Origin of the sequence: Acinetobacter sp. YH12099 (genome assembly GCF_013419195.1) — a bacterium.
Classification (GTDB): domain Bacteria; phylum Pseudomonadota; class Gammaproteobacteria; order Pseudomonadales; family Moraxellaceae; genus Acinetobacter; species Acinetobacter towneri.
Genome location: NZ_VPAP01000010.1, coordinates 1 through 103,771, shown reverse-complemented (window position 1 = coordinate 103,771; position 103,771 = coordinate 1). Strand labels below are relative to the sequence as shown.

Annotated in this window: 100 protein-coding genes, 2 rRNA genes and 2 pseudogenes; 49 read left to right on the top strand and 55 right to left on the bottom strand. The window is 42.0% G+C overall.

All coding sequences use genetic code 11. The features are described from left to right. Positions 1-479 precede the first annotated feature (479 nt). On the bottom strand, positions 480-869 hold the full coding sequence (locus tag FTU39_RS08060; RefSeq protein WP_180051981.1) for an endonuclease domain-containing protein: 390 nt from the start codon (positions 867-869) through the stop codon (positions 480-482). Between the two features lie 149 nt (positions 870-1,018). Between FTU39_RS08060 and FTU39_RS08055 the strand changes: the two genes are divergently transcribed. Further along, positions 1,019-1,696: a YetF domain-containing protein gene (locus tag FTU39_RS08055; protein WP_131260696.1), complete on the top strand. Its 678-nt coding sequence runs from the start codon at positions 1,019-1,021 to the stop codon at positions 1,694-1,696. A gap of 270 nt (positions 1,697-1,966) precedes the next feature. Here FTU39_RS08055 and FTU39_RS08050 read toward each other — a convergent pair whose 3' ends face one another. Next, positions 1,967-3,250, bottom strand: a complete 1,284-nt coding sequence (locus FTU39_RS08050; protein ID WP_179996290.1) for an MFS transporter — start codon at positions 3,248-3,250, stop codon at positions 1,967-1,969. A 227-nt stretch (positions 3,251-3,477) separates the two neighbouring features. Here FTU39_RS08050 and FTU39_RS08045 point away from each other — a divergent pair, with 227 nt between their 5' ends. From FTU39_RS08045 to putP, 5 genes are all read left to right on the top strand, one after another. Next, the gene (locus tag FTU39_RS08045) at positions 3,478-4,131 is read left to right on the top strand and encodes a 1-acyl-sn-glycerol-3-phosphate acyltransferase (RefSeq protein WP_180051980.1); all 654 of its coding nucleotides are present in this window, start codon (positions 3,478-3,480) and stop codon (positions 4,129-4,131) included. 62 nt (positions 4,132-4,193) lie between these two features. After that, the gene (locus FTU39_RS08040) at positions 4,194-5,111 is read left to right on the top strand and encodes a patatin-like phospholipase family protein (protein WP_096902052.1); all 918 of its coding nucleotides are present in this window, start codon (positions 4,194-4,196) and stop codon (positions 5,109-5,111) included. Positions 5,112-5,241: 130 nt separating this feature from the next. Continuing rightward, on the top strand, positions 5,242-5,727 hold the full coding sequence (locus tag FTU39_RS08035; protein ID WP_096902094.1) for an NfeD family protein: 486 nt from the start codon (positions 5,242-5,244) through the stop codon (positions 5,725-5,727). Between the two features lies 1 nt (position 5,728). Further along, positions 5,729-6,586, top strand: coding sequence for an SPFH domain-containing protein (locus FTU39_RS08030; protein WP_180051979.1), 858 nt, complete (start codon positions 5,729-5,731; stop codon positions 6,584-6,586). Positions 6,587-6,807: 221 nt separating this feature from the next. After that, positions 6,808-8,298, top strand: a complete 1,491-nt coding sequence (gene putP, locus FTU39_RS08025) for a sodium/proline symporter PutP (protein WP_180051978.1) — start codon at positions 6,808-6,810, stop codon at positions 8,296-8,298. Between the two features lie 104 nt (positions 8,299-8,402). On the opposite strand, the gene bfmS is transcribed toward putP, so the two are convergent. Then, a complete protein-coding gene (gene bfmS, locus FTU39_RS08020) occupies positions 8,403-10,070 on the bottom strand; it encodes a sensor histidine kinase BfmS (RefSeq protein ID WP_131260700.1) in 1,668 nt (555 codons plus the stop codon). A gap of 62 nt (positions 10,071-10,132) precedes the next feature. Beyond that, on the bottom strand, positions 10,133-10,849 hold the full coding sequence (bfmR, locus tag FTU39_RS08015) for a response regulator transcription factor BfmR (protein WP_096902057.1): 717 nt from the start codon (positions 10,847-10,849) through the stop codon (positions 10,133-10,135). Between the two features lie 589 nt (positions 10,850-11,438). On the opposite strand from bfmR, the gene FTU39_RS08010 reads away from it, so the two are divergent. The 5 genes from FTU39_RS08010 (at position 11,439) to FTU39_RS07995 (ending at position 16,938) form a co-directional block, all read left to right on the top strand. Beyond that, complete coding sequence (locus FTU39_RS08010; RefSeq protein WP_180051977.1) at positions 11,439-14,261, top strand: ribonucleoside-diphosphate reductase subunit alpha; 2,823 nt, start codon at positions 11,439-11,441, stop codon at positions 14,259-14,261. An 88-nt stretch (positions 14,262-14,349) separates the two neighbouring features. Next, on the top strand, positions 14,350-14,544 hold the full coding sequence (locus FTU39_RS08005) for a hypothetical protein (RefSeq protein ID WP_179988535.1): 195 nt from the start codon (positions 14,350-14,352) through the stop codon (positions 14,542-14,544). A 62-nt stretch (positions 14,545-14,606) separates the two neighbouring features. Beyond that, complete coding sequence (locus tag FTU39_RS13835; protein WP_004972322.1) at positions 14,607-14,741, top strand: hypothetical protein; 135 nt, start codon at positions 14,607-14,609, stop codon at positions 14,739-14,741. Positions 14,742-14,880: 139 nt separating this feature from the next. Further along, positions 14,881-16,164, top strand: a complete 1,284-nt coding sequence (locus tag FTU39_RS08000) for a ribonucleotide-diphosphate reductase subunit beta (protein WP_180051976.1) — start codon at positions 14,881-14,883, stop codon at positions 16,162-16,164. Between the two features lie 282 nt (positions 16,165-16,446). Beyond that, the gene (locus tag FTU39_RS07995; protein ID WP_180051975.1) at positions 16,447-16,938 is read left to right on the top strand and encodes a pyridoxamine 5'-phosphate oxidase family protein; all 492 of its coding nucleotides are present in this window, start codon (positions 16,447-16,449) and stop codon (positions 16,936-16,938) included. Positions 16,939-17,496: 558 nt separating this feature from the next. Here FTU39_RS07995 and lysM read toward each other — a convergent pair. The 6 genes from lysM to FTU39_RS07960 form a co-directional block, all read right to left on the bottom strand. Further along, positions 17,497-17,970, bottom strand: a complete 474-nt coding sequence (gene lysM, locus FTU39_RS07985) for a peptidoglycan-binding protein LysM (protein ID WP_004972325.1) — start codon at positions 17,968-17,970, stop codon at positions 17,497-17,499. Positions 17,971-18,216: 246 nt separating this feature from the next. Next, positions 18,217-18,453 (bottom strand): acyl carrier protein, encoded by a 237-nt coding sequence (gene acpP, locus FTU39_RS07980; RefSeq protein WP_001279871.1) that lies wholly within the window; start codon positions 18,451-18,453, stop codon positions 18,217-18,219. Positions 18,454-18,536: 83 nt separating this feature from the next. Continuing rightward, the gene (fabG, locus tag FTU39_RS07975) at positions 18,537-19,271 is read right to left on the bottom strand and encodes a 3-oxoacyl-ACP reductase FabG (RefSeq protein WP_004972328.1); all 735 of its coding nucleotides are present in this window, start codon (positions 19,269-19,271) and stop codon (positions 18,537-18,539) included. Beyond that, positions 19,268-20,254, bottom strand: a complete 987-nt coding sequence (gene fabD / locus FTU39_RS07970; RefSeq protein WP_096902067.1) for an ACP S-malonyltransferase — start codon at positions 20,252-20,254, stop codon at positions 19,268-19,270. Before fabD ends, fabG begins: the two co-directional genes overlap by 4 nt. Before the next feature lie 204 nt (positions 20,255-20,458). Next, the gene (gene rpmF, locus FTU39_RS07965; protein WP_004972331.1) at positions 20,459-20,641 is read right to left on the bottom strand and encodes a 50S ribosomal protein L32; all 183 of its coding nucleotides are present in this window, start codon (positions 20,639-20,641) and stop codon (positions 20,459-20,461) included. 76 nt (positions 20,642-20,717) lie between these two features. Then, positions 20,718-21,275, bottom strand: coding sequence for a DUF177 domain-containing protein (locus FTU39_RS07960; RefSeq protein WP_131260705.1), 558 nt, complete (start codon positions 21,273-21,275; stop codon positions 20,718-20,720). Between the two features lie 98 nt (positions 21,276-21,373). Between FTU39_RS07960 and FTU39_RS07955 the strand changes: the two genes are divergently transcribed. From FTU39_RS07955 to rluB, 6 genes and pseudogenes are all read left to right on the top strand, one after another. After that, positions 21,374-22,036: an elongation factor P hydroxylase gene (locus FTU39_RS07955; RefSeq protein ID WP_096902070.1), complete on the top strand. Its 663-nt coding sequence runs from the start codon at positions 21,374-21,376 to the stop codon at positions 22,034-22,036. A 91-nt stretch (positions 22,037-22,127) separates the two neighbouring features. Next, on the top strand, positions 22,128-22,745 hold the full coding sequence (locus FTU39_RS07950; protein WP_004972336.1) for an L-threonylcarbamoyladenylate synthase: 618 nt from the start codon (positions 22,128-22,130) through the stop codon (positions 22,743-22,745). A gap of 68 nt (positions 22,746-22,813) precedes the next feature. Then, positions 22,814-23,095: a hypothetical protein gene (locus FTU39_RS07945; RefSeq protein ID WP_180051974.1), complete on the top strand. Its 282-nt coding sequence runs from the start codon at positions 22,814-22,816 to the stop codon at positions 23,093-23,095. 219 nt (positions 23,096-23,314) lie between these two features. Then, positions 23,315-24,109 carry a ScpA family protein gene (locus tag FTU39_RS07940; RefSeq protein ID WP_180051973.1) on the top strand — a complete coding sequence of 265 codons (795 nt, stop codon included), beginning with the start codon at positions 23,315-23,317 and terminating at the stop codon, positions 24,107-24,109. Then, positions 24,106-24,699 carry an SMC-Scp complex subunit ScpB gene (scpB, locus tag FTU39_RS07935; protein ID WP_004972340.1) on the top strand — a complete coding sequence of 198 codons (594 nt, stop codon included), beginning with the start codon at positions 24,106-24,108 and terminating at the stop codon, positions 24,697-24,699. The genes FTU39_RS07940 and scpB overlap by 4 nt, the downstream gene beginning before the upstream one ends. Before the next feature lie 41 nt (positions 24,700-24,740). After that, positions 24,741-25,661: pseudogene (gene rluB / locus FTU39_RS07930) on the top strand (23S rRNA pseudouridine(2605) synthase RluB); the annotation flags it as partial. A gap of 404 nt (positions 25,662-26,065) precedes the next feature. Here the strand turns inward: rluB and bioD are convergent. From bioD to bfr, 6 genes are all read right to left on the bottom strand, one after another. Next, complete coding sequence (bioD, locus tag FTU39_RS07925) at positions 26,066-26,716, bottom strand: dethiobiotin synthase (protein ID WP_096902081.1); 651 nt, start codon at positions 26,714-26,716, stop codon at positions 26,066-26,068. Continuing rightward, positions 26,713-27,522 carry a malonyl-ACP O-methyltransferase BioC gene (bioC, locus tag FTU39_RS07920; protein WP_179988531.1) on the bottom strand — a complete coding sequence of 270 codons (810 nt, stop codon included), beginning with the start codon at positions 27,520-27,522 and terminating at the stop codon, positions 26,713-26,715. The genes bioD and bioC overlap by 4 nt, the downstream gene beginning before the upstream one ends. A gap of 8 nt (positions 27,523-27,530) precedes the next feature. Continuing rightward, positions 27,531-28,688 carry an 8-amino-7-oxononanoate synthase gene (locus FTU39_RS07915; protein WP_180051971.1) on the bottom strand — a complete coding sequence of 386 codons (1,158 nt, stop codon included), beginning with the start codon at positions 28,686-28,688 and terminating at the stop codon, positions 27,531-27,533. Beyond that, positions 28,685-29,968 (bottom strand): adenosylmethionine--8-amino-7-oxononanoate transaminase, encoded by a 1,284-nt coding sequence (gene bioA, locus FTU39_RS07910; RefSeq protein WP_180051983.1) that lies wholly within the window; start codon positions 29,966-29,968, stop codon positions 28,685-28,687. The genes FTU39_RS07915 and bioA overlap by 4 nt, the downstream gene beginning before the upstream one ends. Before the next feature lie 99 nt (positions 29,969-30,067). After that, on the bottom strand, positions 30,068-30,799 hold the full coding sequence (locus tag FTU39_RS07905; RefSeq protein WP_096902085.1) for an alpha/beta fold hydrolase: 732 nt from the start codon (positions 30,797-30,799) through the stop codon (positions 30,068-30,070). 188 nt (positions 30,800-30,987) lie between these two features. After that, positions 30,988-31,452: a bacterioferritin gene (gene bfr / locus FTU39_RS07900; protein WP_004972356.1), complete on the bottom strand. Its 465-nt coding sequence runs from the start codon at positions 31,450-31,452 to the stop codon at positions 30,988-30,990. A 324-nt stretch (positions 31,453-31,776) separates the two neighbouring features. Between bfr and FTU39_RS07895 the strand changes: the two genes are divergently transcribed. Then, positions 31,777-32,838 (top strand): aldehyde reductase, encoded by a 1,062-nt coding sequence (locus tag FTU39_RS07895; protein ID WP_004972358.1) that lies wholly within the window; start codon positions 31,777-31,779, stop codon positions 32,836-32,838. A gap of 86 nt (positions 32,839-32,924) precedes the next feature. On the opposite strand, the gene ligA is transcribed toward FTU39_RS07895, so the two are convergent. The 5 genes from ligA to FTU39_RS07870 form a co-directional block, all read right to left on the bottom strand. Further along, positions 32,925-34,961: an NAD-dependent DNA ligase LigA gene (gene ligA, locus FTU39_RS07890; RefSeq protein WP_180051970.1), complete on the bottom strand. Its 2,037-nt coding sequence runs from the start codon at positions 34,959-34,961 to the stop codon at positions 32,925-32,927. Positions 34,962-35,145: 184 nt separating this feature from the next. Next, positions 35,146-36,195, bottom strand: a complete 1,050-nt coding sequence (locus FTU39_RS07885; protein ID WP_179988528.1) for a cell division protein ZipA C-terminal FtsZ-binding domain-containing protein — start codon at positions 36,193-36,195, stop codon at positions 35,146-35,148. Position 36,196: 1 nt separating this feature from the next. Then, complete coding sequence (gene smc, locus FTU39_RS07880; RefSeq protein ID WP_180051969.1) at positions 36,197-39,661, bottom strand: chromosome segregation protein SMC; 3,465 nt, start codon at positions 39,659-39,661, stop codon at positions 36,197-36,199. Between the two features lie 10 nt (positions 39,662-39,671). Next, a complete protein-coding gene (locus FTU39_RS07875; RefSeq protein ID WP_180051968.1) occupies positions 39,672-40,367 on the bottom strand; it encodes a GntR family transcriptional regulator in 696 nt (231 codons plus the stop codon). 219 nt (positions 40,368-40,586) lie between these two features. Continuing rightward, the gene (locus tag FTU39_RS07870; protein WP_004972366.1) at positions 40,587-41,396 is read right to left on the bottom strand and encodes a sulfite exporter TauE/SafE family protein; all 810 of its coding nucleotides are present in this window, start codon (positions 41,394-41,396) and stop codon (positions 40,587-40,589) included. A gap of 28 nt (positions 41,397-41,424) precedes the next feature. On the opposite strand from FTU39_RS07870, the gene FTU39_RS07865 reads away from it, so the two are divergent. Next, positions 41,425-42,192: a biotin--[acetyl-CoA-carboxylase] ligase gene (locus FTU39_RS07865; protein ID WP_004972369.1), complete on the top strand. Its 768-nt coding sequence runs from the start codon at positions 41,425-41,427 to the stop codon at positions 42,190-42,192. Beyond that, complete coding sequence (locus FTU39_RS07860) at positions 42,189-42,929, top strand: type III pantothenate kinase (protein ID WP_004972372.1); 741 nt, start codon at positions 42,189-42,191, stop codon at positions 42,927-42,929. The genes FTU39_RS07865 and FTU39_RS07860 overlap by 4 nt, the downstream gene beginning before the upstream one ends. 136 nt (positions 42,930-43,065) lie before the next feature. On the opposite strand, the gene ffh is transcribed toward FTU39_RS07860, so the two are convergent. Next, positions 43,066-44,475 carry a signal recognition particle protein gene (ffh, locus tag FTU39_RS07855; protein WP_096902093.1) on the bottom strand — a complete coding sequence of 470 codons (1,410 nt, stop codon included), beginning with the start codon at positions 44,473-44,475 and terminating at the stop codon, positions 43,066-43,068. 139 nt (positions 44,476-44,614) lie between these two features. On the opposite strand from ffh, the gene FTU39_RS07850 reads away from it, so the two are divergent. Together FTU39_RS07850 and FTU39_RS07845 are read left to right on the top strand one after the other, a co-directional pair. After that, positions 44,615-45,424: an inner membrane protein YpjD gene (locus tag FTU39_RS07850; protein WP_004972376.1), complete on the top strand. Its 810-nt coding sequence runs from the start codon at positions 44,615-44,617 to the stop codon at positions 45,422-45,424. A gap of 316 nt (positions 45,425-45,740) precedes the next feature. Next, complete coding sequence (locus FTU39_RS07845; protein WP_179988526.1) at positions 45,741-46,676, top strand: tRNA-dihydrouridine synthase; 936 nt, start codon at positions 45,741-45,743, stop codon at positions 46,674-46,676. Between the two features lie 121 nt (positions 46,677-46,797). On the opposite strand, the gene FTU39_RS07840 is transcribed toward FTU39_RS07845, so the two are convergent. The 14 genes from FTU39_RS07840 to acnD all read right to left on the bottom strand — a co-directional run bounded on the left by FTU39_RS07840 (position 46,798) and on the right by acnD (position 58,286). Beyond that, entirely contained in the window at positions 46,798-47,865 is a 1,068-nt protein-coding gene (locus tag FTU39_RS07840; RefSeq protein WP_179988525.1) for a DUF1176 domain-containing protein, read from the bottom strand. A gap of 146 nt (positions 47,866-48,011) precedes the next feature. Further along, positions 48,012-48,353 (bottom strand): YegP family protein, encoded by a 342-nt coding sequence (locus FTU39_RS07835; RefSeq protein WP_004972386.1) that lies wholly within the window; start codon positions 48,351-48,353, stop codon positions 48,012-48,014. 240 nt (positions 48,354-48,593) lie between these two features. Continuing rightward, positions 48,594-48,935 carry a zinc ribbon domain-containing protein YjdM gene (locus FTU39_RS07830; protein ID WP_004972388.1) on the bottom strand — a complete coding sequence of 114 codons (342 nt, stop codon included), beginning with the start codon at positions 48,933-48,935 and terminating at the stop codon, positions 48,594-48,596. 93 nt (positions 48,936-49,028) lie between these two features. After that, on the bottom strand, positions 49,029-49,394 hold the full coding sequence (locus tag FTU39_RS07825; RefSeq protein WP_004972391.1) for a DUF488 domain-containing protein: 366 nt from the start codon (positions 49,392-49,394) through the stop codon (positions 49,029-49,031). A gap of 115 nt (positions 49,395-49,509) precedes the next feature. After that, positions 49,510-49,887 carry a ribonuclease E inhibitor RraB gene (locus tag FTU39_RS07820; RefSeq protein ID WP_004972392.1) on the bottom strand — a complete coding sequence of 126 codons (378 nt, stop codon included), beginning with the start codon at positions 49,885-49,887 and terminating at the stop codon, positions 49,510-49,512. A 185-nt stretch (positions 49,888-50,072) separates the two neighbouring features. Next, positions 50,073-51,005: a DUF5660 family protein gene (locus tag FTU39_RS07815; RefSeq protein ID WP_154321004.1), complete on the bottom strand. Its 933-nt coding sequence runs from the start codon at positions 51,003-51,005 to the stop codon at positions 50,073-50,075. Between the two features lie 281 nt (positions 51,006-51,286). After that, positions 51,287-51,952, bottom strand: coding sequence for an RluA family pseudouridine synthase (locus tag FTU39_RS07810; RefSeq protein ID WP_179990538.1), 666 nt, complete (start codon positions 51,950-51,952; stop codon positions 51,287-51,289). 179 nt (positions 51,953-52,131) lie between these two features. Beyond that, positions 52,132-52,845, bottom strand: a complete 714-nt coding sequence (locus FTU39_RS07805; protein ID WP_180051967.1) for an SIMPL domain-containing protein — start codon at positions 52,843-52,845, stop codon at positions 52,132-52,134. Positions 52,846-52,964: 119 nt separating this feature from the next. Continuing rightward, positions 52,965-53,216, bottom strand: a complete 252-nt coding sequence (locus FTU39_RS07800; RefSeq protein ID WP_004972400.1) for a DUF6868 family protein — start codon at positions 53,214-53,216, stop codon at positions 52,965-52,967. A 564-nt stretch (positions 53,217-53,780) separates the two neighbouring features. Continuing rightward, complete coding sequence (locus tag FTU39_RS07795) at positions 53,781-54,353, bottom strand: DUF4126 domain-containing protein (protein ID WP_180051966.1); 573 nt, start codon at positions 54,351-54,353, stop codon at positions 53,781-53,783. 106 nt (positions 54,354-54,459) lie between these two features. Next, positions 54,460-54,603, bottom strand: a complete 144-nt coding sequence (locus FTU39_RS07790) for a zinc ribbon-containing protein (RefSeq protein WP_004972403.1) — start codon at positions 54,601-54,603, stop codon at positions 54,460-54,462. A gap of 130 nt (positions 54,604-54,733) precedes the next feature. Further along, positions 54,734-55,153: a type II toxin-antitoxin system VapC family toxin gene (locus FTU39_RS07785; protein ID WP_136144745.1), complete on the bottom strand. Its 420-nt coding sequence runs from the start codon at positions 55,151-55,153 to the stop codon at positions 54,734-54,736. Continuing rightward, positions 55,153-55,383 (bottom strand): antitoxin, encoded by a 231-nt coding sequence (locus tag FTU39_RS07780; RefSeq protein ID WP_004972406.1) that lies wholly within the window; start codon positions 55,381-55,383, stop codon positions 55,153-55,155. The genes FTU39_RS07785 and FTU39_RS07780 overlap by 1 nt, the downstream gene beginning before the upstream one ends. Before the next feature lie 296 nt (positions 55,384-55,679). Beyond that, positions 55,680-58,286 carry a Fe/S-dependent 2-methylisocitrate dehydratase AcnD gene (gene acnD, locus FTU39_RS07775; RefSeq protein WP_096901558.1) on the bottom strand — a complete coding sequence of 869 codons (2,607 nt, stop codon included), beginning with the start codon at positions 58,284-58,286 and terminating at the stop codon, positions 55,680-55,682. Positions 58,287-58,542: 256 nt separating this feature from the next. On the opposite strand from acnD, the gene FTU39_RS07770 reads away from it, so the two are divergent. Beyond that, positions 58,543-59,265 carry a folate-binding protein YgfZ gene (locus tag FTU39_RS07770; RefSeq protein WP_004972410.1) on the top strand — a complete coding sequence of 241 codons (723 nt, stop codon included), beginning with the start codon at positions 58,543-58,545 and terminating at the stop codon, positions 59,263-59,265. Positions 59,266-59,455: 190 nt separating this feature from the next. Next, entirely contained in the window at positions 59,456-60,262 is an 807-nt protein-coding gene (locus FTU39_RS07765; RefSeq protein ID WP_180051965.1) for a tetratricopeptide repeat protein, read from the top strand. A gap of 102 nt (positions 60,263-60,364) precedes the next feature. On the opposite strand, the gene FTU39_RS07760 is transcribed toward FTU39_RS07765, so the two are convergent. Beyond that, positions 60,365-61,297, bottom strand: a complete 933-nt coding sequence (locus FTU39_RS07760; RefSeq protein ID WP_180043563.1) for an AEC family transporter — start codon at positions 61,295-61,297, stop codon at positions 60,365-60,367. 123 nt (positions 61,298-61,420) lie between these two features. Next, on the bottom strand, positions 61,421-62,557 hold the full coding sequence (locus tag FTU39_RS07755; RefSeq protein ID WP_154321009.1) for an NADH:flavin oxidoreductase/NADH oxidase: 1,137 nt from the start codon (positions 62,555-62,557) through the stop codon (positions 61,421-61,423). A gap of 288 nt (positions 62,558-62,845) precedes the next feature. Here FTU39_RS07755 and mutM point away from each other — a divergent pair, with 288 nt between their 5' ends. Together mutM and FTU39_RS07745 are read left to right on the top strand one after the other, a co-directional pair. Beyond that, positions 62,846-63,706 (top strand): bifunctional DNA-formamidopyrimidine glycosylase/DNA-(apurinic or apyrimidinic site) lyase, encoded by an 861-nt coding sequence (mutM, locus tag FTU39_RS07750; RefSeq protein WP_004972419.1) that lies wholly within the window; start codon positions 62,846-62,848, stop codon positions 63,704-63,706. Continuing rightward, a complete protein-coding gene (locus FTU39_RS07745; RefSeq protein WP_096901561.1) occupies positions 63,703-63,981 on the top strand; it encodes a peptidylprolyl isomerase in 279 nt (92 codons plus the stop codon). Before mutM ends, FTU39_RS07745 begins: the two co-directional genes overlap by 4 nt. A gap of 91 nt (positions 63,982-64,072) precedes the next feature. On the opposite strand, the gene mscL is transcribed toward FTU39_RS07745, so the two are convergent. Next, entirely contained in the window at positions 64,073-64,507 is a 435-nt protein-coding gene (gene mscL / locus FTU39_RS07740; RefSeq protein WP_004972423.1) for a large conductance mechanosensitive channel protein MscL, read from the bottom strand. A gap of 199 nt (positions 64,508-64,706) precedes the next feature. Next, entirely contained in the window at positions 64,707-66,545 is a 1,839-nt protein-coding gene (gene typA, locus FTU39_RS07735) for a translational GTPase TypA (RefSeq protein ID WP_104853091.1), read from the bottom strand. A gap of 171 nt (positions 66,546-66,716) precedes the next feature. On the opposite strand from typA, the gene FTU39_RS07730 reads away from it, so the two are divergent. The 3 genes from FTU39_RS07730 to FTU39_RS07720 all read left to right on the top strand — a co-directional run bounded on the left by FTU39_RS07730 (position 66,717) and on the right by FTU39_RS07720 (position 70,650). Next, positions 66,717-68,087, top strand: a complete 1,371-nt coding sequence (locus FTU39_RS07730; RefSeq protein WP_004972426.1) for a uracil-xanthine permease family protein — start codon at positions 66,717-66,719, stop codon at positions 68,085-68,087. A 65-nt stretch (positions 68,088-68,152) separates the two neighbouring features. Then, complete coding sequence (locus FTU39_RS07725; RefSeq protein WP_180051964.1) at positions 68,153-69,190, top strand: methyltransferase; 1,038 nt, start codon at positions 68,153-68,155, stop codon at positions 69,188-69,190. Next, positions 69,187-70,650 (top strand): amino acid permease, encoded by a 1,464-nt coding sequence (locus tag FTU39_RS07720; protein WP_136144722.1) that lies wholly within the window; start codon positions 69,187-69,189, stop codon positions 70,648-70,650. The genes FTU39_RS07725 and FTU39_RS07720 overlap by 4 nt, the downstream gene beginning before the upstream one ends. Before the next feature lie 441 nt (positions 70,651-71,091). On the opposite strand, the gene omp38 is transcribed toward FTU39_RS07720, so the two are convergent. Further along, positions 71,092-72,129 carry an outer membrane protein Omp38 gene (gene omp38, locus FTU39_RS07715; RefSeq protein WP_180051963.1) on the bottom strand — a complete coding sequence of 346 codons (1,038 nt, stop codon included), beginning with the start codon at positions 72,127-72,129 and terminating at the stop codon, positions 71,092-71,094. A gap of 375 nt (positions 72,130-72,504) precedes the next feature. On the opposite strand from omp38, the gene FTU39_RS07710 reads away from it, so the two are divergent. Then, positions 72,505-73,023: a GspH/FimT family pseudopilin gene (locus FTU39_RS07710; RefSeq protein WP_180051962.1), complete on the top strand. Its 519-nt coding sequence runs from the start codon at positions 72,505-72,507 to the stop codon at positions 73,021-73,023. A 128-nt stretch (positions 73,024-73,151) separates the two neighbouring features. Beyond that, positions 73,152-74,327 (top strand): thiolase family protein, encoded by a 1,176-nt coding sequence (locus FTU39_RS07705; protein ID WP_180051961.1) that lies wholly within the window; start codon positions 73,152-73,154, stop codon positions 74,325-74,327. 131 nt (positions 74,328-74,458) lie between these two features. Here the strand turns inward: FTU39_RS07705 and FTU39_RS07700 are convergent, their stop codons facing one another. From FTU39_RS07700 to FTU39_RS07685, 4 genes are all read right to left on the bottom strand, one after another. Next, positions 74,459-75,445, bottom strand: coding sequence for a diaminopimelate dehydrogenase (locus FTU39_RS07700; RefSeq protein WP_004972441.1), 987 nt, complete (start codon positions 75,443-75,445; stop codon positions 74,459-74,461). Positions 75,446-75,752: 307 nt separating this feature from the next. Then, positions 75,753-76,238 (bottom strand): DUF934 domain-containing protein, encoded by a 486-nt coding sequence (locus tag FTU39_RS07695; protein ID WP_180006101.1) that lies wholly within the window; start codon positions 76,236-76,238, stop codon positions 75,753-75,755. Continuing rightward, positions 76,231-77,874 carry a nitrite/sulfite reductase gene (locus FTU39_RS07690; protein WP_180051960.1) on the bottom strand — a complete coding sequence of 548 codons (1,644 nt, stop codon included), beginning with the start codon at positions 77,872-77,874 and terminating at the stop codon, positions 76,231-76,233. The genes FTU39_RS07695 and FTU39_RS07690 overlap by 8 nt, the downstream gene beginning before the upstream one ends. Before the next feature lie 237 nt (positions 77,875-78,111). Beyond that, positions 78,112-79,272 (bottom strand): CaiB/BaiF CoA-transferase family protein, encoded by a 1,161-nt coding sequence (locus tag FTU39_RS07685; protein ID WP_180051959.1) that lies wholly within the window; start codon positions 79,270-79,272, stop codon positions 78,112-78,114. 209 nt (positions 79,273-79,481) lie between these two features. Between FTU39_RS07685 and FTU39_RS07680 the strand changes: the two genes are divergently transcribed. The 4 genes from FTU39_RS07680 to FTU39_RS07665 all read left to right on the top strand — a co-directional run bounded on the left by FTU39_RS07680 (position 79,482) and on the right by FTU39_RS07665 (position 84,578). Then, positions 79,482-80,492: an AraC family transcriptional regulator gene (locus FTU39_RS07680; protein WP_004972448.1), complete on the top strand. Its 1,011-nt coding sequence runs from the start codon at positions 79,482-79,484 to the stop codon at positions 80,490-80,492. A 229-nt stretch (positions 80,493-80,721) separates the two neighbouring features. Then, positions 80,722-81,927, top strand: coding sequence for an acetyl-CoA C-acetyltransferase (locus FTU39_RS07675; protein ID WP_180051958.1), 1,206 nt, complete (start codon positions 80,722-80,724; stop codon positions 81,925-81,927). An 11-nt stretch (positions 81,928-81,938) separates the two neighbouring features. After that, a complete protein-coding gene (locus FTU39_RS07670; RefSeq protein WP_180051957.1) occupies positions 81,939-84,074 on the top strand; it encodes a 3-hydroxyacyl-CoA dehydrogenase NAD-binding domain-containing protein in 2,136 nt (711 codons plus the stop codon). Positions 84,075-84,245: 171 nt separating this feature from the next. After that, positions 84,246-84,578, top strand: coding sequence for a hypothetical protein (locus FTU39_RS07665; protein WP_004972453.1), 333 nt, complete (start codon positions 84,246-84,248; stop codon positions 84,576-84,578). Positions 84,579-84,690: 112 nt separating this feature from the next. Here the strand turns inward: FTU39_RS07665 and FTU39_RS07660 are convergent, their stop codons facing one another. Further along, a complete protein-coding gene (locus FTU39_RS07660; RefSeq protein WP_004972455.1) occupies positions 84,691-85,113 on the bottom strand; it encodes a GNAT family N-acetyltransferase in 423 nt (140 codons plus the stop codon). Positions 85,114-85,136: 23 nt separating this feature from the next. Further along, a pseudogene (locus tag FTU39_RS07655) lies at positions 85,137-86,356 on the bottom strand (SAM-dependent methyltransferase). A gap of 107 nt (positions 86,357-86,463) precedes the next feature. Here FTU39_RS07655 and FTU39_RS07650 point away from each other — a divergent pair. Together FTU39_RS07650 and FTU39_RS07645 are read left to right on the top strand one after the other, a co-directional pair. After that, positions 86,464-87,111 carry a hemolysin III family protein gene (locus tag FTU39_RS07650; RefSeq protein WP_004972459.1) on the top strand — a complete coding sequence of 216 codons (648 nt, stop codon included), beginning with the start codon at positions 86,464-86,466 and terminating at the stop codon, positions 87,109-87,111. 185 nt (positions 87,112-87,296) lie between these two features. Then, a complete protein-coding gene (locus FTU39_RS07645) occupies positions 87,297-88,610 on the top strand; it encodes an MFS transporter (RefSeq protein ID WP_131260737.1) in 1,314 nt (437 codons plus the stop codon). 66 nt (positions 88,611-88,676) lie between these two features. Here FTU39_RS07645 and FTU39_RS07640 read toward each other — a convergent pair whose 3' ends face one another. Further along, a complete protein-coding gene (locus FTU39_RS07640) occupies positions 88,677-89,687 on the bottom strand; it encodes a metallophosphoesterase (RefSeq protein WP_179990561.1) in 1,011 nt (336 codons plus the stop codon). 176 nt (positions 89,688-89,863) lie between these two features. On the opposite strand from FTU39_RS07640, the gene FTU39_RS07635 reads away from it, so the two are divergent. Then, complete coding sequence (locus tag FTU39_RS07635) at positions 89,864-91,474, top strand: phospholipase D family protein (RefSeq protein WP_257224404.1); 1,611 nt, start codon at positions 89,864-89,866, stop codon at positions 91,472-91,474. Positions 91,475-91,571: 97 nt separating this feature from the next. Here the strand turns inward: FTU39_RS07635 and FTU39_RS07630 are convergent, their stop codons facing one another. Next, on the bottom strand, positions 91,572-92,390 hold the full coding sequence (locus FTU39_RS07630; RefSeq protein ID WP_096901584.1) for a 1-acyl-sn-glycerol-3-phosphate acyltransferase: 819 nt from the start codon (positions 92,388-92,390) through the stop codon (positions 91,572-91,574). A gap of 292 nt (positions 92,391-92,682) precedes the next feature. Between FTU39_RS07630 and hflX the strand changes: the two genes are divergently transcribed. The 6 genes from hflX to FTU39_RS07600 all read left to right on the top strand — a co-directional run bounded on the left by hflX (position 92,683) and on the right by FTU39_RS07600 (position 96,854). Then, entirely contained in the window at positions 92,683-94,023 is a 1,341-nt protein-coding gene (gene hflX, locus FTU39_RS07625; RefSeq protein WP_004972465.1) for a ribosome rescue GTPase HflX, read from the top strand. A 35-nt stretch (positions 94,024-94,058) separates the two neighbouring features. Next, positions 94,059-94,430 (top strand): hypothetical protein, encoded by a 372-nt coding sequence (locus FTU39_RS07620; protein WP_004972466.1) that lies wholly within the window; start codon positions 94,059-94,061, stop codon positions 94,428-94,430. 9 nt (positions 94,431-94,439) lie between these two features. Further along, a complete protein-coding gene (locus FTU39_RS07615) occupies positions 94,440-95,114 on the top strand; it encodes an LrgB family protein (protein ID WP_154321022.1) in 675 nt (224 codons plus the stop codon). Between the two features lie 88 nt (positions 95,115-95,202). Next, positions 95,203-95,649 carry a DUF2147 domain-containing protein gene (locus FTU39_RS07610; protein WP_154321023.1) on the top strand — a complete coding sequence of 149 codons (447 nt, stop codon included), beginning with the start codon at positions 95,203-95,205 and terminating at the stop codon, positions 95,647-95,649. 201 nt (positions 95,650-95,850) lie between these two features. Beyond that, entirely contained in the window at positions 95,851-96,297 is a 447-nt protein-coding gene (locus tag FTU39_RS07605; RefSeq protein WP_004972472.1) for a DUF2147 domain-containing protein, read from the top strand. A gap of 104 nt (positions 96,298-96,401) precedes the next feature. Next, entirely contained in the window at positions 96,402-96,854 is a 453-nt protein-coding gene (locus FTU39_RS07600; protein WP_004972473.1) for a DUF2147 domain-containing protein, read from the top strand. 83 nt (positions 96,855-96,937) lie between these two features. Here FTU39_RS07600 and FTU39_RS07595 read toward each other — a convergent pair whose 3' ends face one another. The 4 genes from FTU39_RS07595 to FTU39_RS07580 all read right to left on the bottom strand — a co-directional run bounded on the left by FTU39_RS07595 (position 96,938) and on the right by FTU39_RS07580 (position 100,038). Beyond that, a complete protein-coding gene (locus tag FTU39_RS07595) occupies positions 96,938-97,786 on the bottom strand; it encodes a symmetrical bis(5'-nucleosyl)-tetraphosphatase (protein ID WP_096901578.1) in 849 nt (282 codons plus the stop codon). Continuing rightward, a complete protein-coding gene (gene rsmA / locus FTU39_RS07590; RefSeq protein ID WP_180051956.1) occupies positions 97,786-98,598 on the bottom strand; it encodes a 16S rRNA (adenine(1518)-N(6)/adenine(1519)-N(6))-dimethyltransferase RsmA in 813 nt (270 codons plus the stop codon). The genes FTU39_RS07595 and rsmA overlap by 1 nt, the downstream gene beginning before the upstream one ends. Positions 98,599-98,617: 19 nt before the next feature. Continuing rightward, positions 98,618-99,586 (bottom strand): 4-hydroxythreonine-4-phosphate dehydrogenase PdxA, encoded by a 969-nt coding sequence (gene pdxA, locus FTU39_RS07585; protein WP_180051955.1) that lies wholly within the window; start codon positions 99,584-99,586, stop codon positions 98,618-98,620. 62 nt (positions 99,587-99,648) lie between these two features. Further along, positions 99,649-100,038: a hypothetical protein gene (locus FTU39_RS07580; RefSeq protein WP_180051954.1), complete on the bottom strand. Its 390-nt coding sequence runs from the start codon at positions 100,036-100,038 to the stop codon at positions 99,649-99,651. A 266-nt stretch (positions 100,039-100,304) separates the two neighbouring features. Between FTU39_RS07580 and rplM the strand changes: the two genes are divergently transcribed. The 5 genes from rplM (at position 100,305) to FTU39_RS07555 (ending at position 103,139) form a co-directional block, all read left to right on the top strand. After that, a complete protein-coding gene (gene rplM / locus FTU39_RS07575) occupies positions 100,305-100,733 on the top strand; it encodes a 50S ribosomal protein L13 (RefSeq protein ID WP_004909012.1) in 429 nt (142 codons plus the stop codon). A gap of 12 nt (positions 100,734-100,745) precedes the next feature. Then, positions 100,746-101,132, top strand: coding sequence for a 30S ribosomal protein S9 (gene rpsI / locus FTU39_RS07570; RefSeq protein ID WP_154321029.1), 387 nt, complete (start codon positions 100,746-100,748; stop codon positions 101,130-101,132). A gap of 247 nt (positions 101,133-101,379) precedes the next feature. After that, on the top strand, positions 101,380-102,033 hold the full coding sequence (locus tag FTU39_RS07565) for a glutathione S-transferase N-terminal domain-containing protein (RefSeq protein WP_136144145.1): 654 nt from the start codon (positions 101,380-101,382) through the stop codon (positions 102,031-102,033). A gap of 10 nt (positions 102,034-102,043) precedes the next feature. After that, positions 102,044-102,472: a ClpXP protease specificity-enhancing factor gene (locus tag FTU39_RS07560; RefSeq protein WP_180051953.1), complete on the top strand. Its 429-nt coding sequence runs from the start codon at positions 102,044-102,046 to the stop codon at positions 102,470-102,472. Between the two features lie 16 nt (positions 102,473-102,488). Next, complete coding sequence (locus tag FTU39_RS07555; protein ID WP_180051952.1) at positions 102,489-103,139, top strand: hypothetical protein; 651 nt, start codon at positions 102,489-102,491, stop codon at positions 103,137-103,139. Between the two features lie 138 nt (positions 103,140-103,277). On the opposite strand, the gene rrf is transcribed toward FTU39_RS07555, so the two are convergent. Continuing rightward, positions 103,278-103,392, bottom strand: a 5S ribosomal RNA gene (gene rrf / locus FTU39_RS07550). A gap of 200 nt (positions 103,393-103,592) precedes the next feature. After that, positions 103,593-103,771: ribosomal RNA gene (locus FTU39_RS07545) — 23S ribosomal RNA — on the bottom strand; the annotation flags it as partial.

Genomic DNA, 103,771 nt, shown 5'->3' with positions numbered 1-103,771 from the left:
TCAGCTTGCTTCAAGATACTCATGATCAAGCTGTCTGAATACTTAGATGTTTTCATAGAAAATCTCCTTAAATCAAGGTTATTCGATTTTCTACTTTTAAACTCAATTATTTTTAGGGAGGATTACCGGAGAAATTTATCAGGATTTAATTTCTCGAAATGCCCAAATGCTTGAAGACAAAGTTATTGCTTTAGAAAAAGCTTATTCAGAGATTAATTGTGCAGCAGCTATTTTTAGCATATTATGTCTATATCTATTAATTTTATGGTTAACGGGAGAATGCAATGTCCAGACATACACAGAACTCTCAAAACTCTACATCAAGAAATAATCAAAATACTTTAACAACCCTAACAGCTTCTAGCCGTCCTAGACCTACATGGGTTAAAGATTCTGTTAATTTACCGTCAAATTACAGAGTAACTACGGAAAGTGCTGATCCCCGTGTAGATTTTGAATCAAGCAATCGTCGATAATTTTCAAAATACCTCTTTAATAAAAGAGGTATTTTTCAATTCAGAACACACCTGCCACAAATCCTCCAACACCACATCCACCCTTCCCAACACATCAGAATTCCAATACTGCACGACAGTTAAGCCCAAAGTCTCTAAAAACTTAGTCCGTTCAGTATCATATTCTAGAGCATCATCCATTCCATGCTGACTGCCATCTAACTCAATCACTAAGCCAATTTCATAACAGTAAAAATCCACAATATAAGGTTTAATCACATGCTGACGACGAAATTTAAGATTCATAAAACGCTTGGCACGAAGTAGTTGCCACAGCAAATTTTCAGCATCCGTAGCAGCATGACGCATAGATTTGGCAAATTGTAATAGTTGTGAATTCATCTTCTGATTCATTATTTTTGTATTTATAGTTTTTAGGCAATATAACAAATTTCTATGTTTCTAAACCACTAAAATAATTGCAGTTCTTTACTCAAAACCACTATTTTACCCACTCAATTTAAGCATAGTATCAAGCATCAAAATAACAAAATAGACAATCTATGGATTGGTTCACCATCTTCATTCACGACACCACATGGACATTTGTTGCAGAATTAATGATTCGTGCTGCACTCATGTTTGGCATGATTATTCTATTTTTACGCCTCACAGGAAAACGCGGAGTACGCCAGCTTTCTATTTTTGAATTGGCCATTATTTTATCGCTCGGTTCTATTGCGGGCGACCCTATGTTCACTGAAGATTTACCCTTGGTACATGCCTTGGTGGTGATGACAGTGGTGATTGGGATGTATCGCCTGACCACATGGCTCATGATGAAATACCAACCCTTTGAAGATTTGATTGAAGGTAAATCGCTATATATTGTAGAAGATGGTGAATTGGTCTTAGAAAAAATTAAATACGGTAAAATGTCGCATGATGAATTCTTTGCCGAAATGCGCCAACAAGGCGTGGAGCATTTAGGGCAAGTACGTGTTGGCTTACTAGAAAGTGATGGAAAATTCAGCATGTTGTTTTTTCATGGCGGTGCCACACGCTATGGTTTACCCTTATTCCCTAAAGCTTACCAACCCGTGAACCGCACAACTCCAAACACGTATTATGCCTGCATGTATTGTGGGCATGTCCGTTTACTTGAACACGCCAATGAAGTCTGTCCGCGTTGTAATCACCAACAATGGACACTGGCAATCAATACTGCATATCGCAGCTAGAATATGCTGATTTTAGCTGCAACACACCTCTATGCGACTTAAATTGTCGCAGGATTGTCATAATTTAACGTTATACTGCCTGCGCTGCCGAAGAGAAGCACTGAAAGCGCAAATAATAATTTTTGAAAATACAAAAACGAGGTCGGTATTGGCTTTAATGTGGATACCTTTTATACTCCAGCGACTCTTTAAAGGTCGCTTTTATTTTTTCCACGCAATGACTTTTTAACGTGGTTTAGGTCTGTCATCCTGTCTTGATGATCTACCTTGTTATTCAAGTGCTGATGATTGAACGCTTTTCGCAAGCTTTGCCCATTTCCAGATCAGTACAAAGCATAGAATCGCAACAATACAAATCAACAGTAAATAATTCGCGTAGCCTAAAGCATCGCCTAAGATTCCACTCAGGGTATAAAGTACCCCGCTCACAGTCGCCATAATCGCAACCTGAAATGTAAAATCAGTCCCTGCATATTGTTTACGACTGTACTGCATAATCAAGGTTAGCATCACTACAAGTAACATGGCAGAGCAAAAATCTTCCGCAGCATTAATGCTATAAATCAGCCAGTGTGCCACATCAACTTGCTGTTCATACAATTCAGCCAAATAAGCATAGGCCACTAAACTCAAAATTTTAAGCACAGAAAAAATGATGAGGGCATGCGCTCTAGACCACCATTTCAGCATCAACCCTGCGATGCCTGCACCCAACAAAGCGGCCATTGCTCCCAACATGGTCACATAAATGCCAATTTGAGAAAAGCTTAAGCCTAAATCTACCATTAAAGGTTTTAATAAAGGGCCAGCCAAACCATCGGCAATTTTAAAGCTGAGTAACACCCATAGCCATGCGTACAGTACAGGCGTTTCCACAAAATAGCGCAGATATTCACGAATCGCAGCAAGACGTGCGTGAAATGACATTTTACTTTGAGCTTGAACAAGCACTTGTTTAGCAGCATGTTGTGGCTCTTTAAACATTAAAATTGGCAAGGTATTTAAAAACACCAATCCCGCTAAAATTAAGAAAGTTTTTTGCCAATCTAGCCAATCCAATGCCCACAGAATTGCACCACCACCCACAATAAAGCCCAGTCGTGAACCAACCACCTGAAAGGTATTACCCCAATGTTGCTGTTTGGCTTGTAAAATATTGACCGCCAAACCATCGGTGGCAATATCTTGGGTTGCACCGACCAAGTTCATACCGAGCAAAGCCACAAAAAACACCCACAAATATATAGGATGATTTAAGGACTCAATCGGTAAAAAGGACAGCCCAATCAGCACCAAAACACTCAGCCACTGGCACGGCAAAATCCAGCTACGATAATGCCCAAAATATGAATGTCCAAAGCGATCCACCAAAGGTGCCCAAAATACTTTGATTGACCATGGCAGCATTAACAAACCGAAACCGCCAATATGTGCCAAAGACACACCTTGCGCACGTAAAATCACAGGCAAGGCATGGGTCATAAAACCAACAGGCAAGCCCTGCGCCCAATACAGAGAAAATAACAACAAATAAGTTTGGCGCAAATTGGGCATAGTATCTCAATTTAGATATGGGCAAAAGATCAAAAAAACGCAGTACTACACTAAAATTTTGAATAATGGATTGTTATTTTTCATCACTTTCACATTCAGATTTCGACTATTTTGCCAATGAATCAGACAAAGCGAAAGTCTAATATCTTGAATAGATTTAGATTCATGCGTCATGATATTGGGTATTTATTGTTGTTAATCACGCACGTCAGGATGACATCGCATTCATGAAAATCACCAATCCTTTTGCACGCAGTGCACGGCAATTTCCACAGTTACCCGACCAAGTTCCACAACGTGGAACAGCCAGCAGTCGTGCTTTATTTAAAAATATTTTTTTGGCGCAAGGCTGGCAAATGGTGGGCGAATTTCCCAACTTGCCCAAAGCAGTTGCTATTATCTCACCGCATACGTCAAATATTGATGCGTGGCATGGTTTTACCGCCCTACTCGGTTTAGGTATTCAAATTATTATTTTTGGTAAGCACACTTTATTTGAAACCCCACTCAAGCCACTTTTAAACTGGATTGGGGTAATTCCTGTGGTGCGCCATTCTCCTCAAGGACATACCCAAGATATTATTGAGATTGTACGAAAAAAAGAAAAAATCTGGATTGGTATGGCGCCCGAAGGCACACGTAAACAAGCCGAAAATATCCGCAGTGGCTTTTACCATATTGCCTACGGCGCCAATATCCCAATTGTGATGTTCTCTTTTGATTATGCACACAAAACCATTCATATTTTGGGCGTGTTTCATCCTACGGGCGATTATGCTCAAGATTTAGATGCAATTTATACGCAATATCACGGCAAGTTTTCGGCTAAAAATCCACATTGGTTGGCAAAACCGTTACAAAAGCTTTTGAAAAAGGGCTAGTCAAAGTTTCTATTTTTTGTTCAGATGGGCGCAATATTCTTTGATCTAAATTTAGATTTGATATGCAACTGATTCGTTATTCTTTAGTGGGCGTACTAGCTCTAACTTTGGCTGGCTGCGACAAAACAACAAAAACACCGCCAAGCACCACACCTATCCAAGCACGTGAACCTGTAATTGCACTGGCGCTGGGTGGCGGTGGTGCTAAAGGTTTTGCACATATTGGCGTCATTAAAGTTTTAGAGTCTCACGGGATTAAACCAAAAATTGTCACAGGCACCAGTGCAGGCAGCTTTGTCGGCAGTTTATACGCCAGTGGTAAAAGTCCTTATCAGCTCCAACATATTGCCCTAACCTTTAAAGAATCCGACATTCGTGATTTAACCTTAAACCGTCAGGGTTTTATTGCAGGTCAAAAGTTACAAGACTTTGTCAATCAACACGTGGCAAATAAACCGATTGAGAAATTTCCAATTCGTTTTGCTGCCGTTGCCACACGTTTAGATAATGGACGTAAAGCCGACTTTATTAAAGGCAATGCTGGTCAAGCCGTACGTGCCTCTTGCAGTATTCCGAATGTTTTTGTACCTGCCACCATTGGCGGAACACAATATGTGGATGGCGGCTTGGTCAGCCCAATTCCCGTACAGACGGCTAAAGCGATGGGTGCCGACTTAGTCATTGCAGTGGATATTTCTGCACGTCCAACAGGCAATCAACCTGTCAGCATGTGGGGCTTACTCGATCAAACCCTCAATATTATGGGGCAGCAAAGCATCAATCAGGAATTGGCGCAGGCCAATATCGTGATTCAACCTAAAGTTGGACATATTGGTACTCTAGATTTAAAAGCCAGTAACCAAACCATTTTAGAAGGTGAAAAAGCCGCACAATTACAGGTCAAAGCAATTCTACAAGCCATCAATAACTTTAAAAAATCACCTGCCGCGCTGAAACCTGCACCGCGTCCGAAATTTTAGGATTCAGTGATTTTTTTAATATTCATAAACTTATTGATCTGTTAAAGTGATGAGAGCGCATCTTTTTAAGTCGATGCGTTTCTCTAAGCAATTAGAATTAACCAATCGTAAAAAATACGCGAGTAGATGTATGGAATTCGTTCTTGAACCTTGGCACTGGTTTGTACTAGGCGTTCTGTTAATGCTTTCAGAACTGGTCTTGCCTGCGTTTGCCGCTTTATGGTTTGGCATTGGGGCAGTCATGGTCGGTATTTTATACTGGATGTTCCCCATGATGGGTACCACCACCCAATTGGTGATGTGGATTATCTTGTCGGTACTGTGTACCTTGGCGTGGTTTAAATTTATCAAACCCTTATCTACCGATAAAACCAAAGCAGGCTTGTCACGCGAAGCCACTATTGGACAAATTGGCATGGTTATTCAAACCAACTTGGAACATGATCAAATTAAAGTCCGTTTCCCGATGCCCGTACTTGGTTCAGACGAATGGAACTGCCGCACCACAAGCCCTGTGCAAGTGGGAGATCGTATTCGCGTGATTGATATTTTGGGTAATGATTTGGTGGTGCAGCCGCATCACAGCGCACATGACAACGAAAAAGTGAGAAATTAAAATGTCTGGTGGATCTATTATTGTTTTAGCGATTTTAGCCTTTATTGGAATTACCATTTTTAAAGGCGTGCGAATTGTTCCGCAAGGTTATAAGTGGATTGTGCAACGTCTGGGTAAATACCACACCACGCTTGCACCGGGACTTAACTTCGTCATTCCTTATGTCGATGAAGTGGCCTATAAAGTCACCACCAAAGATATTGTATTAGATATTCCATCTCAGGAAGTTATTACCCGTGACAACGCAGTTCTACTCATGAATGCGGTTGCGTACATAAACCTCACGACTCCTGAAAAAGCAGTGTATGGCATTGAAAACTATACTTGGGCGATTCAAAACCTTGTTCAAACCTCATTGCGCTCTATTGTGGGTGAAATGGATTTGGATGATGCCTTGTCTTCACGTGATCACATCAAAGCCAAACTCAAAGCAGCCATTTCTGATGATATTTCAGACTGGGGAATTACCCTTAAAACTGTAGAAATTCAGGATATTAAACCATCGCATACCATGCAGGCAGCTATGGAAGAACAAGCTGCAGCAGAACGTCAGCGTCGTGCTACCGTAACCAAAGCCGATGGTGAAAAACAAGCGGCTATTTTAGAAGCCGATGGTCGTTTGGAAGCTTCACGTCGTGATGCAGAAGCGCAAGTTGTATTGGCAGAATCTTCTCAACGTGCTATTGAAATGGTTAGCTCTGCGGTGGGTGATAAAGAAATTCCTGTGGCGTACTTATTGGGTGAGCAATATGTAAAAGCCATGCAAGATATGGCGAAATCGAACAATGCCAAAACTGTGGTCTTACCTGCAGATGTCTTGAATACTATTCGTGGTGTTATGGGTCGCAATAATCCATAAGCAAATCAGATAAACATCAAGATGATAGGCAGCTTTCAAGCTGCCTATTTTATGCCCATTCAGAAAAAAATCTGAAATATTTTTTAATGTATGGTTAAATTTCGCGTTTCTTGATGAAATCAGCACCGCAGATGAGATCTCTGCACTCACAAAATTGAGTGACTCACGTCTAGCAGCAGTCTGTATTTTCATCGACTGTCCAAAACCCAAATGGATACTGTATGAGCGCACTCAACCCCACCATTATTACTTTCCTGTTTTATATTGTCGCCATGATTGTCATTGGTTTATTAGCTTATCGCGCGACTCGAAATTTCTCGGACTACATTTTAGGTGGTCGTCGTCTTGGCAGTTTTGTCACTGCACTTTCTGCAGGCGCATCCGATATGAGTGGCTGGTTGCTGATGGGCTTACCCGGTGCCATTTATCTTTCAGGTTTGTCTGAAATGTGGATTGCCGTTGGTCTGATTATTGGCGCATGGCTAAACTGGCTTTTGGTGGCAGGTCGTTTACGAGTACACACCGAAGTACAGCACAATGCACTGACTTTGCCTGATTATTTTTCTAACCGTTTTAATGATCAAAGAAAAATTTTAAGGATTGTATCTGCCTGCGTAATTCTAATTTTCTTTGCGATTTATTGTGCTTCGGGCATGGTTGCAGGTGCGCGCTTATTTGAAAGTATGTTTGATCTGCCTTATAGCACTGCATTGTGGATTAGTGCTATTGCCACCATCAGCTATGTGTTTATTGGTGGTTTCTTGGCAGTCAGCTGGACGGACACCATTCAGGCTGGCTTGATGATTTTTGCGCTCTTGCTGACCCCTATCATTACCCTACTCAGCTTTTCTGACCTAAGCCAAGTCACACTTGCTTTAGAAGCGGCTCGTCCGCAGGCGCTGAATTTAGTCAGTGATTTAAGCTGGGTCGCGATCATTTCCCTCATGGCATGGGGCTTAGGCTATTTTGGACAGCCGCATATTCTAGTGCGTTTTATGGCGGTTGATTCAGTCAAGTCTATTCCGAATGCACGTTGTATTGGCATGACATGGATGACACTATGTTTAGGCGGTGCGGTGGCTGCGGGCTTTTTTGGTATCGCCTACTTCCAGCAACATCCTGAACTGGCAAGTGTGGTCAATGCCAATCCTGAAACAGTATTTATGGAATTGACCAAAATCCTGTTTAATCCGTGGGTAGCAGGTGTGGTACTGGCTGCAATTTTAGCTGCTGTGATGAGTACCCTAAGCTGTCAACTTTTGGTCTGTTCAAGTACTTTAACCGAAGATTTTTACAAATCGTTCCTGCGTAAAAATGCCTCACAAAATGAATTGGTGTGGGTCGGACGCGGCATGGTACTCATGATTGCGCTGCTTGCTATTTGGATGGCGGGTAATCCTGAATCCAAAGTTTTGGGATTGGTTTCTTATGCTTGGGCAGGCTTCGGTGCAGCATTTGGTCCACTAATCATTTTGTCTTTGTTCTGGAAACGCATGACTTTAAATGGTGCATTGGCGGGGATGGTTGTCGGCGCACTTATGGTCATTCTTTGGAAAAACCTTTGGGCAGATACGGGTATTTATGAAATTATTCCAGGCTTTGTGTGTTCTTGGATTGCGATTGTCGTGGTGAGTTTATTGGGTAAAGCGCCAAGTCATGAAGTGACAGACCGTTTTGAACAGGCCGATCAGCAATATAAAGAATCGCACTAAGCTGTAGATTGATCTGCATAGAGATAAAAAAGCAATTAAAAAAAACCAGTGCCTTGAATTGCACTGGTTTTTTTATGTCTAAAATTAGTTTTGGTGCACTCAATTCAAGTCAATGAATCGGTGGTTTTTTCTTTCTCTGCTGCGGCTTTTTTTCTTGCCTTACTAAACCGTTTGGCAGGCCAAACCATCATAAAACGTGCACCACCCAAGTTCGGACTCTGATCGACTTCAATTTTGCCACCAAACCAATAAGCAATGCGGCTTACAATAGACAAACCTAAACCATAACCACCTGAAGCACGGGTGCGGCTGTCATCTAAACGAGCAAAGGCTTCAAATACACGTTCTCGGTCTTGTTCGGGAATCCCCGGCCCATCATCTTCCACACAAACATAGGCCATGCCTTGTTCGTTAATACCGCCACTGATCAAGACTTTATGGTCACAGTAACGGACTGCATTGCCCACCAAGTTCTGTACCACACGGTGCAAGTAACGGCGTTCAGCTTCCACTTCCAAAGTCACAGGTGGGGCAAGCAATTGAATATCTTTTTGGGTTTTCAATGCTTCTGTTTCCGTAGCCACCTGCTCTAGCACTTCAACCAAAACGATCTTTTCAATTTCTAAAGATGGCATGCCCTGTTCAAGTTTGGCATAGGTCATGATCTCATCAATCAAGGTGTTTAAAGCCTCAATATCTTTATCAATCATTTCGACTTGCTGTAAGCGATATTCGTAATCATCTTCTTCTGCCAGCATTTCCATACCAAAACGAATACGTGCCACAGGCGTGCGCAGCTCATGCGATACAGCGCGCATCAGTTCACGCTGCGCTTCAATCAAACGCTGAATATGGTCGGACATGCTGTTATAGCTAGATGCCAAACTTGCCATTTCATCTGTGCCATCTACAGGCAAACGCATGTTTAAATCGCCCGATTTAGTACGGTTTAAGGCATAGTTCACTTGGCGGATCTTACGTTGCATAGGCAAGATCAAACCATAAACCCCCAAGCTCAACATAAACATACTGAGCAAGGTAATGCCTGCTGCCAACTGGAATGGCATCCAGTTAAATAACGGCACAGGCCCTAAAACCAAGACTTCTGAGGGTGAATTTGGCATCGGTGACACAATCGAGATGGTTGTACCACGCACGGTGGCATTGTCACGATATAAAATAATGCTGTGATCGAGTCTTAAACGCCCAATCTGTTCAGAATCGAGTGGCAGTTCCTGAATATTTTTAATATTGACTGGATAAGAAAAGTGCTGCTGAATTTTGGCTAGATATTCTTTTTCCTGACCTGGGTAATACACCAAATAATCTAAAACAAAAATCGGCAAAGCTTTCATTTGCCGTTCTGTAATTTTATCTGCCTTGATATATAAATAATGATTTGGATCATCTTTCATACCCAAAATAATATAGGCAATCATATTTTCGGCATTATAGCGCACAGCCGCTTTACGTTCTTTAATCCGTCTAAGCTCTGCGCGCGACAAATCTACTTTGTCTGCCTGCACATAGTAGATGGGCAATTCCAGCAAATCGGATGCATCAGAAATCCAGTCTTTCTTTTGTTGTTCGTTTTGCTGTCGTGCAATCCCTTCACTAATAATATAAGCCATACCATCAGTTAAAGACTCACGATATTCTTGCGCACGCTGATAGTTGATGATTTGCACCAATAAGTACGCCAAAATGGCAACTACTGCAACTAAGATCACCAATCCTGCATATATGCGCAAGAATATACTGTGTTTAAGCACAAAACCCGTCCTATGTGACTTATTTTATATTTGAGTCAGTATTTGACTCAGAAAAAAGCGTATTACATGCCGTTGGTTTCTTTAACGAACAAATAACCTTTACTGCGCACAGTTTTAATACGTTTTGGATTTTCAGGATCATCGCCAATTTTTGGACGAATACGTGAAATACGCACGTCAATTGAACGGTCTTGACCATCATATTCAATGCCGCGTAGACGCTCAAAAATATCTTCACGAGATAAAATACGCCCTGCATTTGAAGCCAATAACCATAACAAGTCATATTCTGCGCTGGTGAAATCAACCAATTCACCATTTAAAGTTACAGAACGACCACCGTTATCAATCACTAAATCATCAAATTCAATGCGCTGTGCCACTTCATCTTCAGTCACTTTGTCGGTACGGCGCAATAAAGCACGAATACGCGCCAACAACACACGCGGCTGCACAGGTTTTGCAACATAGTCATCTGCACCCATTTCCAGACCTAGCACCTGATCCATATCTTCAGTACGCGCAGTCAGCATTAAAATTGGTTGATGATAATGTGGACGAACTTCACGACAAATGGTTAAACCATCGGCACCTGGTAACATCACATCGAGCACCACAAGATCAGGTTGCTCGGCAATAATACGGCGAATCGCACGGTTGCCATCTGGTTCTACCCCAACTTCCAAACCATTGCGAATTAAGTATTCCTGCGTAAGTCGTGCAAGGCGTTCATCATCTTCAACAATTAAAATTTTTGGTAACTTTTCTTCTTGACTCATAACCTGTCCCTTTATTGGATTCGACCTATCCTTTTAAAATCTGAGAGATAGGTCTTGATATAATTTGCAATATACACACGTTTACATTGTAAACAAGATACTGTTCACCAAACTGATACATCTGCGTATTATTTTGTTATATTTTTATTAAGCATTGAATTTATAGCACTTTTCTAGTTTTGGTGATTTTTAAACAGATTTAAGAAATATAAAGTTACAAAATGGGTATTTTTTGCACTAGATCAAGCCTTTGCCGCCTTTGGAAAAATTATCTCCTAACTTTTCAAGTTATCCACAAGGTTATCTATAAGCAGTTTTTCCGAGCTTTGCTATGCTATGCCCTTGCCCGATAAGGCTTATAGCCCAAAGGACAAAAAACGGTATTTTTGAGAACAATCTTAATTCCAAATCAGTCAAAATTTAAAAGAAAAAGTCAATATTGATCTACCCTCAATTTTCCCGTATCTTGTGTTCAATTCAATTTTAAACCACTAAGTCTTGTGTTTATCCCTCAATCACTGCGGCCTAAATTTTGCCCAGTTTAATGGTCCATAAACATAACAATAGATGACAATGGAGCTATGCTGACATGAGCGTAATCACCTCAACCCCTGGTCAATTACAAGTGATTAAACGCACTGGTGATGTTGCCGCTTTTGATGCTGAAAAAATTGCAGTTGCAATTGGCAAAGCGTTTCTGGCTGTAGAAGGTCAACAAAGCGCCGATTCAAGCCGCATTCATGATCGGATCGAACAACTGACTGAAATGGTGTTGAACACATTCAACCGTCGTTTACCCTCTGGCGGAACCATTCATATTGAAGAAATTCAAGATCAAGTTGAACTGGCGCTTATGCGTACAGGCGAGCAAAAAGTTGCTCGTGCTTATGTCATCTACCGTGAACAACGCTCAGAAGCACGTAAGCAAGCAGGTGAAAACCATCACCCGACGTTACAAGTGACTGATGCAAACGGTCAGCTTAAACCACTAGATTTAGGTGCGTTAAAAGCAACCGTAAATAAAGCGGCAGAAGGTTTAGAAGGCATTGATGTAGATGCCATCATTGATGAAACCGTGAAAAACCTTTACAACGGTGTAAAAGAGTCTGACATCTCAACCACCATGATGATGGCGACTCGTACCCGTATTGAGCAAGAGCCGAACTATACCTATGTGACTGCGCGTTTATTGCGTAATGACTTGGTCGCAACAGGCTTAGAATTTTTAGGTTTAGCAACAGATACACCTGAAGGCGAAGCATTAGAAACTTTCCTGAAAAAAGGTGTAGAACTTGATTTGCTTTCTGCAGACTTACTTGAGTTTGACCTTGCCAAACTTGCTGCAGCGATTCAGCCTGAACGCTCAAACCAGTTTACCTATTTAGGTCTGCAAACTTTATTTGACCGTTATTTCATTCACTCAGATGGCGTACGTTTTGAACTTCCACAATTGTTCTTTATGCGTGTGTCGATGGGTCTGGCGCTTAATGAAGATGACCGTGAAGCACGTGCAATCGAGTTCTATAACTTATTGTCTAGCTTCGACTACATGGCTTCTACGCCTACCCTGTTTAACTCAGGTACGCTACGTCCACAGTTATCAAGCTGTTACTTAACTACAATTTCTGATGACCTTTACAACATTTATGGTGCAATGCGTGACAACGCAATGCTGTCTAAATGGGCAGGTGGTTTAGGCAATGACTGGACGCCAGTACGTGCCTTGAACTCATACATCAAAGGAACAAACGGTAAATCTCAAGGTGTTGTTCCGTTCCTTAAAGTTGCTAACGATACAGCTGTTGCGGTCAACCAAGGTGGTAAGCGTAAAGGTGCGGTATGTGCGTACTTAGAAACTTGGCACTTAGACATCGAAGAATTCCTAGAGCTGCGTAAAAACACAGGGGATGACCGTCGTCGTACCCATGATATGAACACAGCCAACTGGGTACCTGACTTGTTCATGCAACGTGTCTTTGAAGATGCAGAATGGACATTGTTTACGCCATCTGAAACACCAGACTTGCACGACTTGACGGGCGAAGCTTTTGCCGAGCGTTATGCGTACTACGAAAGCATCGCTAAAGAAACTAACATGCTGCATAAAAAACTTCGTGCGAAGGACTTATGGCGCAAAATGTTGTCAATGTTGTTTGAAACAGGTCACCCGTGGATCACATTCAAAGACGTATGTAACTTACGTTCACCGCAACAACACGTTGGTGTAGTGCACTCATCTAACTTGTGTACTGAAATTACCCTCAATACTAACCAAGATGAAATCGCGGTATGTAACTTGGGTTCTATCAACCTTGTACAACACGTTCAAGGTGGTGTGTTAGACCGTGAAAAATTAGCACGTACTATTAAAACTGCAGTGCGTATGCTCGACAACGTCATCGACATTAACTACTACGCTGTACCACAAGCACGTAATTCAAACTTGAAACATCGTCCTGTAGGTATGGGCATCATGGGCTTCCAAGATGCGCTTTATGAGATGAACTTGGCTTATGGTTCAGATGCTGCAGTTGAATTTGCCGATGAATCTATGGAAGTAATCAGCTACTACGCGATTCAAACGTCTAGCGACTTGGCGGTTGAGCGTGGTACTTACGAAACATTTAAAGGTTCATTGTGGGATCAAGGCATCTTGCCAATTGACTCTTTAGACATTGTGGCGAAATCACGTCCAGAACGTATGTTTGAAGTAGACCGTACACAGCGTTTGGATTGGGACAGCTTACGTGCCAAAGTTCAAAAAGACGGTATGCGTAACTCAAATGTGATGGCGATTGCACCGACTGCAACCATTTCAAATATTTGTGGCGTTTCTCAGTCTATCGAGCCGACATTCCAAAACTTGTATGTGAAATCGAACTTGTCTGGTGAATTTACAGTAATCAACCCTTACCTCGTTCGTGCATTGAAAGAGCGTGATTTGTGGGATTCTGTGATGGTGAATGACCTGAAACACTTTGAAGGTTCAGTACAAAAAATTTCACGTATTCCTGAAGAATTGAAAGCGATTTTTGCGACTGCGTTTGAAGTTGAACCACGCTGGATTGTAGATGCAGCATCACGTCGTCAAAAATGGATTGATCAAGCGCAATCGTTGAACTTGTACATTGCAGGTGCAAACGGTAAGAAACTTGACCTGACTTATAAAATGGCATGGTTACGTGGTCTGAAAACGACTTATTACCTACGTGCATTGGGTGCAACGTCTGCAGAGAAATCGACCATTAACACGGGCGCATTGAACGCAGTAAAACCTGCAACAGTAACAGCAGCCCCTGTGGCAGCCGTTACACCAGAAGCGTCTGCAGCTGTTGATGAAGATTTTGCTCAAGCAGCACCAGTGCCAATGGCATGTAGTATTGATAATCCTGATTGTGAGGCTTGTCAGTAAAATAAATAACTAGAAGTCAGAAAACATTATTAGCTACCTACGTGGCAAATAATGTGACTCTAGTAGATGTTTTTACTAGCACATCGCCATGAAAGTAGCTTCTTACAATATAAATGGAGCTATCGTGAGCTTATTAATCATTACATTTTTACTAGCTTTAGCTGATATTTTAAACAGTTGTGCAAATTTAGTAGAAGCAACATCAAGCCTTTTGCTAGCGATTAATATTCTGTTAGAGAATGAGTTAGTAACAAAATTATTGAGTTCAACTTTTAATTTATAAGATTTTTTGGTTGTCTTAAAACTTAGGGCAACCAATCCAGTTGAATAACCAAGGAAATCACCATGCCACACATGACCCACAACTATATGTTAGGACTCGCGGTCTTGCTGGTTTCCTTTGTAGTGTTGTTTTACGCACCGATTGCTTACTTTTGGGTACAAGCGGCAAAACAACAACGAAAGCAAAATAAGTCGTGAGCAAATTGGTCGGAATGTACATTTTTCAGACCAAGATGAGCAAAACTTAATTTTGCTTTCACAAATTAAGCGTATATTAAGACATCTCAGCGTAGCTGGATGTCCATAAAAGATATAAAGCAACGAAGAGAGAATTGATATGTCTATCCTAAGTTGGGACGATTTCGAAGATGATTCGCAAAAACCGGCTGCTCCTGAACACAAGTCTGCGCCCGTCGAACCGCAAAAAGCGCATGATACGCAGATGGTATCTCATGCAGAGCAACCACAGAAGACTGTGGCAGCTGCACAACCCGCTACAGCCCCTAGAAGTGGAGCAACAGATTCAACCGATCCGTTGGCAAGAGCATCTAACGCTCTAGATCAATTGGACGTTGCACCTGGTCTTGAAGAACTGGAAATGGGTGCATCGCGCGTACAGGTTGATGATAAAGCCATGATCAACTGTCGTGCAGACTTAAACCAGCTTGTACCGTTCAAATACGAATGGGCATGGCAAAAATATCTAGATGGTTGTGCAAACCACTGGATGCCACAAGAAGTCAACATGAACCACGACATCGCATTGTGGAAGTCTGAAAATGGTTTAACTGAAGATGAGCGCACCATTGTAATGCGTTCACTTGGTTTCTTCTCTACTGCAGACTCATTGGTTGCTAATAACTTGGTATTGGCTATTTATCGCCACATTACCAACCCTGAATGCCGCCAGTACATTTTGCGTCAAGCCTTTGAAGAAGCAATTCACACGCACGCATACCAGTACTGCATCGAATCGTTAGGTATGGATGAAGGTGAAGTCTTCAATATGTACCGCGAAGTACCATCGGTTGCGCGTAAAGCAGCATGGGGCTTGAAGTACACGCAATCTTTAAGCGATCCTACTTTCAAAACAGGTACACCTGAAAACGACCAAATTTTGTTACGCAACTTAATCGCATTCTATTGTGTACTTGAAGGTATTTTCTTCTACTGCGGTTTCAGCCAAATCTTGTCGATGGGTCGTCGTAACAAAATGAACGGTGTTGCAGAGCAATTCCAATACATTTTACGTGATGAATCTATGCACTTGAACTTTGGTATCGACATGATTAACCAAATCAAGATTGAGAACCCGCACTTGTGGACTGCAGAATTCCAGCAAGAAGTGATTCAAATGATTCTTGAAGGCACGATGCTTGAAATTGAATATGCGCGTGACACGATGCCACGTGGCGTATTGGGTATGAACGCAGGTATGATGGAAGAATATTTGAAATTCATCTGTAACCGTCGTTTAAGTCAGCTCGGTTTACCTGAACAGTTTGTTGGCGTAAACAACCCGTTCCAATGGATGTCTGAGATGATGGACTTGCGTAAAGAGAAGAACTTCTTTGAAACGCGTGTGACCGATTACCAGACTGGCGGTGCATTGAGCTGGTAATAATTACCGCGGTAAACGACACATCCAATGACATTTGCAGCACATCCGTGTCACTCGAAAGCAAAACTTGAATGACATATGATGCTAAAAAAAAATAGAGCCTAATGGCTCTATTTTTTATTTACTTTAAAAAATCAAAAAGGATAATATCCAACAGCTTTTGGAGTTAAAGCTGTATTATGTTAAATTTAAAAACTCTATAAAATATAAAATTAGTTCTATTGATCAATGAACTAAAAATTAGATGTAAGTTAAAAATAAATAGAATAAGGGGTTATAAAAATGAATCTTGACTTAAGTGAATGGAGTCTAGTTAAAAATGTTTTTTCTAAAGCACAAAAAGCAAATATGCATGTAAATATTGCGAGTGTTTCTATAGAGGGCATACCTAACATCACCCCAATAGGAACAGTTTTCTTAAATGATGATGGAACAGGCTTTCTATTCGATTCATTCTCTAAACTACTCGCAGAAAATCTCCAAACAAATAACAATATTTGCATCAGTGCTGTAAATTCAAGCAAGCTATTTTGGTTATCTTCATTTATTCAAGGTCAATTTAGTTCTTATCCTGGTGTAAGGCTCTATGGAGAACTTGGGGACTTGAGACCTGCAACACAAGAAGAAAAATTAAAAGTTAATCGACGTATCCAATCGCTAAAATGGACTAAGGGCAGTAAATTAATTTGGTCTGATTTTACAAATGTCAGAGAGTTTAAAATTAAGAGCTACAGATGGATTAGCTACCCTAATATGATGGATCATTTAACATAATAGTGATCACAATATAGCCACATATTGGCATAAAAACAGCAACTTAAAAAGCCACGCAACGCCCTAAAACCCAATTTTAATCTATAAAAAGCACCACTCAATATGACCACCCTCACCCAAAATTTACTGGCCTTATTACAGTTAGAACAAAAAAGTGAACATTACTTTATTAGACAAAGCCAAACGCACTTTGGCACGCGTGTATATGGCGGGCAATTACTGGCGCAAAGTATTATGGCTGCAGCAAACTTGACAGCTAAGTCTCTGTATAGCCTGCATGCTTATTTCTCTATACTGGCGATGCCACCGCACCTATTCTGTATCACACAGAACTTTTACGTGACAGCCCAAGTTTTAGCACCATACAACTCACCGCTTTACAATTTGGACGTCAAATTTATAAAGCCATGTTGTCATATATGCAGCCTGAAGATGGATTGCAGTACCAGACCACTGCGCCTGAATAAACCGCAGCAGAACAACTACAGACAGAACAGTGCTATAAACAAAATAAAGAAAGGCGCATCGCGCGCCTTTTTTTATTCAAACCACTTAAATTTAAGCAGGAATACGTAACACTTGTCCTGGGAAAATGTCATCGGCATTTTTCAATAATGGACGGTTAGCTTCAAAGATTTTGTTGTATTGGTTGGCATCCCCATAAAACTCTTTAGAAATTTTAGATAAGGTATCGCCTGATTTTACTGTATAGAACTTGCTTTCTGGTTCTGGGGTTGCAACTGTGAGTTGATCATCTACTTGTGCAACATGGTCAATATTACCCACTGCAAGAATAATTTTTTCACGGTCTGCCTGACTGTTGACCTGTCCACGCACTGTCGCTAAGTCAGTAGTTGCGTTATAACTCACCGATAAACCTGTCACAGGTAAGCCTAAACTTTTCACATGCCCCAAAAGTTTATTGGCAATTTCTTGTGCTGATGGTTCTGCAGGTGTGCTTGGTGCAGCTTGTGGCTCTGCAGGTGCTGTATTTTTCTTACCAATCCCTTTTACAAAATCAAAAAGACCCATGAGGTACTCCTATTTTCTTTTCTGCTGTTATAAAGCGTCACTCATTTGCATGAGCACGATGTTCTCATTTATTTATAACTAAAAAATAAGCCACTTCGGTTGTGATTAGACATTAGCTTGGTAACAAAATGTAAACTGCATCACATATTCAAAAACAAGCCGTTTTTCATGTTTCATTTTAAAACTCCAGCACATAAAAAAGCCACCTTGCGGTGGCTTTCATTTCAGCAGAGCTGAAATCAACAATTAACCAAGTTTTTTAGTTACGTAGTCGATTGCTGATTGAACTGTTGTGATTTCGTTAGAATCTTCGTCTGGGATTGTGATGTCAAAATCGTTTTCGAAAGACATTACAAGCTCTACTAAGTCTAAAGAGTCAGCACCTAAGTCATCCATAAAAGATGCTTCGTTTTTGATTTCTTCAGCTTTAAGACCAAGTTGTTCTGCAACCGCTTGTTTAACGCGTTGTTCGATATCGCTCACAGGAATTCTCCTCATTGCTTGTGGCGTTTTTAATGCCGTTAGTTTAATTGAATCTATAAAATTTTGAAAGTTTATACTTGAGCTTAGCTCATGTATAAACCACCATTTACGTGTAACACTGTACCAGTGATGTAACCAGCTTTGTCAGAAGCCAAGAAACTCACTGCATTTGCGATATCTTGTGGATCACCTAAACGGTTTAATGCCACTTGCTCACTCATTTTTTTGCGAATTTCTTCACTTAGCTGATCTGTCATTTCAGTTGCAATAAAGCCCGGAGCAACCGAGTTTACTGTAATTTGACGACTGCCCATTTCTTTGGCAAGGCTACGGCTGAATGCTTCAATACCGGCTTTTGCCGCAGAATAGTTCGCTTGTCCTGGGTTCGCAAAATGTGCTACCACAGAACTAATATTAATAATGCGTCCAAAACGTGCTTTGGTCATGCCCTTCAAGACACGTTTAGATAAACGGTAAACTGCCTTTAAGTGAATGTTGAGAATGTCATCCCAATCATCTTCTGACATACGCAGTAACAAATTATCTTTGGTAATGCCCGCATTGTTAACTAAAACCAAAACTGAACCATAGCTTTGTTCAATTTCAGAAACCAATGCATCAATGGCTGCACCATCACGGACATCCAATACTTTACCTGCACCGTTTTCTGCAAAACTTGCCGATAATTTTTCTGCGCCCGCTTCAGAAGTGGCAGTACCTACCACAAAAAAACCGTCTTGAATGAGTTGCTGAGCGATGGCTGCACCAATCCCTCGGCTTGCACCTGTGACTAATGCAACTTTACGTTCTTGTGTCATGCAATTTTCCCTTCTGCCACTAAAATGGCATTTAGTGCATCTTCCATACGACTTTGTGTGTCGAGTGGGAATGCTTTTTCGATATTCGGTAAACGCTTCGCAAGATTCGCCAATACGTTGCCTGGGCCACATTCCACGATATATTCAATACCCTGATCTTGTAGGTATTGCATGGTTTGTGTCCACTGCACCGATTGGTACAATTGCGCAGTGAGTGCCTGACCTAATTGCGCAACATCTGCCGCGATTCCAGCGTTGACATTTTGTATTACAGGAATACGCGGTAGCTCAATGGCAGTTTGTTCCAAAGCTTGTGCAAACTGTTCGGCAGCAGGTTTCATCAATGAACAGTGTGAAGGTACAGATACAGGCAGGGCAATGGCTTTACCGCCATTTTCTTTGGCCAATGCCATTACTGCTTCGACTAAAGTTTTATCGCCTGCAATAACCACTTGCCCTTGTGCATTGTAGTTGGCTGCTTCTACCGAGCCACGACCTTGCACATTCACTTGTTCACATAGCTCAAGCACTTTGGCATCTTCAAGGCCTAAAATGGCAGCCATTGCGCCCTGACCTTGTGGCACAGCGTTTTGCATTAATTTGCCGCGCAAGTTTACCAGTTTAACGGCATCGCCCAAGCTCAAGCTGCCTGCAGCTACTAATGCGCTGTATTCGCCCAATGAGTGTCCTGCCAAATATTTTGGTGCAACACCACCCAACTCTAACCACACACGCCATAAAGCGATACTTGCAGTGAGTAATACAGGCTGAGTAAATTCTGTTTGGTCTAAACCTTCACCACTTTGTGCAATGTGCCATAAGTCAAAGCCAATCGCTTCAGAGGCTTCTGCAAATGTTTCGCGCACACCGCTAAACTGTTCTGCAAGCTCAGCCAACATACCAGCTTTTTGTGAGCCTTGACCAGGAAAGACAAATGCAGTTTTAGTGGCTTGAGCTGCTTGCTCGAGTCGTTTAGCAGACATAAAAAATCCTTTAATTAAGATGCGCAAATTGTAGTTTTTTGCAGCTACAACCCACACCTTCTCATGTAAGCTCAGTTATGGAGCGGAAATTTAACACTTAATTTTGTTTTTAGTAATTGCCAAATACAACAAAAATCGGGCACAAAAAAAGGGAGCTTACGCTCCCATTTTTTCTACTAAGCTTGACGCTTAATACATCACCAATTATTCAGCATCTGCTTTAGCGAATAATTGACGACCACGGTAGAAACCATCTTTAGTTACGTGGTGACGACGATGAGTTTCACCAGTAGCTTGGTCTACAGTTAATGCATTCTCGGTTAAAGCGTCATGTGAACGGCGCATGTCACGGCGAGAGCGACTTTTACGGTTTTGCTGAACGGCCATGATGGCTCCTTACAAAGATCGAAAAAATGGATCAGAACAAATTGAGTTGTCTTAACTAAAAATTATAACATAATTTTCAGTTAAGTTTACCTTTCAAACTTGCCAAAACATCAAACGGATTATCACGTTTTTCTTCGGCAATGTTCTGAATGGCAGGTTGATGCTTATGCTCGCAAGCGTCATGCTTAGGAGATAAAGGCAACAACAATAACAATTCATCTTCTATAAGTGACAGTAAATTAGCCGTCGCAGGCGAATCATAATCGCCTTTGGTGGTGGCTTCACTTTCACCTAATACAATGAAATCAGCATCCTCATCCAAGCGCTCTATCAGTGACTCATCATCCACAAGAGCTAGATGAAAATCTGAAACGAGGTCTATTTCTACAGAACCCAAGCAGCGTTGGCATTCCATTGGAACTCTCGTTTCAATATGACCATCTAGCCATACAATGCGATGATACGCATCCATTGATAGCTTACAGTCTATGTTAACCAATTGATCATCAATTGATCCAACAGCTTCACGGGCGATACGAGCAAAGCGAGACAATGGCAGGTTACCTGACCATGTAAAGCCCTGTTCAGCCCATTTAAACGGCTCAATCTGTGCCGGAAAGGTATTTGCTGACATAATTAAGGCGGCAATTCTACAAATTCATCAGTACTCTGTCAAAGATTAAGATACAATTTTGTACTTATTTAGACAGACCAATTTTGGGTAACACAGTCATGCATCTGTTGCAGCCGCAAACAGAAGTGAATTTTTCATCACTTGTGAGCACACTTCCAACCACCAATTCTGACACTTCGCACCCCCAAGTGCAACTCTCGGACTGGGCAAAACTCAATACAGAAACGGAACAGGTGGACTGGCTCATCTTACACTTTAATCACTGGTTTTCCCACCTAAATGTGAACTTGGTCAAAGGTGATTTTGAACCTGAGTACTTTCCTGCCACGGCAACACAGCCTGCACGTATTCAATTTGCACATGGTTTCTTTAATAGCGCTTTACATGAAATTAGCCATTGGAGCATCGCAGGCGAACAACGACGTTTACTGCCAGACTTAGGCTATTGGTATGCTCCCGATGGTCGTACTCAGGAACAACAAGCCTTATTTGAACAGGTTGAAATTAAACCTCAAGCCATTGAATGGCTGTTTGCTCAAGCGTTTGGACGAAAATTCCGTGTATCTTTAGATAACCTGACCGGTGAAGGTGGAGATGGCCGCACATTTAAAGACAATGTCTTTGCCCAAGTACAGCGTTATTTTAACGGAGAAGCCAAATTACCACGCGATGCAAAACGCTTTATTGAATGTATTTGTTACTGCACCCGAGGTGGCAAAACATTACAAATTGCAGAGTTTGAACGAAAAAATTTGGATTAAATGCAATAAAGCACAAGGCAATGATTGCAACTGACATCAATCCCCTTTCATAATGAGCCTAACGTCACACTTACGCTACTGAGGAATTCATATGTTGCATTTAAGAGTACATCCTGAAAATCCACAGCCGCGTCTAATCAGCCAAGCGGTTGAACGCATACGCGCAGGCGATGTGGTGGTCTATCCAACCGATGCTGCTTATGCGATTGGTTGCCAAATTGGTAATAAAAACGCGATGGAACGCATTTCACAAATTCGTGGTTTAGGCGCAAAACACCAATACGCTATTATTTGTGCCGATTTATCGGATATTGCCACCTACGCCAAAGTGGACAATGCCATGTATCGTCTACTGAAAAACAATACGCCTGCGGTCACCACATTTATTTTACCTGCGACCAGTGAAGTTCCGCGTCGCTTGATGCATCCCAATAAAAAAACCATTGGTTTGCGTATTCCAAGCAACCCCATTTGTCGCATGCTGCTTAAAGAATTAGGCGAACCTTTACTGACCAGCACCCTGATTTTACCGGGGCAAGAAGACCCTTTAGATGATCCATACGAGATTGATCTACAACTCAACAAACGTATTGATGTACTGATTGATGGTGGCTTAGGCACACTTAGCACCACCAGTATTATTGATTTATCGGGCGACAACCCGCAAATTGTGCGTCGTGGTGTGGGAGATGTGAGTGCTTTTGAATAAGCATTCACTACCTGCAAAGTGATTGACAGCACTACGGTTTAAAAGCCTTACTTGCACGAATTAAACCCATGACTTTATTTCAGGTATTGTTAAATTTGCAGCAGTTTTCGGATGAGATGCACATTTATGTGCAACATCCGTGGACGCTAGATTCCGATGCAATCGTGTGTTCCCAAACTGCATTCACAGCAACAATGCCTGAACCTCCCGATTCTTATACTTACTTTTTAGATGCAGCACTATGTAAAGCACTTTTAGCGCAATCGCAAACTCGTAATCTGTGTTTACAAGACAGCTGCATGGCAATGATTGAATACGCATTACAGAATAAAACAGAAATAAATACTTAAAGATTGAATGAGTTAATTTTTACAACTTGCCTTAAATCTCCCTCAATCCCGATTTATTTTAGGCTTTTTTTGATATTTGGTCGTAGAACAGATTTATTTCAATCACGATATCCTTTAGACTAACCGCTATTAATTCTGAGCTATTTCTCCATCTCCTTCTTATCTGAAGCGGAAATAGCATTTGCATGCTTTTGAAAATTCGCGTGGCCCAACACTGTAATGAATCAATCCCTCCACAATGCGATGGAACCTGCCCAACACATTCGTGTGTTAGATGAGTGGCAAGAGTCGATTCCTGAGGATTTGTATATTCCTCCTGCAGCATTTGAAATTCTGTTAGAGCATTTCGAAGGACCACTCGACTTTTTAATTTACCTGATTCAAAAAAATGGCTTCGATTTACTTCAGTTAGATATTGCCCCGATTGCATCGCAATATCTGTCGTATATGGATGCCATGAAATCGCTAAATATTGAACTGACTGCCGATTATATGGTGATGGCGGCATTACTGGCCGATTTAAAATCCCGCCTATTGTTGCCTAAACCTGCCAGTATCAGCAGCATTGAAAAAGACCCAAAACAAGAGCTGATTGACCGTTTAGAAACCTATTTAAGAGTCAAACAAGCAGCTGAACGCTTGGGGCAAATGCCTGTTTTAGAACGCGATACTTTTGCTACCAATGTTAGCTTAGGGTATACCGCAGTCAATAATGTTGGCTATGCAGCCGATCAATTACGTGATGCCTTGTTCTGCATTTTTAATCGTCCTGAACCTGTCACCCATCAAATTTTGCAAGAACCTGTTTTACTTGAAGAACGGATTGCATTTATTGAAGCCAAACTCGCATCGGGTGAAGTACTGAGTTTTGATGCGTTGCTAAAACCAAGTCAGGGACGCATGGGCATGGTTGTGACCTTTATGGCGATTTTAGAACTGACTCGCCAGCAAAAAGTGTGCATTATCAGCAGTGGGATTGAAGCACCATTGAGCATTCAAGGGGCGCAGGCATGAATCCAGAACCCATAATTTCGAGCTTGTCTGAAGGCGAACAACAGCATGAAGTGCTGATGCAACTCGAAGCAATTATTTTTGCCAGTGACAGTGCTGTGTCTTTAGCGCGTCTGAAAGAAGCTTTTCAAGATAAATATAGCAAAGCGCAATTACGCCAGTTTTTACAACAATTGGCCATGTTACAACATGGTCGCTCGATTGAACTGATCGAAACCGCACAAGGTTTCCGTTTTCAGGTGCGGGCAAAGTATCGTACAATTATTACACAGGTGTGGCCTGAACGTCCGACCCGACTTTCGCCCTCACTGCTAGAAATACTGGCGGTGATTGCCTACCACCAACCTGTGACCCGAGCAGATATTGAACAAATTCGCGGAGTATCAAACAATAGTCAAATTTTACGCACATTGTTTGATTGGAACTGGATTAAAGAATCAGGTTTCCGAGAACTCCCAGGAAGACCTGCGTTGTTGGTTACAACGCCTCAATTTTTAAATGCGTTTGGCTTGAATTCCTTAAGTCAATTGCCTCCCCTACAGGATGCCAAGGAAGCTTTCATGGCACTCGATGCATCTGCGTCTGTGTCTTGAATAGGTAAACTGTTGATGATCATTTCTAAGGTTATGCTGTCATGAGTGAAAAGTTGCAAAAGGTACTCGCACGAGTAGGCTTGGGTTCTCGCCGTTATATGGAAGAAGTCATTGCCGCTGGTCGTGTGAGTGTCAACGGCCAAGTTGCCCAAGTGGGTGAACGTATCGAACCAGGTGATGAGCTTCGCATCGATGGTCGTAAAGTTCAGTTCCAAATTGAAGATGAAATTCGTCGTCGCGTTCTGATTTACTACAAACCAGAAGGCGAAATTTGCTCACGCAACGACCCAGAACAGCGCCCAACTGTATTTGATAACCTGCCTGCAATTGCCAATGATCGTTGGGTAATGGTTGGTCGTCTGGACATTAACTCGACAGGTTTATTGCTATTCACCAACGATGGTGAATTAGCCAACCGTTTAATGCACCCATCGAACGAAATTGAACGTGAATATGCAGTTCGTGTGATGGGTGAAGTGACACCACAACTGAAAAACAACATGCTGCGCGGCGTAGTGCTAGATGATGGCCCTGCCAAGTTTGAATCTTTCTCTGAAATTGGCGGTGATGGTATTAACCGCTGGTATCAAGTGGTGGTAAAAGAAGGTCGTAACCGCGAAGTTCGTCGTATTTTTGAATCACAAGGTCTGAAAGTCAGCCGTCTATTGCGTACCCGTTACGGCACGGTAATTTTACCGCGTGAATTGCGTACAGGTCGCTGGATGGAATTGGATAAAAATGACATCGACAACCTTGCCAAAGCAGTTGAATTAAAACCACGTCAAGGCACAGGTTTGTACGGCATGGCAAAACGTCGCAATGAGCGTATGCAAGAAAAACCATTGGCAGCACGTCGTGGTGGTTTCTTGCGTCAGCAACGTCGTGACACCGAAGAAGCTGCACAAAACACAGGTCTTGCACCGCGTGAACGTCGTCAGGACGGTAACAGTTACGGCAACCGCGAACCACGCCAAGACGGTAACAGTTACGGCAACCGCGAACCACGCCAAGACGGTAACAGTTACGGCAACCGTGAGCGTCGTCAAGATGGTAACAGCTATGGCAACCGCGAACGTCGCCAAGACGGCAATAGCTATGGCAACCGTGAGCGTCGCCAAGACGGTAACAGCTATGGCAACCGCGAACCACGTCAGGATGGTAACAGCTACAGCAACCGTGAACCACGTCAGGATGGCAACAGCTACGGCAACCGTGAACGTCGTGACGAAAATGCACCACGCAAACCGTTTGGCAATAAAAGCTTTAAAAAATTCTAAAAGCTGAAATACGCCAAATTGATAAAAAGCCACACGTTCATGTGTGGCTTTTTTATTGGGCAAATTGGTTGGACAAAAAATAATAAAAATTAAATATTTGGCAATACAGGAATTTCAATCCACTGTGCTTTTGGAAAGCTTTTTGACAAATAATTTTTTAAATATTTGGCAGTATCCTGCGAAATTAAAGGGTCTTGTGATTCATCGTTCAAATTATATGCCAATGCATGTAAATTCAAACCACGTGTTTTTAAAGCTTCCAAACTGAGCAAAGTGTGGTTAATACTGCCCAAACGCCCAGAACTCACCAAAATAACAGGATATTGTTTTTGCTCAATATAGTCGATGGTGAGTAGGTCTGTGGTCAGCGGCACCATGAGTCCACCCGCACCTTCTAATAATACTGCATCATACTTTGCTGCCAGTTGCGCAGTCGCAGCCTCAATTTTAGCAAAGTCAATCTCACGACCATCAATTTGTGTAGCCAAATGCGGTGAAGCAGGATAGCTAAAAATTTCAGGCATGGTGAGTTTGTCATCATCTTCAGGCAACCATTCACTGCCCATAATTTTACGATGCTGCTCAATATCTTCTGAAACGTCTTGATTGCCCGTTTGAATCAGTTTTTGGGTAATGGTCTGAATACCCTGTTCATTCATGGTCTTGGCTAAATAACCCGTGGCATAGGTTTTGCCAATCCCTGTATCAATACCACTCACAAAATAGACTTGAGCTGTCATGGCATTCTCCGTGCAAGACAATAAATAGGATGATACGTGAGCGTATAACTTTTTTGCTGTGAGCTATGCTGCTGACTAAACTGTTCATAGCCCCGATAAAATTCGGTTAAAGTCGTTTTGTTCCAACGCTGCCCTTGTGCTGTACCCGTGACACCTGTGGCTTTTAAATGCTGCAAAATCTGTTTAGGATGTTCAAAACTTAATGATTCAAGCTGCTCTGAACAGTGTAATACTTCAAAGCCCTGCTGTTTAAGCTGTTGTTGTAACGCATCCATACTCAAATAATGTAAGCCTTGACCTGTTAATTGCTTAATTTCAGTCAAGTTTTGAGGGCCAAACGTCGAAAAGCACAAATACCCTTGCGGCTTTAACGCTTGATTCGCCTTGCGCAATAATGCTCCAAAATCTTCCACCCATTGCAAAGCCGAACTCGAACAAATTAAATCCAAAGACTGCGGAAAATCGAGCTGTTCTATATCGCCAATTAAGCCATGAATTTGCGTACTAGTTGTTTGAGGATGATGCAGATACGCATGCAACACTTCGGCATATAAATCATTTAAAGTCAGCTGTTGAATTTGAAATTCACGCAGTAGCAAGTCGGTTAAATTCCCTGAACCACAGCCGATTTCCAAGACGTTTTCAAAGCAAGGCTGAGGTTGATCTGACAACTTTTGCTGCACAATATATTGCTGCATTTTTGCCATTAACTGCTGACAAATTTGCTGCTGTACCACGGCATGCGTTTTATAACTCTGATGAGCGCGGGCAAAACGCTGTGCCACTTGTGCCTTATCTATACGCATACGCACACTCAAAGCAAATCCAGTAACTGTGTTAAATCTGCCGTTTCAAATTGCGTATTTAAACAAATCCGCAGTCTTGAACTGCCTTGCGGCACAGTCGGTGGACGTACAGGCATCACATAAAAACCTACAGTCTGTAACTGTCGGGCTTTGCTTACAGTTGCAGTAGAGTCGCCAATAATCACAGGTACAATTTGCGAAGTTGATGGGCAAGCAAAACCTTTGGCCTGAATCCCCTGCTGTATAGATTGGCTCAAGGCCGCCAAATGCTGACGCTGTGCCTGCATGTGCACAATCTGATTCAGCATAAACTGCGTCCACGCCATACAAATAGGTGGCTGTGCGGTACTAAAAATTAGCGGGCGCATCCGATTAATTAGGTAATCACGGACAATCGGATCACAGATCAAATATCCCCCAACTGAAGCAACGGCTTTGCCAAACGTCCCAACCAGAAAATCAATGGCATCAATCACGCCATATTGTTCGGCACAACCTAAACCTTGCTGCCCACGTACGCCAATCGCATGTGCTTCATCGACATATAACATGACTTTGGCAAAATGCTGTTTCAGCGCGACCAATGCGGCTAAATCAGTTTCATCACCATCCATACTAAAAATGGATTCAGTCACCACAATAATGCGTTCATAATTATCATCGGCATGATATTGCGTCAGCAATTGCTGCAAATGTGCCAAATCATTATGCCGATAACGCAAATATTTTGCAGATGACAAACGAATGCCATCAATCATGCTGGCATGTACCAGTTTATCGGCCAAAATTAGGGTTTTCGCATCTGCCAATGCAGGTAAAATACCAATATTCATGTGATAGCCGCTATTAAACAGCAAGGCAGCCCGCCCATGAAATAATTGCGTTAATGTGGCTTCAAGCTGTTCATAGGCAGGGAAATTTCCAGTCAGCAAACGTGATGAAGATGCACTCATTAAACGCTGTGCATTGGGCGTTTCATCAAAAAACTGTTCACGTAAGCGCAAATCAGAGGCTAAACCCAAATAATCATTGGAAGATAAATTCAGCATCTGCTGTTGCTGAATTTCAATTGTTTTACCTTGCTGCTGATTGCTGCGAAATTGACGAAAATTGCCCTGTTGGCGAAGCTGATCAAGCTGTTCTGCATAGTGATCGAGTAAACTCATGCGCTCGCTCCTTGCATACCTGTCACCACCTCAGCCAATTGCTGCAATAAAGTATTTAGTTCTGCTGCTGTAATCACATACGGCGGCATCACATAGACCAATTTACCAAATGGACGCACCCAAATACCACGTTGCACAAATTCTTGTTGCAGGCTTTGCATATCGACAGCATGTTTAAGTTCTACCACACCAATTGCACCTAAAACTCGCACATCCTGCACCCATGCCAAATTAGCCAATGGTGTTAAATGCTGTTCAAGTTGCTGTTGTATACGTTGAATTTTGGCTTGCCAGTCTTGTTCTAATAATAATTGGGTACTTTTTACTGCAACCGCGCAGGCCAGTGGATTTGCCATAAAGGTCGGGCCATGCATAAACACACCTGCCTCACCTTGCGAAATCGTTTCTGCAACATGCTTCGTGGTCAATGTGGCAGACAAGGTCATATAACCGCCTGTCAGCCCTTTGCCGATACACATAATATCGGGTTCGACCTGTGCATGTTCCCATGCAAACAACTTGCCTGTACGCCCAAAACCTGTGGCAATTTCATCAAAAATTAACAACACATCATATTGTTCACAGAGCAATTTGGCTTGACGCAAATATTCAGGATGATAAAAGCGCATGCCGCCTGCACCTTGCACAATCGGCTCAATAATCATGGCAGCAACCTGCTGATGATGCTCTGCCAAACTTTGCGCCAATTCTGCAATATCAGCAGGATTCCATTCTTGATCAAAGGCTGTTTTCGGTGCAGATACAAAATAACGACGCGCCAAACTTGAGCCAAAAACCTGATGCATCCCTGTGACAGGATCACAGACCGACATGGCATTCCATGTATCGCCATGATAGCCAGAACGGGTGGTAATAAAATTGGTTTTCTCGGTTTTGCCTTGTGCTGTCCAGTATTGCACCGCCATTTTCAGCGCCACTTCAACAGCAACTGAACCTGAATCTGCATAAAAAATTTTATCTAAACTCGGTGGGGTAATTTCGAGCAGCAAACGCCCTAACTCAATAGCAGGACGATGGGTCAATCCACCAAACATGATATGCGCCATACTGTCGAGTTGCTCGGTCACAGCACGGTTCAGTTTAGGATGGTTGTAGCCATGAATCGCACACCACCACGATGACATGCCATCAATCAACTGGCGACCATCTTCAAGTTCAATGGTGCTGCCAAATGCCCGCTTAACCTTAAGGGTTGTTAAGGGCTGAGTCATAGAGGTGTAAGGATGCCAAAGATGTTCACGATCAAAAGCCAAATCCATCTGTTCTGTCATCCCACCATCATCCTTGATCTTGTAAAAAACTTGATGTGCTAAATCTTAAACCTGTCTACAGATAAAATAAATTGCGAGATTTGTCACTTATGGACCTGTTGGCGGGTTTTTCTGTAAATATTGGCAGATTTTGCTAGTCAACTCATCGGCATGGAACAATGGCAGCCCATGCGAGCCTTGCAAAACATCTACGCTTAAAAACTTTGCAGCTAAATTTTGCAGTTTAGCTGCAACTTTGCAATCAACTAAAACATCCTGCTCGGCAAAAAGATGATACTGCAGACCTGTATAATTTTTAAGCTTAGTCACCAAGTTTAAGTTTTCCAATAAATCCAAACCGTGTTGAAGCAAAGATTGCGGCTGTGGCTGAACCAAACTTTGTAATTGTAATAGGTCGGTTTTACTACTAGTGACACCCTGACACACCATAAAACCAAAACGCTTTAGGGTCAGAATTGGGTCTTGTGCAAAAGATTGTTTAAACTGGGCAAACGTGGCTTGTGGCATAGCGGTATCCCAATCGGCTTGTGCAACAAAACACGGATTGGATGCAATGGTAATTAAGGTTTTATATCCTGCATATTGGCTGGCAATCGCATCGACCAGTAGCGTTGCCAATTGCCCACCCAGTGACCAGCCCATAATTACATCAAACTGACGTGCAAATTCAACCTGTTGCTGCATGACTTGAGCATCAGTAGCGTTAAAAATATTGATGAGCTCAACCCGAAAACCTTGTGCAGTTAAGGCTTGCTGTAACGGATTTAAGAGTGCAGTACCACCGCCCCAGCCTGTAATCAATAAAATCTGTTGTTGCACGTGGCTTGCTCTCAAGTTAGAAAATCACCTCAGTATAATACTGAATCGGCTCAATCGACATCTGCAAAGCACCAAGATACATCCTTAAAAAAACCAATTGATATAAAAAAGCCAATCTATAAAAACCGATCTATAAAAAAACCCGACTTATCATAAATCGGGTTTTGGTCTATTTTGCTTTGATCAGATTACATTTGCGATTGAATGTAGTTTTGTAAACCAATCAATTCAATTAAACGTAATTGTTTTTCCAACCAGTACGTATGATCTTCTTCTGTGTCGGTCATTTGCTGACGCAACATATCACGGCTGACATAATCGCCTTTTTCTTCACACAATTTTACGCCTTGCGCCAATTTTTCACGTACTTCGTATTCCAGTTTTAAATCGGCTTTTAAGCAAGACACCACATCTTCACCCACGTCGATGTCATCGCGCTGCATATTTGGAGTGCCTTCAAGGAACAATACACGACGAATTAAAGCATCGGCATGCTGCGCTTCTTCCTGCATTTCATGGTCAATGCGCTCAAAAATTTTGCTTAAACCCCAATCTTCATACATACGCGAATGAATCAGGTATTGATCGCGAGCAGCCAGTTCGCCACCAATCAACATATTTAAATAGTCTACGACTTCTGGATTGCCACGCATTTGCTGTACTCCCTTTCTTAATCCAGTCATTATGGACACATTCAGGCAAAATTGCAAAAGTTAATTATTGTAAACCCATGATTTTTATAAAATTAAAATGAGAAACATACGCATTTGCAATATAACTTAAAAATTCCCATATATAAAACAACTGCTTGGCAAAACTTAGCTTTAAAAATGACAATACAATGATTTTGCATCATTTTGTAAATATTGAAAGAAACCATACTTTGACGCTCAAGTATCGTAAAAAACGCCTAAAAAGCGGATTTTAAAACCCAGCTGCTTTATGATAGTCACGAGTTCCATCACTTTCTTAAAATAATGACAAATCTAAATACATCTGCACCCATTTTAGTCACAGGCGCAACAGGCTATATTGCCAGTTGGGTCATTAAAAACCTGCTTGAACAAGGACATACCGTACACGCGACGGTGCGTGATCTGAATAAAACCCACAGTTTTCAACATCTGACTGATATCGCGGCAAAAAGCACAGGCAACTTACAATTATTCCAAGCCAACTTACTTGAAGAAGGTGCTTTTGATGCCGCCATGCAAGGTTGTGAAATCGTGCTGCACATGGCCTCGCCTTTTGTGGTCACCAATTATAAAGATGCAGTTAAAGACATTATTGAACCTGCCGTCATAGGCACCGAAAATGTATTAAACAGCGTTAATCGTACTGCATCGGTAAAGCGTGTAGTGGTGACTTCAAGTATTGCTGCAACCTATGGCGATGCGATTGATATTTTAAATACGGCCAATAATCGCTTTGATGAAAGTCACTGGAATACTAGCAGCAGCCCTGAGCATCAGCCTTATCCTTATTCAAAAGTGGCAGCTGAACGCAAAGCTTGGGAAATGGCAAAGGCACAAAACCGCTGGGATTTGGTCTGTATCAACCCTGCTTTGGTGCTTGGCCCATCGTTGACCAAAAACACCCAATCGGGCAGCGTGGAAGTGTTATTGCAGTTTGCCAACGGTATGACCTTGGCAGGTGTCCCTGCTATGTGGAATGGCATTGTCGATGTGCGTGATGTTGCCGATGCTCACATTCAGGCCGCATTCAACCCTGCTGCTGAAGGTCGCTATATTATTAGCGGTGGCACACTCAGCTTATTGGAAATGGGCAAAATTTTAGCGCAGCACTTTGGACGTAAATACCCTTTCCCACGCAATCAGTTACCTAAATTTGCCTTTAAAGCCTTTGGCCCTCTACTTGGTTTTTCCCGTAAATTTGTGGAACTGAATATGGGCTACCCAATTTATTTTAATGCGGAAAAAAGTCAGCGTGAATTGGGTATGCACTACCGCAATATTGAAACCAGTCTAGTCGAACATTTTCAGCAACTCATTGATGATGGCATTGTGAAGAAACGTTAAACCTTCGACTTCTCTCAGTAAAAACCAAGGCACTTCATCGTTGAAGTGCCTTTGTACCTATTAGTGGATAAAATGTAGGATGATGCTTATTCAAGCACACCATATTCCTGCATCAGCTGAATAAACTCAGCTTCATTCATGACCTGCACACCCAACTTCTCGGCTTTTTCCAGCTTTGAGCCAGCTTTATCACCCGCCACGACACATTTGGTTTTACCCGAAACACTACCACTCACCCGTGCACCCAAAGCCTGCAACAACTGAGTCGCTTCATCGCGTCCCATTTGGCTCAACGTCCCTGTAATCACCCAACTTTCACCATTCAAAGGCTGACGTGTCGGTGCAATCGGAGCATCCCAATGAATGCCTGCAGCTAATAAACGATCCAACACTTCTAAATTATGCGGCGCTTGGAAAAAGTCCAAAATCCATTCTGCCGTAATATCTCCCACATCTGGAGTTTTCTTTAACGCTTCTAAATCAGCTTCACGCAAAGCCTCTAAAGTCTGAAAAGTATTGGCAAGCATCCGCGCGGTGGTTTCGCCCACACCACGAATTCCCAAGGCATAAATAAACGCAGCCAAAGTAGTTTTTTTGCTGTTTTCAATCGAGTCAATCAAGTTTTGAACCGACTTCTCACCCATTTTTTCAATGCCGAGCAAAGTGTCGCGGTGTTCGTGTAAATGATAAATATCAGCCACATTTTGTAGCAAGTTCAGATGCAGTAATGACTCCACCCAACGATCACCCAAACCTTCAATATCCATGGCTTTACGTGACACAAAATGACGAATCGCTTCAATACGCTGTGCCGCACAATACAAACCGCCTGAACAACGCGCCAAAGCCTCACCTTCAGGCATCACCACAGGCGAATCACACACAGGGCATTGTTCAGGTAAATGCACTTCTTGCGCATCGGCAAGGCGAAATTCAGGCCAGACTTTTTCAACTTTGGGAATCACATCACCACTACGGTAAACACTGACCGTATCGCCTAAACGCACATCCAAACGGTGAATTTCACCAATATTATGCAAAGTAACATTGGATACCGTCACACCACCTACCGCAACGGGGTTTAAACGTGCCACAGGCGTCAACGTACCTGTGCGCCCCACTTGCCAATCAATATTTTCAATGGTGGTTAAAGCGGCAACTGCAGGGAATTTATAGGCAGTCGCCCAGCGCGGCTCACGACTTAAAAAGCCCAATTGCTGTTGCTGTTTCAAGTCATTGACCTTGACCACCATGCCATCAATTTCAACGCTTAAATTCGGACGCTCAAGGTTAATTTGCTCATAGGCCGCCTGAACATCTTGAATGCTCTTGCAGACAAAATGACGTTCGCCAATTTCAAAACCAAACTGCCCCAACCATGCCAAACTGTCGGACATGGTGCTTTGTCCATGAGGCGGCACACATTGCGCAATGCCATAAGCATAGAATGCTAAAGGACGTGAAGCCGCAATATTCGGGTCTAACTGACGCAAACTGCCTGCTGCTGCATTGCGTGGATTGGCAAAGGTTTTTTCACCTTTGGCTGTATTGGCCGCATTGAGTTTTTCAAAACCAAGTTTTGGCATCAACACTTCACCACGCACTTCCAAAAATTCAGGAATAGCCGTTTCTGTCGCACTCAAAACTTTCGGTAAATTGCGGATAGTTTTGACGTTGTGGGTAATGTCTTCCCCTGTTTCCCCATCACCACGGGTCACACCACGCACTAAAACACCATGTTCATACCAAAGTGAAATCGCCAAACCATCAAATTTGAGTTCGACATCGTATTCAATATTTTGGTTGGGCAAACGCTCTTCGACACGTCTTGCAAAGGCAAATAATTCTTCCTGATTAAACACATTGCCTAAAGACAACATTGGCACAGCATGTGTAACCGTGGTGAACTTTGCCAAAGGTGTGCCACCGACTTTATTGGTCGGTGTATCGGGTTGAACTAAATCTGGATACTGTTGTTCCAACGCTTTTAGTTGATGGAAAAGCTGATCATATTCACTGTCTGCAATTGTCGGTTGATCCATCACATAATAGGCATGATTGTGCTTGGCAAGCAGTTGAATCAATTGACGCATTTGCGCCACGACGGTTAAATCTACAGACATATTTTCCACCATAAAAAAGGGCGGTCTTGTTCCGCCCTTCAATTTTTTCTATGTAGCGCATGCTACAGCTTGTATTGCTGCGCACATTATAAAAATGCGGCTGCAAAGTTGCAATTTATCCTACTGCACTCAGTTCATTTGCCAAACACTTGACGTAGCTTATACCCAGTACGAGATCGCAATTCTAGACATGACTTGCCTGACCAGCACGATAATCTATCGCCTGATGACGCCAGTGTTCACGTAATTGTGGAGTAAACTCTAAATGGTTTTGGTCATAGACCGTTCCATCAATTTCACGTGCAATCAGTCCTGAAATGCTGACCATGGTATCAAAGGCATTTTGCACATCGCTGTGCGGCAAAGCGAGGAAGAACGCTAAACCTTTAACTTGTTCGCTCGATAAAGTTTCTAAATCAAAACCATCTGCGCCTTCATCATTAATTTGTAAAACTGAAAATAATAATTTAGTGCCATCTTCGTTATAGCGATGGAAACATGACATTTCACCGAAACGTAAACCATATTTCATCAAGACTTTTAAGGCTTTATCGCCCGAAAGTATGCGACGTTCAGGGAAGACATTCAGTGCGATAAAAGATTCAGCGGTTGCCAAGGCACTTTCTTCATCCATGATTTTTTGTTCATGCAAATGCGAATCTAAAATGCTGCTTTCTTCATTAAATTCTGAAATTTCGGCAGTTTCAATGTGTTGATTCAGACTGTATTCAGTCGAAGCTTTGTTTTGCTCGACAGTCTGCGCATTCGGTTCAGTTTCTACAATCACTTGCTGAATTTCATCCGATAATGAATATTCTGAAGTTGTCGCTGTCGGGCTTGGCGTGTCTTGTGCAACTTCAGACTTCGATATCGTTGTGGATGGATCAAGCTCAGAATTTTCTGTATTTGCCTGCAAACTCGGTTCAACTTTGTCAGTTTCTGTGCTTGAAGAAGCCACGACATCATCCGTTAAAGCCTGTGGTTCAGACTTGGCAGGCGCATCTTGCGTAACTTCATCTACCGTTAAAGTCGGCTCCACACGCGGTGGCGTAGCGTCGCTTTGCAATTGGTCACGTACATGGCGTGGAATAATCGGTTTTTGGCTTTCTGCATTAAATTGCAGTTCCGAATCTAAGGATGGCGCTGAATCTACAGGTTTTTTTAGAATCATTTTCAAACCAAACGCCATGATCACAATAGCGATGACAATTCCAACGATTGTGGTGATTTCCATATTATGCCTCCGCGACTAGGCCGTATTCTGCGGCTTCTTCTAAATTTACGGTTACTAATTTTGAGGTTCCCGGTTCAGGCATGGTAACACCTAAGAGGTCGGTTGCCATCGTCATAGCAAGTTTATTATGTGTAATGTAAATGAATTGCACTTGTTCAGAAAGTTCTTTTACTAAATTACAAAAGCGCCCCACGTTAGCATCATCTAACGGTGCATCAACTTCATCGAGTACGCAAAATGGCGCTGGGTTTAAACGGAAGATTGCAAAAACCAAAGCCAAAGCTGTCAGTGCTTTTTCACCCCCTGAAAGTAAGGCCAAAGAACTGTTGCGCTTACCCGGTGGACGCGCCATCAATTTCACCCCAGATTGCCAGTCATCTTCCAAGCTCAGACTCGCTTCACCGCCATTAAAGACTTTAGGAAACAACTCCTGCAATTCGGTATTCACCTGATCAAAAGTATTCATAAACAGTTTACGAGTTTCCTGATCAATACTTTTCATTGCCGCCTGCAACTGAGAAACAGTATTTTCCAAGTCTTCAATTTGATGGCTTAATTCTGCAAAACGGGCAGATACTTCTTCATATTCTTCCGAAGCCGCCAAATTGACCGCACCCAATTTATCAAACTGTTGCTGCGCTTTCGCCAGTTTTTGTTGATGCGCAGTGACATCAATCTGTAAACCTGTGATGATCTCGCTGTTTAAATCTTTTAACTGTTCAGAATAATGCTGATAGTCCGACTTTGCCGATTGCCATGCCAAGCGCTTTTCTTCGAGTTTGGCACGTAATTGTTCATCTTGCTGCTGTTGCTGCTGCCGTTGCTCGGTCAGTTGCTGCTGTTTGGACTGCACACTGTTCAATTCCACTTGCCATTCCTGCCAAGTTTTTTGCAGCTTTTCAGTCTGCTGCTGCTGCTCTGAAAACTGAGTTTCCAAGTCAGGCAATTCCAACTGAACAGGATCGACAAACTTTTTGGCTTGTTCCATTTGCGCCACAATTTGTTGATATTGTGCTTTTAAGAAAGTGGCATCTTTTTCTAACAGTTCAATTTGCTGCTGAGTTTGTACAGCTTGACGACGTAACAGATCCACTTCTTGTTGCTGCTGCTGAAACTGTTGCTGTGAACTATCCAGCTGCTCATTCAGCTGCTCGACCTGAAATTGCAAGATTTTATACTGCGGTAAGGCTTGCTCAAGTTTAAAAGCCAAAGCATGCAAATCAATTTCCAGATCATCTTTTTGCATGGCATCTTCTTCAAGCTGCTCATCTAATTGTGCCAATTGATGCTGTAATTGCTGTTGCTGTACTGCAAAAGCCTGTGCCGCACTTTCGGCTTTCGCCATTTGCACATCTAGCGTTTGCAAGGCTTGCTGTTGCTGTTTGAGCTGTTGCTGTTGTTGCTGCAATTGCTGCTGCAACTGTTTTACCTGTTGCTGCAATTCAGGCAGTTGCTGTTCTGCTTGCTCATATTGTGGCAGTTGCAACGCCAACGCCTGTTCAATTTCATCCAAGCGAATCCGATGGCTTAATGCCCCTTGCCCTGCCTGTGCCGCTTCATCATAAAACAGCCCGATTACCCAGTCTGCTCCCACATGATAACCATCTAAACTAAGGATAGACTGCCCTGCTTGTAATTGCACTTGCAATGCCAAAGCCTGCGATAAACTTTCTGTAATTGCGACACTTTGCCACAAGCTACTTTGCGGTGAAGCAATCCAGTCACTGAGCGACTCACACCCCGAAAGCTGTATTTTTGATGTTTTTGAATCTACAGCCAAATGAATTTTTAGCTGACGTGCGCGGCTGTCCTGAAATTCAATATCTGCTTCTACCACCTGCGCAGATAACCATTTAGCCAAGAACTTTTCAATTAAATTGGCATGTGGTTTCGCCACATCTGCAAGTTGTAATACTTGCATCAACTGCACCACATCGGTTTGGGCTTTTGGACTTTGCTTAATGAGCAATTGATTGAGGTTTTTCTGTTCTGACTGCAAAATCTGAATCTCAGATTTTAAGGTCGCACACTGTGCTTTGTGCTCATTATAGTTGGTCTGCAACGTGGCGAGTTGCTGAGTGCTGTCTTGAATATTCTGTTCTAGTGTTAGCATTTCAGCCTGCAAGCGGGTCTTTTCGTCTTGCAGTTGTTGCATTCCCTCTTGCTGATCTTGCGGCTGAATTTGTGCAAACTGCTGTGTCAGGGTTTGTTTTTGCTGTTCAATACGGCTGATATTTTTGGCTAACTGCTCACTTTGCGCCTGCATGTGCACATGCTTTTGTTGTTGCTGTTCTACTTGCGCTTTGACTTGGGCATATTGTGCAGCTTGGGTTTGTTGCTGTGCTTTTAAATCCTGAAATTGCTGGCTCTGCTGCTGCGCCAAATGATCTTGCTGCTGTAGATTTGCCTGTTGGTTTTCTTGCTGATCGACCAAACTCTCTAGCTGCAATTCAATCAACTGCAAACGCTCTTTGGTTTGTGCTTTTTGTTGTTCAAGCTGCGATAAAGTCGCGGTATTTTGCTGAAACAAACTTTGTTTTTGTTCCAAAGTCATTTTCAGTTCAGCCAGTTTCTTTTCTGCCTGTTGCCATTCTTGCTGTAGCGGTGTCGATTGCTGAATCAAACGCTGAAACAACTCACTGGTCGCAGTTAAGTCATGTTCCAAAGTGGTCAGCTCAGAGCGCACCAATTTAAAACTTTCCCCTAACTCATTCATACTCAGGGTATATTCTTGCTGTAAACGTGCACTTTGTTCACACTGAAAAGACAACACTTCGACTTTAATGGTGCGAATTTCGCTCTCAAGCGCTTTGTATTGAATTGCTGTTTCTGACTGACGTTTTAAGGTTTTTAATTGCGATTTTAGTTCTGAAGCAATATCTTCCAAACGCGCCAAGTTCTGCGTGGTGTGAGCCAAATGCAGCATGGTTTCACGACGACGCGCCTGATAACGTGACACGCCTGCCGCTTCTTCAATAAACACCCGCATTTCTTCAGGTTTAGCATCAACCAAACGATTAATCATGCCCTGTTCAATAATTGCATAAGAACGCGGGCCTAAACCTGTACCCAGAAAAATATCGGTGATGTCACGACGACGACACTTGGTTCCATTTAAAAAATATTCAGACTTACCATCACGGTTGACCTGCCGACGTACCGACAGTTCATTATAGGCGTTATAAGCACCGCCCAATTTGCCATAGGTATTGTCAAAACGCAGTTCAACACTGGCTACACCTACAGGTTTGCGTTTGGCAGTTCCTGTGAAAATTACATCCTGCATACTGCCGCCACGCAACTGGCGCGCACTAGATTCGCCCATCACCCAACGAATGGCGTCAATCACATTGGATTTACCACAACCATTCGGCCCCACCACAGCGGTACGGTTGGCTTTAAAATGTAAGGTCGTACTGTCGGCAAAAGATTTGAAGCCAGAAAGTTTTAAACTGCTTAAACGCATAATGTCCCAATTAACGGCGTGAACGTCTTGCCCATGCAAGCTCGATCTGTTTCATACGGGTCAGAGATTCCAACACCAAGTTGCGCAAGTGTCGGCAAAAATCTTCCATAAATAAAGTGGCTTGTTGTGATTTTCTGCTTAAAATTGCACCACTCACCAGTTTAAATAATTCAAAAGATTCTTGTAACTCCCGACGCGAAGTATTTAAGGTCAAAAAGTAACTGCGTCTTAACGATGGCAATAACTCTTGATAGAACTTCATTAAATATAAATTTCCCACCATATCAGGCTGCCGTGCCAGATATTGAAAAATTAAATCATAAAACTTTTCAGTATTGCCCAAGCGACATTGCTCTGCCAGTTGCAGCAAAAGTTGTTGTAAGGCTTCGGCTTCATGCATTCGCCACGTGTCCGCAATACGCTGCACAATATAACCCAATAACAAACTGCTGCTGTCAAACAAAGCTCGGACTTGCTGTGCCGACATTTCTGTCACCATTGCCCCACGACGTGGAAAAATTTCAATCAGATGAGTACGTTGCAATAACAACAGCGCTTCACGTACCGAACCACGACTCACGTCCAGTTCTTTGGCGATGCGCAATTCCTGAATACGCTCACCTTCAACCAAATCACCGCTAATAATCTGTTCTGCGATGTGTCGGGCAATTTGTTCCGATAAACTTTCTGATTCTTGTTGTTGCATACTGTTCCTATCTTGTTTTTATAAGATGCAGTGATGAAAATTCGGAGCTACTCTCATTTAAGACATCTCAGGATCATCCTTCGACTGCAAGCATAGCTCCGATACAAGCATCTTTCTTTTTACTGCGAAACAGATCACAACGCCATGACATTGTCCGACAATTTCATGGCGCTAGAGCCAATTTTACATGGCTTAAAACAAAGAAAATAGCGACTCAACTTAGAAAAATACTCGCATACCCTGATATACAAAATAACAGCCAACGGTGGTCAGCAAGCAGGCAAAACATTTTTTCAACATCGCTGGCGATAACAAATGTGCCACTTTCGCACCAACTTTGGCAGTAATAAAGCTCATCACACTAATGCCTATAAATGCATAAATGTGGATATAACCAATGGTATTGGGTACTGCAACTTCGGCTTGCTTACCAAACCACATAAAGCCTAATGCGCCCGCCACCGCAATTGGCAAACCACAAGCGGCTGAGGTTGCTACCGCTTTTTGCATGACCACGCCGTAACGGTTTAAGTACGGCACTGTTAAACTGCCACCGCCAATCCCAAAAATTGCAGAGGCAATGCCAATCCCACCGCCCGCCATGACTTGCTTTGCAGTTGAAGGCAAATGATGTGAAGGATCAACCGCAATATTTGCGCCTCTAAACATCTTAAAAGCCACCCACAGTGCAAAACCGCCAATTAATAATTGTAAGCCTTGCCCCGAAAGGAAATCGGCAATACCTGCACCAACAAATGCACCCACAATTAAACCAGGCGCAAGATTACGAAATACAGGCCACATCACCGCACCTTTTTTATGGTGTGCCGTAACTGAGCTGATCGAAGTTACAATAATGGTTGCCAATGATGTCCCCACCGCCATGTGCATTAACACCGATGGGTCATAATTGAGTTGAGTGAACACAATATATAAAATTGGCACAATAATTAAGCCGCCGCCCACGCCAAACAGCCCTGCTGCAAATCCAGCAATTGCACCAATCAATAAATATATGATTAACTCCATAAATATATTCCACTATTTGTAAATTCGTATGGATGTAGAAACCCGACAACTGCAACAACAACTCACAGAAGCAGGACAGCTTCCAGAAGTACTCATCCTGAAGCCGATTACCACTTCCACCAATGATGATGTACGGGAAATTGCACAAAAAGGTGTGCAGAGTGTCTTGGTATGCAGTACCAGACAAACGCATGGTCGAGGACAACGTCAACGGCAATGGGTATCACCCGAAGGGAACATCTATTTAAGCACATTGCTAAATTTACGAACACCTGTAAATGGGCGTTTGGCTTTAGAAATTGCGTTAAATATCTTGCAAATGCCGAGTCTACAGGCGCTGAATCTACAAGTAAAATGGCCAAATGACTTATACAGCCCGCAAGGCAAATGGGGCGGCATCTTAATTGAGCCAATTTCTGCACAGCAAGTCATTGTTGGGGTTGGGCTTAATCTTGCACCTGTCAGCTCAGCAGTTATTGATCAAAAAACCACATCTTTAACCGAACTGGGTTTGGTATCTATTGATCGTGTGCGCCTGATCGCAGAGCTTTATCTTGCCATTCAACAAGCCTGCGACTGGTTTAATCACGATTGCTATAATTTGGCATCTCGCTTCAATCATCATGCCGCATTTATGCAACAACAAGTTGAATTTGAACATTTTAAAGGTACTTGTCAGGGTACTTTTTTAGGCATTCAGGATGATGGCGCAGTGCAAATTGAAACAGCACAAGGGCTTGAAGTTTTTTATCAGGGACGTTTACGCCCTATCGATCATGCCGAGTCATCTTCATGAAAAATTTATGGCTAGATATTGGTAACACCCGCCTGAAATATTGGGTCACAGAACAAGACCGCATCATCGAACATGAAGCAGAATTGCATTTGCAATCTCCTGCCGATTTGTTGCTGGGTTTGATTCAACACTTTAAAAGTCTGAATGTGCATAAAGTAGGCGTGTCATCGGTACAAGATCAGAAGAATAATCAACGCATTCACTTGATTTTAAAAACCCTGAATGTGCCTGTGATTTATGCCAAAGTGCATGCAGATTATGCAGGTTTGCATTGTGAATATGATATTCAACAACTGGGGATAGATCGCTGGCTGCAAGTGCTTGCCGTGGCAAATGACCCACAAGAAAATTATTGTGTCATTAGTTGTGGTACGGCGCTGACTATTGATTTGGCGGATGGACTGACGCATTTAGGCGGCTATATTTTACCGAACTTATATTTGCAACGTGATGCACTGATTCAAAACACCAAAGGCATTAAAATTCCCGATGCTGCATTTGATGAACTCACCCCAGGACGCAGCACCATTGATGCTGTTCATCATGGTATTTTACTCGGCTTGCTCAGCACCATTGAGCATGTAATTCGACAGTCACCACGTAAACTGATTTTAACGGGTGGCGATGCACCGCTGTTTGCCAAATTCTTGCAGCAATATCAACCGCAAGTCGAGCAAGATTTATTGCTCAAAGGTTTGCAGCGTTATATTCAATATGCAACCCATGAAGTGCACTAAAAACCAAACATTGCTCCATCTACGCTGATAAATCTTTCGGTATAGCTGTCATCTACGAATAAAGAACAACAAAAAAGCAGGCGCATTTTTATGCGCCTGCTTTTTTAACACTTTGATTCTAAGATGTTTTTAACAATTATTTCTTGGTTGGGTCGTTGCCACCAAACAATGGCCCCATACCGCCGCCACTGAATTGCTTTTGTAAACCGCCCAGTGAACGCATCATTTTTGCCATGCCCGATGGATTGGCAAATTTTTTCATCATTTTTGCCATTTGTGCATGTTGCTTGATCAACTTATTCACTTCTGACACATCCATACCACAACCCGCAGCAATACGTTTTTTACGGCTTGGATTCATCAGGTCTGGGTTACGACGCTCTTTGATGGTCATCGACTGGATAATCGCTTCCATCTTTTTCACTTGCTTTTCAGGATTGGCTTGCGCAATTGCATCTTGAATACCTGAGTTGCTCATGCCAGGCAACTTGTCTAAGAAGCCCATCATGCCGCCCATTTTATTCATTTGTTCAAACTGCATCAGCATATCTTCAAAGTTGAAGCTGCCGCCTTTTTGCAGTTTTTTCGCCATTTTTTCGGCTTTTTCTTTGTCGATTTTACGTTCAACTTCTTCGACCAAAGACAGCACGTCACCCATGCCCAAAATACGTTGTGCAACACGTTCTGGGTGGAATGGCTCTAGGGCATCGAGTTTTTCACCCATCCCCAAGAATTTAATTGGTTTACCCGTAATCGCACGAACTGAAAGTGCTGCACCACCGCGCGCATCACCATCAGTTTTAGTAAGGATTACACCTGTTAATGGCAAGGCATCATTAAAGGCTTTGGCTGTATTTGCCGCATCCTGACCCGTCATGGCATCGACCACGAACAAGGTTTCAGTCGGTTTAATCGCTGAATGTAATGCCTTGATTTCATCCATCATGTCATCATCGACGTGCAAACGACCTGCAGTATCGACAATTAACACATCAGCAAACTGAATTTTTGCCTGTTCGATGGCACGGTTGGCAATATCGACAGGGTTTTCATTGGCATTTGAGTCAAAGAAAATTGCGCCAACTTCGCCTGCAACCGTTTGTAGCTGTTTAATTGCCGCAGGACGGTAAACGTCGGCAGACACCATCGCCACTTTTTTCTTTTGACGTTCTTGTAAGAAACGTGCCAATTTTGCTGCAGTGGTGGTTTTACCCGCACCCTGCAAACCTGCCAATAACACCACAACCGGTGGCTTGGCAGCAAGGTCAAGGCTTTCATTGGCCTCGCCCATCATTTTTGTGAGTTCGTCATAGACAATTTTGACGAACGCCTGACCAGGGGATAACTGAGTCATCACTTCCTGACCCAATGCCTCTTCCTTAACTTTCGCGATGAATTCACGAGTTACAGGTAACGCCACATCGGCTTCAAGAAGTGCCATACGTACTTCACGTAACGTATCTTTAATATTGTCTTCGGTTAGCTGCCCTGAGCCAGTAACATTTCTTAAACTCTGCGTGAGTCGTTCTGTTAAGGTATCAAACATTGCAAATTCCGCTTAAAATAGCCATTAGCAAAAAAATGTTTCTTTAAAATAGAAAATTTATGCACAAGATGCTATAGGATACTGTAGTTCGCATCGAATTTATATAAATGAATATTCATCATCCTGAAAAAGGTTTGACATGATCAGTCTCCCCTTGGTTTATACGATTTTAGCATTAATCGCTTATACCAGTTCTTTTTGGTATTTATTTTCACATTTAATGTCTAAACGTGCGCCAAATCACTGGTTTATTCGTTCTCTGCTCAGTTTGGGCTTATTGCTGCATGCTGCCGTGTTGTATAACGATATGTGGACGCCGATGGGTGTCAACTACAACGTGTTTAACCTAATGTCATTTACTGCGGGTTTAATGTTGTTATTGAGCTTGCTGTTCAGCAGTTACCGACCTGTAATTGCGCTAAATTTGATTGGTATTCCTGTAGCAGCAGTGGGTTTAATTGCAGGTTTTTCATTCAGCCAACATAATTTATTTATTAACCAAAACTCGATTGGTTTAGATATTCATATTATTTTATCGCTGTCTGCTTATGCCGTATTGTTGATGGCGACCATTCATGCCGTGCTCATGTGGTTTCAAAACCGCGAACTGAAAAACAAACAAAAACGTCGGGTTTGGGTAAATTTGCTGCCGTCTTTGCAAGATATGGAATCTTTGCTGTTTGATATGTTGATTGCAGGTTTTGCCTTACTCACAGTCGCACTAGGTTTTGGTTTCTTTACGGTAGAACATTTCTTTGCACAGCATTTAGCACATAAAACTGCCTTTAGTATTATTTCTTGGTTTGTCTATGGGTCGTTGTTACTTGGGCGTTATAAGTTTGGCTGGCGTGGACAAAAAGCGATTCGCTTTACCATTATTGGCTTCTTTTTATTGGCGCTCGGTTTTATTGGTTCTAAATTTGTGTTGGAAATGATTTTGAGTAAGTAAGGTGTTTTTATTTTGCTCATTCAAAGTGTAGGATGATCAATTATTTAATAGCATAGTCGAGGGGGAATGGGCTGTTTAAATTAAGCCAATCATTTAAATGATTTCTAACGATGTAAGAACTCAATTAAAAGATCTAGTCTAGGATGCACATCAACTGCATGGACTAGATAAAACTTGAGATACAGATCACTGTGTCAAATAAAACAGCTTAAATACCAGAACCTTAGCTACAACCACTTCAATTCAAAACCCTTTTCCTAGACAACCCACAGAAAAAAACGTATAACTCCACTTTTGTTTGAACTGGCAGCATCTTGTGAAACTGATTCTTGCACCCATGGAAGGCTTAACCGACCCCATCATGCGTGATGTAATCACGTCTGTAGGCAGTTTTGACTGGTGTGTAACAGAGTTTATTCGGGTCACAGACAGCATTTTGCCAGACCATATCTACCACACCTATTGCCCAGAACTACTCACCAATGGCAAAACTGCGGCAGGTACGCCTGTGCATGTTCAGTTTTTGGGGAATAATCCTGAAATGTTAGCCGCCAATGCAGCCAAAGTTGCGGCTATGGGTGCACCTGCAATTGATATGAACTTTGGCTGCCCTGCCAAAACAGTCAATCGGCATCGTGGCGGTTCAGTTTTACTCGATGAACCCGAAGTAGTATATGAACTGGTTAAAGCGGTTCGCGATGCCGTTCCTGCTCATATTCCAGTTTCCGCCAAAATGCGTCTAGGCTATATGGATCGGAACTTCATGCTAGAAAATGCGCACGCCATTGAAGATGCAGGCGCAGCATGGGTTACAGTACATGCACGTACCAAAGCCGATGGCTATACGCCTCCCGCATTTTGGGATCAGCTACGCCCTATTCGTGAAGCATTGAAGATTAATGTCATTGCCAATGGTGAAATTTGGAACAATGCCGATGCCAAACAATGCCAGTTAGAATCGGGCTGTGAAGATTTGATGATTGGCCGCGGTGCAGTCACCACTCCAGATTTGACCCAATGTATTCGTCAAAATTCAGACCTGCCTTTGCTGAGTTGGCAAGATTTGCTGCAACTGCAAATTCGCTTTATTCACGGCCCTGCCAAAACTGAAATTGGCATGCTAGGACGTTATAAACAATGGCTCGGTATGATGTCGAAACATTACCCCGAAGCCAAAGCTTTATGGGATGAAATCAAGCGTCTGAAAAAGTTGGATGAAATCATTGAAAAATTAGTCGCACACGCGACTTAAACAGTGCATCCAGCGAGCTCCAGATTTATCTAAAAAATTTCAGCTTTTATTAGGGTCTGCTCAGTTTTAGCCTACAGCACAAGCCATTTATGAAATGTCAACAGACCCTAGTGAATGTCATTTATTCAACCTTGCTGACAAAGCTTGGCATTTCCCATGCACTGCCTGCAAAACCTTTGCATTGTCCTGCATCGAATTGATAGCTTTTGACAAACTGCTGACCATTCCACGCCCACTCAATTTGACTGAAACAATCGCCAATTCCACGCCCTTTTTGATAGGCAAAAATCTGTCCATTGCTAAATTCTGAAGCAGAATCAGTTACAAATTGCTGTATCTTTTGCAGTTTTTTATCCATAACCCAATAAGCCACACCCCAATTATAAGCCCCTCGCCAACAGCTTGCCTCAACCAACACGCTATCTTGATTTAAGGGATAAGTATGAATCTGCTGTTCTGCTTGTTCAGGTTCAAACAGCATATAACAATCTTCACGATCTACAGTTTTTTGTAAAATTGGATATAACTTTTCTGCACTGGCCGCGGTAAGCACCTGTGCTTTGGCGGTTCGGTGTTGAGGCTGCATGAGAATGTTAATTTTAGGCATCGCTTGCGCTTTTAAGACCTGCGTGGATGCTTGATTGCCTTTTGCCAATATTGCGGAGTCTGTACCCACACGTTTTTGAAATTCATCCATTTTTAGCAACACTGCACTCATGCCTGCATCAGACAATTTCCAGCGTTGTTGACCATGTTTTAACTCGATCACGACATGCTGACGCGCCTGCGCCAACAGCTTTTGCACACTGGCAGCAGATAAATTGGCGATACTTTCATGAAAGTTTAATTGTTGCAAAGTGCGTCCATTTAAAAATAAAGTCGCTTGAGCAATATCTTCTTGAATTTGCAATTGCCCTTGTACAGCACTCTTTGCACCTGCTTGACGGGTCAATAACATACTGATCGGTTGTTCAAAATCATCATCGCTTTGGTAGCCTGCGGCACGGCAGGTTCCTGTATTATCACAGGCCAACTCCCAATCTTGATGCTGAAAATACAGTCCTTGCAAAGCAGTCGACTGGCTTGAAGCAATCGTTTTTTCAGCAGTGATCGGTGCTGCAAAAATACCAACACTACCGAATAAACCACTGATCGCCAGCAATATTTTTAGATTGCATCTGAAATTCATAATCTTCGCAACTCCTGAAATGGTCATCTATAATTCAACGGCTCAATCAAAGCTAAATTTAGCACCTTGCCTACTCAGCTCAATAAAAAAGCACGCCAGAGCATGCTTTTCTAATGCAATTGAACATCAAGATTTAATGTAAAAAATTACGATTCCTGTGTTAAATCCTTGACCGTGGTGCTTGCGCCATTGGTTTTCACTGACTCAATTCCTTTGTCACGTGATTGTTCAGAAGTATAGAGCTGACTCGTACCAATAATCTGATGGTTGGCAGCTTTTAAATTAAAATACGGCTTATCATTCTTAGATGTCAGTCGATCATAACGCCCATCATCCTGACTGTTCTTTTGTACCGAAGCGATGCCATTTTTTGCCGATGCTTTCGCCTTATACTGTTCACTGGTTAAGATAATTTCGCCATTCCCAGCTTTAAGTACAAAGCGGTACTGACCATTGCTTGCTTGTGAAATCTCAAACCATCCTGACATACTTGCCCCCAGTTTTCTTATGAGTGGTGAAGTGTGTTGTTGAATGATGCTAGGCTTTAAACTGCCTAAAAATTATTCTTTTCACTTAAAATATAAAGGACTTAGGCACAAGAAAACAGTATTAATTTTGTACACTCTTAAAGTTATTGTTGCTCAATTTGAATACTAAAATACTTTTATAAACTCCATAAAAAAGCGCAGGCAACTCAAGTCGCCTGCGCTGTTGAAATCTGCTTAAACTTAAGCTTTTTTCACATATTCAGATTTTAATTTCATAGCCCCCATGCCATCAATCTTACAATCAATGTCATGACCATCTGCTGCATCTGGAATTAAGCGAATATTTTTCACTTTCGTTCCCACTTTTACAGCAGCCGAAGAACCTTTAATCTTCAGGTCTTTAATCACAGTCACCGTGTCGCCATCTGCCAACACGTTGCCGTTTGCATCTTTAATCACAGCAGCAGTTTCTTCTAGCTGTTCCCCTTCTTTCCACTCATGTGAGCATTCAGGACAAATCAGTAGGTCGCCATCTTGGTAAGTGTATTCTGATTGGCATTTTGGGCAATTTGGCAAAGACATAAAAAACCTCAAAAACTATATTATAGCATTTTTTACTGAATTTTCATAAACTTAAAATCCTTATAAAGCACAAGGATAATCAAATAAAACTCTTTAATTGGACTGTGCTAAGCGTTGCAGCATCACGCGTTTTAATACCACTACATGATTGTGCTGCTCATCTTTAGCTGCTGTGACCAGAGTGATTTTTTGCTGCTGTGCCAGTTCACACAACGCCTGTAAAGCCTCTTCTTGCTCTGCTAATTCAGCTATATAACGCTGCTGAAACTCATCCCAATGTTGTTCAGGGTTTTGATGATACCATTTACGCAGCCCAGTCGAAGGCGTAATTTCTTTGGGCCATAAGTCAATACGAGCGCGTTCTTTACTCACACCACGCGGCCATAAGCGATCAACCAGCACCCGTGTTCCATCTGCCTGAGTCGCTTCAAGATAAGCGCGTTTCATTGCAATATCCATATTTGCACCTCTGCATCTTTTATGATGACGTCATCAGCGCCAAAGTTTTAGGCAGCAGATTATGTATCACAAATAAAAAAGCATGTGATCAACACATGCTTTTCAGATACCCGATTTAATCTTCGTAATCGTCTTCGTCTTCATCATCGTAGACGTAAGCCATACAGCCCCAGCCATCGTATTCACCGCCATGTTCTTCAGCAATTTTGCTGAACCATTGCTCTAAATCGACAATGTCTGAATACTCTGGTTCCATGTAAACATAAATGGTAATGATCCATTCAACTGCGTCAGATTCTTCATCTTGGAATAATGAAATTTTTTGTTCTTCGGCCAACAAATACAAAGCACATTTTTCAGCTTGTTCTTGTGTGGTAAAAGCGATGGAGTACTCAATCTCATGTGGCTCTGTCAGGTCATCCCCATCTTCATGCATTTGCCAAAGTACATTGCCATTATCATCATCAGGGAATTGTTCATAGTCACGTGTCATGCGAATATCCTTGTTATCTTTTTAGCCAATATATATCTGGCAAGTGACAAAATAGTGAATTCAACATAGCACAAATTTGCCCGAAGGACTCAATTTTCATCTCGTTTTACACTGACTTTAGTCTGAATTACCCAGAAGCTTGCTTTTACATGACACTACAATTGCTTTAAGCATTTGCAGCCAGTTTAATTTGTGGCATCTGACAAGATGCTTTCCTGTTTAAATGCCAACAGTAAAGCAGCAAACTTTAATTCTTCTTGTCGAAGTGTTAAGTAAGAGTCTAGAATTTTTGCGTGTCCAAATGCAGCCGCATAATGATTCAGCAAAGTAAAATCATCCTGCAAAGCTTGAAGCGATTCAGCCAGATTATGTTCAGTCAGCTGCGCCAAATATAAATCTGCTTTACTATTAAATGCTTGAGCCAGCAAAGTCACTGCCGCTAGACGGCGTTGCTCATCGACAAAAGCACAATGCGCAACTTCTTGATTTTTGACCGCATCTTGAATCTTGTGTCGTACTTGCTGCAGGTGTTGTGCTACATCACTATAGCCATAACCTTCAATCAGATCATCCAATAGCTGCTGTGCAGGCAACTGAAAAGCAGGCGTATGATGTTCAATTTTATGATACAGCGCGGTCATAATCTGTTCGAGTTGCTGACGTTCTTCAACCAAGTTATAAAAAGCACCCAATTGATCTTGTGCTGTTTTAAGCGTTTTGGCTTTGGTTTTTTGCTCATGCTCGGCTAAAAAATCTCGGACTTTTTCAACTTGTTGCTTGCACTGCTCCCGCGTATTTTCCGCTTCGGATTTAATCATTTCTACAAACATTTCTACTTGTTGACGACGTTCTAATACATATTGCTCAACGTCTAAAATATGTTGATAGTGCTGCAAGGTTTCTAAACGACCTTTTAAACTGCCTATTTCGATGCGTAGCATGGTGAGCTGATGCTCTAATTCATTACTTTCTAACTCATCGGACGCCAAATTGGAGCGAGTGCGGTCTAAATTGCTTTGTAAAGATTGAATGCTGGCAGACAACTCACGGCGGCGCTGAGATTGCCAAAAAATAATCACCACCAAAACAATAATGATTGCACCCAATATATACAGCATATAACTTCTCCCACCCGCATTGGTCTGCCATATTTTGAAAAACCATCTTCAGTTTTTAAAGACGCTTTCTAACCCGCTTTGACAGCCCACCACACTCAAAAACACAAAATTTTAAAACAGCGAGTTATTCATTTCCTTCATTTATGCCAAGGCAAATGAATAACGACAGCTCTAAGGATACGTTAGCGAGTTAGCGGCACGAAGACTATCCCAATTTTTGAGTATTTTCACAAAAAAATTGAAAAATGTGCGCCTGTTAGAAAAATTGAATCCCAAAATCTCTAAAAAGGAAGCTGTGCTCGAATTGCAACAGGAACTTGGCTTAACGGTTGCGTGAAAGCCAAATAACTGGCATGCAGCGCCATCCGACCTAACGTGCTTTTTTGAGGTTCAGGATGATATAACTTATCACCTGTAATGGGATGTCCAATATATTGCATGTGTACTCGTAACTGATGCGAGCGCCCTGTGATCGGGGTGAGCAACACACGGGTAACATCTTCAACCGCACAATATTCCAAAGCCTGATACAGCGTTTGCGCAGGCTTGCCTAAATCGAAATGCACAATTTGGCGTGGACGGTTTTCCCAGTCAGTAATTATAGGCACATCGACACTGCCCTCACCTTCAAGCTTGCCTTGAATTAACGCAATATAGTTTTTTTCAACTGTTCGCGCCTGAAACATTTTGCTCAACGCGACTTCTGCATCACGGTGCTTGGCAAACATGAGAATACCCGATGTCGCCATATCTAAACGATGGGCAATTTTTGCCTGAGGATAATTTGTGAGCACTCTTAAATATGCACTGTCCTGATGTTCAGGCAAACGCCCAGGCACAGACAATAAACCTGCGGGCTTATCAATCACCAGTAAATCGTCATCTTCATAGACAATTTTTAAAGGCTCTTGTGGAGGTGCATAAATAAAGTTGTCGTTTAAAGCCATGAACATACAGCATACAAAGCGGTGCCGGCAAAATATCAAGCACAGCCCGAACTGTCAATTCAGTCGGGCGATGTGCTTTTTAATGTAAAGATTTAGATTTTGAATTGGCTGAGTCTGCCAAGCTAAATCTGCCAAGCTAAATCTGCCAAACTTAGTCTGCCAAACTTAGTCTGCCAAACTTAGTCTGCTAAATAGTATTCCACCGTAGACACCACACGTACTTTTTTCAAATATGGCGTGTTGCTGTCACGGTCTTCAATACTAAATACGCCCTGATTGGCCGATTTAATTTTGCCTAAACGACTGTCAGAATCTGCAGCAAATTTTTCTGCAACACTGCGGGCATTTTGTGTGGCTTGCTCAATCATGGCAGGTTTAATGTCATTGAGTTGGGTATATAAATATTCAGTGCGTTGCCCGTAATCCTCACCGCCAAAGGCAATTCCATTTTTACCTAAATCGACCAAGCGACTTTGTGCGCTGCGCACTTTATCAATATTTTTGGTATAGACCGTAATGGTTTGATGTGCGGTATAACGTAAAGCAACATTACCATCGCCACCATATTGCTGGGCGTATTTATCGGTAATTACAGGTGCCGCAATGGTGATTTCTTCAGGACTAAAACCTTCATTTTTTAAAAAGTTTTGAATCTGGGATGTTTGGCTTTGCATGGTGTCATATAGCGCCGCCAAGTCTTGACTGGCAGTACTAAAACGAATTGGCCACACCGCCACATTGGCTTTTACTTCACGTTCAGACAAACCTTTGACTGAAACCACACGCTCATATTGTTTAATTTTAAGTGCGCTATTGCCCAAGATCCAACCCGCGATAACCATCCCCAAACAAATTAGACCGCCTAAAATCAGTGCAGGTTTAAATTGATTCATGTTTACCAACTCCTTAAATTGCGGGCTTTTCGCCTCTATTTCGATGACCGTTTGTTTTTAATGTACTGTTTCGAGCGATTGTTTCTATGCGTTTCGATGCTTGTTTCTATAGTTTGAAATTAAGGTCGCATCATATACAGCGCGATGAGTGGCGCAATATTCAATAGCAATACCCCAATTTTATAGACCGCCATGCCGCCATAATGAATGGCATCAAAACTTGCATCTGACAATTTGAACCATCTGCCATGTAACTGTCGAAGCCAGTCATGCGCGAAAATCACCACCACAAACCACAGCATTAAAATGGCATAGTTAATGAGTGCGCAGGTCAGTAATAAGCGACACCAAAAATCGTAATCAACACTCATATCACACCTAATTAGATGTAGATGATTATTGCAAATTAACAGATTTGAATGAAAAATTTGATGGGAGTTTTGTAGCAGAAAGATGGTTTAAAATTCATTTAAGCTTTTATTTTGTCTGGATTTTATTGTCTTGATCTTGTTTTGTTTTTTATATTTTTAACAATATTCTTTAGGGTGTTAGGGAAAACAACTGTGGTTTACTTCAACTATCATGCTGGATAAGCCATGATCTTATAGCCTATAAACTTCTGGTTTATAGCGTCCTAAGCCGAATCGAGACCTTTTGGGTAAGTACTACACGCACGTTGTACGCAACTGGTAGCAATCTACTCTTTTCGATCCCCATCACACCCTTGAGATATATAGTAGTGATTTGAGGATGGGATTGTTTCCCCGAAATGATTTTATTTTGATTAATTTTTAAAATTTTTGTCACTTTTTAAGTCATATTTTAAAAAATTTTCCAAATAGACATTTTTTATGCACTTAAATCATCAAATAAAGCTCAAATATTAAATTTATTACCACACTTATTTTTAAAATATTTTCAAACTGACCACAAACCTATGTGGAGGATTCAACAACTTTCTTTTTTCCTCGAATCCAGCGAATCGCCCAAATTAAGGTCAGGAGCACCACAAAAACCACCAATACAGGCACAATGAAGGACAACACTGAAAGTACGGCAGCCCCAATCCACTCTCCTGTTGAAATCACAGGATTAGCAACACCACCTGTGGTTGCGGTTGATACACCACGTGCCGCAACTGTACTCATTTGCACCACACCCGCTGTACCGCCACCGACAATAATGGCCGAAGCCCAACTGGCAAATTGCGACATTTCGCCACTGCTTACAGCCATTGTGGTGAGTGTACCTGCAATCATGGCGGCAGGCGTTGCAACAGTGTCGAGCAAATTATCGACCCACGGCACATAATACGCAGCAATTTCACTGATTGTTGCCACGGTCAAAGCTAGACAAACAGCAGGCATCGCCAACCATTCAAAACCTTTCAAGGGTTCAAACCAACCCATGAGCGCCGCAACACTCATGACCATCAAAGGCACAAAAACCCGAAAACCACTGGCAGCACTTAGCCCAATGCCGACACATAAACCGAGTATTGTTTCCATGTTGTACCTCATTGCCTTGGGTTTTCTATGGCTAAAATAGCAAAAAGCCCCATCGGGTGATAGGGCTTTAGATTAAAACAGGATCTGCTGTTTTATGTCGTGTAGCTTAGGCAACCTTGTTGTTATATTGGGTGCCATGGCATTTGGTACACGGTGGTAGACGGTCTGTACCAATTTCTAAGTAAACGCGATGCCCGCATTGGACACAAAAATAGAAGCCTGTTCCTGGTTTATCACCTGCAGTTACCATCTTTGTTCTCCGTGTGGTTTAGAAATGGTCAATCCAGTATATCTATTCTGTGATGATTGTCTATTGTCCATTTTGACGGGTGATGAGGGCAGTTGGGCTAAGGATGATTTTTATAAAAAATCTAACTCAATTACAAAGGATTAGATACCCAGTTTTCGACTTTTAATCCATCGACACGAGTAAATTCTTTTTCGTTATTGGTGACCATGACCCAATGATTTGCACGTGCATGTGCTGCTAACCATAAGTCATTTGCGCCAATGATCTGCCCCTTAGATGCAAAGTTCTGGCGTATTTCTGCATAATGGTGTGCAACATTTTCATCCAATTCAACCACTTGAATCATTGATGTTAATTCATCTATGACTTTTAAAGCCTTTTCTTTATGTTGACTTTTTTCTGCACCAAAACGTAATTCTCCCAACGTAATGACAGAAATTAATATATTTCGATGCGGAAGATGTTTTTCAAAATACTGACGCACAATTTCAGGTTGGTATTTAATAATGTAAATACAAATATTTGTATCTAATAAATATTGTACTTGCATTAGAACATTTCCCGTTCTTGAGGCGGCAGATCTTCTCTTTCATCTGCATAAAAGTCATTTGGCATTTGGGATAACGCTTTAAATAACCGATCTACCGTGACTGGTTTTTCACGAAGAATCACTTCATCACCACGACGAAAGATTTCAACTTCTTTGCCTTCAAAGCGAAATTCTTTAGGCAATCGAATGGCTTGACTTCGTCCTGTCATAAAAACTTTTGCGGTAGTCATTGGGCTACTCCATCGTTTTTGATACATATCTTATGATAGGTATTTATTGGGTGTTTTTCAACCAAATAAACTTCTACTTTTAAATTTTATTGTTTTTGATAACTGCTGATTTTTTGAATGAAAGATACTTTTTAGAAAATTAAGTTAGGTTTACAAGGAGTTTGCTGTTTAATTCACAATATATTCATCTTCCAAAAAAAAAAGACCTCACTTAACAATGAGGTCTTTTCTCAACAATAATCATTCTCTAACATTTCTTTAAAGAAGAAAAATTAAAGAAGATTCTTAAAACATCATCAAGCCACATTCCCTTCCAAGAAATCCTGCGCAAAGCGTTGCAATACACCGCCCGCCTCATACACAGATACTTCTTCTTCGGTATCTAAACGACAAGTTACTGGCACTTCAATTGTTTGGTTTTTACCATCATCCGTTGAACGCTCAATCACCAAAGTCAAAGTCGAACGTGGCGCAATATTACCAATCACGCTATAAAGTTCCGTACCATCCAAACCTAAAGTTTTACGGTTAACACCCGCTTTAAACTCAAGTGGCAATACGCCCATACCCACCAAGTTGGTACGGTGAATACGCTCAAAACCTTCAGCCACAATCGCTTCCACACCCGCAAGACGCACGCCTTTTGCAGCCCAGTCACGGCTTGAACCCTGACCATAATCTGCACCCGCAATAATAATTAACGGCTGCTTACGGTTCATATAAGTTTCAATCGCTTCCCACATACGCATTACTTCGCCTTCTGGCTCAACACGCGCTTTAGAACCTTGCTTAATTGTGCCGTCTGAACGTACCACCATTTCATTAAACAATTTCGGATTCGCCAAAGTTGCACGCTGTGCAGTCAAATGATCACCGCGATGCGTTGCATAAGAGTTGAAATCTTCTTCTGGCAAGCCCATTTTTGCCAAATATTCCCCTGCTGCCGAGTCTAAAATAATCGCATTCGATGGAGATAAATGGTCTGTGGTGATGTTATCGCCCAAAATTGCCAACGGACGCATATTGGCTAAAGTACGTGGCGCAGCCAATGCACCTTCCCAATATGGTGGACGGCGGATATAAGTACTTTGTGGACGCCAGTCGTAGAGTGGACTTTCAGATTTTTCCGACTCTCCCAAATCGAACATTGGAATGTACACTTGGCGGAATTGTTCAGGTTTAACCGATTCTTTCACCAAAGCATCAATTTCAGCATCAGATGGCCAAATATCTTTCAGATAAATCGGGTTACCATTTTGATCTGTGCCCAAAGCATCTTTTTCGATGTCAAAACGAATCGTTCCTGCAATCGCATAAGCCACAACCAACGGTGGCGATGCCAAAAATGCTTGTTTCGCATACGGATGGATACGACCATCAAAGTTACGGTTACCCGACAGCACAGCAGTCGCATACAAGTCACGGTCAATAATTTCTTGTTGAATCGCTGGGTCTAATGCACCAGACATACCGTTACAAGTAGTACATGCATAAGCGACAATACCAAAACCAAGTTTTTCTAAGTCTTTCAGTACGCCTGCTTCTTCCAAATACAATGCAGCCGCTTTAGAACCTGGTGCAAATGATGATTTCACCCAAGGCTTACGCACTAAACCTAACTCATTGGCTTTACGTGCCAACAAACCTGCTGCTACAGTATTACGCGGGTTTGAGGTATTAGTACAAGAGGTAATCGCAGCAATGATGATGGCACCATCTGGCATTAAACCATCAGTACGGTTTTCAACCACACCTGCAATGCCTTTTTCTTTTAAGTCTGCAGTTGAAACACGCGCATGCGGATTCGATGGGCCTGCAATGTTACGAGTTACTGTTGAAAGGTCAAAACGTAATACACGTGGATACTCTGCCTGTGTCATTTCAGATGCCCAAAGACCAATTTCTTTAGCATAAGTTTCAACCAGTTTGACCTGATCTGCCTCACGACCTGTTAAGGTTAAATAGTCGATGGTGTTTTGATCGATGTAGAACATAGCGGCAGTTGCACCATATTCAGGTGTCATGTTGGAAATCGTGGCACGATCCCCCACCGACATGCTATCTGCACCTTCACCAAAGAATTCTAAATATGCACCGACCACACGTTCTTTACGCAAAAACTCGGTTAAAGCCAATACGATGTCCGTTGCCGTAATACCAGCCTGACGCTGACCGACCAACTCCACACCAATAATGTCTGGCAGACGCATCCAAGAAGCACGACCCAACATCACGTTTTCAGCTTCAAGACCGCCTACACCTACAGAAATGACACCCAAAGCATCGGTATGTGGTGTGTGTGAGTCTGTACCCACACAAGTATCTGGGAATGCAATGCCTTCACGGTTTTGAATGACTGGTGACATTTTTTCCAGATTAATCTGGTGCATGATGCCGTTGCCTGCAGGAATCACATCAACATTTTCAAATGCAGTTTTCGTCCATTCAATAAAGTGGAAACGGTCTTCATTACGACGATCTTCCACTTCACGGTTTTTACGGAAAGCATCTGGGTCAAAACCGCCATATTCCACAGCTAAAGAGTGATCGACAATTAACTGGGTAGGTACGACAGGATTCACTTTAGAAGGATCGCCACCTTGATCGGCAATTGCATCACGTAAACCTGCTAAGTCAACGAGCGCAGTTTGCCCCAAGATGTCGTGACATACCACACGCGCTGGATACCACGGAAAATCATGCTCTTGTTTACGCTCAATCAATTGTTTTAAAGATTGTTCTAAAATTGCAGGATCACAACGGCGCACTAACTGTTCTGCAAGTACTTTTGAGGTATAAGGAAGTTTGGCATAAGCGCCTGGCTGGATATCTTCAACGGCTTGTCGCACGTCATAAAAATCGAGCTGAGTGCCTTGCAGTGGTTTGCGGTAGTTGTTATTCATCTGGTATTCGCCCTTACTCTATTGTTCTCAACATCTTATGGGATGATTGTTTCCACTCGTCGAAAGCATTGTACGCTGCCAAAAACCCATTTCCCAAATCCTATATATTTCATACACTTAAATATAAAAACAGGGGTTTTTGAAACATTTAATTACATTTTGAGTAAAATTCTTGCCCTAAAAATGCTTTTTTTTGAAAAATAGCGCAAAATTGACCTCATTCTTTAGTCTTAGATTTCAATGTGAAAGGTTATTCATGCGCGATTTAGCTTTCAGTGCTTTAAGTTTAAACGGTGTCGATGCACAAAAATTCCTGCAAGGTCAGGTAACAGTCAATGTCGAAACATTAGCTGAAAATACAACCTGTTATACCGCAATTTGCAGTTTAAAAGGACGCGTTCAGTTTGGCTTCTGGCTTAAAAAAATCTCGTCCGAATGTTTTGAAATCATCAGCACAGCCGACCAAGCCGAAGATTTAGCCAAACACATTAAAAAGTTTGGTGCATTTTCAAAAATGCAGCTTGAAACCATCGGTACGGTTTACCCAACCATTCAGGGCAATCAAACTGAATTTTCAGCTGAAGTGACTGATTTAAACGCATGGCAACTACAAGCGATTGAAACAGGTCAGGCATGGATTCAAGCCTCAACAGCAGAAGTGTTTCAACCGCAGGAATTGCGTTTGCATCAACGAGATGGCGTGCATTATGACAAAGGCTGTTATTTGGGTCAGGAAGTCGTGGCACGTTTATGGTTTAAAGCCAAACCAAAACATTGGTTGCATTTAATTCAGGGTTCAGGCGAAGCACCTGCACCTGCCGCCAAACTGAATAATGATGTGGAAGTGGTGAATAGCATAGCGACTGCAGAAGGTTTTAAAGCGTTGGTGGTTGCCAAACCAAGTGCTTTGGAAGAGTTAGCTGTACAAGTATTGGCTTTGCCTGAACATTTGAATGGCGATGTTGCACGTCCGCAATAAAATAGATTCCACCCGCTCAGGTTAAGGGAGTCGCAAGATTCCCTTCAAATGACAATGAAAAAAAAAGCATTCGTACACATTTTTTATATTTACATTCACACTTTTCAACTTATGATGAATGCACCACTGTAAAAACAAAACGCACATCAACGGAATGATGTGTAAAAGAGAACAAGGTACAACTCAAATGATGAAAAAACTACTCATTGCGGGTGCAATCGCCCTATCTAGCAGCATCAGTATGGCAAATAGTAACATTCCAACCGATCCTGCTTTTGCCAAAATTGAACAATTAATGCAAGCCAACAAGGTTAAAGATGCCTATCAGGAATTAGAAAAGCTTGCCAAAACAGGCAATGCGCAAGCCATGTATAACTTAGGCTATTTGACACAAACTGGACAAGGCACAGCAAAAAATGAAAAGAAAGCCATTCAGTTGTATGAGCAATCTGCCCAAAAAGGCTACCCTGTTGCGAGTTATGTTTTAGGCAAAAACTATCTTACTGGCGCACTGGGTTTAAAACAGGATGCTGCTAAAGCCAAACAATATTTACAGACGGCATCCAATCAGGGTTTTAATGATGCCACAGTCGATTTAGCCGTTTTATATTTCTCGGAAAATACGACAGCATCTGACCAAAAAGGTTTAAAGCTATTACAACCTTTAATTGCCAAAGATCATTATCAAGCCATACATGCCAAAGCCTTATATGACATTAGCACAGGCTTTAAAAACAAAGATGAAGCACCAATTAAGCAAGGGCTGCAAAGCATTCAAAACTTGGCGCAAAAGGGTTATATTCCTGCACTCATGGCAGTGGGCAATATGTTTGTGAATGGCAATATCGTGCCGCAAAATTTGCCTGAAGCGAAAAAGATTTTTGCCTCACTGGCACAGGAAAATGTAGCGCAAGCCAAAGAATCATTGGCTGTGGTTGAAAAAATGATGGCAGATCAAGCCAAAGCTTCCAACAAGGCAACCGCTAAGAAAAGTTAAGATAGTTTCTTTATAAAAGCTATTAATCAGAGAAATTTTTAAAAAAGTCTGTATCAGCATGGTACAGACTTTTTTTATGATTTGAGCACTTCGATACCGATGCTATAAATACTTACCCGATTGTGTCAATAAAATCGCCACCATCACAAAACCAAAAACTGTACTCAACACCAAGGGGGCTAAGGCTTTTTCATGTAAACCATAGTGCTGCCCGAAAATACCAAAGGCAATTGGCATTGGTAAAGCCGCAAGCAAAGTCCCGACAAATAGCATTTCTCGGTTCACATCTAATGCCCATAAAATTCCAAAAATCGTGAGTGGCATCAGCAATACTTTGAATGCAACCAAAACAATACTTTGCAAATTCAACGACTTGATTTGCATGCCGACCAAACTTCCACCAATCACAAATAAAGCCAAAGGTGAAGCAGTTTTGCCCAACATTTCCAGCACTTGTGCAATAGCTTGCGGCAGTTTGAAATTCAACAATACGCACAGCATACCCAATAAAATAGATAAAATTACTGGATTTTTCAGTAAACGCTGCACAGTTTCGGCATACACCTGCCAACCTGATTTCGCTGAAGATTGTAGCCCTCGTTCTGCCAAAATCAGCATCAAAGCTACAATAATTAAATTTTCGACAATTAAAGTTAAAGACAAATAAATTGCCGATTGACTGCCAATCAATAAAGTCAAAATAGCAGTGCCAATAAACCCTGTATTTGACATTGATGCACCCATTGCCAATACACTGGCATGGGTCAAATTTGAATTAAAATAATGCCGATACAGTAAAAAGGCACAGATAAACAGCAGAATAGAACCGCCACCGTAACCTAAGAAATAAGCAGGATGCCAGATTTCTGACAAACTTTTACTGGCCAATGCCTGCAATAGAAATGCAGGCAACGCCACTTTCATGACAAATTGACCTAGAAACTGAATCGCACTGGTTTCAATAAATTGGCTTCTGACGGCAAAATATCCCAACAGCACCACAGCACAAATGGGAAATAAAATACTCAGTAACACCCTGACATCCTTTTTCAGTGTTGCCCATGATCGACATGGTTTTACTGATTTAGCTTACACCGAAGCTCCCGATAAAGCACGGCAAAATAGTGTAAGTTTCACTTATTTTAAGCAGATAAAATATTAGGATTCCACTTCCGTATCTGTTGATTTAAACGGCGCAAATAAAGTACGGAACCCATGCGGCTGACAGCGCAAATATTGCGGGGCAATCTCAATTTTTTCACCCAATTCTGCCGCAGCATGCCATGGCCAACGAGGGTCATATAAAATCGCACGTGCGATCGCAATCGCATCGGCCTGTTCATATTGCAAAATACCTTCTGCCTGCATCGCTTCAGTAATCAAACCCACCGCAATTACAGGGATTTTTACAGCTTGCTTAATTGCATGAGCAAACGGCGTTTGATAACCCGCATGCACATCAATTTTTTGATCGACATGCAAACCTCCGCTAGACACGTGAATATAAGCCGCACCTAAATGCTCTAGTGCCTTTGCCAAACCCACAGAAGATTCCACATTCCAGCCATCTGCATCATCCATCCAGTCTGTTGCAGAAATTCGCACCCCAATTGGATAGCCTTGTGGAACAGCATTTTGAATCGCTTGAAATACTTCCAATGTAAGGCGAATCCGATTTTCCAAACTGCCGCCATATTCATCTTGGCGGTGATTAGACAATGGCGACATAAATTGATGCAATAAATAGCCATGTGCGGCATGAATTTCGATTAAGTCAAAACCTGCATCCACCGCTCGTACTGCGGCGCTGGCAAAGTCTGCAATGACCTGTTGAATTTCATCTTGCGTTAAAGCATGCGGTGGATGTTCGTGCGATTGAAATGGCAACTCACTGGCCGATACCGTCTGCCAACCATGTTCTTCATTCGGTGCAAACTGTCCTATGCCCTGCCACGGTTTATCGGTTGAAGCTTTACGACCCGCATGTGCCAACTGCACAGCAAATGGCATAGGCGATATACTTTTGACTTTATGCAATAGTGCTTTCATCTGCGCACGCTGCATGTCATTCCATAAGCCTAAATCTGCATAACTAATACGTCCTGCTGCCTGCACTGCCGTGGCTTCTACAATACACATCCCTGCGCCCGACAAGGCATAATTGGCCCATTGCTGCTCATGCCAATAGCTCAATTCACCTTGTTCATTGGCAGAATATTGACACATCGGGGCGATAACAATTTTGTTGGCAAGTTGCAGTGATCCAAATTGAATCGGCTGAAAAAGTAATGTCACGCTGCAAGCCCTCATACAGTGCGATTCACCAAAAGCGAATCATTAAATAAAAAAGAAGTAATCACTCAGAATCTGCCATCTGTTTTAGATGGTTTTTCTATAATAGATGTTTAAAAATGATTTATTTATAACGTGTTGTATGGTTTTTGCAAAGCCTGCTTTTGTTTTACACAGAATAATTTTGCGACAGCACACTATGGCTTGTATTCTATGGATAATGCCCAATATTAAGCGCATTACTGTATGTCCTTGCCTGCTTAATTTCTAAAAGCGGATTGAATTTGTACCATGCCAGAATTACCAGAAGTTGAAACTACCAAAACTAGTCTATTGCCGCTACTTGATCAAAAAGTCCTGAATGTAGAAGTACGTCAAGCCAATTTACGCTGGCCCATTCCAGAAAACCTACATAAACTCACAGGACAAAAATTACTGCAATTGACCCGCAGATCCAAATACATTCTGGCGCAATTTGAACAAGACAGCATGTTGTGGCATTTAGGCATGTCGGGCAGTTTTCGTCTTTGCGATGCGCAGGAAGATTTACGCAAACACGACCATTTGATTATTCAGTTTGAAGATATACAATTGCGCTACCACGACCCACGTCGCTTTGGCTGTATTTTATGGCTAAATGAAAGCTCTCAACGCAAACTGATAGATCCACTTGGCCCTGAGCCGTTGAGTGATGCCTTTAACCCCGACTATCTTGCACAGAAGCTCAAAAACAAAAATGTTGGCATCAAAGTTGCAATTATGGATAACCATGTCGTGGTGGGTGTGGGCAATATTTATGCCACGGAAAGTCTGTTTAATTTAGGTATTCACCCTGCACAACCTGCATCATCACTCAGTTTGAAACAGATTGAAAAACTAGTGCTCGAAATCAAACGCATTTTAAAACAAGCGATTGATTTAGGCGGTTCGACCTTACGTGATTACAGCAATGCGATGGGCGAAAATGGCTATTTCCAACAAACCTTGTTGGCGTATGGACGTGCAGGTGAAATGTGTGTGAACTGTGAAACCACACTAGAAAATTTAAAACTGGGCCAACGTGCCTCGGTATTTTGTCCTGAATGTCAGCCTTTGAAAAAAGTACTCACTTCGACTAAAGCTGCAACAAGCAAACGAGGTAAAAAAGTATGAGAACCGCTATTGTGCGTCATATTTTAGTGAAAGATAAAGAAACCTGTGAACAACTGAAAAAGCGGATTCAATCAGGTGCTGATTTTGCCAAAATTGCCAAACAATTTTCGACCTGCTCTTCAGGAAAAAAAGGTGGGGAATTGGGTGAGGTCAAAAAAGGACAATTGGTACCCGTCATTGATAAATTAGTGTTTACCGCAGCAGAACGCGTACTACACGGACCTGTAAAAAGTCAGTTTGGTTTTCATTTGGTAGAAGTAAAGTTTCGGATGTAATTTTTATGCCTTCAGCGCCTCTCCATCCTAGAGAATAGGGTGCAAACAAACGGCGCATAAAGCGCCGTTTGTTTTGATTGCGTATTAAAAATTATTGACGTTTTTTCAATTCATCACGAATTTCACGTAGCAACGCGATATCTTCTGGCGTTGCTGCTGGTTCTGGCGCTGCTTCTTCTTGTTTACGGCGCATACGATTAATCATTTTCACCATTAAGAACACCACCCATGCCAAAATAATGAAGTTAATTAAAATCGTAAGGAAGTTACCATAGGTCAGGACATTTACACCTGCTTTGGTTAACTCATCTAAAGACTGTAAATTGTTTGGGTTATCGCCCAAAACAAAGAACTTTTGTGTGAAATCCACACCACCGCCAGTGATCACAGTAATCAATGGCATGATGATATCTTTCACTAATGAGTCAACAATTTTACCAAATGCCCCACCAATAATCACACCGACAGCCAAGTCGATCATGTTACCTTTTACCGCAAATTCGCGGAACTCTTGAATAATACTCATTTAAATCTCCAGTTTTTTTGACTTTAATTTATGTGACGAAGTATACATTAATTTTATAGCTTCATTTCCACGTAATTTACTCGGAAATCATCTGCTTTTATATATTGGTTTGCTAATTTTAAACAAAAAATGCCATCAATAAATTGATGGCATTTTTAAATTTTGCTGCCCCGCATGAGGACAACATCATTTTTAAAACTTATTTACCAGAACGGTTACGTTTACGTTCGTTTTCAGTCAAGTAACGCTTACGGATACGAATTGACTTTGGCGTTACTTCAACCAGCTCATCATCTTCAATAAATTCAAGCGCTTGTTCAAGCGTGAATTCAATTGCAGGTACCAGTGTCAACGCATCATCAGTACCAGAAGCACGTACGTTTGTTAACTGTTTCGCTTTGGTTGGGTTAACCACCATATCATCTGAACGAGAGTTAATACCAATGATCATACCTTCGTAAACTTCTAACTGAGGCTTGGCGAATAAACGACCACGGTCTTGCAAGCTGAACAATGCATAACCCAAGCACGTACCTTGAACCATAGAGATCAACACACCGTTTTGACGTTTCGCAACTTGACCTGCTTTCATTGGGCCATAGTGTGAGAAGCTTGACGTCATGATACCCGTACCAGAAGTCATGGTCATGAATTCAGAACGGAAACCAATTAAACCACGTGAAGGCACAGTGGCTTCAATACGGATACGACCTTTACCGTCTACTTCCATATTGGTCATCTCACCTTTACGGTTACCCATTTGTTCCATCACAGCGCCTTGGTGCTGTTCTTCTACGTCAAAAGTCACGTTTTCGTATGGTTCTTGCATTTCGCCATCAATCTCTTTCAAGATGACTTGCGGACGAGATACACCCATTTCGAAGCCTTCACGGCGCATGTTTTCAATCAATACAGAAAGGTGAAGCTCACCACGACCAGATACTTTGAAACGGTCTGGACTGTCAGTATCTTCTACACGAAGTGCAACGTTGTGAATTAATTCGCGGTCTAGACGTTCACGAATGTTACGTGAAGTCACGAACTTACCTTCTTTACCCGCAAAAGGTGAGTTGTTGACTTGGAATGTCATCGATACGGTTGGTTCGTCTACAGAAAGCGGCGGTAAAGCTTCTACATTTTTCGGATCACAAATCGTGTCAGAAATATGTAATTCGTCCATGCCTGTTACACAAACGATGTCACCTGCAGATGCAGATTCGATGTCGATACGCTCTAAACCGTGGTAACCCATGATTTTTAAGATACGACCGTTACGTGTTTTGCCTTCTTGGTCAATCACGGTTACAGGTGTATTCAATTTCACAGAACCACGTTGAATACGACCCACACCAATCACACCCACGAAACTATTATAGTCAAGTGAAGAGACTTGCATTTGGAATGGACCATCAACATCAACTGCTGGTGGCTCAACGATATCTACAATTGTTTGGAACAACGGTGTCATATCTTCCGCTAATTCGTCTGGCGCAGGACCAGCAACACCACGTAAGCCTGATGCATATACGATTGGGAAGTCTAATTGGTCATCGGTTGCACCCAAGTTATCAAACAAGTCAAATACTTGATCAATAACCCAGTCTGGACGCGCGTTTGGCTTGTCTACTTTGTTGATGATCACGATTGGCTTCAAACCACGTGCGAACGCTTTTTGCGTTACGAAACGTGTTTGTGGCATTGGGCCTTCTTGTGAGTCAACCAAAAGAAGTACGCAATCCACCATCGACATTACACGTTCAACTTCGCCACCGAAGTCGGCGTGTCCCGGGGTGTCCACAATGTTAATGCGGTATTCAGTATCAGTACGTTTGTCTAACCATTTGATTGCAGTGTTTTTTGCAAGAATGGTAATACCACGTTCACTTTCAATAGCGCCTGAATCCATGACACGCTCAATCTCGCCCGCTCGTTCACCGAGTGCGCCCGATTGTTGTAAAAGTTTATCCACAAGAGTTGTTTTTCCGTGGTCAACGTGCGCAATAATTGCGATGTTGCGGAGAGTTTTAATATCAGACATTTAAATTCAATACGCTATAAATTTGAGGGCAAATTATACAGAAAAATACTAAAGTTTTATAGTGACACTTTATTGACACACACAATTTTTTTGATGAGTGGCGTGCTTTGGGTTTTGTAAAGCTGTGTAACTCGATTAGAATAGCGCCACTTTTGCAATTTTTTATGACTCATGTCTGATTTAAACCACTCTCCCCACCCAAAAGACCAGCTCGATTTGGTCTATGGTCTGAATGACCGTCCAAAACCATTCATCGCTTTTTTAGCAGCTTTTCAGCATTTACTGGCAATTATTGTTCCAATTGTCACACCAGGTCTCTTAATTTGCTTGGCTTTAGGTGTTTCCAAACAAGATACCAACATGATCTTGTCAATGTCTTTGGTCATTTCAGGCATTGCAACCTTTTTACAATGTAAAAAAGTCGGCCCTTTTGGTGCAGGTTTGCTCATTGTGCAAGGCACCAGTTTTAACTTTATTGGCCCAATCATTGGTATTGGCTCTGCTATGGTCGCCGCAGGCACACCTGTTGAATCGGTCATGGCGGCAATTTTTGGCGTGGTCATTGCAGGTTCGTTTATTGAAATGGGCGTATCGCAAATTTTACCGTGGGTCAAAAAGCTGATTACCCCATTGGTCACTGGTATTGTGGTACTTCTCATTGGTTTGACCTTAATTAAAGAAGGTTTAATCAGTATGGGCGGTGGCTACCAAGCCATGAGCAATAATACCTTTGCCAATACCGACAACCTGATTATGTCGTGTACCGTCTTGGCAATTATTATTATTTTGAACCGCATCAATATCACGTGGATTAAAAGCTCTGCCATTTTAATTGCCTTGGTGATTGGTTATGCAATGGCAGGCATGATGGGTCATCTCGACTTTTCAGGTCTGAAAGATGCCCCTCTGGTACAAGTGCCGACTCCGATGCATTTTGGACTGGATTTCTCTTGGAGCTTATTCATTCCATTGGCATTTATTTATTTGGTGACGTCATTAGAAGCCATTGGTGATATTACCGCGACCTCTAAACTCTCCAATCAACCTGTCGATGGCCCACAATGGATGCAACGCATTAAAGGCGGTGTATTGGTAAATGGCGCTAACTCATTCTTGGCAGGGATTTTCAACACCTTTCCAAGTTCGGTATTTGCCCAAAATAATGGCGTGATTCAACTTACAGGTGTTGCTAGCCGTTATGTCGGCATCTGGATTGCTGCCCTACTCATCATTTTAGGTTTACTTCCTGCAGTTGCAGGTGTGATTCAGGCTGTGCCTCAAGCCGTACTAGGTGGTGCTGTGATGGTGATGTTTGGTGCCGTTGCCGCTTCGGGAATCAATATTCTTTCAGGTGTCGCTTTAGATCGTCGTGCCTTACTGATTATTGCAATTTCATTGGGCTTAGGCTTAGGTGTTGCACAAGTGCCACAAATTCTGGAACACTTACCTGAATTATTCCGTAATATTTTCAGTTCAGGCGTTGCAACAGGCGGTATTGCAGCACTCATTTTAAATATTGTGCTTCCTGAAACTAAAAAGTAATTGCATGTCCAAAAAACACTGTCTGAGCTGAACTTGGGCAGTGTTTTTCTATTGGAGAGAGAACCATGAACCCCCAAAGCGAAGTTTTACTCAGACAATATGACTATTTGTCTGGTCGCGTTCTACTGATCAATGCCCCGACCGATCAACTCCTCGCAGAATTGGGTGACTCAATCCAAACTTCTGTTTGGACATGGAATTTTAACGACTATCAATACTTTCAAAATCAACAGGCACAAGTGCATTTTGGTGCAGAATTGCCTGTCGGTGAATTTGATCAGGCTGTTATTTTTGTACCGAAATCTAAGGAACTGCTCAATTACCTGATTCACACCATTGCCGCACAACTCCCACAAGGCAGCAGCGTATTTTTAGTCGGTGAAAAGAAAGCAGGAATTGAACGGGCTGCAAAGCAATTACAACCTTATGGCAAAACACTCAAACTAGATAGCGCCCGCCACTGCCAACTATGGCAGCTGATTTTAGACTGCAAGGTTCAAACTAAAACCTTAGCAGATTGGGCGAAAAACTATACAGTTGCTACACCTAAAGGTGATTTACAAATTAGTGCCTTGCCGGGTGTATTTAGCCAAAAACACTTGGATGTTGGCACGGCTGTATTATTGCCTTATTTGAATCAGGTTACTGCTGGAAAAATTGCAGATTTTGGCTGTGGCGCGGGTGTGATAAGTGCTTACTTAGCCAAACTTAACCCTGAAAATCGTATTTTTGCTTTAGATGTCGATGCCTTTGCTTTAGCGTCAACGCAAATGACGTTTGAAAAAAATCAGCTCAATCCACAACAACTTGAAATTAAAGCCGTGACAGGCATTGAAGATGCACCGCTATTTTTGCATGCCATCGTGAGTAATCCCCCGTTCCACCAAGGCATTCAAACACATTACGATGCCAGTGAAAATCTGTGTAAAACCTCACGTCGTCATCTGAAATCGGGTGGTGAACTTTGGATTGTGGCCAATCGCTTTTTGAATTATCCACTCTTAATTGAACAAAGTTTCGGTCAATGCACAATCAAGGCAGATCAACAAGGCTTTAAAGTGCTGTTTGCCAGCACGCAGAAAAATACAAAGGAAGTAGGATGAGCGACTCACACAACAGTAGAAAACTGCAGCGTAAGCTCGGTGCGCGTCATTTAAACATGATCGCCATTGGTGGCTCAATTGGTACAGGTTTATTCCTTGCTTCAGGTGCGACCATTGCTAATGCAGGTCCTGGTGGCGCCTTGCTTGCGTATGCCCTAATTGGCGTCATGATTTATTTTTTGATGACCAGTCTAGGCGAACTTGCAACGCATAATCCAACTTCAGGCGCGTTCTTTACCTATGGCAGTAAATATGTCGAAGGTGGTTTCGGTTTTGCACTAGGTTGGAACTATTGGTACAACTGGGCTATTACCGTGGCATTTGAATTGGTTGCGGTGCAATTCATCATGAAATTTTGGTTTCCTGATATTCCTGGCTTTTACTGGAGTGCATTATTTTTAGCGGTGGTTTTCGCAATTAACGCATTAACCGTCAAAGGTTTTGGTGAGTCTGAGTTCTTCTTTTCTTTGGTCAAAGTACTTGCGATTGTGGCATTCATCATTATCGGTATTTTTATGATTGTCAAAATCATGCTCAACCCTGATGTTGCTACATTTGCCAATTGGAGCAAAGGCGAAGCGCCATTTGTAGGTGGACTATCTGCCTTAATTGGTGTGGCGATGATTGCAGGATTCTCATTTCAAGGTACTGAAATGGTTGGCGTTGCAGCGGGTGAATCTAAAAATCCTAAGAAAACCATTCCTATTGCAATCAAACAAATCTTCTGGCGTATTTTGTTGTTTTATATCGTGTGTATTTTTATTATTGGTACCTTAATCGCCTATGATGACCCACGTTTACTTCAAGCAGCCGCCACCGATAACATTGCACTCTCTCCGTTTACTTTACTATATGAACAGGCAGGCTTTGCCTTTGCCGCAAGTGTCATGAATGCAGTAATTTTAACTGCGATTCTTTCTGCTGGTAACTCGGGTATGTATTCATCGACCCGTATGCTATTTGATATGGCACGTAAAGGCAGTGCACCAAAAGCTTTTGCCCGCTTGGATGCTCGTGGCGTCCCAATGAATGCACTGTATGCCACAACAGCAATCGCTGCACTATGTTTTTTAACAACATTTATTGGCGAAAAACAAGTATTTAACTGGCTTCTGAATATGTCAGGCATGTGTGGTTTTATCGTTTGGCTCGGAATTGCTGTATCGCATTATCGCTTCCGTAAAGGCTATTTGGCACAAGGCTACAAACTTGAAGATTTAGATTACCGCGCTAAATTTTTTCCTTTTGCGCCATGGTTTGCCTTTATTTTGTGTGCAATTGTTGTATTAGGGCAAAACTACCAAGCAGTGCTTGAAGGTGAATGGCTCGCAGTTTTATCGACTTATATTGGTATTCTTTTGTTCTTGGTCATTTGGTTAGGCTATAAATGGAAACACAAAACCAAACTGATTGCATATCAGGAGATGGATGTGAAACCACTACACCCTGATCATGACTAAAGTAAATCTTCTTCTATTGCACTTCATTTGAGAAGCTAAGAATCTAAAACAGCCAACATTTGGCTGTTTTTTTATGGCGTAAATTTAAGACAAATTTTATTTTAAAGCAATTTCGTTATTGATAATACGGCGAGAAATCACGCCACAAACTGCTCAATGTTGATTTTCATAATCGCTAATCAACTACTTGATTGACTGAGATACATCAAGTCTATATGTCTTGTCTAAAAAATTTGACTTAGTTTAGGGTTCAACAGACCAAAATATTAAGTACTATCAGCCCCTACTCTATTTACCCTTTATTCTGCAAGATCATACTTTTACAGTATTTTTAAAGCATATTGAATATGGATCATTTTAGGCTCTCTGATCGATACACGCCATAAAAAATAAGCATAAAAAAACGACTCCGAGGAGTCGTTTTTTTCAACTTAACTCAAATTATTGAGCTTGTTGTTCAACAGTCACTGTACGGCTGCCAGTGATCGTCGCGAATACACGACGGTTCATAGCACGACCTTCTTTAGTGTTGTTGTCAGCAATCGGTTGATCCCAAGCGAAACCTTGAGTAGACAAACGAGCTGGATCTACATTGTATTCATTTACAAGTGAAGATTTAACAGAGTTCGCACGCGCTAAAGATAAACGTTCGTTCAATGCACGTGGACCAGTGTTGTCAGTGTGACCTTCGATGCGAGCAGTAGCGTTTGGATATTCAACTAACTTCTCTGCAACTTTAGCGATTTCTGGCTTGTACTGATCTTTGATGTTTGATTTGTTCGTATCAAAGAACACACGAAGTTCCATGTTCAGGTCTTCAGTCAACTCTTGTGGAGCTGGTTGAACTGGAGCAACGGTTTCAACTGGGGCAACTTCTACTACAGGAGCAGCTGGCTTCAAGTGACCGCCAAGAACTACGTTAAGACCAGCTAAAGCTGTGTAGTTCCAGAATTTTTCGTCAAAGTGGTAAGTACCACGTGCTTCTGTACGAAGAGATAAAGCATCGTTCAAACGGAAGAACGCACCAACACCGGCATTACCTAAAGTACCTTCTTCACCGTCACGGTATGCCAAAGCAGGGTGATCAAAATCATACTTATAGTGACCAGCACCTAACAATACGTATGGCTTGATTTTGCTGTCATAGTTTTTTGTGATCAAGTCAGAAGTCGCATAGAAGTTACCTGCGATGTTCTTCGCTTTATATTCACCACGGTTTGTATCAACATCACCTTTCACTTGGCTATATTCTGCTTCAAAACCTAACCAAGGAGTAAGCTCAACACCAAGCGCAGCACCTACGAATAAATCATCCTGTAGTTCTGGACCATTTGTTAATTCCCCATCACTACCGCCATTGTTATGCTGTGTATCAAACATAGTATAACCAAGCATTAATGGGGTAACAGTTACGCCCGCGTTTGCAGCAGCTAAAGGAGCAGCTACGAGCATTGCTAATGCAATACGACTCATTTTCATGGATTTATCCTCCAGAGATAACAATTGTTGTTCAAGCTCAAGCCTAAATTTTCGACTACCCTGAGATAGGCTTTCTTATACCCCAGTATTATTTTTAAGCTAGTCACTTTGAATCATACAAACACTTTTTTACTTTTCCAAGTGCTTGATAATTTTAATCAAGTAAATTATTGACAAAATTACTTACAATTTCCGTTGTAATTCGGTAACTTTTTACTCAATTATTTGGTGCGAATAGCCTATCTTTCTTGCGGTTTATTCTAACACTTTCACGAAAAGTTGTTTAGTAATTATTATACAACACATAAAGTGCTATAAAACAACAAATTACTCAAATTAATCATAAAAAAACATAACAATAACAGGTATAGACTTATGTCAAATATAAGCAAAAACGGCTTCACGCTGTTTGAATTGATCGTCACGTTAGCAATTAGTGCGATTTTAGTCATGATTGCCCTGCCCTATTTTCATCAGCTGATGGCACAACAAGAACTCAAGCGAATTCAGTATTCATTACAGTCCAGCCTGAAAATAGCACGCTCTCATGCCTTCACCCATCATAGCAATGTGGTGATTTGTCCTACGCAAAACTTTGTTCAATGTAGCAAGCAAAACTGGAATACTGGATTTTTGATCTTTATGGATCGCAATCGGAACCGCCAAATTGATGAAAATGAATACATTATTTATACAGAAAAAACTGCACTCAAATATGGAAATTTAGATTGGCGTGGCACCTTAAACATCCCCAGTGTGACTTTTAATGCACAACAAGGACTCCCAATCGGTTCAAATGGCAGCTTTTTCTATTGTTCATCCACGGTATCGAATCACCGTTTGGTACTGAATAAAATGGGCATCACTCGAACAGAATTTACTTCAGAATGTTAACTTAGTAGTCTAAAGTTCGGTACTCGCTGTCACTTTATTCTCATGATTTTTTGCCTATACTGCTGAGGCAAGGTATCGCATACCCATACATCAGCATAACAATGCACAGAACAATTTGGAGAATATAAATGACTGATATCGTGATTGTGAATGGCGCTCGTACTGCCATGGGTGGTTTTCAGGGCAGTTTAGCCACACTGACTGCACCTGAGCTGGGTGCAGCAAGTATTCAAGCCGCAATTCAACGCGCAGGTCTGCAACCCACAGATATAGAAGAAGTCATTATGGGCTGTGTTTTGCCTGCTGGCCTAAAACAAGGTCCTGCACGTCAAGCTATGCGTCAAGCAGGTTTACCAGATTCAACAGGTGCAGTGACCATCAATAAACTGTGTGGTTCGGGCATGAAAGCTGTCATGCAAGCTGCCGATGCAATTAAAGCAGGTTCTGCTTCCATCATTGTTGCAGGTGGCATGGAGTCGATGAGTAATGCACCTTATATTCTGACTAAAGCACGTGCAGGTTACCGCATGGGACACGGTGATGTGAAAGATCACATGTTCTTAGATGGCTTAGAAGATGCAGAAACAGGGCGTTTAATGGGCTCATTCGCACAAGATATGGCCAATAGCAAAGGCTATACCCGTGAACAAATGGATGATTTTGCGATTCGCTCTCTCAAACGCGCGCAAACTGCCGTAAATGAAGGCTATTTCGCTGATGAAATCGTCCCTGTGACAGTTACAACTCGTAAAGGCGATGTCATTGTAGATAAAGATGAACAACCTTTTAATGCCAATATTGAAAAAATTCCAACACTTCGTCCAGCTTTTGCCAAAGATGGCACAATTACCGCAGCCAATGCCAGCTCAATTTCGGATGGCGCTTCGGCTTTAGTCCTGACATCTGCAGAAAATGCAGCAAGCAAAGGTTTGCAACCATTGGCGAAAATTGTGGCTTATGCCACCAATTCACAACACCCATCTGAGTTCACCATCGCCCCTGTTGCTGCGATTCAAAAAGTATTGGATAAAGCAGCTTGGCAAGTTGCAGATGTAGATTTATGGGAAATTAATGAAGCTTTTGCTATGGTCACCATGTGCCCAATGGATGAGTTCAAGCTTGATCCTGAAAAAGTGAATATTAACGGTGGTGCATGTGCGCTTGGGCATCCTGTGGGTTCTACAGGTTCACGTATTATCCTAACTTTGATTCATGCGCTTAAACGTACAGGTGGCAAGCGTGGTGTGGCTGCTCTCTGTATTGGTGGTGGTGAAGCAACTGCGGTCGCGATTGAATTACTTTAAGTGCCTTGCAACCCCTATTTCGTAAAGAGGGATTGAGGTAGATTGAATAAAGTCATTCCCTAACCCTTCTTTATTCAAAAAGTAAAAAGACGAATCATTGATTCGTCTTTTTGCTTATAGCTTTAAAAAGTTTAGAGCAATTCTGCACGCAACTGTTCAGGCGATTTCATTGACAATAAACCTGGCGCAACATCATAAGCAGTTTTTGCACCATATTGCTGCATTTGGTTTAAACGATAGCAAGCACGTGCATAAGCCACCAAAATACTCGCGGTAAACTCAGGATTGCTGTCTAACTTCAATGAGAATTCAAGCACTTGTTTTTGTTCATCGCTAGTATTGCCACTGCGAATGACAAAACCACCATGTGGCATGCGTTGGTGATCTTTGGCTAAAGTCGCTTCATCAATGAAATTTACGGTTGTGTTGTAGTCAGCGAAATAATCTGGCATGGTCACAATCGCTTGCTCTACCGCAGCAGCATCGGCACCTTCTGCAAGTACGACATAACATTCACGAGTATGTTTATCTTTGGTGCTTAATACAGGACGCGCACCGCTACGCACTTGTTCAATGGCATCATTCGATGGAATGGTATATTGCACACCTGCTTTTACACCATCAACACGACGAATGGCATCTGAGTGACCCTGACTTAAACCTTTACCCCAAAAAGTATAGGTTTCACCATCAGGTAACAACGCTTCACCAAATAAACGATTAATCGAGAACATGCCTGGATCCCAACCAATTGAGATGAGTGCAGTTTTCTTGTTCGCTGTCGCAGGTGCATCTACAGATGCATAATATTCAGGAATACGTGCATGCGTATCGAAACTATCGACAATATTAAATTGGCTCGCCAGTACTGGACCTTGTTGTGGCAAGTCGTCTTTTGAACCACCACATAAAATCAGCACATCAATTTTGTCTTGAAAATCTGACAATGAATCCATGTGAAACACTGCTGTTTCAGCAAAACATGGTGAAACGCTTTCAGGCGCACGACGGGTAAAAATACCCACCAATTGTAAATCTGGGTTTTTATGAATCGCCGTTTCAACACCACGACCTAAGTTGCCATAACCAGCAATACCAATACGGATAGAATTTTGCATAAAGACAAATCACTTCATCATGAAAAAATTGAAAAATAAATCAGAGGATAATCACATCAAATTATCGTCTTGATTGATTTTTGATAATGTAAAAATAACGCCTACATAAGACTGCGATGCTACATCAGCGTGCTTATACTACAGCACTTTACGGTAAATTAAATCATTAAGAAGTGCGATAAAACAAGCCGTTTGATCATTTTAAGGCAAACAAAAAGCCTGCACATGGCAGGCTGTTTGTAAATGTGTGAACCGTGATATTTCGATAAAATCTATCTACATTTCGATGAAATCCATCATCAATATATTACGCACCTGTTTGATAATTTGGTTTTGGCACTGCGGTAGAAGCTTGATAAGGATGGGTAAAGTCCGCCAAACCTGCTGCAGCTTCTTGCACATCTTTACCTTCTTTAATCACGAAAGTATCGAAACCTGCACGCTTCATATAATTTAAGACGTCTTTAAAGACATCACCGACTGCGCGAAGTTCACCCTGAAAGCCTTGACGGCGTAACAATGCCGCAAAAGAATAACCACGGCCATCGTTAAAACCTGCAAATTCAATAAAAATCGCATCCAGTTCTGCCAATGGAAATTCATGGTTTTCAGGCGAAGCATCTACCGTTAAATATAGGGCTTTTTTACCTGAAATTTGTGCCAACTGATCAAGCTGTTCAACGCTGAGCACCACATCACCTTGCGGTAATGCTGCATCTTCAGCAATCACTTGATAAGTATTGTCTGCAATCGTGCCATCTTTTGCGAGCACAGGTAGTGCAGTATTAAGCATAAGCGCGCTCCTTAAATGGTTGAATGCCGACACGGCGATAAGTGTCGATGAAATCTTCACCTTCACTACGCAAATCTAAGTAGGTATTTAAAATTTCTTCCACCACATCAGGAATCACTTCAGCAGCAAAAGATGGCCCTAAAATATCACCGATTGACGCATCATGGTCTGCATGCCCGCCCAAAGTGATTTGGTAGAATTCCGCGCCTTTTTTATCGACACCTAAAATCCCGATATTACCAACGTGGTGATGACCACAAGCGTTCATACAACCTGAAATATTTAAATCCAGTTTGCCAAGATTATAAATGGTATCCAAATCATCAAAACGGCGTGAAATGGCTTCTGAAATTGGAATAGATTTGGCATTGGCAAGTGAACAGAAATCACCACCCGGACAGCAAATAATATCGGTAATAAAGCCAATATGCGCGCGCGCCAAGTTATTGGCATCGAGCACTTGCCACAATGCAAACAGGTCTTTTTGTGGCACATCTACCAAAGCAATATTTTGCTCATGCGTGGTGCGCAATTCACCAAAGGTATATTGATCGGCTAAATCTGCAATCAAATTCATTTCTTCTGTCGTCATGTCACCCGGTGCAACACCTGCACGTTTCAATGAAATGGTGACAATACGGTAGCCTTGTACTTTGTGCGCATTGGTGTTGATGTTGAACCATTGCTTGAATTTTGGATACTGTGCAAACAGCTCGCTAAAATCTTCATCGGCATAGTTTTGATAAGCAAATGGCGTGAAGTTTTCATCCATTTTTTGCAAAGTTTCTGCATCAATTTTTAAGGTTTTCACCGTATGTGCAAATTCAGCTTCAACTTTTTCTGCAAATACTGCTGGCGTTAAAGCTTTTACCAAAATTTTGATACGTGCTTTATATTTATTGTCGCGACGACCATGCAAGTTATAAACACGTAAAATAGCTTCTAAGTAAGCAATCAAATCTTCACGTGGCAAGAATTCACGAATCACACTACCAATAATTGGCGTACGGCCTAAACCACCACCCACTTTAATTTGGTAACCCGTTTCACCTGCCGCATTTTTAACAATATAGACGCCAATGTCATGAAATGCAGTCGCAGCACGGTCAATTTCTTCCAGTGCAGACACCGCAATTTTGAATTTACGTGGCAAGAAGGCAAATTCAGGGTGGAAAGTCGACCACTGACGAATTAATTCACAGGTTGGACGTGGGTCAGCAATTTCGCCCGCCACGACACCTGCATACTGGTCTGTGGTGGTATTACGAATACAGTTACCCGAAGTCTGAATTGCGTGCATTTGTACGGTTGCAAGCTCTGCCAGCATGTCAGGCACATTTTCCAGTGCAGGCCAGTTAAACTGAATATTTTGACGTGTTGATACGTGCGCATAGCCACGGTCATAGTCTTTGGCAAGCTGCGCAACTTTACGCAATTGCTTAGAGTTCATCAGACCGTAAGGCACCGCAATACGCAACATTGGCGCATAGCGTTGTACATACAAACCATTTTGCAGACGCAATGGACGATATTCATCCTCAGTCAATTTGCCTGCTAAATAACGTTCCGTTTGGTCGCGGAACTGTGCAACACGTTCATTAATCAGTTGCTGATCGAAATCAGTATATAAATACATGGCGTACAGCTAGTCATTTCTATTATCACGGCTGACAGCATAGCGAGATTCAATCTATCAACAAAATGTGTTTTTTACATATTTATTAGCGATTTTATTGATAAGCCATTGCAACATCACAGCCTGTAAGCCTTTGCCAAAATTTACAGGCTTTTTATAGAGCTATCACAAAATAGTGCATGCTTTAGCACTTTTTCTGCTAAAGCATCTATTCGAACTTTTATTGATTACCTGTGGTTATGACTTGGCTTTATCTTCATCCTGATTTTTAGTCTGAGATGACCACTGCCCTGCGCCCAAAGCCTGCCCGATATAATCGTAACGCATTTGAGAACGTGAAAATTTAATTGGACACGCCAACTGAGTTTCAGTTTTTTCGGCATTCTGCTGAATAGGAACTTCTACTGTCCAACCGCGTTGCTGTGCCAAAGGTGAATGTAAGGCTTCATCTAAAGTGAATACAGGTTCAACGCAGACATCATATTGCGCGAATACCTGCTGCCATGTGGCAAAACTTTGTGTTTTAATTTTATCTTGAATAGCGTGTTTGACTTGCAAGCGCTCTTGCGGATCTAAAGATGCCCCTTTTTCCAAAAGTATCGGTAAGTTTAAAATCTGTGCCAAACCCTGCATAAACTGCGGCTCTAAACTACCGACTGAAAGATAACGGCCATCTGCTGTTTCATAATAGTCATAATAGGTGCCACCATTTAAGTAAGATTGCTCAGCATATTGAGGAACCTGTGCCGCCAAAACTGCTGAAGCGGCCATATTGTTTAAAGTCGCAGCGCAATCGGTCATCGAAATATCAATATACTGCCCTAAACCACTGCACTGACGTTCTATCACTGCACTTAAAATCGCCACCAAAGCATGCAATGATCCACCTGCTACATCGGCCACTTGAATCCCGAGCGGTGGCGGCCCACCCGCTTGCCGTCCACTATGCCCCGCAATGCCAGACAAGGCTAAATAGTTGATGTCATGTCCTGCCCTTTTTTGATAATCGCCTGTTTGTCCATAACCTGTGATGGAACAATAGATCAGTCGCGGATTAATTTTTGCCAAGCTGGCATAGTCCAGCCCTAAACGCTGCATCACGCCTGGTCTAAACTGTTCCAATACAATATCGAATTCGGCAATTTTATCGTGAATAAGCTGAATACTTTCGGGGGATTTTAAATCCAAAGTAATTGACTGTTTATTCCGATTCAAATAACTGTGCGAAGTCGCTTGTCCATTGGCATAGGGCGGAAATAAACGAATTAAGTCAGGACGGGTTGCCGATTCAATATGAATCACCTCTGCACCCATATCCGCCAAATACAAACTGGCAAAAGGGCCGGGCAATAAGGTAGAAAAATCTAAAACTTTTAAACCGCTCAGTGCATGTGTCATTGTTGTGATTACTCGATTTTTACTGATTTTCCGTTCATCTTATAAACAGCAAAACTGTAACACAATGTCATGTTCAGCCATTTACCTTGATCATTTCGGCAATTTATTATGTAAAATAAGTAAAATTGGTATTGTAAATTGCCAATTTCAATTTTTAGCGTCATTTAGGTCAAGCTTACGTGAATACAAAAGAGACTGAAGGATTTAACATGAGCAGAGATACCATTAGTATCCATTTTGTAAATGCAGCGCTCACGGGTGTTAAGCGACTCGGCATGGATGTCGAAACCTTATTATCTCATGTCGGTATTGAGGCAGAACTTCTGCGCCAACCGAAAGCACGTATTTCACCTGAACAATATACTCGCTTTATTAAAATGTTGTGGATGGTGACCCAAGACGAACACGTGGGTTTTGATTCTCAGCCACGTCGTTTGGGTACATTCGCGATCATGTGCCAATTGGTAATTCACGCCAAAACACTGGGCGATGCCTTAGAACTCTCTTCGCAATTCTACAAACTGTTTGGTGATGATTGGTCGGTTACCTTAGAACGTGATAAACACGAAGCACGTTTGGTACCATCTATTCCACAAGCTATGGATCCTGATCACTTTATTACTGAAAGTATGTTGATGATTTGGCACGGCTTGGCATCTTGGCTGATTGAACGTCGCCTGCCTTTGGAGCGCGTACATTTTGGCTATCCACGTCCTGCACATGCAGATGAATACGATGCGCTGTTCTTTGCGCCTGTCATGCAATTTGACATGCCACGCACCGAAATTACCTTTGCTGCCGACTACTTGGATTTACCAATTCGTCAAACCCAAGAAACCTTAGACGAATTCTTAAAAACCGCGCCTGCGCAATTGTTGGTGAAATTCAAAAACACCAATTCTTTAACTTCGCGTATTCGTGACGTGTTAAAGAGCCAAATTGGCGAAGAAATGCCAACCTTGAACGATGTTGCATCCATGCTGTACCTATCGCCACAAACCTTGCGTCGTCGTTTGGCTGCAGAAGGTAAAAGCTATCAAGGGGTAAAAGATGCATTACGCCGTGATGCCGCGATTCACCTATTGCTGAATCCTGAACTTACCCTTGAAGATGTGGCACAACAAGTTGGCTTTAGCGAAACCAGTACTTTCCACCGTGCTTTCAAAAAGTGGACTGGCGTCACACCTGGTTTATACCGTCAGTTGCACGGTTATCATTAATTTAGAATCGACAATTCACAATAACTCGTAATTCCAATCGATTGCCCTTGCACACCGCAAGGGCTTTTTTTATCGCTCTATTATAGTTTCAATCTTTCTGCCAAATTACTGCGTCATCCCAATTAGCAAAAAACCTCACTGACCTGTACCGTTCTCGTCATTGCACTTCAAAATTTTCAGATTACACTCAAAAGCAATCATAAAGAAAACTATCGACAAGGGATTGATTATGAGCGAGGCCTACATCATTGATGCTATTCGCACTCCGCGCGGCAAAGGAAAAAAAGATGGCGCATTACACGAAGTTAAACCCATTCGCCTACTCACAACCTTATTGAATGAATTGCAACAACGACACAACCTAGACACCTCACAAGTAGACGATATTGTTTTGGGTTGTGTCACACCAATTGGCGATCAGGGTGCAGATATTGCCAAAACCGCAGCGATTGCCGCAGGTTGGGACAATGATGTTGCTGGGGTACAAATCAACCGCTTTTGTGCCTCAGGTTTAGAAGCCGTGAACCTCGCAGCGCAAAAAGTTCGTTCGGGTTGGGAAGATTTAATCGTTGCAGGTGGTGTGGAATCTATGTCACGCGTGGCAATGGGTTCCGATGGTGGTGCTTGGGCATTCGACCCTGAAACCAATATGGCTTGTGATTTTATTCCACAAGGTATTGGCGCTGACTTAATTGCCACACTCGATGGCTATAGCCGTACAGAAGTCGATCAATTTGCAGCAGCATCACAGCACAAAGCCGCAGCAGCACAAGCACAGGGACATTTCGAGCGCTCGATTGTACCTGTCAAAGATCAGGCAGGTGTGGTGATTTTGGCACAAGATGAATTTATCAAACCACAGACCACGGCTGAAAGCTTGGCACAGCTCAAGCCGAGTTTTGCCAATATGGGACAAATGGGTTTTGATGCGATTGCCCTGCAAAAATATCCTGAAGCAGGACAACTCAATCATGTGCATCATGCAGGCAATTCATCAGGTATTGTTGATGGCGCGGCATTGGTCTTGATTGCATCGGAACAAGCGGTACAACAACACAACTTAAAACCACGCGCCAAAGTGCTTGCTACCGCACTGGTTGGCACAGACCCTGCCATTATGCTCACAGGACCCGCGCCTGCAGCACGCAAAGCCTTAGCCAAAGCAGGACTGAACATTGAAGATATTGATCTGTTTGAAGTCAATGAAGCCTTTGCAGCCGTGGTTCTGCGTTTTATTACAGAACTTCAGGTTGATCCCGCCAAAGTCAATGTGAATGGTGGTGCTATTGCCTTGGGTCATCCACTTGGCGCTACAGGTGCCATGATTTTAGGCACCTTACTGGACGAGCTAGAACGACAAGATAAAAAACGCGGCATGGCTACATTATGTGTAGGCGGTGGGATGGGAATTGCCACCATTATTGAGCGAGTATAAGGAGTATAAAAATGAGCGCCATTCACTATTATAAAAATGCCGATAACATTGTCATTCTAACCTTTGACTCACCAAATCAATCTGCCAACACCATGAATGCTGACTTTAGAGATGCATTAGCGCAAGTGGTACAAAAGTTAAAAGCAGACGAACAAGTGGCGGGAATCATTTTCGCCTCTGCGAAAAAAACCTTTTTTGCAGGCGGTGACTTAGATGAGTTGATTCAAGTACAGCCTGAGCATGCCAGCTCATTTTTTCAGATGATTGAAAGCCTAAAAGCACAGCTGCGTTATATTGAAACCCGTGGTATTCCTGTGGTAGCTGCCTTAAATGGCACGGCACTCGGCGGCGGATGGGAACTTGCTCTGTGCTGTCATCATCGTATTGCAATTCGTGATGCAAAAACCAAGTTTGGTTTACCCGAAGTGACTTTAGGTTTATTGCCTGGTGGCGGTGGTATTGTGCGGATGGTACGTTTATTGGGTTTACAAACTGCCCTGCCGCTGTTGATGGAAGGCAAACAGCTGAGTGTGGAAAAAGCACAAAGTTTAGGTTTAATCCATGATCTTGCTGAAAATGAAACAGAATTACTCAGCAAAGCCCAAGACTGGATTCTTGCACATCCTCAATCACAACAAGTATTTGATGTCAAAGGCTATAAAATCCCTGGGGGAACACCATCTACACCTGCTGTCGCGCAAATGCTTTCCATTGCTCCTGCCATGCTACGCGACAAAACCAAAGGCTGTTACCCTGCGCCTGAAGCAATTTTGAGTGCAGCAGTAGAAGGTGCGCAGGTTGATGTCGATACAGCCTTACGCATTGAATCTCGCTATTTTACCCAGCTCGCAACAGGTCAAATTTCTAAAAATATGATTGGCACCTTTTGGCATGGGCTGAATGCGATTAAATCGGGCAGTGGCCGTCCGCAAGGCATTGCACCGCATCAAACTCAAAAAGTCGGCATTTTAGGTGCAGGCATGATGGGCGCAGGCATTGCTTATGCCACAGCAAGCAAAGGCATTGCGGTTGTTCTTAAAGATGTATCCATCGAACAAGCTGAAAAAGGCAAAGCTTACAGTCAAAAACTATTGGATAAACAAGTATCGCAAGGTCGTATAAGTGCAGAGCGAGCAGCACAAGTCTTAGCCAATATTCATCCAACGGCACAGGCTGCCGATTTACAAGGCTGTGATTTGATTATTGAGGCGGTATTTGAAAATCCTCAACTCAAGGCGCAAGTCACACAAGAAGCCGAAGTTTTTCTGGCAGAACAAGGTGTGATGGCATCCAATACCTCAACTTTGCCAATAAGCGGGCTTGCCCAAGCTGCGCAAGATCAACAGCGCTTTATTGGACTGCATTTCTTTAGTCCTGTCGATAAAATGCCGTTGGTAGAAATCATTAAAGGAAAAAACACCTCTGCCGATACTTTGGCAAAAGCATATGACTTTGTGCAACACATTGGTAAAACACCGATTGTAGTCAATGACAGACGTGGCTTTTTTACCAGTCGGGTGTTTGGCACTTTTGTGCAGGAAGGCTTGCGCTTACTGGCAGAAGGCGTACATCCTGCCAAAATTGAAATGGCAGCTTTAAAAGCAGGTATGCCTGTTGGCCCACTTGCTATTCAGGATGAAGTATCTTTAACCTTATCTGAACACGTGGCACAGGAAGCACGTAAGGCGCTGCAAGCCGAAGGAAAAGACCGACCACTGTCGAGTGCAGATGAAGTCATTCAAACCATGATTCATCAATTCTCACGTAAAGGCAAAGCTGCAGGTGCAGGCTTTTATGACTACCCTGAACAGGGTAAAAAACAGCTTTGGTCGGGATTAAGTCATTGGTATCAAAATACCGAAATCGCTGAACAAGAGATGATTAACCGTTTCTTATTTGTACAAGCACTGGACAGCTTACGTTGCTTGGAAGAAGGTGTTTTAGAATCTGTCATTGATGCCAATGTTGGTTCAATTTTTGGCATTGGCTTCCCTGCATGGACAGGTGGTGCTTTACAATTTTTGAATCAATATGGTTTAACACAGGCTTTGGCACGAGCACAGCAACTTACTGCTGAATATGGCGAGCGTTTTACCCCACCTAAAATCTTGCAAGATCGTGTTGCTGCAGGTGCTAAAAGCATTTAAAGCTAAACTTTAAATTTAAAGCAATCTGGGAGGGATATATCATCCCTCTTTTTATTTGCTCAAAATTACAATGAATATCCCTGCATAAATAGAATTTAATCCGTTTTTCATGCATTTTATGTTATAAAGTTACATAATTTTAAGATTTAGATTCAAATTGGGTAGATGCACATGACCGAACGCCTTACTCCTGAAAAATCACCTTGGGGTTGGAAAGCACTCTTTATTTTCTGTATTTTGGGTGGAATTTTCATGTTTATTTTCTGGTTAGCGGTCACGAATGAACCTGACTACATGCCTAGCCAGCAACAAAAGCAGAATACTCAGCAACACGCCTTTAAAAATGCGCCAGCTATGTCACAAGAAGCATTGGCAAAAGCACAAGCAGATCGTGAAGCACGTGAAGCTTTGGCTGCTGAAACTGCAGATGCACACGGTATGACTGAAACAGAACATGCCAATATGCCTGAAAACCATGAGCCAGCACCCGCACATGGACATTAATATGCGCTAGCGGCTCTGTTCATACAGTTTATAAAAAGAAATCGCCATGATCACATTCCATCATGGCGATTTTTATTTTGCACGATTAAAATCAGGACTATCGACAATTCATTTAAAATATCAATCGCATATCTACATGCGGAATACCACAATCTAAATACGACTCACCCTCAACCTGAAAACTCAAACTTTGATAAAACGGAATCGCGTGTTCCTGCGCAGACAACTTGACCCACGGACGTTGCTGCTGCTTTGCCACCTGAATAATATGCTGCATTAAAACACGTCCCACACCTAAACCGCGCTGTGATTTCAACACTGCGACCCGTCCAATACTGTGATTTTCCAGTAAACGTGCTGTTGCAATCGCCTGTCCAGTTGCATAGACCACAAAATGCAAGGCAACTGCATCTTGTGCATCCCACTCATCTTCAGGCGCAATTCGCTGTTCCTGAATAAAGACTTGCTCACGAATAGATTTGGCCTCTGCAGCAAATTGTGTCCAAGTGCCCGATTGAATTTCATAATCTTGCATCTTTATATCCTGTTCCATCTTGCTTAGCACTTAGAACCAATGCCCTGTTGATCCCACTGATCGTTCAACAACAACTCCAAAGAATGTTTTGAATACCGTACATGGTTTTTAAATCACGAATTTGTGCCAAAACTGCTTGATCAGGTTCACTCCAATTTTGACGTTTGGTTGCCAAAATCATTTTGTTTTTACTGGTGTGTTCTAAAGCGACAAACTCAAAAACTTTGGTGTCATAACCATAGGCTTTGAGCAATAAAGCGCGGATGGTATCGGTTAACATTTCCGCCTGTTGCCCTGCATGAATGCCAAATTGCAGCATCGGTTGCAACACGCTTGGGCTTTGTAATTGTGGACGCAACTCTTTATGGCAACACGGCGCGCACATAATCATTTGTGCATTCAGGCGAATACCAGTATGAATTGCAAAATCGGTGGCGACATCACAGGCATGCAAAGCAATCATTACATCTAAATGTTCTGGCTGATAGGTGCGCACATCGCCCTGAAAAAAATCTAGCTGCTGAAAGTCTGAAGCACTCGCCACCGACTGACAAAACTCAACCATTTTCGGGTTTAGTTCCACCCCAGTCACAAAGGGAATAAATTGCTGCTTTTGCAAATAGTCATAGAGCGCAAAAGTTAAATAGCCTTTGCCTGAACCAAAATCCACCACGCGCAAGGTATTTTCCGAAATTTTGATTTGCGCCAAGGCACCCGAAAAAATTTCAATAAATTTATTAATCTGTTTCCATTTCCGCGCCATGCTCGGAATAATTTGCGCTTTGGCATCGCTAATCCCCAAGTGTTGTAAAAATGGGCTGGATTGATCGACATAACGCTGCTTTTCTCGGTCATGTCCTTGTGGTTCTTTCGGTTTCGCTATAGTCGGTGCTGTTTTACTGATGCTAAGCATGGCTTTCTTTTTGTTCTTTTTTAGCTGAATTTCCTGATCTGTCGTGAATAAATTGGCCTGTTTACAATCTGCCAATAAGTGACTCAATTGTATCTGTGCTTCTGCCAAAGGATAGTTTTTGGTGATATCCTGCGTTTTATGGCGATACAAACAAGTTAAAACGGTGTCTTGATTTAGCTGAATCACCCGTAAGGTGATTTTTTCTAATTGTTCCAGTTCGCCTTTATATTGACTCAGCACCACACGATCAAGCTTTTGTGTATCAATGGCTTGCTGAAAAGCCTCTAAGAATTGTTGTTCCTGCACAGAGGGAGAAGCCAAAGTCGACATAATAAAAACCTGAAAAAATTACAATTCAAGTTTAATTGTTATTACCCTAAAAGCAAAATTGAATTACGATACAGTTGTATAATTAAAGAAATTAAAGCAGATTCGCCATGAAATTAAATGCCCCTTTAGTGCCTGATTATGACCTGCAAGAAGAACGGATTAACTATCTGAGCCATGGTGTTGGTGCGGCTTTGGCATTTATTGCAGGTATTCTTTTAATCATTAAAGGTGCGTATTTAAGTACGGGACAATGGCTAGGTTTGTGGGCCTATGCAATAAGCATGGTACTGCTTTTTTCTGCTTCAATGCTGTATCACATGGCAACCGCAGCAGACCGTCGTTATTTTTATAAAAAGTTAGATCACACCGCAATTTATTATTTAATTGCAGGGACTTATACCCCATTTTTATCCATCGCGATTCCTACTCAAAAAGCACAATATTTGTTAATTGCCCTGTGGATTATTGCCCTGATTGGCACCCTATTTAAACTGGTATTTATCAACCGTTTTCATAAAATTTCTTTAATTGCCTACTTGGTGATGGGTTGGTTAGCCGTTCTGGTCATGGACGATATGCAAGCCTATTTAAGCAGCCAAGCCCTGACCTTTTTGCTAATTGGCGGCATTGCCTACACCGTGGGTGCATTGTTTTATGCCTTAAAACGCGTAAGATATACCCACGCAATTTGGCATGTATTTGTCTTAATTGGTGCAGGCGCACACTTTCTGGCAATTTATCTGTATGTGATTTAACGCTGAATATCGCTCATGTCTTACAGATAAAACGATCAGATTTGAATGGTGTTCATGGATGCAGTTTTGTAACCGACTTCTTGTTCAAAAAAGTATAACTACAAGAAGTATCTACTATTTTTCTGCCAGTGCGGTCTGTGCCAAATTGCACTTTCATTTAAAATTCACTTTACATAAGGTCCTGTATGGCATCTTCATCTACTGCTGCCGCTGAACAGCCGACTCAAAATTCTAAATTTCGAGTACTGACTGCAAGCTTGGTCGGTACCACCATCGAGTTTTTTGACTTTTATATCTACGCCACTGCGGCAGTCATTATTTTCCCGTATCTGTTCTTTCCGATCAGTACTGACCCAATGACGGCAACCATTCAATCTCTCGCCACCTTTGCAATTGCCTTTATCGCCCGTCCAATTGGCGCAGCTTTATTTGGACATTTAGGAGATCGGATTGGACGCAAAGCCACTTTGGTCGCGGCATTATTGACCATGGGAATTTCTACAGTCTGTATTGGTTTACTGCCGACGTATGCACAAATTGGGATTATCGCGCCATTACTGTTGGCGTTGTGTCGCTTAGGGCAAGGTTTAGGCTTGGGCGGTGAATGGTCGGGAGCAGTACTGTTAGCCACAGAAAATGCCCCTGAAGGTAAACGTGCTTGGTATGGCATGTTCCCACAATTGGGCGCTCCGATTGGTTTTATTCTTGCCACAGGTTCATTCCTTATTTTAGGTGCGCTGATGTCTGAGCAAGACTTTATGACATGGGGCTGGCGCATCCCGTTTATTTCGAGTGCCTTATTGGTGATTGTCGGTTTATGGATTCGCTTAAAACTGCATGAAACGCCTGCCTTCCAAAAAGTGTTGAATAAACAAAAAGAAGTCAATGTGCCATTTATTCAGGTCTTTAAAAAACACGCTAAAATGTTAGTGCTCGGTACAATCGCTGCAATTTGTACCTTTGTGGTGTTTTATCTGACTACGGTATTTGCCTTGCAATGGGGCACCAAACAACTGGGTTATTCACGTGAAGAATTCTTAAAACTTCAACTACTAGCCACATTGTGTTTTGCTGCTTTTATTCCCCTCTCAGCCGTTTTAGCCGAAAAATTTGGACGTAAAACCACCTCTATCGCAGTGTGCATCATCTCTGCAATTTTTGGCTTATTTTTTGCCGATATGCTTGCTTCAGGCAGCACGTGGATTGTATTTATTTTCCTGTGTATTGGCTTGGCAATTATGGGACTTACTTACGGGCCCATTGGTACAGTATTGTCTGAAATTTTCCCAACATCTGTACGCTATACAGGCTCCGCACTCACCTTTAACTTGGCGGGTATTTTTGGCGCATCGTTTGCCCCACTCATTGCCACCAAACTTGCCACCACTTATGGCTTGGCTGCAGTTGGTTATTATTTAAGTGCAGCATCCATCTTGTCTTTAATCGCATTTTTAATGATTCGAGAAACCAAGCATGATGATGTAAATAATCAAATTTAAGCGCAAAAATTGCATCAAAAAACCAGCCTCGGCTGGTTTTTTTCATGTAGGCGATGGTGACGGTGCTTACAATAATTCAATAATATCAATCGTGGGCGGCACACCAAAACGAAAAGGAACACCGACCATTCCTGTCCCTACAGTCACAAATACATCGGCATGATCATGGCGATATAACCCCTTTTTATGCCCTAAAATAGATACTTTTTTCATCACATAATCGGTCAGCCACGGCAGTTCAACCTGCCCACCATGGGTATGTCCTGCCAACATCAACGGACGTGTCGGCAATTTTGGCACCATATCCACTGTATCGGGGTTATGTGATAACAACACCCACGGCTTATCCTGAGGTAAATCGGGCATATAGCGCATGTCGGTTTTACCTGCCCATAAATCGCCAATACCGAGCAAACGAAACTCATCAAACTCGACAATTCTACCTTCAATATCAATCACGTTATTTTGTTCTAAAGCCGTTTTTAACAGCTCTTGAATGGGCGGGCCAGGATACTGCTCATCATGATTACCATTTACCGAATATACAGGCGCACAAATTTCTTTTAATACCGCCAATTCTTCGACCAATTTATTTTCAGGCTCATAAGTCCAGTCGCCTGCTACAACGACAATATCGGGGTTTTGCAAATTGAGTTTTTTCACAATTTGCTTCAATTGACGCTCATGCCCAGAAAACAAGCCAATATGTAAATCTGCAATTAAAGCAATTTTGACAGGCTTTAATAAACGGCGATCTGCATAAATTTGATATTTGGTAGTTTTGACTTGAATCAAATGCGGTTCAATAAAACGCGCATAGCTCAACACAGCACTGACTAAAAATACAAAAATCGCTTCGTGGATGGAGTAATAGCCCTGAATACCCGCATAGACACTAAAAAAAACCAAAGGCGGCAACAGGTAAGACAAATAAAATACCAACAAATGCACAAAGGCCTTAAACGGGTGAATGGTTTCTGTATTGGCCTGACTGCGCCATGCTTGCGAAACTGCCCACAGCGCCAAAATTGCCATACCCATATAGAAATACAACACGACTGAATCGTTATCCCACATATTTATTCTCTATTACTTCATACTTCTGCTATTCAATGCTGCGCTAAACCCAGATGTCGCATTTAACCCACACACGTCATATATCTGTATTGTCATATTTATCTTTTCATAGCTGACAATTATACTCAAACCCTATTTTTAACTTATTTGCTCCTCGTGCTAAAAAGGAATTTAATTTGGCAAACCGCAGCTCATCCGCTCCATTTCAAAATATTCGGCACAACGTCTTGTGGCTGAGTTGCGCCTTCGTTTTGACACTCTCAGGCTGTAGCACGCTGCCCAAACAGATTGAACATCCGATCCGGATGGCGTTTGAAACCCCAACCGATCAAACCAGTTTGGCCAAAATTGTACTGCCGCTACGCGAAAAATATCCGCAGCTTACGGGTTATCATGTCCTGTATGATCCGCTCGAAGCCCTAGCAGCACGTATCTATCTGATTAATAAAGCAGAAAAATCTTTAGATTTACAATATTATATTTGGGATAACGATAAAATTGGCGCGCTTGCACTACACGCCATTATTCGTGCGGCAGATCGTGGGGTGAAAGTCCGCTTATTGGTCGATGATAACAATGCCAAAAAAATGGAAGGCATTTATCTCGCGCTCGATCAACACGTCAACATCGACATCAAACTGTATAATCCATATCGCTTTCGACATTATCGTGCCATGGACATGATTTTGGATTTGAAGCGTATTAACCGTCGTATGCACAACAAAAGCTTTATTGCCGATAACCAAATTTCTCTGATTGGTGGGCGCAATATGAGCAATCAATACTATAACGCCAGCGACAATTATCAATTTTCTGATGTCGATGTGATGTTAGTCGGCTCGGCTTCGGATGAAATTATTCACTCTTTTGATGAATACTGGAATGATGACTATGCTTATTCAGTCAAGCAATTGGTCAATCCACAACATTACACCTTGCGTTATGAAAGCTTAAAACAGCAATTAGAACAGCACGATCAAGAAGCCACCGTACAAAATTATTTAGATTTGGTGACTCGTTCTAAAGCGATTGAACAGTGGATGACGCATAGTATTAAGTTCGATTGGGTCAGTGCTGAAGTGGTCAAAGATGCGCCGAGTAAAATTAAAGACCGCGCCTCAAAAGAAGAACATCTCAACTTTCAATTGCTGACGCATTTAGAGAAGCCAAGCAGTAGTGTCGATATTATTTCTGCGTATTTTGTCCCCGAACAATCGGGGGCAGAAAAACTAAAAGACTTGGCGGATGATGGCGTTCAGGTACGCGTACTGACCAACTCCTTTAAAGCCAACGATGTTCCTGTGGTGCATGCTTTTTACGCCAAATATCGAGAAGATTTATTGGCAAATAACGTGCAGCTGTATGAGTTTTTGGCGCGACCTGAAATGGAAAACCTAAACACACATACGCACGAAATTTCCAAAAAAGCCAAAGTCAGTATGAAAGGTTTAAGCCGTTCTAGTTTACATGCCAAACTCATGGCATTGGATGAAAAACAGGTATTTATTGGTTCGTTTAATTTTGACCCACGCTCGGCATATTTAAATACTGAAATTGGGGTGATTTTAAACAGTCCGCCATTGGCTCGCGCAGTTCACCACACCATGGATGTCAATTTGTCCAAATATGCTTATAAACTGGTTTTGGATGCACAGCAAAACATTCAATGGCACATGAAAAATCCACAAGGCGAAACTCAAATTCTGAAAAAAGAACCAGGGATGAAATGGTATCAACGTGCGACAATGAAAATTACCTCATGGCTGCCAATTGAAGGCTTTATGTAGCAACATAATATTGAAGCTGTTGGATGATGACCATTATTCTTAAAAAAATGTGATGTGCTTAGGCTATCTTTAACATGAAGATGCGCCTAAGCATGTTTTATGATGTCAGCACTTGTGGTTTTAATACCTGACGATGCAACTCAGCCAAACCTTCTGTCATGCGTTCCTGTACCACAGCAGTTAAAGATTCAATATCGTGCCCTTCTACCACAATTGCAGGTAACGCCATTAAATGCGCTGTCACTTTCGGCATTTCCAAAACATCTTTCACATGATCAACAAAGGTCATGTCATTAATAAACGGCGCAACAGTATCTAACTCACCTTGCTGATTCACATAACAAATCAGACAAATTTGCACAGGTCGTTTGGCTTCAATTGCTGCCCCTAAAATACGACCATGCACTTTTTTAATTTTGCTTCCATCTGACGTGGTCGCTTCAGGAAAAAATAATACAGGAATATCTTGTTTTAAAAATTGCGTGATTTGTTCACGAATTTTGACTGAATCGCCAGAGCCACGCTTAATAAATAGCGTCCCCCCACCTTTGGCTAACTTACCCAATAACGGCCATTTTTCAATTTCAGCTTTGGCCAGAAAAAATACCCGCGCACTAGAACCCAATACCGCTACATCTAACCACGAAATATGATTACTGACCCATAGCGCAGGGTCATGCGGAATTTCACCATGAATTTGCACTTCAATATTAAAAACTTTGCACAATTGACGGCAAAAATATTGCACATAGCGCGTATTGTTCGGGTTGTTGGTGTCTTTATACAATTGATGACGATAGACCAAATAAAACCCTTCACCAATCGCGCCAGCCGTTGCCAGAACTTTTTTGCTATACAAAGCAAGCTTTGCAAAACCATGAATTGGAGATGTGTGAGTTTCAACAGCTGGGTTCATAGGGTCATCACTAATTGTTAAACGCAAAACAACGTATAAAGGTCTATATTTTGCTCATTCTATACTGTTCAATCTGAACTTGCATTGATAATAAAAACCGAAACCTGCATGCAAACATGCGACTTTTGGCAAAATCTAAATAGATAAATTCTATATTGGGGTCATCCTTATAATTGAGTTTACATACATTGATATAGCATCAAATCAGGGCGCAGGAAAAATCCAATCATCTATTTCCCTGCACAAACATTTTTTCTACTAGAATATAGCTTTAGCATGGAGATTGCGCTGAGTGGAAAATTTTGTGCCACATCAAGATGGCGAGCGTGTTGTACTGGTCAGTGTCGCTGTCCAAATTTTAGAAGACCTAGATGCCGAAGAATTTCAGCTCTTGGCTGAATCTGCGGGTGCAGAAGTTTTACAACACGTCCACACTCAACGTAGTAAACCCGATGCCAAACTCTTTATTGGCTCAGGCAAAGCCGAAGAAATTGCCGCATTGGTCAAAGAACACGACGCCAATTTGGTCATTTTTGATCATGCACTCAGTCCTGCACAGGCACGTAATTTAGAAAAAGTGATGCAATGCCGTGTGGTTGACCGTACCGAACTCATTTTAGATATTTTTGCTCAACGCGCCCGCACTTACGAAGGTAAATTACAGGTCGAATTGGCACAATTACAACATTTATCTTCACGTTTGGTGCGTAGTCGCAGCAACTTAGACAGTCAAAAAGGTGGTATCGGCTTACGTGGTCCTGGGGAAACCTTGCTTGAAACTGACCGACGCTTATTGCGTATTCGCATGGGACAACTAAAAACCAAACTCGATAAAGTCCGTCAAACCCGTGCACAAGGTCGTGTGGCTCGGCAAAAAGCCGCCATTCCTACCGTTTCATTGGTCGGTTATACCAACGCAGGCAAATCGACCTTATTTAATATTTTGGCGCAAAGTGATGTCTATGCTGCTGACCAACTGTTTGCTACGCTTGACCCTACTTTACGGCGTTTAGAATGGGATGGCATCGGACGTCTGGTATTGGCCGACACCGTTGGCTTTGTAAGAAACCTATCTCACTCTTTGGTGGAATCTTTTAAAGCAACTTTGGAAGAAACCTTAGAAGCCAGTTTATTGCTGCATGTGATTGATTCAAGCAGCCCCGATGTGTTGGAACAAATTGAAGCAGTCGAAGGTGTGCTAAAAGAAATTGGCGCAGATGTACCTATTTTGCGGGTTTACAATAAAATTGATGTCTCAGGCGAAACAGCCAAAATTATCTATGAAAAACCGCATCAACCTGACCGTGTCTATGTATCGGCACATTCAGGGCAAGGTTTAGACTTGTTAAAACAAGCCGTACATGAATGTTTGATGGGGCAAATTCAAAAGTTTGATCTTAAATTACAACCTGCTTATGGCAAACTGCGCAATCAACTGTATGCGCTCAATGTCATTCAGGCAGAACAGTACGATGATGAAGGTCAATTACATCTACAAGTCAGCATGGCACCACATAAACTGGAACAACTGATTAAACAGGCACATTTACCGATAGACGAAATTTTAGGTGCACAGGCAGAACAATTTAAACGTCCGCTTGAAGCATTTGAAATTGACGATCAGATCGGTTAAAACGTGATAAGTAAAATTTTAATGAAAGATCAAAAATGAGCAGGATAAAACATATCGATTGGCCAGCATGGATCGGCACACTCCTTTTGATTATTGTGTTTCGTGAAGCCTCTGTATGGATCATGACCCAATTTAATCACCCAGAATTAGGCAATTTAGTCGGTTTGCTCAGCCTGCTGGCGGTATTATTTACATGGCGCAAACTCAGTAAAATTCCTGCTCGTCTGGTCGATACCAACAACAAAATCATGAAAGAAAGTGCCTTTGCCTTTTTACCCATCAGCGCGGGTTCATTAATTATGCTCACGCACATGGGCAAACAAATTCCAATCTTCTTAATTGTGTTGTTTATCAGTACGCTGATCCCGCTTTGGCTGTATGCCAAAATGGCAAAACGCTGGCTTTAGGAGATTAAAATGCTGTCAATTCTATATGGTTTTTTAATCACTCTCGTTGCATATTTACTGGCAAAACCTTGCAACCAAAAAGTCCCGCAAATCCCTGTGATTGTCTTTGGCATGTGTTTTGTGTTGCTACTGTTGTATTTTTTCGGGATTCCATACGAAACTTACGTCGCACAAACCAACCCTTTGTTTAATCAATTATTGGGCTATGTGACAGTTGCACTCGCCATTCCTCTAGCAGCCATGCGTTATGACGATTTACCCCTCAAAGCGATTTTAGGTATTTTGTTCTTTGCCAGTCTTAGTGCTGTGGCGCTGCCGATGGGGCTTGCTTATGCGCTACATATGTCCAGTGCCGATATTATGGCATTTGCCACCCGTGCAGTGACCACGCCGATTGCGATTAATATCGCCACGCTTTTGGAAGCCCCAATTCAACTGGCAGTCTTGATTGTGATTTTATCGGGTGTTGTAGGTGCTGCTTTCTCACCTTTTATTTTAAGACACATCAATGATGAACGTGCCTCTGGTTTGGCTCTAGGTCTGGCTGCGCATGCAATTGGTACCGCCCAAGCTTGGCAACGAGGTAGCGTAGCTGGACGTTATGCCGCCTTTGGTATGGCCGTCAATGCAGTATTTACCGCAGTATGGCTGCCAACTTTTATACTGTATTTACAAAAAATGTGACTGAGCAATCACTTATTTAGACTTGTCGAGTTTTAACTTTCTTTTTACTATGAAATATCCAGTTAGCCAAAAACAAGGAACATTGAACATGGTCAAGATGAAACTCACCGTTGCCTTAATCTGCTCAGCGTTAGGAAGTTTTGCGCTAGCTCAAGATATTACGGGTACTTGGAAAAATATTGATGACAAAACAGGTTCATCAAAAGCAATTTTAGAAATTCGTCAGGAAGCCAATGGCACCTATACGGCTAAAATTGTCAAAGTTACCCCTCGTCCTGGCTACACCCCTAAAGATACCTGTGTCAACTGTCCTGCGCCTTATACCAACCAACCTATTTTAGGAATGGATATACTTAAAGGCTTAAAACATACAGGTGGTACTAACTTCTCTGGTGGAAAAATTATTGACCCATTAAACGGCAATATCTACAGCACCAAAGCCAAATTAAGCAGCAATGGTAAACGTCTGACCATGCGTGGTTATGTGGGCGTATCTGCTTTAGGACGTAGCCAAACTTGGATTAAAAGTGATTAATTTATAAGTTATTCCATCAACTTAATTAATTCACTTTTCACTTAAAATGCCACACGTTCGTGGCATTTTTCACATCTTTTCCAGCATTTTCCCTGCAAGTTTAAGATTAAAAATTTCCTCAAATCTCTTGACTCTTACCACAACTCGCTTTATATCTTGAATTAACCTCTGTAATAACTTTCGACAATCAAAGGAACTGATATGAAGAAAAATGTATTGATGGGTGTATTTGCAAGCTTAATCTTCAGTGGTTCAGCATTTGCTGCAGACCTAACAGGTATCTGGCAAAGTATTGATGACAAAACAGGTTCACCCAAAGCCCTGATTGAAATTACCCAAGCTGAAAATGGCAGCTTTACTGGTAAAATTATCAAAGTCACACCAAGACCGGGCTATACCCCAAAAACTATGTGTGTGAATTGCCCTGCACCTTATACCAACAAACCTTTGGTCGGTTTGGAAATTATTAGTGGCTTAAAGCATGTGGAAAATAACAACTATGCCGATGGGCGTATTTTAGATCCACTTACAGGCAAAATGTATAGCCTGAAAGGTCGTTTAGCATCTAATAATAAACGTCTCACTTTACGTGGTTACGTCGGAATTTCAGCCATTGGTCGGACACAAACGTGGATTCGCCAACAATAAGCGAGTAATTGTGTCTCATCGGTCATTTTTTCTGGATACTCGGGACTTTGTGTCCGTTAATTCACAGATTAGACTAGCCGCAAAGACCGAGTAAGGGAAATAAAATGATTCAGAAATTGGCTTTAGGAATAGCCGTCATCTTCGGCAGTCTAAGCACTTTGGCGATGGCACAAGATTTAGCAGGAACTTGGCAACAAATTGATGATAAAACAGGCTCACCCAAAGCTGTCATCGAAATTCGTAAAGAAGCCAATCAAACCTATACGGGTAAAATTGTGAAAGTAACCCCGCGTCCGGGTTATACCCCACGTGAACTTTGTAATAAATGCCCTGCGCCTTATACCGACCAACCTATTTTAGGGATGGATATTTTAAAAGGCTTACAACAAGTCAAAAACAGCAACAATTACGAAAAAGGACGCGTAATTGATCCATTGGCAGGTCGTATTTACGATGCAAAAATTCGCCTCAACTCAACAGGTAAACGTTTAACTTTACGTGCTTATATGGGTGTATCTACACTAGGTCGCAGTCAAACTTGGATTCGAATTCAATAAAATTCAAGATAAAAAATAGCCACCTCAATAGGTGGCTATTTTCATTTCATCATCACATTTTTAAATTTTAAAGATGAATGTTATTACCATTCTGCCAGCGGATTATCCACTGCAAACAATTGCTGATCTTCCAAACGATAAGCCACAAGCTGATTGCCCCACACACAACCGCCATCCACATTTTGAATATTGTCGGCTACCGTTTGTCCCTGCAATGCTGCCCAATGACCAAATACGATTTGATGTGTTTGCGCAGCTAAAGATGGATATTCAAACCACGGTTTAAAACCTTCTGGCATCGGATCATCTAAGGCATCTTTAAAGCTGAATTCCAAACCACCCTGTGCATTGGCTAAACGCATACGGGTCAAATAGTTGGTAATACAACGTAAACGCGCATGCCCCTCTAAATCATCCGACCAAACTGCAGGTTCTGCCCCATACATTTCCTTTAAGAATGCATCCACCACCTCAAAGTCCTCATGCCCAATCACCGCCTCAACTTCTTTTGCCAAAGCTGCGGTTTGTTCCGCATTCCAAATATGTGGAATACCTGCATGAGTTAAAATGGTGTTTTCATTAGGAAAAAGACACAATGGTTGTTTACGCAACCAATCAATCAAATCATCACTGTCAATTGCATCAATCACATCACGAGTGTTGTCTTGTGCTTTGATTTTCTTTAAGCCACGTGCGCCTGCCAACAAGGTTAAATCGTGATTGCCTAACACCGTTGCTGCAACGCCACGATCTACCAGTTTTTTAATAAAACGCAAAGCACCTACCGAGTTTTCACCCCGCGCGACTAAATCGCCTGCAAACCAAATAAAATCTTGATCGGGATCGAACTGTATTTCTTTTAATAACAGTTTTAAGGCTTCAAAGCAGCCCTGCACATCACCAATGACATAGTTGTATCGAATTGCTGCCATTAATTCACCATCTGATCTGCCAATGCGACAAATGCACTCAAACTTAAAGTTTCAGGACGTGCCATTGGGTCTACCCCTGCACGTTCAAACGCATCTTCAGCCAACATGCCTTTTAAGCTATTGCGCAATGTTTTACGACGTTGGGTAAATACATGCGCCACCAAACGTGCCAATGCTTTTTCATCTTTGGCAATAATCGGTTTAGTCACATAAGGCTCTAAACGGAATACTGCAGAAGTCACTTTAGGCGGTGGATTAAATGCGCCAGGCGGTACTTCAAACAAGAACGTTGGCTTACAATAATACTGCATCATCACCGATAAACGCCCATATTCTTTGGTATTCGGTTCAGCCGTGATACGATCTACCACTTCTTTTTGCAGCATAAAGTGCATGTCTTTAACTTTGTCACCAAACTCTAAGAGATGAAACAAAAGCGGCGTCGAAATGTTATACGGCAAGTTTCCAACCACACGTAGCGGGCGCCCTTCCTGAAATAACTCGGTAAAGTCATATTTCAGCGCATCACTTTCTACAATAGTTAAACGCTCAGGATGTGGCACACGTCCCGGTAAGCCTGCGGCCAAATCACGGTCTAATTCCACTACAGTCAAAGCATCACACTCACCAATTAAAGGTGAGGTCAATGCCGCTAAACCCGGTCCAATCTCGACAATATTATCGCCTGGACGTGGGTTCACTGAGCGGACAATTTTGGCAATCACGCGTTGATCATGCAAAAAGTTTTGACCAAAGCGTTTACGAGCCTGATGCCCTTCTTCCTTTGGGTTTAGGGCATTAATTTGATACATAAAGATTTCCAAGCTGAGATTATGAACGTGCTAAATCCAGCGCTAAATCGACAGCAACATGCAAGCTAGAACTTTTCGCAAGTCCTGTACCTGCGAGGGAGAGCGCTGTGCCGTGATCGACTGAAGTGCGAATAAACGGTAAGCCTAAAGTAATATTAATTGCTTCACCAAAGCCCTGAGATTTTAACACAGGTAAACCCTGATCGTGATACATCGCCAATACTGCATCAGCATCTTTTAAATTTTCAGGGGTAAACAACGTATCTGCAGGCAAACTCAGGCTTAGGTTTTCCCCACGGTTACGGTAATTTTGCAGCACAGGATTAATGACTTCAATTTCTTCCATGCCTAAATAACCGTCTTCACCCGCATGTGGATTCAAACCACACACCAACACTTTAGGATGCTCGATCTTAAATTTACTTTTTAAATCATGCAGCAAAATATCAATCACCTGCTGCAAACGGGTTTTGCTAATCGCATCTGCGACTGCACGTAACGGTAAATGCGTTGTTACGAGGGCAACACGTAGCGTTTTAGTCGCCAACATCATCACCACACGTTCTACACCTGCAAACTCCTGATAATATTCAGTATGTCCACTAAACGAAATGCCCGCTTCATTAATAATCGATTTTTGTACTGGCGCTGTCGCAACACCGACACTTTTACCCGTCATGGCATACGATGCAGAACGACGTAATTGCTCTAACACATAAGCCGCATTTTGAGCATTTAAATGACCAAGTTGTACCTCTGCGGCCAAGGGCACATGTTCAACATACAACTGCCCCACTACAGCTGCGTGCTGCTGACCTAAATATTCAATCAATTCGACTTTTTGGTTTAGAATTTCGGCACGTTGTTGTAATAATTGATGATCTGCCAATACCACAATTGGACGCTCATCCACTCGGTCTGCCAAACTCAAGCAAATATCAGGTCCAATCCCTGCGGGTTCACCACTGGTGACATATAAAGGTCGCATAAATGCTCAGTCCAGATTTATCTAAGGATAATTAAAGTATAGCGCCATCTTAGTTGATTGTTTTATTTCCAGTCCAAGATAAATCGAGTCTGCAAAATCCCTTGCACATGCGCCCATTCAGAAATAGCGGTAACAGCAACACCCAATAACAGCCCCATCATCAATATTTTTTGTGATTTTTTCAGCACCTCCCGATATTGGGTGTCTGCTAAACACAGCAAAATGATTCCACCAACGCCATACAATAAAAATGGGAAAAGTGCTAAATGGAAAAAAATTGAATACAGCAATAAGATGCTAAACACATCCACACCATATACAGCACCCAATACTACAAAAGCCAGCATATAGATACTGAGCAATGTAATAAAACATCCAGCAATAAATTTAATGAATTTTGAAGTAGGTAGATCAGACTGCTGCTGTATTTCTGATTGCAAATCTTGCGACATCCTATCCCCCCTTTTGTTTCAATATTGTCTGCTAAAAACTTTACTTATAACCCTATAAAGGCGATTTAAAACAGCATAAATCTAGGCTTTTAATGTTGAATGTTACAAATTTATTCAACTTTTCTTTTGTATTTAAGCTCGCTAAAATATAGCGCTTAAAATGTGACATTTCCATTGTGGTTCTAGTTAATTTCAGGTAGAATTCGGACTCCTTTTTGTTTGGACAGCTTCCATAGTCCAAACCAACTATAATAGGTAGTGGTTTAATGAAAACTCTCAGCGCTAAGCCAGCTGAAGTTCAACACGACTGGTACGTTGTTGATGCTTCTGGCAAAACTCTAGGTCGCCTTGCGACAGAAATCGCTCGTCGTTTACGCGGTAAGCACAAAACTTCTTATACTCCTCACGTTGACACTGGTGACTACATCGTTGTTATCAATGCTGAGCAAGTTCAAGTGACTGGTAACAAATCACTTGATAAGAAATACTATCGCCACACTGGTTTCCCTGGTGGTATCCGTGAAACTAATTTCGAGAAATTAGTTGCTCACAAACCAGAAGAAATCTTCCAACGCGCTGTAAAAGGCATGTTGCCAAAAGGTCCTCTTGGTTATGCTATGATCAAGAAAATGAAAGTGTACGCTGGTGCTGAGCATCCTCACACAGCTCAACAGCCACAAGTTTTGGACATCTAAGGGATACAGCACATGGCTACTAATTATGGTACAGGTCGCCGTAAGACCGCAACTGCACGTGTTTTCTTATCAGCTGGTACAGGTAAACTCGTAATTAACAACCGTACTCTTGAGCAATATTTCGGTCGTGAAACTGCTCGTATGATCGTACGTCAACCGTTAGAACTTCTTGAAGCTACTGACAAATATGACCTTTACATCACTGTTGCTGGTGGTGGTATTGGTGGTCAAGCTGGTGCTATCCGTCACGGTATTACTCGTGCATTGATCGCATCTGACGACACTTTAAAACCTGCTCTTCGTCAAGCTGGTTTCGTTACTCGTGATGCTCGTGAAGTTGAACGTAAGAAACTTGGTTTACGTAAAGCACGTAAACGTCCACAATTCTCTAAACGTTAATTCGTTTACCGAATCGGACACAAAAAGCCTTGGATTTTCCAAGGCTTTTTTTATGCAAATCAACGAGCTGAGCATTTTAAGCCAGATAAACAATTCGGATTCACATACACCAAAAATCAAAATTCAATACAGTCCAAAAATTGAAAACCAATCAACAAATATCTCATACACTTTTATCAGCTTTGCTGGGTGATTTTAGTGGCTAAGTTTAGTATCCTATTCTATTCATTTGGTTTTATTTCGGATTATGTCAGTCGAGAACGCACCCTTACAAGGCATTACCCTCTACAGTCATGCGGACGACTTTCGCTCACATTGGATTCGTTACGTTCTGGCCGAAAAACAAATCAAATATCAACTGATTTTGGTCGATTATGAAGATGAAGATCTTGCAAGCCTGAATCCGTATAATCAACTTCCAATGCTGCTAGAAAACGATTTAAAACTCTTTAATACTGCGATTATTTCCGAATATCTGGATGATCGTTATCGACAAAATAAACTCTATGCAGATGCACCTATGCCACGTGCAGAACAAAGACAATATATTTGGCGCTTTGAACAAGACTGGTTCAAACTTGCCGATCAGATGCTACGTCATCCTGATAGCTTAGAGTACACAACACAGCGCGCTGCACAAAAAAAATTACGTGATACACTCATTTCACTGACACCATTATTTCAGCATTATCCTTATTTCATGTCAGAAAATTTCAGTATTTTAGATTGCATGCTGGCACCCTTATTTATACGGCTAAAAGCCATGGGCATAGAATTACCCCAACAACACTGTCGTCCAATTTTCCTGTATTGTCAGCGGATTTTTTCACGCCCTGCCTTCACTCAAGCAATGACTTTGCAAGAAAAAAATCGCTATCAAGAATTTTTAATTCATACTTAAAGAGCATATTATGTCTGAATCTGAAATCAATTTAAGTCCAACCCGTCCTTATTTAGCCCGCGCAATTTATGAATGGATTTGTGATCACCAACTCACACCACATTTATTGGTCGATGCTACACAGCCGAATACGCTTGTTCCTGAACAATTTGTGCAGGATGGTCAGATAGTATTAAACATTGTTCCACATGCTGTACACGCCTTACACATGAGCAATGATGCAATTACATTCTCCGCACGCTTTGGTGGTGTTTCACGCGACTTATATGTGCCAATGAATGCGGTACTGGGGATTTACGCTCGAGAAAATGGACAAGGCTTATTCTTTGATCCGAGCGAGTATCAACATATCCAAAATGATGAAGATGCTTTAGAATTAAAGACTGAAGAAAAACCCGAACAAACTAAGAAAAAACCAAGCCTTAGATTATTAGATTAAAACAATGGAGTAGTGAATGGCTTTTGATTTAGTACAATATTTTGCAGCGCAGATTAAACTTCAAAAGCCATCGCTTTTGAAACAATATGACTCGGTAGAGCGTGATCAATATATTCAAGAAATTAACGCACTCAGCCTAGGTAAATTGGTAAGTTTATGGCGTGAAGATAATCAAAAACTTTATCAAGAAATTGATCATCAAGATGAATTATATATTCAGGAAATTGCACGTCGACTCACCACATCTCCACACAATCAGTCACCTCTCTCCAAAACTGAGCTTGAACAGAATATTAGTGAAGTCTTAGCCTTACAACTCACAGAGCTCAAGCAATTGGATCAAACTGGTAATTTTGGCAATAAAGGTCTAGGTGAATTATTGCTAGGTCAAATTGAACATTTATCTGGTCAAGCGGATGATTGGGTTTGGTCAACAAACGATCTAATAGAGTTAAAAGGTTCTAAACCAATTCCTCAAGAAGAGCTATCATTAGAGGCATCAATGAAGGAGTTTAATCAAATGGTACAACAACATACCCACGATGATCATCAAAATATTGAGCCTGTAGAAGCAATTGTACCCACTTGGTCTAAAGTACTAGAACCTATCGTTGCGATTGCGATTTTAGCAATTCTATGGTGTTCCGTTACTCAATTATTCGCTTAAATCAATCTTCTATCTAAGCCGTAATAAAACCATCATCATCTGATGGTTTTATTTTGCCTTCACTTTTTATAGTTTTTAATATTTTCTTTCCCACATAAAAAAACACCCCCAACGCTAGTTGAGGGTGTTTGAATAATGAGCTGGCGATGACTTACTCTCACATGGGTAACCCCACACTACCATCAGCGCGAAGAGGTTTCACTTCTGAGTTCGGTAAGGGATCAGGTGGTTCACTCTTGCTATGGTCGCCAGCACAACTGTTTATGGACTTGTTCGGGTCTTAGTTACTCTGCTTTTGCATGTAATGCCTTACTTTGTTCCAAATGAGTTATTAACAGGTTGGCTATTGGGTCTGAATTTTATTGTTTAGCGTTAACTAAATCAAGATCAGTCTGAATTGACTGATTGGATTTGAATCGATTGAGCATTCAACCCCAACTGTTTGGGTGTTGTATAGTCAAGCCTCACGAGCAATTAGTATTGGTCAGCTTCACATATCGCTATGCTTCCACATCCAACCTATCAACGTCGTAGTCTTCAACGGCTCTTTAGGAGGCATAAAGCCTCGGGGAAATCTTATCTTGAGGTAGGCTTCCCGCTTAGATGCTTTCAGCGGTTATCCCTTCCGAACA

Bases quoted from the DNA above. Each gene is read 5' to 3' on its own strand.
- scpB (WP_004972340.1), top strand. From the start codon at position 24,106: ATGAATCCAGAACCCATAATTTCGAGCTTGTCTGAAGGCGAACAACAG.
- FTU39_RS08040 (WP_096902052.1), top strand. From the start codon at position 4,194: ATGCAACTGATTCGTTATTCTTTAGTGGGCGTACTAGCTCTAACTTTG.
- FTU39_RS08005 (WP_179988535.1), top strand. From the start codon at position 14,350: ATGAAAGTAGCTTCTTACAATATAAATGGAGCTATCGTGAGCTTATTA.
- mutM (WP_004972419.1), top strand. From the start codon at position 62,846: ATGCCAGAATTACCAGAAGTTGAAACTACCAAAACTAGTCTATTGCCG.
- putP (WP_180051978.1), top strand. From the start codon at position 6,808: ATGAGCGCACTCAACCCCACCATTATTACTTTCCTGTTTTATATTGTC.
- FTU39_RS07610 (WP_154321023.1), top strand. From the start codon at position 95,203: ATGGTCAAGATGAAACTCACCGTTGCCTTAATCTGCTCAGCGTTAGGA.
- FTU39_RS07580 (WP_180051954.1), bottom strand. From the start codon at position 100,038: ATGTCGCAAGATTTGCAATCAGAAATACAGCAGCAGTCTGATCTACCT.
- fabG (WP_004972328.1), bottom strand. From the start codon at position 19,271: ATGACACAAGAACGTAAAGTTGCATTAGTCACAGGTGCAAGCCGAGGG.
- ligA (WP_180051970.1), bottom strand. From the start codon at position 34,961: ATGTCTGTAGATTTAACCGTCGTGGCGCAAATGCGTCAATTGATTCAA.
- FTU39_RS07665 (WP_004972453.1), top strand. From the start codon at position 84,246: ATGACCGAACGCCTTACTCCTGAAAAATCACCTTGGGGTTGGAAAGCA.
- FTU39_RS07690 (WP_180051960.1), bottom strand. From the start codon at position 77,874: ATGTATTTATATACTGATTTCGATCAGCAACTGATTAATGAACGTGTT.
- FTU39_RS07790 (WP_004972403.1), bottom strand. From the start codon at position 54,603: ATGGTAACTGCAGGTGATAAACCAGGAACAGGCTTCTATTTTTGTGTC.
- FTU39_RS07605 (WP_004972472.1), top strand. From the start codon at position 95,851: ATGAAGAAAAATGTATTGATGGGTGTATTTGCAAGCTTAATCTTCAGT.
- FTU39_RS07865 (WP_004972369.1), top strand. From the start codon at position 41,425: ATGGATGTAGAAACCCGACAACTGCAACAACAACTCACAGAAGCAGGA.
- bioA (WP_180051983.1), bottom strand. From the start codon at position 29,968: ATGGATTTGGCTTTTGATCGTGAACATCTTTGGCATCCTTACACCTCT.
- FTU39_RS07810 (WP_179990538.1), bottom strand. From the start codon at position 51,952: ATGGCTTTAAACGACAACTTTATTTATGCACCTCCACAAGAGCCTTTA.
- lysM (WP_004972325.1), bottom strand. From the start codon at position 17,970: ATGGGTCTTTTTGATTTTGTAAAAGGGATTGGTAAGAAAAATACAGCA.
- FTU39_RS07650 (WP_004972459.1), top strand. From the start codon at position 86,464: ATGAAATTAAATGCCCCTTTAGTGCCTGATTATGACCTGCAAGAAGAA.
- acnD (WP_096901558.1), bottom strand. From the start codon at position 58,286: ATGAATAACAACTACCGCAAACCACTGCAAGGCACTCAGCTCGATTTT.
- FTU39_RS08035 (WP_096902094.1), top strand. From the start codon at position 5,242: ATGGAATTCGTTCTTGAACCTTGGCACTGGTTTGTACTAGGCGTTCTG.
- FTU39_RS07675 (WP_180051958.1), top strand. From the start codon at position 80,722: ATGAGCGAGGCCTACATCATTGATGCTATTCGCACTCCGCGCGGCAAA.
- FTU39_RS07710 (WP_180051962.1), top strand. From the start codon at position 72,505: ATGTCAAATATAAGCAAAAACGGCTTCACGCTGTTTGAATTGATCGTC.
- FTU39_RS07745 (WP_096901561.1), top strand. From the start codon at position 63,703: ATGAGAACCGCTATTGTGCGTCATATTTTAGTGAAAGATAAAGAAACC.
- FTU39_RS08050 (WP_179996290.1), bottom strand. From the start codon at position 3,250: ATGCCCAATTTGCGCCAAACTTATTTGTTGTTATTTTCTCTGTATTGG.
- FTU39_RS13835 (WP_004972322.1), top strand. From the start codon at position 14,607: ATGCCACACATGACCCACAACTATATGTTAGGACTCGCGGTCTTGCTG.
- mscL (WP_004972423.1), bottom strand. From the start codon at position 64,507: ATGAGTATTATTCAAGAGTTCCGCGAATTTGCGGTAAAAGGTAACATG.
- ffh (WP_096902093.1), bottom strand. From the start codon at position 44,475: ATGTTTGATACCTTAACAGAACGACTCACGCAGAGTTTAAGAAATGTT.
- FTU39_RS07895 (WP_004972358.1), top strand. From the start codon at position 31,777: ATGACAAATCTAAATACATCTGCACCCATTTTAGTCACAGGCGCAACA.
- FTU39_RS07875 (WP_180051968.1), bottom strand. From the start codon at position 40,367: ATGCAACAACAAGAATCAGAAAGTTTATCGGAACAAATTGCCCGACAC.
- bioD (WP_096902081.1), bottom strand. From the start codon at position 26,716: ATGACAGCTCAAGTCTATTTTGTGAGTGGTATTGATACAGGGATTGGC.
- FTU39_RS08060 (WP_180051981.1), bottom strand. From the start codon at position 869: ATGAATCAGAAGATGAATTCACAACTATTACAATTTGCCAAATCTATG.
- FTU39_RS07600 (WP_004972473.1), top strand. From the start codon at position 96,402: ATGATTCAGAAATTGGCTTTAGGAATAGCCGTCATCTTCGGCAGTCTA.
- FTU39_RS07555 (WP_180051952.1), top strand. From the start codon at position 102,489: ATGGCTTTTGATTTAGTACAATATTTTGCAGCGCAGATTAAACTTCAA.
- rplM (WP_004909012.1), top strand. From the start codon at position 100,305: ATGAAAACTCTCAGCGCTAAGCCAGCTGAAGTTCAACACGACTGGTAC.
- bfr (WP_004972356.1), bottom strand. From the start codon at position 31,452: ATGCGTGGCAATCCAGAAGTCGTAGACTATTTAAATATGTTGATTGGT.
- FTU39_RS07685 (WP_180051959.1), bottom strand. From the start codon at position 79,272: ATGACACATGCACTGAGCGGTTTAAAAGTTTTAGATTTTTCTACCTTA.
- FTU39_RS08045 (WP_180051980.1), top strand. From the start codon at position 3,478: ATGAAAATCACCAATCCTTTTGCACGCAGTGCACGGCAATTTCCACAG.
- FTU39_RS07705 (WP_180051961.1), top strand. From the start codon at position 73,152: ATGACTGATATCGTGATTGTGAATGGCGCTCGTACTGCCATGGGTGGT.
- FTU39_RS07940 (WP_180051973.1), top strand. From the start codon at position 23,315: ATGAATCAATCCCTCCACAATGCGATGGAACCTGCCCAACACATTCGT.
- FTU39_RS07770 (WP_004972410.1), top strand. From the start codon at position 58,543: ATGCGCGATTTAGCTTTCAGTGCTTTAAGTTTAAACGGTGTCGATGCA.
- FTU39_RS07640 (WP_179990561.1), bottom strand. From the start codon at position 89,687: ATGTGGGATAACGATTCAGTCGTGTTGTATTTCTATATGGGTATGGCA.
- FTU39_RS07565 (WP_136144145.1), top strand. From the start codon at position 101,380: ATGTCAGTCGAGAACGCACCCTTACAAGGCATTACCCTCTACAGTCAT.
- FTU39_RS08000 (WP_180051976.1), top strand. From the start codon at position 14,881: ATGTCTATCCTAAGTTGGGACGATTTCGAAGATGATTCGCAAAAACCG.
- FTU39_RS07720 (WP_136144722.1), top strand. From the start codon at position 69,187: ATGAGCGACTCACACAACAGTAGAAAACTGCAGCGTAAGCTCGGTGCG.
- FTU39_RS07805 (WP_180051967.1), bottom strand. From the start codon at position 52,845: ATGAATCAATTTAAACCTGCACTGATTTTAGGCGGTCTAATTTGTTTG.
- FTU39_RS07785 (WP_136144745.1), bottom strand. From the start codon at position 55,153: ATGCAAGTACAATATTTATTAGATACAAATATTTGTATTTACATTATT.
- FTU39_RS08055 (WP_131260696.1), top strand. From the start codon at position 1,019: ATGGATTGGTTCACCATCTTCATTCACGACACCACATGGACATTTGTT.
- FTU39_RS07915 (WP_180051971.1), bottom strand. From the start codon at position 28,688: ATGAGTTTACTCGATCACTATGCAGAACAGCTTGATCAGCTTCGCCAA.
- FTU39_RS07620 (WP_004972466.1), top strand. From the start codon at position 94,059: ATGAGCAGGATAAAACATATCGATTGGCCAGCATGGATCGGCACACTC.
- FTU39_RS07560 (WP_180051953.1), top strand. From the start codon at position 102,044: ATGTCTGAATCTGAAATCAATTTAAGTCCAACCCGTCCTTATTTAGCC.
- FTU39_RS07885 (WP_179988528.1), bottom strand. From the start codon at position 36,195: ATGGAAATCACCACAATCGTTGGAATTGTCATCGCTATTGTGATCATG.
- FTU39_RS07800 (WP_004972400.1), bottom strand. From the start codon at position 53,216: ATGAGTGTTGATTACGATTTTTGGTGTCGCTTATTACTGACCTGCGCA.
- FTU39_RS07830 (WP_004972388.1), bottom strand. From the start codon at position 48,935: ATGTCTTTGCCAAATTGCCCAAAATGCCAATCAGAATACACTTACCAA.
- FTU39_RS07670 (WP_180051957.1), top strand. From the start codon at position 81,939: ATGAGCGCCATTCACTATTATAAAAATGCCGATAACATTGTCATTCTA.
- FTU39_RS08030 (WP_180051979.1), top strand. From the start codon at position 5,729: ATGTCTGGTGGATCTATTATTGTTTTAGCGATTTTAGCCTTTATTGGA.
- FTU39_RS07700 (WP_004972441.1), bottom strand. From the start codon at position 75,445: ATGCAAAATTCTATCCGTATTGGTATTGCTGGTTATGGCAACTTAGGT.
- FTU39_RS07725 (WP_180051964.1), top strand. From the start codon at position 68,153: ATGAACCCCCAAAGCGAAGTTTTACTCAGACAATATGACTATTTGTCT.
- FTU39_RS07840 (WP_179988525.1), bottom strand. From the start codon at position 47,865: ATGAATTTCAGATGCAATCTAAAAATATTGCTGGCGATCAGTGGTTTA.
- FTU39_RS07835 (WP_004972386.1), bottom strand. From the start codon at position 48,353: ATGTCAGGATGGTTTGAGATTTCACAAGCAAGCAATGGTCAGTACCGC.
- FTU39_RS07820 (WP_004972392.1), bottom strand. From the start codon at position 49,887: ATGACACGTGACTATGAACAATTCCCTGATGATGATAATGGCAATGTA.
- FTU39_RS07765 (WP_180051965.1), top strand. From the start codon at position 59,456: ATGAAAAAACTACTCATTGCGGGTGCAATCGCCCTATCTAGCAGCATC.
- FTU39_RS07960 (WP_131260705.1), bottom strand. From the start codon at position 21,275: ATGTCAGCAAATACCTTTCCGGCACAGATTGAGCCGTTTAAATGGGCT.
- FTU39_RS07955 (WP_096902070.1), top strand. From the start codon at position 21,374: ATGCATCTGTTGCAGCCGCAAACAGAAGTGAATTTTTCATCACTTGTG.
- FTU39_RS07870 (WP_004972366.1), bottom strand. From the start codon at position 41,396: ATGGAGTTAATCATATATTTATTGATTGGTGCAATTGCTGGATTTGCA.
- FTU39_RS07730 (WP_004972426.1), top strand. From the start codon at position 66,717: ATGTCTGATTTAAACCACTCTCCCCACCCAAAAGACCAGCTCGATTTG.
- FTU39_RS07630 (WP_096901584.1), bottom strand. From the start codon at position 92,390: ATGAACCCAGCTGTTGAAACTCACACATCTCCAATTCATGGTTTTGCA.
- rpmF (WP_004972331.1), bottom strand. From the start codon at position 20,641: ATGGCCGTTCAGCAAAACCGTAAAAGTCGCTCTCGCCGTGACATGCGC.
- FTU39_RS07995 (WP_180051975.1), top strand. From the start codon at position 16,447: ATGAATCTTGACTTAAGTGAATGGAGTCTAGTTAAAAATGTTTTTTCT.
- rpsI (WP_154321029.1), top strand. From the start codon at position 100,746: ATGGCTACTAATTATGGTACAGGTCGCCGTAAGACCGCAACTGCACGT.
- FTU39_RS07780 (WP_004972406.1), bottom strand. From the start codon at position 55,383: ATGACTACCGCAAAAGTTTTTATGACAGGACGAAGTCAAGCCATTCGA.
- FTU39_RS07945 (WP_180051974.1), top strand. From the start codon at position 22,814: ATGACTTTATTTCAGGTATTGTTAAATTTGCAGCAGTTTTCGGATGAG.
- smc (WP_180051969.1), bottom strand. From the start codon at position 39,661: ATGCGTTTAAGCAGTTTAAAACTTTCTGGCTTCAAATCTTTTGCCGAC.
- FTU39_RS07695 (WP_180006101.1), bottom strand. From the start codon at position 76,238: ATGCTTAATACTGCACTACCTGTGCTCGCAAAAGATGGCACGATTGCA.
- FTU39_RS07645 (WP_131260737.1), top strand. From the start codon at position 87,297: ATGGCATCTTCATCTACTGCTGCCGCTGAACAGCCGACTCAAAATTCT.
- bioC (WP_179988531.1), bottom strand. From the start codon at position 27,522: ATGCGTATAGATAAGGCACAAGTGGCACAGCGTTTTGCCCGCGCTCAT.
- fabD (WP_096902067.1), bottom strand. From the start codon at position 20,254: ATGTCTGCTAAACGACTCGAGCAAGCAGCTCAAGCCACTAAAACTGCA.
- FTU39_RS07860 (WP_004972372.1), top strand. From the start codon at position 42,189: ATGAAAAATTTATGGCTAGATATTGGTAACACCCGCCTGAAATATTGG.
- bfmR (WP_096902057.1), bottom strand. From the start codon at position 10,849: ATGAGTCAAGAAGAAAAGTTACCAAAAATTTTAATTGTTGAAGATGAT.
- omp38 (WP_180051963.1), bottom strand. From the start codon at position 72,129: ATGAAAATGAGTCGTATTGCATTAGCAATGCTCGTAGCTGCTCCTTTA.
- pdxA (WP_180051955.1), bottom strand. From the start codon at position 99,586: ATGCGACCTTTATATGTCACCAGTGGTGAACCCGCAGGGATTGGACCT.
- FTU39_RS07595 (WP_096901578.1), bottom strand. From the start codon at position 97,786: ATGGCAGCAATTCGATACAACTATGTCATTGGTGATGTGCAGGGCTGC.
- rsmA (WP_180051956.1), bottom strand. From the start codon at position 98,598: ATGTATCAAATTAATGCCCTAAACCCAAAGGAAGAAGGGCATCAGGCT.
- FTU39_RS07850 (WP_004972376.1), top strand. From the start codon at position 44,615: ATGATCAGTCTCCCCTTGGTTTATACGATTTTAGCATTAATCGCTTAT.
- FTU39_RS07680 (WP_004972448.1), top strand. From the start codon at position 79,482: ATGAGCAGAGATACCATTAGTATCCATTTTGTAAATGCAGCGCTCACG.
- FTU39_RS08010 (WP_180051977.1), top strand. From the start codon at position 11,439: ATGAGCGTAATCACCTCAACCCCTGGTCAATTACAAGTGATTAAACGC.
- FTU39_RS07660 (WP_004972455.1), bottom strand. From the start codon at position 85,113: ATGCAAGATTATGAAATTCAATCGGGCACTTGGACACAATTTGCTGCA.
- FTU39_RS07825 (WP_004972391.1), bottom strand. From the start codon at position 49,394: ATGGATATTGCAATGAAACGCGCTTATCTTGAAGCGACTCAGGCAGAT.
- FTU39_RS07615 (WP_154321022.1), top strand. From the start codon at position 94,440: ATGCTGTCAATTCTATATGGTTTTTTAATCACTCTCGTTGCATATTTA.
- FTU39_RS07795 (WP_180051966.1), bottom strand. From the start codon at position 54,353: ATGGAAACAATACTCGGTTTATGTGTCGGCATTGGGCTAAGTGCTGCC.
- FTU39_RS07815 (WP_154321004.1), bottom strand. From the start codon at position 51,005: ATGCTGTATATATTGGGTGCAATCATTATTGTTTTGGTGGTGATTATT.
- typA (WP_104853091.1), bottom strand. From the start codon at position 66,545: ATGTCTGATATTAAAACTCTCCGCAACATCGCAATTATTGCGCACGTT.
- FTU39_RS07950 (WP_004972336.1), top strand. From the start codon at position 22,128: ATGTTGCATTTAAGAGTACATCCTGAAAATCCACAGCCGCGTCTAATC.